Raw genomic sequence first — 115,343 nt, 5'->3', positions numbered from 1 at the left:
GTATTCTGGCAGGTTTCTAACAACCAAATGACAGTGGATCGCGACATATCGGCACGGAACTTTTCTCAACGCAGCTGGCGAGTATCTCGCGCCCCTCAGCGAGGACTAGCTGTGATCCACGCAGTTCGAAGGCTCAATGTCGCCTCAACTCGGCCTGCGGCGTCGAGCCGTCGGCATTGACGGGTGTCAGCACCACCTGATCGCTCGCTCGTCCACCGGGGGGCGGCAATGTCAGTGTCGCCGCCTGCCGATCCATCTCCATTATGACCTCGCGGCCTCCGATCGTGCGCAGCTTCCATCCCTGATAGTCGTCGCCGAGCTTCAATCGAAGCGGCTGCTTGGTCGACTGATCGAGAAAAATGCCAAAGCTCTCTTCGTCGCTCGCGATGGTTCCGACCAGCGACAATGGCGGCGGCTGGACTGCCTTACTCGGGGGCGGCGGGGGTGGCGGCGCAGGCGCCGGCTCCGAGGTGACCACTGGAGGCGGCCGACGCGACGGCGAGAACACCGGACGATCACGCGTGCCCGGTAATCGCGTGAGCGGAATCGCCCACAGCGGGTTGGCGCTCAACGGACGTTCCGGCTCCGGCGGCGGCGTGACAACGCGGACGGATGTCACCGGTGCGCTCGACCACGGCGTGAGCGGTCCGCCCAACCGCGTCTCCTCAGCGATCCCGGCGTCGAGTGCGTCGCTCGTGATCGCAGCGGTCGCTGCCGCTGCCGCGTGAAGCGATAGCACAAGCGCCACGGAAGCGATTGCAACGTAGCGTATCATTTGGCGCCTCGCCATTGCCCTGATACGCCGAGCAGAACCCGCAATTTGCCGGGCTGCGCGCCGGACGCGGAGGTCGCGCTCTGGACCACCAACTGGTCGATGAACAAGAACGGCATTCCAGCCTCGATATCGTAGAGCAACTGCTGCAACTGAACCTGCTCGACCTCGCAGCTCGCGATCATGCTGAGGAATCCGGGCTTGCTCGACGGGCTCTGCACGTCAAGCTGTGTGGAAAGCACATTGCCGCCGTACTTCGTCACCGCGCTCGCCACCCGCTGCAACAGCGTCGCGCCAGCGACCGTGACGGTCGCGCCCTCCAGATAGGCAGAACCTGGCGGCATCGCCTCGCCGGGCGCGGTGGCAGCCGCGCCGTGGCCGTCGAGCTGTTCGAGCATGCTTGCCGATGCCGTAACCTCGCCGCGCCGCTCGATGAGGTCGGCGATCGACGTCACCACGGTAACGAGCAAAACGATGACGAGACCGGCATAAGCCGCCCCCGCCAAGATCGGCGAGGACGTGACGAGCCTTGCTGGCGCGGACAGGATGCTCATGTGCCGGATCCGAAATAGGCGGTGAGATGAGCTTCGATGTGGAAGCGCTCGCCGGGCTCGTTGGTTGCATGCGTGGTCGGCGCAAAGAAGGTGACGCGGGTGAACTGCGGCGACTGTTCCATCAATCGAACCAGCGACGGCGCATCCTGGGTCATCCCGGCGACCTGGACCTTGTCGCCTTCGATGCGAAGTTCGGTGATGTAAGTAGAGTCGGGCAGCGCCTTCGAGATCGCCTCCAGCACCATGACGCTGGATGGCGTGGTCTGCTTGCGCTTGGCGAGCAGGCCGAGCCCTGAGACGGAGCCGTTGGCACCGAGCCGCAGCGAGGCGCGTCGCTGCGAGATGCGCTGCTGCAAATCGCCGAGTTCCGATTGCAGCGAGCCACCGAAATAGGCACCAGTCAGCAGCGACGCGGCTGCGGCGAGTGCGGTCGACAACAGGATCGCGCGCAGCAGGCGAGGCACGTTGACCGCGGCCCCAACCACGCTGCGCAGCGGCTTGTCGATCAGCTTGATCGGCGCGGAGGCATCGGCCGGCGCCAGGATCGCAACTGACGCGGCGTCGACCTTCTCGGCGAACGCGATCACGGGAGCGATTTTCAGCTTCGAGGTCGCCGCAATGATCACATCGATCCGGTCGTTCGCAACTGATACCGGCGAACTCCAGCCGAACACGGCATCATCGACGGACCATGGCGTCAGGCGATCGACCTGCGCCCGGATCATGCCGTCGAGGAAATCGGCAGCCTTGCTCGGGAAATCGAGCGGATGCGTCATGACGTGAGCTGGCTGCAACAGCACTTCTATGCGGCCTCCCCGGAGCGCCGCGTTCCACTCCGCCGACAGCGACGGCTGCGGCTTGCCGCTGTCGAGGCGGAAGGAAACATCGGACAGGCCAGTTCCGCCCTTCGCGGCGATCAGACTCGCCGTGAGCGCGCCGTCATCCGCTTCGACAAGTCGTATCTGCTGCGCGCGCATGAAACGGCCGGCCACGGTGTCGACGGCGCGGCTTACCGCGTCGATCCACCCGGCTAAGAACTGCTTTGCGTCCGAGATCAGCGCCATCAGGACCTCCGGCGCACGGGCCGCGCCTCGGCCGGCTCGATGTCGTCCTGCCACGACAGCAGGCGGTAAGGCTCGCGTCTGTCGCCGAGCGCGATCACGACTTCGGAAGTGGAGCGGCGGCCACTGGCAAAATCGATCGTCGCCGCGACGCGGTAGCACGGGCTCTTTGCTGCCGGTGCAGCGCTTTTTGGGGGAGCGGACGGATCGGCCGCAGCGAGCGAGCCGCCCGGCGAGGCGATCCCTCCGCCGAACGGATCCATGTTCGCTTGAGAGTTCTTTGCGAAGGCCGCGACCACTTCCGGTGCCGCGATGGTGGCATCGATATCCGACGACCCATTGAAGACGGTCACAAACGGCAAAACGCGATCGACCAGAACAGGCGAAAGGCCGGCGACCAGCGCCAGCTCATTGACATGCGTGAACAATGACTGGCGCGGCGAATAGCCCAATGCCGCGTAGCGCGCCCCCTCTTCATCGGTGCTGTCCGGCGTGGGCCGGCTGCGCCAGCCGACGACACGCTCCGCAACCTCATTGGCCACATCCTTGCTGGCCCCAAGTCCCGCGAAGAGGGCTGCGAGCACGTCCTTCGACGCGAAATTCAGATCGATCCGGGCTGCCTCGGACGTGAAGGTGACATCGACATTGGCGTCGTCCATCCGGAAATGAAACGTCCCCTGCGCCGGCCTGGTATCGCTGCCGGCCAGGGTTAGCTGATAGGCGGTGAGCTCGACGCTGGCCGACACCAACGCTTCGTTCTGCAAGGCGGTGTCGCTGATCGCCATCGCGCGCGCGGATTGCGACAGATAGAGCCCAAAAATCATCGCAAGCGACGCCAGCGCGATGAGAAGCCAGAGCACCGCGACAATCACGAAGCCGCGTTGCGAATCCTGGACGGAAGACCGCCTCATGGCTAACCTCCCTGCCCGGCGGCGAGGGTCCGGACGGAGGTGTCGGCGGCATTCGGCTGATCGGTCTTGTCGTTGCAGTTGCCGTCCGGCCGCGTACAGTCGCTTGGAACCTGAGCGTGGATCGATGCAATGGTCGACACCTGCAGCACGCGCTGGCTCCCAGCATCGCGGACGGTCACCTTGATCATGGCCGGCAATCGCCCGGCGTCGCGCCAAGTGCTTTTCCAGTCTCGATCCGGTCCCGCATAGGCAAAGGACAGCCGGAACGGCGCGCGCAGCAGCACCACCGGATCACCGAAATGCAACTGCTCGGACAGTGTCGAGCCGAGCGGCAGCGGCGCAAATCGCGTACGCGAGCGAACCGCGACGAATCCGAGCCGGTCGGTCGTCTCGCCAAGTCGCACGACATCGAGTCCCTGTCCGATATTCGGACCAATCGCTGTGCGCACGAAGGTGACCGACAGCTCCGATCCGACGAACAGCGGACGGCGAGACTCACGATTGGCGGGGACATATTCGGCCGCGGCAAGGTCGGCCGCAATGCGTTGCAACGCGGTACTGATCGCCTCGTCGCGCTGGATCCGGCCGAGGCCGCGGTTCCAGTTCGGCAACCATTGCGCCGCGACGCTGACAAGCGCCGACAGCACGAGACTCATCAGGGCGAGCGCGACGATGGCTTCGATCAGCGTAAAGCCACCTTCCCTTGCGCGCGAACCGGTCTCCGCCACGGTCATTCGGACGCCCTCTTCATCAGGCGGACCGTACGAATATCCGAGGTCACCCCGCTGGGCGACTTCACACGAACCCTGACGAGCTCAGGGACCCAGGCCACGGCGGAATCGGGAACCGTCCAGTCGCCGCCAAGTGGGACGACGTCCACCGTCCAGCGATAGCCGTCCGCTTGCCCCGACGATGTTCCCTGCTGAAGCTGCTCGCGCGGCGGTATCGCCGCAGCCATCGCCGTGCGCATGGCCTGCGTCAGCGCAACATGCGCCCCGATGGCGCGGACACCGCGCACATTGCTCGCCATCACCGATCCGATCGCGACGATCACGACAGCCACCAGCGCCAGCGCCACCAGCACCTCGAGGATCGTGAAGCCGGCGTCGCGCCGCTCAGTTGATGCCGATGTCGCGGGATACAATCTCGACCCTCCCGGTCAGCCAGTTGACGCGAACTTCATAGGCCGCATCGAAGCGCGCCAGCGCGATGGTGCCGCCGCACGACATGCCATCTGCGAAGAAGCGAATGGTCGATAACGCCGCCTGCCGGTGACAGGTCTGCGGCAGCACCGCCTCGAAATGCACGTCATCCGGAATCCGGATCGCCGCCTGCGAGGCGCCGGACCTGATCGTGCGCCCGCCCGCATCGACCAGCGCAGCGATGCTGATGTGGCGCCGGATCGCAGCATCGCGGTCCGCCATCAACAATGTCGCCGCCTGCAGGGCATAGCCCTGCAGGCGGGAGCGCGACGTTTCATGTGGAATGAACGGCAGAAACACGGCCGAAAGCAGCGCGATGATCGCGAGCACGCAAACCATCTCGAGCAACGTGAAGCCTTGTTCTGCCTGGTCATTCATTTTTGGCGGACAGATTTTCGAGCGAGATGTCGGCGGCGGTCCCGCTGCCGCCTTCCTGGCCGTCAGATCCGTAGGAGACGATGTCATAAGGGCCGCGCTCACCCGGCGAACGATAGACGTAGACGTGGCTCCAGGGATCGTTCGGAACGCCGCCGCCCTTCAGGTAGGGCCCATTCCAGGCGGCCACTCCCGAAGTCGGCCGTACCAGCGCGGTCAGTCCTTCCGCACTCGACGGATATCGGCCGGCGTCGAGATAGTAGAGATCGAGAGCGGTGACAAAGCTCTGCAGCTGGATCCGTGCGGCCTTGACCTTGGATTCGCTGAGATAGTTGAGGACGCGCGGACCAATCAGCCCCATGATCAGGCCGATAATCGCAATCACGACCAGCATTTCGACCAGGGTGAAGCCGGCCTGGCTTTCCAGCCGCCTGTCTCTCGGCTCGAGCGGCCCCTGCCCGCTGCTTTCGACGATGTGTCGGCCGATGTCCTTGAGCGATATCATGATGAACCAACCTTTGATCTAACCGACCAGTTGAGTGACTGACAGCAACGCGGTCATGACCGACACGATCAAGCCCCCCACGACCGTGCTGATGCAGATGATGGCGAGCGGTCCGACGATGCCGACGACGCGATCGAGACTGCGCTGCAATTTGGCTTCATAGAATTCTGCGACGCGGCCAGCCAGTGTCGGCAACTGCCCGGTCTCCTCGCCTAGCCGCAGCATGCGTACCGCCATCGGCGGCAGGCTGTTGGCGACCGCAAGTGCGTCTGAGAGCTTTCCGCCGTGGCGGACACGATCAGCCGCCGCGCTCCAGCCTTGCTCGTTTCCGGTTACGGCCATGATGTCGACCAGGATACGCAAGGTCTCGGTCAGATTGACGCCGCTGCCGAGCAGGACGCCGAGATTCCGGCAAAACAGGCTGCTCCGATGGAACTGGAAAATGCCGCCGACGCCGGGCAGGCTCGATAATCCGCTCAGGATCGCTGCCCGCACTCCAGGCCGCCGCAACAGCCACCAGCCGCCGGCGATGATCGCGGCGGTCGCCAGCAATGCCGGCGTCGCATTTGCATGCAGGAACTCCGACAGCTTGATGAAGCTGCTCAGTGTCGTATCCGACTTGCTGCCGAAATCCTGCAGCACCGACGAGAATTGCGGCAGCACGAACAGGATGAAGAACAGCATGACCCCGGCCGAGGCGACCAGCACAAAAGCCGGGTATTGCATCGCATCCGTGAGCTTGCGCCGCATCTGCTCCGATCGTGCCCGCTCCGCGCCGAGCATTTCCAAAACCTGATCCAGCGTGCCGGAGATCTCGCCAACACGGACCAGCGCGGCATACATCGGCGGAAACAGCGCCGGGTGGCCGGCGATGGCATCGGCCAGGCTTTCGCCCGAGAGCAGCGAGGCCCGGATCTTGCTGACCACCGGACGTAACCGCCCGACATCGGCATCGCCTGCCATCAGCTCAAGTGCATCGTCGAGCCGGGCGCCAGCCTTCAGCAACAGCGCGAGGTCGCGGGTGAAAGTCGTGATCTCGGCAGCACTCGGCCGGCCGAACAGACCGTAGGCCGCCAAACTCGAGGGCGAGCGCTTGTTCTCGACGGTCTCGATCGGCAACAACCGCAGATATTCGATGCGACGCGCAACCTCCGCTGCGGTCGTCGCCGAGATCGTGCCATTCACAATCTCGCCGTTCTGTGTCAGGGCCCGGTAGCGGAACTCAGGCACGCGATCACCGCAAGGTTGTGACACGGAGGATTTCGGCAGGCGACGTCAATCCCGCGCGGCATTTGGCGATACCGTCGTCGAGCATCGTGGTCATGCCGCCACGGATCGCCAATGTGTCGATCTTCAGACCATCGGTTTTCTCGCCAATCAGCTCGCGAAGCTCGTCGGTCAGCTCCAGGACCTCGAAGACGCCGAGACGGCCACGATAGCCGGTGCCCGCGCAACGGTCGCAGCCGCAGGGTTCGTGGATCACGTCACCGCAGTGGAAGCCGAACGCGGTCAATCGAGGATCGTCGGTGAAGTCGGCATCGGCAAGGAGGCGCGTCGTTTTGCACCGCTCGCAGAGTTGACGGACCAGGCGCTGCGCAACCACGGCGCGCAAAACCGAACGCAGGAGATAGCCTTCGACGCCGAGATCGAGCAGGCGCGGCACCGCAGCCGCAGCCGTTTCGGTATGCAGCGTGGTGAGCACCAAATGTCCGGTCAGCGCCGCATGCACCGCCACATGCGCGGTTTCGGAATCACGGACTTCGCCGACCATGATCACATCAGGGTCCTGGCGAACGAAGGAACGCAGCGCCGCCGCGAAGGTCAGTCCGATCGCCGGCTTGACCTGCGCCTGGTTGATGCCGGGGATCTCGTATTCGACGGGATCTTCGACGGTCAGGATTTTACGGATCGGCTCGTTGAGAATTGACAGCACGGTAGCGAGCGTCGTGGTCTTGCCGCTGCCGGTCGGGCCGGTGACGATGATCATGCCGTGGGGCAGTTTCAACAGCCGGCGCAGCCGCGTTTCGTCAGGCGGTGAAAATCCCAGCTTCTCGACGACCAGGAGGCCACGATCCTTGGGCAGGATGCGGATCACGGCCGCCTCCCCGTGCTGCATCGGCATGATCGCAACGCGGATATCGACGTCGACGCGGCCGACCCTCAAGCGCGCGGCACCATCCTGCGGCAGACGGCGTTCGGCGATGTTGAGATTGGCGACAATCTTGATGCGGGATATCACCGCCTGCGGCAGCACGTTCGCCGGTGCCGAGACCTGCCGCAGCAAACCATCGATGCGCATGCGCACCGCGAAGCCCTTGTGAAACGGCTCGATGTGAATGTCGCTCGCGCGCAATTCGACCGCCTTTTCAAGCAGATCGTTGACAGCCCGCACCACCGGCGCGCCGCTGGCGAGATCGCGAAGACTTTCGATGTCGTCTTCGCGGAACTGCGCCGGCAAGGCATCGCCTGGAACCGTCTCGTGCTGGTCCAGACGCTGGTCGAGAACGACCGCAAGGTCCTCGAAGGTTGCAACCTTGATCGCAACTCCCTTGCCGAGCACGATCTGTGCCGCGCGCTGCGCGGATAGATTGGTCGGGTCGGCGACTGCGAGCACGACGTCGCCCTGTGGCGACCGATAGGGAAACACCAAGGTCTCCCGCAGGAAGCGCGGCGAGAATGATGCCGCCAGCGAAACCGCTGACATCATGTCCTGCAGCGCGACCCGGTCGAGACCGTGGAACCGCGCAGCCTGCTCGGCGAATTCACCTGCCGGCAGGTCCACCAGTTCCCATAGCTTGGCCTGCCGCTGGTCAGCATCAGTTTGACCGGTGGAATCACCGCGTCCGTCAACCGCCGTCAAATGCCTGCCCTGACGGAGATACTCCACGAACTCCGAGGACAAGTCGCTGGCCATCCGTTGTTCCGGTCGCACAAACTTTCAACCGGCTCGTCACGGGATCGCCGAAGGCGGTGCGCGCGGAGCCAGCACTGCGACGTTATTGACCTGAACTATGACAGCTGTACGAAGCTGCTCGTGCAACAGCCGCTCAAAAAAAGTTCAGCAGATAGATGTGTCGGACGAGTGTGTTCTGGAATCAACGCACGCCGACGGACTGTCATCTAATCGAGCGAACAATTTATTTCTGTCATGTTCGATCGCTAAGTATTCATTCCCGGACGGGTGACACAAGCAGATCGATACGACGATCTGCGAACACCGGCGGTCGGAATGGCGAAGTCTTATGGTACGCGTCGACAGGCTTGGCCATCATCGAATCACGCGCCGCAGCGTCGGTGCCGCCTTCGTTCTATCGTCGCTGGTTCTATTGGCGTCGTGCAATTCCGCGACCGTCGGTTCGAGCGTCGACAATTCGCAGCTCGATATCACTGACAAGGTCCGTTCGATCGATCTCATGCCGCGCCAGCCGCAACCGGTCGGCGCCGTGGCCGCCGCATCCGGCAGCAACCGCGCCGGCACCGGTGCGATCTACGAAGGTGCTGAAGTCACCGCCGTCTCCGATGCTCGCCCGCAGCCCACGTCGAGCGGCAACGGCTTCGACCTGAACTTCGAGAACGCGCCGGTTGCGACGGTCGCGAAGGTCGTGCTCGGTGACATCCTGGGAGTCGGCTACACCATTGATCCACGGGTGCAGGGCACGGTCAGCCTGGTTTCGGTACGTCCGGTGCCGAAATCCGACATTATATTTGTACTGGAGGGAGCATTGCGGCTGAGCGGCGTCGTGCTGCTACACGATGCGTCCGGCTACAAGCTCACGCCACTTGGTGATGCAGTGGGCGCCGGCCGGGTCGATTCGGCCGCCGCCAACCCCGAGCCCGGTTACGGCGTGTCGGTGGTGCCATTGCAATATGTCTCGGCATCAACCCTGTTGAAACTGATGGACAGCTTTGCCACCCGAGCCGGAACCGTTCGCGCAGACACCACGCGCAATTTACTTCTGATCCAGGGCACTGGCGCCGAGCGACGTACCGCGGTCGACACGGCGCTGAGCTTCGATGTCGACTGGATGCGCGGCCAATCGGTCGGCATCTTCCCGGTCGCGAGCGGTCCGCCGGCACCGATCATTGCGGAACTGGAGAAGATCGTGGATTCTGGCGAGAACGGTCTCAGCCAGAACGTGATAAAATTCGAGCCGATCACCCGCCTCAACGCCATCATGGTGGTCAGCAAGCGCCCGGACATGTTGCGCACCGCCGAGACCTGGATCAAGCGGCTGGATCGCGCCGACACCGCGCGGACTACTGTTCATGTCTATCGGGTCAAATACGGCGACGCCCGGCAGATCGCACGCGTCTTGACCGACATGTTCCTAGGCGGCTCGGGCGCATCGAGCCTGCTCGACAGCGCTGACAATCAAGTCGCACCGGGATCGGGCACGTCGGCCACGTCGAGCGCCGATCGCCTGTCGCTGACCGCAGGCAATTCCGCCTCAACGAACGGCTTTGCCGGACGCGGCGCGACCGGCGGTGGAACCACACCTGGTTTCGGCTCGCAAGGCACGAATGGCGCGCAGGGCACCCAGGGCGCAAATCCCGGCGGCGGCAACACCGCAGCGCTCGATTCCGGACGTGGTGCGACGTCCGGCAATGGCCAATCCATGCTGCAGGATGTCAGGATCACCCCCGACACCACCAACAACAAGCTGTTGATCTACGCCGACCAGGCCAACTACCGCATTATCGAATCGACCCTGCTGCAACTCGACCAGCCGCAACTACAGGTTGCGATCGACGCCACCATCGCTGAAGTGACGCTCAACAATTCGCTGTCCTACGGTGTCCAGGCCTACATCACCGGGCAAAACCTGGGATTGAAGCCGAACTCCGGATCGATCCTCAACACCCAGGCGACAACGGCGCCGGCGACCACTACCGATGCCACCACGGGCCTCGCCTCGGTCGCGGGCTCGCTCACCAATGCCTTCATCAATCAGAGTTTTCCCGGTTTCAATTTCCTGGTCGGTAACGCGACGCAGCCGAGCCTCATCCTCGATGCGCTGCATGCCGTGACCAGTGTGAAGGTATTGTCCAACCCGTCGCTGGTCGTGGTCGACAACCAGGTGGCGACACTGCAGGTCGGCGACGTCGTGCCGGTTTCGACCGGCAGCGCCACCGTGCTGACGACCAGCAACACCGTGGTCAACACCATCGACTATCGCAACACCGGCATCATCCTGCGCGTCGCGCCGCGTGTCAGCGCCAATGGCACGGTGCGACTCGATATCGAGCAGGAGATCAGCAACGTACCTCAGACGTCGGCCAGCACGCCCAATTTGACGCCGACCATCTCGGAGCGGCGGGTCAAGAGCCAGGTCTCGGTCGCCAATGGCCAGACCGTGCTGCTCGCCGGCCTGATCAGCGAGCAGCAGAGCGGCGCGCGCAATACGATCCCCGTACTCGACCAGATTCCCGGCCTTGGCGATGCCTTCGGTCACCAGTCCAACAGCACCCAGCGAACCGAGCTGATCATCTTCATCCGGCCGCAGATCATCCGCGACGGCACGGACGCGCATCTCGTCTCCGAAGAGCTTCGGTCCAAACTGCGCGGAACCATCGCCACCACGACGAGCAATGCCCCAGTCACGACCAGCTTCCATTGAGGCCGCTATCGTGGCCTCGCTCCGGTCCACCGTCTGGCGCGCTCTGCCAACTGCGGCGACGGTCATGCTCGCTGTCATCATCGGCCCATCGGCGCAGGCCGATGCGCTCAGCCGCGGCACGGCGGCGTTCGACCGCGGCGAATATGCCCGCGCCGCGCAGGATCTGTCACCGCTCGCCGCGCGAGGAAACCCAAGAGCGCTCGGCCGGCTCGGCTTCATGTACGAGCACGGCTTTGGTGTCCCGCAGGCCTATCAGGCCGCATTCGATCTCTATTGCCGGGGCGCTGCCCGGGGCGATCCATTCGCCCAAGCCATGCTCGGACTGATGTTCGACAAAGGTCACGGCGTGCATCAGGATGTTATCCAGGCCTACAAATGGCTCAACCTGGCGGCGGCACGGTCGCAAGGCCGCGCGCGGGACGCCTATTTGAGGTTTCGCGATGCGGTCGCCTCAAAGATGTCGCGTGATGAAATCGTCGTCGGACAACGCCTCGCCCTGAGCTGGCTACCCGGCATTCTAGTCAATGGCCGCGTAAGCGGACAATGACCTTCAGACGCTGCGCCTGTCGGAATGGCTCTCTTGAGGGGATCCCAAGCTGCTAAAAAGCTTGGTGGGCGCACCAGGGCTCGAGCCTGGGACCCGCTGATTAAGAGTCTACGCTTTGATGAGCGGCGTCAAGCAAGTTGATGCCGCAAAGCGATGGGCATTTTGTCAAAGACGGAACAGGAAAAGTGCGACTTGCGCCCTGGACCCTTTAGTTCTGGCTTCAGCAATGGATTCCAGACCTATAGCTGTGAGTAAACTCGCCGTTCCATTTCGCCGAGGCCTGCCCAGCCACACACAGCCTGAGGCGATGAAGCGCGCCTAAGTGCTAAAATGAACTGAGCCGAATGTCCGTAGAAACCCGTGCCTCAAGGCAGACGCGGTAACTATGGAGATTCACCATGCACATCGAAAAGACCGTCATCCCGCAATTCTACGTCTACCAGCAACCGTATCTCGGCTGCAGATATTGGCATCCGAGAATGTCATCTAGCCGATAGGGAGGCGGGAATGACGAACGCTTGCGCGTTTTGCGGTCGAAAGCTGGGATTGGTCATGTACCACTACCACCGCCGCCGCTTCTGCCGTCTTTCTTGCGTGGAGGCCTACACCAATAAGCGCAATGAAGAGCGCACCCAATGGGTCAAGTCGCTCCTGCGACTACAGTAAGAACAAGCCGCCCCGAGCGATCTGGGCGGTTTTCTTCTTAGGCCTCGTGCTCTCGAATCGGAGTCATTTCTCTCGTTTTTTATAGTTTTTCAGCTAAGTTCCCGCAACCACAGGCTGGGGGTGGCGGTAACTCTACGGTTTGATGACTTCGAGGACGACGTTATCGTTCTCCACTTCGGAGGACCCGAAGGCAGCATAGACGCCTATACGCTCGCGGATGCTCTTATCGGTTTTGCCGACATGGCGCGCGCAATCAGCGCGACCGTCGAGCCTGGTACCGACATTGAGCTTGCTGTTGAAGCAGTCGGGACTGGCAGCTTCAGGGTACGTATTCGCCGTATCAAGAAAGGTTACGGTGGCCTAATCTTCGTGGTCAGTACTGTCTTTTGGGGCATCGTCTCGAACTACATCTACGACAATTACGTCAAGGACGACCCGCCACCTCAAATCACGATTGAGAAGGACGGCACGGTCGTTAAAACGGGGAAATACACGATCGTCATCACTTCTCCCGAAGTGCATGCAGGTACGGAGCACGTCAAGAAAAACCCAGCTGTACACAGTGCTCTAGCTAAGACCTTCGCGGCGCTGGAGGCAGACGAGAACGTGAAAGATTTCGGTATCACAGGTTCTATTGCTGAACCCGCTCCAAAGTTCACAATCCCCCGCGCGGACTTCCCGAGGGTGGCACGTTATCCGACGACTATCGAAGAAGAGTCGAAAACGAGGTCAACGAAACGCAAAGCTCGCTTGTTCGTCCTCAAGGCGTGGCTCAATCACGCGAAGCGAAAGTGGTCTTTCGAGTGGAACGGTGAACCTGTCTCTGCGCCTATCACGGATGCGAACTTTTTAGATGAGGTTGACCGGCGTGAGGTGCTGCTTGGAGCTGGCGATGCTTTGGATGCGGAACTTTCCTTCAAGCAAAACTACGATGCAGCACTGGGGGTCTGGATCAATGACCAGGCATCGTTTGTCGTGACGAAAGTGCTCAAAGACTGTTCCGAGAGTGCCGTGAGAATGCGAGAGCAAAAACGGAGCAAATTTCGTCACTCCACCTCGCCCGGACGCCACTAAGTTATTGAAAAATTGGCGATCCCGGCATGACTCGAACATGCGACCTACGGTTTAGGAAACCGTGCCTAGACCACGGAATGGCAATGACTTAGCTGCCTCATGTTGCAGATCTGTCGCCTGGCGTACCGCGCAGGATTCCGCTGGGCCTGCTCGAAACGCTAATGCGCCGCCAACCGGACGTGCGCGAGACCGAGGCGTAACTGCATGAGACCACGGCGCAGACCGGAGTCGCCCCTGACCAATCTATTCTCCCCGACTCGGGGGAGGTTGGGAGGCAGCAGACGTCGCCCTTGGTGCAGTTGGCACGTCGCGACAGGAGATTGAAACGCGATAGCATGCCCGCGACAGCTTCGGTTCTGATTGAATCAGAACCGAAGCTGTAGATTCTTGTTTTGACGCATTTTCTTCACGCGAACCGGTGTCCACTTCGCTCGAAAGCGCTCTAGTGCGGAAGCTTCGCCTTGAAGATGGTGAAAGGCCCGGAGCGCGGGAGGCTGTTCTTGAACGCCACCTCCCAGAGATGGGAATCGGCGATGTAAAGGTAGCCGCCACTGATCGCAAATCCGTCCGCCCATGACAGTTTCGATGGATCTCTGACAAAGATTCTCGAGTGCAGCTTCCTATCCGCAGTCAGGGTGAGTGCCACCACGGTGCGATGTTCGAGATCGCCGGCATAGAGCGTACCGTTGCGATCCATGATGAGACCGCCGCTCAGCGCGGCGCTACCGAGATAGTCCACCTTGCCGGCAAGTTCGGCCTCGGAGAGCTTGGCGTCGCGCAAGGCTGACGTGGGCACGCGCCAGTAATTGTGATCGGTCAATGGACGATAGTAGAGCCACTGCGCGTCCGGAGAAAGTGCGATGCCATCTGCCTGTGTCGCCCTTACCGAGCCGTCCGGCCGCAGCGCGACCTCGTTGCCGATCATCAGGTGCTGGCTCGGATCGGCAAAGGTCGAGCGGTCGCCCACCAGCACTTGCCGGGCGACCCCCGTCTTCAGATCGAGCACCACCAGGCTGCCCTCGTTACCCGCATTGGTAAGATAGGCGTAATCATGCACAGTATCGACCCGCACGTCGTTCAGAGAATCCTTCGCCGAGACCACGCCGTTGAAATCATACTGCCGGATCACGCGGTTGGAGGACAGATCGAACTCGACCAGCTTCGGCGGCAGCCGCCGCTGATCGACCTTCGACAGCGACGAGTCGAGCGCCCAAAGATGGTCCAGTCTGTCGACCCACAGCGCTTGCACGGAAATCCATTCCGACCTGCCATCACCCTGTTCATTGAACTTGTTCCAGGCAGCGTCGGGATAGGGCGTGATCGCGCCGGTTTTTGGATCAACCTCGACCATGCTGAAGTGAGAGCGGACATCCGAGGATGGTGCCGTCGCGAATACTCTGCCTTTCGCCGAGACACCGATACCGACCAGCCGGAAGTCATCGCCAAACGTCTTCACGGCTTCCAGGGGTGGGCCGACTCTGCCGGAGCCTTGCGCTTCGCAAGAATCCTGCGCCGCCGCGAGCATGCCTGCAGCCAGAAAGACACTGATGGATGCGCGGGCCAACATCGTTCTCATTCTCATGAATCCACCAAACGTCTATCGATACTGGACTGAAAGCGCACAGCGTCCCAGAGACACACGTTCATTGTGCGGATTCACTGCGCGCCTTCCCAAGTGTTTCTTGATAGCTAACCGGCTGATGACCCGACGCCCAAAGGCAGTCTGGGCGTCGAGGTCAGCTTCGCGGAACGTCTGGTCAATTGTTTGATTTCGGTCCGCCGTGATAACGGTATGCGCCGGACTCGGTTGCGGGACGCGACGCCGTGGCGTTCCCGTCTTGCCAGCCGCGATAGAAGCCGCCATCGGCCTGCGCCAGGGCGGGAGTTACGAACGCCACGGCGGCGACAGCGACCGCGCCAATCAATGCTAGTTTCATCTTAATCTCCTGTTGGGTGGTATTGGGGTTGATCGATGTGTTGCTACATCGGATCGCGATGGCCCCTCCGCCAATAAATTCTGATTCAGAAATCGCTTCGGTGCACACGTTCGCGCGACGAAGATTTCGACGAATGCGCCCGAAATTGCATTTCACTCGGCGGGTGCCTTGGCGGCGCTCCCTAACGCGGCCACTGGCCGTTCGTGGGCGAGCCAGGCGAGACCGATGTGCAGAACGGCAGCGACAATGGCGCCAACAATTGGGGCGATCACGTATAGCCACGCATCTGTGAAATTGCCGGTCGCGACCATCGGGCCCAGCGCTCGCGCCGGGTTGAAGGCAGCGCCCGTAAGCGCCCCGCCCATCAGGATATTGAGCGTCAGCGTCATTCCTATCGCCAGCGGCGCGAGGCTGCCGGCGCGGCCTGCGACCGCCGTGCTGAGCACGACGGTGACCAGGAAGAAGCCGAGCACGGCCTCGATCATGAAGCCGGCCGCAGGCGCAATCGTCAGCGATGTGATGCCAAGGGTAAGATTGTGCGCGAGCGCAGGCGTGCCGAGACCGGTCTCCGCTCCACCCAGCACGATCCGCAACAGCAGAGCACCGCCAACGCCGCCAAGGAGCTGACTGACGATATAGCCGATCGCTTCGCCGACGCCCATTGCGCCGGCTACGAGCACTCCGACAGTGACGGCGGGGTTGATATGCCCGCCCGACACGGAGCCGTAGGCAAACGCAAAGGCCATGATGGTCAGGCCATGGGCGAACGCAATCGCGACGATACCGGACAGGCCGACACCATCTCCAACCACGGCCGCGGTACCGGCGCCGATGAACACCAATGCGAAAGTGCCGATGAACTCGGCAAGGAATTTAGATGCAATCTGGTTGGACATCGTTAGCTCCGGAGACGCGATCAGGTTTCGCCAAGGAACGACACGTTGGTCGGGGATGGCCGGCGGCACGACTGAGTACCGCCAGCCCGCGAGCTTATTCCGCGGCGACTCGAGGGCTGAAATCGACGCCCAGCGCCTTCGCCACGCCGGCTCCGTACGCCGGATCCGCGCGCGTGCAGTTATCGACGTGACGTTGCTTGATGTGCAGCTTGGCATCGCCCATTGCCCGCGCCGTATTGTCGAACAGCAGCTGCTTCTGCTCCGAGGTCATCTTCCGGAACAGATTTCCCGGCTGCTCCCAATGGTCGTCGTCGACGCGGTGGTCCCAATGCGCCGCGTCGCCCTCGATCGGCATGGGCGGCTCTGCAAAATCCGGCTGGTTGTCCCAGAGCCCCGCGCTGTTGGGATTGTAAGTAAGTGTTCCACCCAAATTCCCCTCCGTTCGCATCATGCCGTCGCGGTGGTAGCTCCGAAACGGGCATTTCGGCGCGTTGACCGGGATATGGTTGAAGTTGATGCCGAGCCGATAGCGTTGGGTATCGCCATAGGAGAAGAGCCGGCCCTGCAACATCTTGTCCGGAGAAAAGCCGATGCCTGGAACGATGTTGGCAGGCGAGAAAGCGGCCTGCTCCACTTCCGCAAAATAATTGTCCGGGTAACGATTGAGCTCCATCACGCCGACCTCGATCAGCGGGTACTCCGCTTTCGGCCAGACCTTGGTCAGGTCGAAGGGATTGTGGCGATGCGTCTTCGCCTGGGCCTCAGTCATCACCTGAATGAAAAGCGTCCAGCGCGGAAAATCGCCCGCCTCGATCGCATTGAGCAGATCGCGTCCGTGACTTTCACGATCCTTGGCAACGAGCGCCTCGGCCTCCGCGTCCGTCAGGTTCTGGATTCCTTGCTGGGAGCGGAAGTGGAACTTGACCCAGACACGTTCATTGGCGGCATCGATCATCGAGAAGGTGTGGCTGCCGAAAAGGTGCATGTTGCGGAAGCTTTTCGGGATGCCGCGATCGGACATCACGACGGTGACCTGGTGCAATGCCTCCGGGAGCAGTGTCCAGAAATCCCAATTGTTGTCCGCGCTGCGCAGCCCGGTGCGCGGGTCGCGCTTGATGGCATGGTTGAGGTCCGAGAACCGCAGCGGGTCGCGGAAGAAGAACACCGGCGTGTTGTTGCCGACGATGTCCCAATTGCCGTCTTCGGTGTAAAACTTGAGGGCCGTGCCGCGGATGTCGCGCTCCGCATCGGCCGCGCCGCGCTCGCCGGCAACGGTCGAGAAGCGCGCGAACATCGGCGTCTGCTTCCCGATCTTCGAGAACATCCTGGCCTTTGTGTAGCGGGTGATGTCGTGGGTCACCGTGAAGGTGCCGTGGGCACCCCAGCCCTTGGCGTGCATACGCCGCTCCGGGATCACCTCGCGGTCGAAATGCGCCAGCTTCTCGATCAGCCAGATGTCCTGCAGCAGGGCCGGCCCGCGTCGACCGGCGGTCATGATGTTGGTGTTGTCAGCGACCGGCGCGCCGGTCGCATTGGTGAATCGTTCCGTTTCGGACATGATAAGGTTCCCGAGTGCTGGATATGAGGGACTTATGAAGGTATGAGATTTCGCGGGCGCGTTCGCCGGCCGCTCGAATTTTCCGCGGAGGAGACGGGATGCTTACCCGCGCCAGGCGGAATTGCGGATCACGCTGCAGAAATTGCCGCGGCAAAAATGCGGATCCTTATCCGCGAGCACGTCGGCCTTTACATTTCCGAAGGTCGTCTCCGGCTTGTGCTTGATGCCCTCGTAGAAGGCCTGGATGATATCTTCCTTGAAGTGCGCGCTGCGCGGGTGCGCGTGGACCACGGCCTCGCGCTCCGTGTTGCTGTACTCGCCATAGCATATTCCGAGCACGTCCATTTCGACGCCGGCGGTCAACAGAGCAACGACCGGATGCATGTGTTGAGGGATGCCCGGCGTCGTGTGCAGCGCGATTGCGGTCCAGACCGTATCGATGTCGTGTTGCGCGATGCCACGGCTTTGCAGGAAGTCCCGGGCGACGTTCGCGCCATCAACCTCGAAACGCTTGTCCTTGCTGCTGTGCTGGAGCGTCAAGCCCATGTCATGAAACATCGCGCCCGCATAAAGCAATTCGGGGTCGAACTTCAATCCGCGGCGTTTGCCTGCCAGGGCGCCCCAGTAGTAGACGCGACTTGAATGATGAAACAGCAACGGCGACTCGGTGCTCCGCACCAGCTCCGCTATTTCCTGCGCGAGCTTGCTATCTGGAACTTTCGTTCCTGCCAGATCAGTCTTCGTTGCAAGGTTGATGCTCACTGCGCGTCTCCCTGTTTGCTTTCAATAACAACGACAATCGGTGGACTTGCGGGATCGTGCGCACGTTGAGCCTTAGCGGTTGACGGTTCAGGGGCTGAAGCGCTTCAAAACGTGCAGCTCGACGAACAATCCTTCATCTCGCCACCTCTCTAGGGCACGCGCGCGATCGACGATCGGCACGCTCTCCTCGCGGCCAGGCGCGAATGTCACGCGAGCGCCGTCGGTTCTCGATTTCGATGTCGTGGTGATTTATCTTGCCACAACGTTCTATTGGTTTGGGCCAACACATACCTTGGTTTATGCTGATGAGCTTTAAGGTTGGAGATATGCTGGTCAGCCTGACGCTCCTGCCAACCGGTGCGACTTTCAAAGATGCCGCGTCTCGGAGGATGATTTCCTGAAACTCTGCGGCAGATGCCTACCGTCTTGACGACCTGACGCAAACGTATCCTAATTGGAGTTCCAAGCGTCCTCCTGCCAGGAGGCCCTCGTGCAAGAGCTCTCACGCTACGTAGTTTCGCCGTTGCGCGAGGGCCACGTTGCTCTCTCCCGCGGCTCTGGAACCGGCTTGTCTCCAATTCTCCTTGTCTCCGCGGCAGAAGACTCGCTCGGTAGCGTCGAACGGCTGGAGCACGAATATGCGCTCAACGCCGAACTCGACGCCGGCTGGGCCGCACGACCGATCGCGCTGACGCAGCACGACGGCCGCATGACCCTGGTGCTCGAGGATCCCGGCGGAACGCCGCTCGATGGACTGCTTGGCCGACGATTGGAGATATCGCAATTTCTGCGCATGGCGATCCCGCTTGCGGGGGCGCTGCGCCGGGTGCATGCGCGAGGTCTTGTTCATAAGGACATCAAGCCTGCAAATATCCTGGTTGATGTGGCACGCGATGGGGTGTGGCTGACCGGGTTCGGCATTGCCTCGCGTCTGCCACGCGAGCGCCAGGCTCCGGCCCCGCCGGAGGTGATCGCGGGCACGCTCGCCTACATGGCGCCGGAACAAACTGGCAGGATGAACCGCTCGGTGGACTCCCGCAGTGACCTCTACGCGCTGGGCGTCACCTTTTACGAAATGTTGACGGGCAAGCTGCCCTTTACGGCCGCCGATCCGATGGAGTGGGTGCACTGCCACATCGCGCGTGAGCCGGAGCCCCTTCACGAGCGCGTCGCAGGCGTCCCGGGGGTTCTCTCAGCAATCGTGATGAAGCTTCTCGCCAAGATTGCCGAGGAGCGCTATCAGACCGCCGCGGGTGTCGAGGCCGACCTCCGGCGGTGCATGACGGAATGGGAGACGACCCGCCATATCAAGCCATTCCGGCTGGGGACAAATGACATCTCGGACCGGCTGTTGATCCCCGAGAAGCTCTACGGCCGGGAGCGCGAGATCGCGGCGCTGGTTGCAGCTTTCGACAAGGTTGTGTCCCAAGGCACCACCGAACTCGTGCTCGTGTCCGGCTATTCCGGCATAGGGAAGTCCTCGGTAGTCCACGAGCTGCACAAGGTGCTCGTTCCGCCGCGTAGCCTGTTCGCGTCCGGCAAGTTCGACCAATACAAGCGCGACATCCCATATGCGACGGTGGGCCAGGCGTTTCGGGATCTTGTCTGCTCGCTCCTCACCCAAAGCGAGGAGGATCTTGGCCGCTGGCGGGTCTCCCTAAACGAGGCGCTGGGCCCGAATGGCCAGCTCATGGTGAATCTCGTACCCGAGCTGGAGCTCGTCATCGGAAAACAACCACCGATCGCGGACCTGCCGCCGCAGGACGCGCAGAATCGATTCCAGATGGTTTTCCGACGCTTCCTCGGCGTATTCGCGCGCGCGGAGCATCCGCTCGCGCTGTTCTTCGATGATTTGCAATGGCTGGATTCAGCGACCCTTGACCTCCTCCAGGATCTGGTAACGCACCTGGAAGTGCGGCACTTGCTGCTGGTCGGCGCCTACCGGGACAACGAGGTTGGACCCTCCCACCCGCTGCTGCGAACGGTCGATGCTACCCGCAAGGCGGGAGCGTTGGTGGAGATTAGTCTCGCGCCACTCTCCCACAAAGACCTGGAGCGGCTCATTGCGGATACGCTGACCTGTGCACCGGACGATGCTGCCCCGCTGGCGCGACTGGTGCACGAGAAGACGGACGGCAATCCGTTTTTCGCCATACAGTTCATTTCAGCTCTCGCCGAGGAGAAGTTGCTCCGCTTCGATCCTGACGCCGCACGTTGGTGCTGGGAGCTCAATCGCGTTCACGCCAAGGCGTACACCGACAACGTCGTGGACCTCATGGTTGGGAAATTGACCCGCTTACCGCTCGAGACTCAAGCCGCACTACAGCAGCTCGCCTGCCTCGGCAACGTCGCCGAAGTGACGATGCTTTCGATCGTTCTCGGGAAACCGAACGAGGAGGTCAGTTCGGATCTCTGGGAAGCAGTTAGTCAGGAATTCGTCACACAGTCGGACGGCTCGTACAGGTTCATCCACGACCGTATCCAGGAAGCCGCCTATTCACTTCTGCCCGAACGGTTGCGCCCCAGGGCGCACCTGCTGATCGGAAGGCTGCTCGCGGCGCATACCGCTGAGGAGAAACGCGAAGAGGCCGTCTTCGAAATTACGAATCAACTCAACCGCGGCAGCGCCTTGATCACCTCGCAAGACGAGCGCGAGCAGCTGGCCGAGCTAAACCTGATTGCGGGCCGTCGCGCCAAGGCCTCTGCCGCCTACGCATCGGCGCTCACCTATCTGGCCGCCGGTGCGGCCTTGCTGCCTGAAGACTCGTGGGAGCGCCGGCACGAACTTACCTTTGCCCTGGAGCTGCACCGGAGCGAATGCGAGTTTCTCACCGGCGCGCTGGTGGAAGCTGAGCGGCGCCTGGCGACCCTGTCGACCCGCGCAGCAAATACCATGGAACGAGCCACGATCGCTTGCCTGCGCGTGGATCTGTATACGGCCCTTGATCAGAGCAGTCGCGCCATCGCCGTTGGTCTCGACTACCTCCGACATCTGGGCATCGACTGGTCGCCGCATCCGACGAACGAGGAGGCGCGACGTGAATACGAGCGCATCTGGTCGCAGCTCGGGAGTCGCACGATCGAGGATCTGGTCGATTTGCCTTTGATGAACGACGCGGCATCGCTGGCAACGCTGGATGTCCTGACCAAGATCGGCGCACCTGCCGTGTACACGGATGCGAACCTGGTTGCCCTGGTCGCTTGCCGAGCAGTCAATCTCAGTCTTGAGCGCGGCAACTGCGACGCTTCCTGCAGCGCCTATGTATGGTTGTCCATGGTCGCCGGCCCGCGTTTCGGAGACTATCGGACCGCTGTATATCGCTTCGGTCAACTCGGCTACGACCTGGTCGAAAGACGCGGACTGACGCGTTTCCAGGCCAGGACATATATGGAGTTTGGATATGGCGTTGTGCCCTGGACGAGACATGTCCGGGCTGGCCGCGATCCGGTACGCCGCGCGTTCGAGGCGGCAATCAAGAACGGCGATCTCACTTATGCCTCCTACTGCGGCGACCAATTGAACACAAACCTTCTCGCGGCGGGCGATCCGCTCGCCGAGGTAGAACGTGAAGCCCGGCAGGGCCTTACGTTTGCGCAGAAGATGCGTTTCGGGCTCGTTATTGACGCCATCACCACCCAGCTTGGACTGATCCGAACGCTGCGCGGCCTGACGTCGACATTCGGCTCGTTCGATGATAGCCAGTTCAATGAGGTTCGGATCGAGCGGCGTTTTTCAGATAATCCGGATTTGGCTTTTGTCGAGTTCTGGTACTGGGTCCGCAAACTGCAGGCGCGCTTCTTTGCTGGCGACTACGCGGCGGCCATCGATGCCTCGTTGGAAGCACGACGGCTGTTGTGGACTTCGATCTCACAATTCGAAACGGCGGAATATTGCTTGTACGATGCGCTGTCTCGGGCTGCCTGGTGCGATTCCGCTGACGACGGCGAGCTGCAGCAACACCTGGACGCTGTCGGTGCGCATCACAAGCAGCTCCAGGTCTGGGCGGCGAATTGCCCGGACAATTTCGAAAACCGCGCCGCGCTGGTCGGCGCCGAGATTGCGCGAATCAATGGCCGCGATATTGACGCGATGCGCCTCTACGAACAGGCCATCCGCTCGGCCCGAGCCTACGGCTTTGTTCACCAGGAGGCACTCGCCAACGAGCTTGCCGCCCGCTTCTATGCGACGCGAGGCTTCGACAAGATCGCTCGTGTGTATTTGCAAGACGCCCGGTACGGCTATCTGCGTTGGGGAGCAGATGGCAAGGTCCGGCAACTTGAACAGCTTCATCCGCATCTCCGCGATGCTCCAGTTTCTGCATCTTCCACCGCCACTATTGGCAGGCCTGTCGAGCAACTGGATGTCGGGACGGTGCTCAAGGCCGCGCAGGCGGTTTCCGGCCAGATCGTCCTCGATGAGCTCATCAAGACGCTCCTGCGAATCGCGATTGAGCATGCCGGCGCCGACCGGGGTCTGCTTGTTCTGTTCTCCGGCGACGAATTACGGATCGCGGCGGAAGCGACAACCGGCCGCGACCGGCTCGAAGTCACGCTGCGCGATACGACGGCGGTGTTACCGGCCGAGCTTCCCGAATCCGTGCTCTATACCGTGATCCGGACACGGGAAAGCGTGATCCTTGATGACGCGCTCACGCAGAATCCTTTCTCTGCGGATGGGTACATCGGTCAGAAGCACGTCCGGTCGGTGCTCTGTCTGCCGCTGCTAAAGCAGTCAAAGCTGATCGGGGTGCTCTATCTCGAGAACAGCCTGGCGCCGCACGTATTCACAACCGCCCGGATATCAGTGCTGGAACTGCTGGCGTCGCAGGCGGCAATTTCGTTGGAGAATGCCCGTCTGTACAACGATCTCGCGGAGCGGGAGGCCAGAATCCGCCGTCTGGTCGACTCGAACATCATCGGAATCATGATCGGAGATTCTCGCGGCCACATCGTCGAAGCCAACGACGCCTTTCTCGACCTGTTGGGCTATGGCCGCGAAGACCTTGTCTCGGGTCTGATACGGTGGACCAAGCTGACGCCTGCCGAGTGGACCGCCTACGACCAGGATGCAATTGCCCAGCTGAGCGCGACCGGGACCTGCAGGCCGTATGAGAAGGAATATTTCCGCAAGGATGGCAGCCGCGTGCCGGTTCTGGTCGGGGGAGCCTTTTTCGAGCGGAAACAAGACGAGGGGGTTATCTTTGTCATCGACATGACGGAGCGCAAGCGGGCTGAGCACGCACTTCGCGACAGCGAGCAGCGGTTTCGCGATTATGCCGAAACCGCCTCCGACTGGCTCTGGGAAACCGGACCTGACCATCGCGTTACCAGTATATCGGAGCACGTCAATGCTGTCGGCCTCGCGCCCGGCCTGCCGGGCGTAGCTCGCTGGGATATTGCGACTGACGTCGAATCAGAGCCCGAAAAATGGCGACTGCATCGGGAGACGCTTGATGCACATCGGCAATTTCGCGATCTTGTGTATAGCACCATGGGCGAGAGTGGATCTCTGGTGCATGTCCGGGTGAGTGGCAAGCCGGTTTTCGATCAGAAAGGTGGTTTCCTCGGCTACCGGGGCACCGGCGCCGACATTACCGCAATAATCCGCGCAGATCTCGCCGAACAGGCGCTGCGCGAGGCGCAGGCCGAGCTAGCGCACATAACGCGGGTGACGACGCTGGGAGAGATGACAGCCTCTATCGCTCATGAAGTGAACCAGCCACTCGCCGCCGTCATCGCCAACGCCGAGGCCTCGCTGCGCTGGCTCGATCGCGAAACTCCTGACCTGGCCGCAGTTCGGCGCTCGGTGGAATGGGTCATAGACGACGCCAATCGAGCGCATGAGGTCATCCGACGTGTCCGCTTGCTTGCGAAAAAGACTGACCTTGAGAAGGCACCGGTCGACCTTAATGAGGTCGGCAGGGAAGCCATCGCTCTGGTAAGAGGCGAGTTGATCAGCCACCAGGTGTCGGTGCGAACGGAGTTTACACCCGCTCTACCGGTAATCCCGGCTGATCGCGTCCAATTGCAGCAGGTCATTATCAACCTGGTGATGAATGGCATCGAAGCGATGCAATCGGTCACCGATCGACCGCGCGAACTGGTGGTCCGATCCGGCCAGGACGAAGCACAAGTGCGCATAAGTGTAACGGATTGTGGCGTTGGAATCTCCGCCGATAATGCGGACCACCTCTTTAGCGCCTTCTTCACCACCAAAGCGAGCGGCATGGGTATGGGACTCTCGATCTGCCGTTCGATCATCGAAGCCCACGGCGGCCGACTGTGGGCCACGGCAAACGTACCCCACGGCGCGACGTTTCAGTTCACCCTGCCGGTGGATGCAGACAATACGCCATGAAGTTGCGCTCATATGCGAACGGAGCAGAGCCAGGTGGAGGATAGTGCGACTTCGCCGGCAGCATTCGCGTCGCGCGTTCTTCCGGTGATTGGCATTGCCATCACTATTGCCATCTTCATTGTTGACATCATTACCCCGGGAGACAGCGCCGTCGCCGTGCTCTACGTGGGCGTTGTGGTGCTGGCTGCCAGATTCCTTCAGAAACGTGGTCTTGTGCTCGCGTCGTTGGGATTAATGGCGCTGACGGTGGCAAGTTCTTGGTTGTCTGAGCCCGGTCAATCGCCGGCCATCACTCTTTCGACCTGCGTTCTCAGTCTGGCGGCCATTGGTGTTACGACTTTCCTCGCTATCCAGGGTCAATCGATGGAAATGGTGCTGCGCGAGCAGGCCGGACTCCTCGATCTCACCCACGACACTGTCTTCGTGCGCGACATAAATGATGTCATCATTTACTGGAATCGCGGTGCCGAAGAGCTGTACAAATGGAAAAAAGCGGAAGCCGTCGGCAAGTCCTCGCATCAACTTATGCAGACGGTCTTTCCCATGCCCCTCGAAGAGATCATGGCCGAGTTGCTTCGCACCGACCGCTGGGAAGGGGAGCTCGTCCATACAAAGAAAGACGGCACCCAGGCGACGGTGGCGAGTCGGTGGTCCGTGCGACGGGATGCACGGGGCCGTCCGGTTGCAACCTTGGAGACCAATAACGACATCACGGAGCGCAAGCAGGCTGAAGAAGCCTTGCGACGAAGCGACGCCTATTTAGCAGAAGCGCAGAGATTAAGTCTCACGGGTAGTTTTGGTTGGAAAATTTCCGGTGGGGAGATCTTCTGGTCGGAAGAAACTTTCAGAGTTTTTGGATACGACCGAACAGCCAAGCCCTCGCTGGACCTGATCTTACAACGAGTCCATCCGACTGACATTGCTCAAGTGCGGCAGCTGATCGACCACGCAACACGCGACGGGAACGACTGGGAGATTGAACATCAACTGCTGATGCCTGATGGCTCGGTCAAGTCCGTGCACGTTGTGGCTCGCGCCGCAAACGATAAATTGGGCGGCGTCGAGTTCGTGGGAGCAATCATGGACGTGTCTGCGGCCAAGCGGGCCGAACAGGAGCTGCGCCAGGCACAGGCGGAACTCGCTCACATCTCGCGCGTCACGGCATTGGGTGAGCTCGCTGCCTCAATCGCCCACGAAGTCAACCAGCCCATCACCGGGGTGGTCGCTAACGCCGAGGCCGCCTTGGGCTGGCTGAGAGCCGAACCGCCCAATCTGGACCGCATCCGCGAGATCCTCGGCCAGGTCGTCAATGACGGTATGCGTGCTGGCGACGTCATCCATCGAATCCGCAGCCTCATCAAGAAGGCGCCCCCACACAAGGCGTGGGTTGACGTCAATGAAGCTGTCCTCGACGTCATTACTCTCACCCGGAGCGAACTACTCAGGCATGGCGTCTCGTTGGAGACCCAGCTCGCGAAGGCCTTGCCACTTGTCGAAGGCGACCGCGTCCAGCTGCAACAGGTGATCCTCAATCTGATCCTCAATGCCGTCGAATCAATGAGCGGCATCGACGAGAAGGCGCGGCAAATACAGATCAGTACCGAGAGAGAGGCGTCGAACCGCGTGCTCGTCGGAGTGCGGGATTTTGGCCCGGGGCTACACACCGAGAGTGTGGGCCGCCTTTTCGAGCCCTTCTACACGACCAAATCCAACGGCTTGGGCATGGGCCTGGCGATCTGCCGTTCGATCGTCGAGGCTCACGGTGGGCAGATCTGGGCCGCCGCGAACGAACCTCGGGGTGCCGTCTTTCAATTCTACCTCCCGCTTGAACTGCGGTAGCCGGGTCTCAGGTAAACGATGCCGCGGTTGGCGTTAGAAGCCGTCTGCAATCTCTTTTATCCCGTCGAGTTCTGCTTTCTTCTCGCGACAGAGCCTCGTCATCGGGAAATCCGTGTCGCAGAAATCGTTGATGCGCACGAGGTCGATCCGGGTTCGCAGCCTGCCGACACCATTAAATTCTATGTTAGAAAATCGGTGCGGACATGCGAGCAGCTTGCAACCGCCTGGCCGCTTTTGGATTGACGGGCAAGAGCAAACATAGCCTAATCAATGGCCATGATAGTCCGCATGGCAGGAATCCCCGTGAAGGAGCTCTTGGACTACGTGTTCTCACGGGCGGTCGACATCGACCGGGGTTCCGGCAACGGCTTGCCCCCGATCCTGCTTGTTGCCGCGGATGGCGAACCGAGCTATCGCATCGGAAGAGCGGTGAAGCCGCATGGATTTCCTGCCGAACCTTCCAGCCACGGCCAAGAGTCGCTCCCATGGTGAACACGACCGCAGTCGTGTTGGAGGAACAGGATTTCATCCTCACGAGTTTGTCTCCTGGTCGGAGGCAGAAACGACTTGCTCTGGTCGTCGTGTTGGCGTTGCTGGCTGCGCTCACGGTAGCGCCAGTCTCGAACATCCAGCTGGCGCGTGTCGACGCCGTGGTCCCGGCCTATGGCACGGCGAGTTTCGTGAACGACTCGATCACCGCAGTCCTGCTGTTCGCCCAGTTCTCCGTCTTGCGTTCGCGCGCCCTCCTCGCGATCGCAAGCGGATATGTCTTCACGGCACTCGTCGTCGTCGCGTGGTTGCTGACCTTTCCGGGCCTGTTTGCGCCGGCCGGCCTGCTCGGTGCCGGACTGCAGACCACGACCTGGCTCTACATTCTATGGCACAGCGGTTTTCCGATGTTCGTAATCGCCTATGCTTTGTTGAAGAATGCAGAGCCAACGAAAGTTGGGGGCTCTGCGGGTACGGCCATTCTTTCGAGTATTGCCGTGATCGCATCTGTCGTATCTCTGGCGACATTTTTTATCATAGCAAGCGATCGACTGATGCCTCGCCTCATGATTGATGCGACCCATATTGCCCCGCTCTGGACCTATTCTGTCGGATTATCGGCGCTGTTGAGCGTCCTTGCACTCATCGTACTTTGGACTCGCTGGCGTTCAGTGCTCGATCTCTGGTTGATGGTGGTGATGTGCGCGTATGTGACGGAGTTATCTCTCAACCTCTCGTCACGCTTCACCGTTGGCTGGTATGCCAGCCGCGCCTGCGGGCTCGTCTCCGGAAGTCTCGTCCTGTTTGTCCTGTTGTGCGAGACGACCTTCCTTTACGCGCAGCTGCTCCGCGCGGTCTTTGCACAACGCCGCGAGCGCGAGGCGCGCCTCATGACCGGTGACGCGGTCGCTGCGACGATAGCTCACGAGGTCAAGCAGCCGTTGACGGGGATGATATCGAATGCCGATGCGGGCTTGCGCTGGCTTGAGCGCCCGATCCCCGATCTCGAAAAAGCAAAGGCGTCATTCAAGAACATCGTCGCTGACGGCCATCGCGCCGGAGCGGTGATCGGAAGTGTTCGGGCGATCTTCAAGAAGGACACTCGGAGCAGGATTCAGCTCAACATCAACGATCTCATCGAAGAACTGCTCGCGTCGATGCGCAGTGATCTGCAGAGACACCGGATCAACGTGCAAGTCGAATTGGATGCGCAGGTACCGGTGACAAGAGGCGACCGAATCCAGCTACAGCAGGTGCTCGTTAACTTGATCACGAACGCAATCGATTCGATGGTGTCCACGGATGTAAAGCGGATCCTGTGCGTAAGGTCCGGAGTCAACGACGATGGCAGCGTATTGGTATCGATTGTAGATACGGGCTCCGGCATCGGCCGCCAAGATGCGGATCGAATATTCGACCCGCTGTTCACGACAAAGTCCGACGGTATGGGAATGGGCTTGTCGATCTGTCGTTCGATTATCGAGGCCCATGATGGCCGGTTGTGGGTTGCGCCGAACGAGGCCGAGGGCGCGGTCTTTCATTTTGTCCTCCCCACCGACCGCGGAGCTATCGCATAGGGCATTCGCGGCTTCTGCAACTGACATGTCCGCGTCGTGATGGCCGGGACAAGCCGGGCGAGCCAGGGAACGTGGGCTGATAGCCATATGTGATAGCCTGCCTCCGCAGGGGTGCACTGCCAAAATATCGAAAACAACCCCATGCAAAGTAGCCGGCGGCTGCCAGCGCTCGACACGACACCTTGACATGTCGGGCAACTCAGCGGTATTATTCCATTATTCCGAAATCGCGCAAGCACCCCTCGCCCCGGACTATCGCGTTTGCGGGACCTCTGCAGCTGACGTTTCCACGTCGTCATGGCCGGGCTATGGGACGTGGCCGTAGCCATATGCGATTGCCCTGCCGCTGACCGGGTGACCGTCGTCGACGTTTCTTCGATAACGCCCGCGCGGTAGCTGGCGTTGTGCGAAACTGCTGCCGCAGAAAAGCCCACCGATCTAGCCCCTTACTGACCGTAGCAGCATCCTTTAACAGGGGGAGTTAATAGTCCTTGTGATCGTTCGGGCTCTTCCCAAATTACGTTGTGGCATGAACCGAAACAGGCCGTCGATATGATGGATTCCAGTATCCACTATTTGCCGCTGACACCCGGATTCTTTTCGATCCTGGTTTTTCTGGCGTTGGCGCTGGTCATCCTGATCCAGCTCCGTATTCTCAGATATGCCTATATGCGGCTTGGCGTGGGCCCGCGGGCTGCTCTCCTGCTCCTGTTCGGCTCATTGATCGGAAGCTACTTCAATCTTCCGATCACCGTACTGCCCGGGCCGCCGGTCCAGTCAGGGCAGATCGTCGACTACTTCGGCATGCGCTATGTCGTTCCATTCGTGGTTTCACCCAGCACCATCTTGGCGGTGAATATCGGCGGTGCGGTGATCCCGACGTTGATGTCCGCTTATCTCATGCTTCGCTATCAGCTGTGGCTCAGGGCAGCGATCGCCGTCGCCATTGTCGCCGTCATTGTGCATTCCGCGGCGACGCCTGTGGCAGGCATGGGCATTGCCGTGCCTGTGTTTGTCCCGGTCATGGTCACGGCAATCCTTGCACTGATGCTCTCCCGCCAATATGCAGCGCCGCTGGCTTATGTCGGCGGCTCCATGGGAACGCTCATCGGCGCCGATATTCTCAACCTGGACAAGATCGGCAGCCTGGGCGCACCGATCGCCTCCATCGGTGGCGCCGGGACATTTGACGGTATATTCCTGACCGGGATCCTGGCGGTGCTGCTCGCGGGCCTTGTCTCGCCATCGCGGCTGCAGCCAGCGTCGTAGGCGAACGGACGCGTGACAATGGCAGCGCCGCACCATCTGTCAGAATGCCGACGGCGGTTGTGAGCCGTGAAGATTAGTCCAGGACCATGTCGCCGGGCCAGGTCTTGCTGGCCGCGTTTGCCTTGGCTTGCGCATCATCGGCCGTTGCTCGCGGATTGCTGACCGCGCCTGGAATCTCAACGTTGAAACGGGTTCCGCCACAGTACGCGGCATTTTGCTCACCGCAAATCCTGTGAACATCCGGATGTACGGTTCGAGCCGCAAATGCCGGCGTCCCACCTAACAGCACGACCGAGACTGCGACCAGCTTTGTGATAGTTATCAAACGCATTGCCGTACTCCTTCTTGATGACGCGTCTGCACTCCAACCGTTCAAACCGGCCACCGTGCGCAGAACGCGACGATTCTTGCTTATGAAGGAGATGTGATCGCATTTGGTGAACGCCGCTAAACTCCGCTTTAGAAACCGTGCAGGAGCGTCACGATCGCGGCATCGCGGATTTGCGTGTGCGTTGACGGGGCGCATGCCGTGACTAAACCGATTTTTAATTGAAACATCGCCGAACGAGGGAGACGTATGTACGACCCGGTGTGCACGCGGCAGATCGCCATCTGCATGCGGTTGGAGACACCTGGCTATCATCGAAGAGGTCGCTCCCATGTTGCAGAAAACACCGCTCACCACTCCCACCACGCTTTCGGAAGAGGCGGTCAGTGATATTTCGGCCGCATTGACGCTGCTTCTCGCGGACGTATTCGCACTGTATCTGAAGACCAAGAATTTCCATTGGCACATGTCCGGCCCGCATTTCCGCGATTACCACCTGATGCTGGATGAGCAAGGCGACCAGCTCTTCGCCATGACGGATCCTGTCGCCGAACGCGTGCGGAAGATCGGCGGGACAACCGTTCGTTCGATCGGGCATATCGCGCGCGTTCAGCGCGTCGTCGGCAACGATGCCGCGTATGTGGCGCCGCTCGACATGATCGCGGAACTCCGCGACGACAACGCGACGCTGACGCGCAACATGCGCGAGGTTCATTCACTCTGCGACGACGCGGGAGACGTGGCGACCGCAAGCCTGTTGGAGAACTGGATCGACGAGACCGAGAAGCGAATCTGGTTCCTCTTCGAATGCGGTCAGCCCTCCTGAGCCCCGGACAGGAGCACCAATGAGCGACAGGAACAGCCGCACAATTCCCAAGCGTCGGAAGATACAAAAGAACGCTCGATCGACACGATCAACAACGCAAGAAGAGGAATGGGAACGTGTCAATGCTCAGCTCGACGATGCGCTCAGACAAACATTCCCTGCCAGCGACGCGATATCGATCGTTCAGACCGTTCGCTGCGGCTAAAGCACGGAGACCGGAGCCTTTTTACGGCTTGGGGATGAATTCTCCGGACATCCTGTAGTGACCATCCGTACGGCGGCCGGGCGTTCATCCCAACATTCGGACAGTGCGCGCTGCTCGGATCTCCTTGATGAGATCATCGACACCGGCAAGTGCGAAGCTGAGCGCAGCTTCGTCGACGAGGCGCCCGCTGTGCACCCACTGATGCACGCTGCCAATCACGATCTGGGGTCGAAAGGCCGTGCGAGCCGGTGGCGATATAAGCGTTTCGTTCATTTTTGCTGCGCGCGTACCCTCGAAGATTAAAACAGAATTTAGAGGACCTGCGCGCGAACAGCGCCGATATTGCATTGTCGGCCCAAGCCTTCACGCTGGCGGTCAGGACACGGATCGGGCCGCCCGAAGCAGCGATACGCGCAACGTCATTCAGGAGAATCGCGACATGCAGCAGCACGCTACGATCATCGAAGCAAGTTTCATACGCGATGCCGACTTGAAGTCGGCGAAGGGGCCGCGTCGGCGACCGATCCACGGAACACTGGCGTTGTTTTCCGTTGCTTATTTTGTCGGCGCTCTGGCCACAGATTTCATCTACTGGCAGATGCCGGATGTGTTGTGGGAGAGGTTCTCGATCTGGCTCATTGCCGCCGGTCTGGTCGTGGCGGGCTTCGCGACCATCGCCTACGCGATCGAGCTTGTGGTCGGCGAGCGAATCGACCTGCCTGCCTGGCCGCGTGTGGTTGGCTACGCGCTCGCGGTCCTGCTCGCGCTGACAAACGCCTTCGTTCACAGCCGCGACGGTTACACCGCGGTGGTCCCGACCGGCCTGATGCTGTCGGCACTTGTCGTCGTCGTTTTGGTGTTGACAGCCGTTGCGACCAGAATCCTGACAAATCGCCATCGGTTCGGAGTTTAAGCACTATGCACATCCTCAAGCATGCACGTGTGGCGAAGCTGCCGCATCTCGCCGCTCTTCTCGTCGCCGGCCTCGGACTCGCTGGCTGTGACAGTGGCGGTGATCCGGAAGTCCAGATCGGCGCCAATCCCAAGCTGCCCGCTTTGCAGCAGTATTTGCTGCCGCCGATTCACATCGCAAAAGCCGTAGGATGGGGCGAGGAAACTCCGACCGCATCGGAAGGACTGCAGCTTCGCGCGCTGGCGACCGGCTTCCAGCATCCACGCTCCGTCTATGTCCTGCCCAATGGAGACGTGCTGGTGGTCGAGAGCAATGGCCCGAAAGCGCCGATTTACCGACCGAAGGACATCATCACGGGCTGGGTGCAGACGTTTGCCGGCGCCAAGGCAAAGGACGAAAACCGCATCACGCTGTTGCGCGACACCGATGGCGACGGCATTCCCGACGTGCGAAGCGTATTCCTGGATCATCTCAACTCGCCGTTCGGCGTCGCCTTGATCGGTCACGACCTCTACGTCGCGAACACTGATGCCATCGTCCGCTATCCGTATCAGGACGGACAGACCAGCATCACCACAGCGGGCACCAAGCTCACGGATCTTCCCGGCGGACCGATCGATCATCACTGGACCAAATCGCTGTTGGCCAGTCCGGACGGCACCAAGCTCTATGTCGGTGTCGGGTCGAACAGCAACATCACCGAAAACGGCATCGGGGCCGAATATGAGCGTGCCGCGGTCTGGGAAGTCGACGTCGCCTCGGGCGCGCATCGCATCTACGCCAGCGGCCTGCGCAATCCGACCGGCCTTCAATGGGAGCCTGAGACCGGCAAGCTCTGGGCCATCGCCAACGAACGCGACGAGATCGGACCCGACCTGGTTCCGGATTACATGACGTCGGTACGGGACGGCGGCTTCTATGGTTGGCCCTACAGCTACTACGGCCAGCATCTGGACCCTCGCGTCATGCCGCAGCGGCCCGACCTGGTGGCCTCGGCGATCGTGCCGGACTACGCGCTGAGCTCACACGTCGCGCCACTGGGATTCGCGATGTCCCACGGCACCGGTCTTCCCGCCAGCTACCGCAGCGGTGCGTTTGTCGGCGAACACGGGAGCTGGGATCGAACGCCGCTCAACGGCTACAAGGTGGTCTTTGTGCCATTCAGTGGCGGGAAGCCCAGCGGCCCGGCGCAGGATGTCGTCACAGGTTTCCTGGATCAGAACAATCACGCGCGGGGACGGCCGGTTGGCCTGGCCGTCGACAAGAGCGGCGCGTTGCTGATCGCCGATGACGTCGGAAACACGGTGTGGCGGGTGTCGGGCTCCACATCGAAGCCTGCCAGTTAGCGAAGCGCGCCTCCAGCCTGTCGTCAAATGAACAGCCCGCATGGCGCAGAGAACGGGCGCCATGCGGGCTCCGCTCGCCGAACGCACGGATTCAAGATGGTTAGCGCCCATCCCGAACTGCTGGTCCGTCTAGACGCGATCGGCGCCGTCATGCTGAGCGTGACCGGAGCATTCGCCTACACCGGTGGCTGGCCCTCGCCCGCGCGGCTGACGCAGGATCGGCTAATGGCCGCCTTTCGCGATGCCAATGGCCGCGATCCAACGACCGGAGAACCATCCAACGAAAACAGAGACGTCCCCGACTGCAAATCATAGACGCTCACGGCGGCCGGTTGTGGGCCACGGCAAGCTTGCTGCACGGCGCGACGTTCCAATTCGCGCTACCGGCGAACGCAGACGCGCCAGCTTAGCATTGTGCCCTGTGCACACAGCATGGCCTGCATTCAACAGCCTCGGCAGATGTTTCCGATCGCCCGATCGACGGCAGTTTCTTCGGGGGTCGGCTTGAGCATCGCGTCCGGGACCGCGGAGACGTCGGCCGATGTTGGCTGATGATGCGGCGGAAGCGGCGCGCTCCCAACCAGCCTGGGATCCGCTGTCAATGAGGGCGGGACCGTTGGATTCGCCGGCGCCAACAGGCTTTGCATCCCTTCCTCACGCATGCCTTCCTCATGCATTCCTCCCCCATGCCCGCCGCGGGCATAGCTGGCGGAGAGCCCGGTGAGCAGGACCACGAAGGTCGCCATGATCAGTTTTCGCATATCGCGCTCCTTGCACAATTGGTGTTGAAGGCTTCGACGCGGTTGTTGATGCGGTCGGCGCTCAATGACCGAAGACCCCGGATCGTCCGGAGTCCACTCTCGTTGAAGCGGCGGTGCTCGCGCGCGGATCGCCTACTCGCGGACGAGATAGTGTCGAAGCATCCTGTGCCCGATAACAATCGCGTCACTTCCGCGCCACCCGTCGAGCGAGGCCATTCGGCCTTGGCGGGATGAAGCCGAATTTAATAGGGCCACGCAATCGGCATCCCCACCTTCACTCCATACGGCGTTGGCGTTTTCGTTCGGATCTGCCGGCGTCTGAAACGACTTGTGGCGAACAGTTCGCCCATCCCAAAGGAGAATATTATGAGAGGACGAGTGATGATGATTTTGGCGAGCGTGGCGCTCGCCGGCAGCCTGCTTGCTACCGACGCACAAGCCCGTGGCGGTGGCGGTGGAGGGGGCGGCCATGGCGGCGGCTTCGGCGGCGGTTTTGGCGGAGGCCACATGGGCGGCTTTAGCGCCGGTCACGTCGGCGGTTTGGGCGGAGGCATGGCCGGCCTTGGCGCGGAGCACGTTGGCGGCGCGTCCACGGGTCGCATGGCAGATGTCGGGCATGACCGCCTTGATGGCGGACGGCATCGTTTCGCCGGCAGCGGCTACTACGGCGGCGGTATGGTTTGTCCGTACTATCCGCACGACCTCTACGACCAATCGTACAACTGCCCCTTCTGAACGGGAGCCCGATCCGGAAGCCGCGAACGCGCGGCTTCTGCTCCCCCGGACCCGCCTGGAGCATTGGCGAAAACGTGTCTAACGCCAAATCTGTCAGGCCGACGGCACCAGCCGCAGCGGCCTCTCGCGACTGCTGGGCCGGATCGAAGCGCCACTGAACAACGCCGCCGGGCAGGCGCTTGCACCATGCAACGGGCATCGCACAGCCGCCCTGCCTTTCAATTCGAATTTAATGTCCTAAACCTCAATTTAGTGGGCCGTCCGCGCGCTGCGCCTATCATCTGGTGATCCGCTCGACTTTCAGCGGCAGCCGATATCCGACTTACCACGACGGAGTGACCGACATGGGCATTGAGGGACAATTCGCAGGCCTCGCAATTCGAACCCGGCGCGAGCCGGCGCGCTCAGGAAGCGGCCGCAGCAGAGGTTATCTCGACGACATCAGGCGCTTCGCCATGCTGGAACGAGACCAGGAGTATAACCTCGCCAAACGCTGGCGCGAGCACGGCGACCGTGATGCTGCCAACCAGCTCGTGACAAGTCATCTGCGTCTCGCTGCCAAGATCGCCATGGGTTACCGCGGCTACGGTCTGCCTGTGTCTGAAGTCATCGCAGAAGGCAACATCGGCTTGATGCAGGCACTGAACCGATTCGAACCCGAGAAGGGCTTTCGCTTTGCCACCTACGCGATGTGGTGGATCAGGGCGTCCATACACGATTACATCCTGCGTTCGTGGTCCCTCGTGAAGATCGGAACCACCGCAAACCAGAAGAAGCTGTTCTTCAAACTGCGCTCCGCGAAAAGCAAGATCGCCGCATTGGAAAGCGGCGACTTGCATCCTGATCAGGTGGCTCTGATCGCTAACGACCTTAATGTCGCGAGCCAGGATGTCGTCGAGATGAATCGACGGATCTGTGGTGATAAATCCATCAATACACCGATCAACAATGATGGCGAATCCGGCGAATGGCAGGACCAGCTCGTTGATCAGTCGCCTTCTCCGGAAGCCATCGTCGTCGAACAAGACCAGAAGGAGCATCAGCTCAAGGCTCTGGCCGCCGCAATCGCGACGCTGGATGACCGCGAGCGCCGCATCTTCGAAGCACGACGTCTGACCGACAAACCGCTGACCCTCGAGGACCTGGCGGAAACGTTCAACGTCTCGCATGAGCGCATACGGCAAATCGAGGCTCGCGCATTCGAGAAAGTGCGAAAAGCGACCAAGAACCTCGCCATGCAGGCACAGCTGGCGCGTACTGGCGACCTAGGGCGTCCAAACTGAAATCCGATCTACGGATACGTTTGAGGCCCCAAGTTGCCCCATCGCCGATCAACCCGCCTGCACCTCTTTGCGCCTCGTGGGGCCGCTCTTTGAATCAACCGCCTCCCCCAATCGTCGCAGCTCCTCATGGACAGGCGACGCTTGCAGCCGAACCGGTGTCGACTTATAGGACGGCGTTCCGGATTTGGCGTCATAATGATCGAGCGCCACCAGGACGTTCGCTTCCGGATAGTACATCGCGATCGAACCCTGCGCGATATCGTAGGCGACCGCTGTGAGGTTGCACATAACCCGTTCTTCCGCTTTCGATTCCGCATCGGACACGACGGCGATATCGACGAGATCACCATGCCTCAAGCCGCGGCTGGCGAGGTCACGTTCATTAACAAATACGACGTCGCGTCGCCCCGTAATTCCGCGATAGCGGTCATTCATGCCGTAGATTGTCGTGTTATACTGATCGTGACTTCTGATCGTTGTGAGCGTGAGGGTTTCGCGATCCGTCACGCGCGGATCTTCATCCAGTCCGGCATAGACAAGAAAATTGGCCTTTTTCGTCGGCGTCCGCCAATCACGCTCTGACGCAGCAACATAGAGCCGAAATCCACCCGGCGTCTGAATGCGGGCGTTGAAATCCGCAAACTCCGGAAAAATTGCTTCGATGCAATCGCGGATCCTTCCGTAATCGGAAATCAGGTCCGCCCATTTGACTCGCGTGCCCGGCAATGTGGCGAGCGCCAGTCCCGCGATGATTGCCGGTTCTGACTTGAGATGCTCGGACGCCGGTTTCAGGCGGCCGCGCGAGGCATGGACCATCGACATTGAGTCTTCCACGGTGACCGATTGAGGACCGGTCGCCTGCATATCGATCTCGGTGCGTCCTAGACAGGGAAGGATAAACGACTGTTTCGCGAGCAGCAGGTGGGACCGATTGAGCTTAGTGGCGATATGCACCGCGAGATCGAGCTTGCGCATCGCGGCGAACGTGACATCCGGATCGGACATCGCAACGGCAAGATTACCGCCGAGGCAGACCAGCGCCTTCGATCGCCCATCCCGGATCGCTTCGATGGCTTCGATCGCGTTGTGGCCCTTGTGGCGCGGCGGTTCGAATCCGAACTCGCGGGCCAGTCCGTTCAAAAGCGCGTCGTTCGGAATCTCGGTAATGCCGACCGTGCGATCGCCCTGCACATTCGAATGGCCGCGTAACGGAGATATCCCGGCACCCTCGCGTCCGAGATTGCCGCGGAGCAACAACAGATTGGCGATTTGCTGCACATTGCCGGTGCCGTGTCGATGCTGGGTGATTCCCATGCCGTAGGTGATGATGACGCGCTCCGCCTTGGCGTAGTTGTTGCCGGCGGCCTCGATATCGGAGCGCAACAGACCGGAGGCTTCCTCAATCGCCTCCCAAGAGGTCGCTTCAAGGTCAAGCAGGAGATCATCTATTCCGGTCGTATGGTCTCTGATGAAGTCGCGATCGAGAATACCAGGGCCGCCTTCCGCGAGACTTTTAGCGTCGAGGGTCACGATGGTCTTCATCATCCCCTTCAGCACCGCAATGTCGCCGCCAACCTTCACCAGACGGTAGGTCGAGGCGATCGGCGTTGAGCTTAGTGTCAACATTTCGACGGGGCTCTGCGGCGACGTGAACCGTTCGAGCCCGCGCTCGCGCAACGGGTTGAAGACGATAATCGGCACTCCCCGCCTGGAGACCTCGCGCAGCGTCGTCAGCATGCGGGGATGATTGGTGCCGGGATTGTGGCCGATACAGATCAGCGCGTCGCAGTGATCGAAATCTTCCAGTGTTACGGTTCCCTTGCCGACACCAATCGATTGCGGCAGGCCGACACTCGTCGCCTCATGGCACATGTTCGAGCAATCGGGAAAATTGTTGGTTCCGTATTCCCGCGCGAACAGCTGATAGAGAAAAGCCGCCTCATTGGAGGCGCGGCCGGACGTATAGAACTCAGCCATGTCCGGATGCGGCAACTCACGGAGCGCGGCGCCGATCCGCGCCAGCGCCTCGTCCCACGAGATCGGCAGGTATCTGTCGGTTGTCCGGTCGTAGACCATCGGGTGGGTCAAGCGCCCCTCGTTCTCGAGATCGAAGTCCGGCCGACTCCAGAGTTCGCTGACCGTGTAGGTTGCAAAGAATTCCGGCGTCGTCCGCTTGGCGGTCGCCTCCCAGCTGACCGCCTTGGCTCCGTTCTCGCAAAACTCGAACGAGGAGGTATGTTTGGGATCGGGCCAGGCGCAGCCCGGGCAATCAAACCCATGCGGCTGGTTCATACTGAGGAGACCGCGCGTCTCCTTTACAAGGGCCCTCTGACCGCGCAGCGCGTCTGCCACGGCTTTTAGAGCGCCCCACCCCGCCGCAGCTCCCTCGTAATCGCCGACGCCTACGACATCGTCGTCGGTCATTGTGCTCTCCATCGTGGTGACGCGTGGCCGAAAGACGATCTCGGTGTCCAGACGGGTTTCCGTCCGAGATGATGGACGTTGGCACCGGGCGCGACATGCTCAATTAAAAAAAGATTTAGCATCGAGAGGTCTGGCTTCAGCGGGTCTTCATCGACGCAACCCGAAGCGAATCTGAGTCGGAGAATAAACGCGTATTTAGTTGCACAGATTCGGACGCCCGCTACCTATCAATCGAAGCCGAAAACGACAGCGGTTGGCGGAAGAGAGCTCGCTCGCGATGCCGACAGTACCGACCGCGCCGGCACAGATTTCAACGGGACCCGACAATGAAACTGGCGTTGATTGCTGTTGCGCTTACCGCGTTCCTCGCCTGCAACGAAGCCGCCGCGCAGGTCGGCACGTTGCCGGTAACCCCTACCCTCGGGGCGACGTCGCCGCTTGGCGCGGGTGTCGGCACGGCGGTTGGACCGACCGGAATCGGACTCGGCGCCACCGAGATCACCTCAGGTGGACTTAGTCCGGCGCCGACCGGCGTGACGGGCACGATCGCAATACCGAGCACGAGCAGTGGCACGGCATGCTCGACCACAGGAACCGCACCAACAACGATGTTCGGATCCTCCACGAGCTTCGATGGCGGCGGAATCGGAATGGGAGTTGGCGCGCCCGCCACCGCAGGAACGGCTAGCGGGGCGATGGCAGGCACCACGGCAATGTCGGGATCATCAACGTCGGGGACCTCAAGCTCCGCCGGGCTCTTGACCACAACTGGCATGTCGACCACGTCAGGAACCTTGGATACGGCGGGACTATCGGGAATGTGCGGCTCCGGCTCGACCGGCGTTGCGTCCTCATCGACTCCGACCTCAACGGCACCCACTGCGCCTGGCGGCGTCAGTCGGACCGGAATTCCATTGGGTTCGACCGAGATCGGCAGCCTCGGGGTCAGCGGCATACCTGCGGTGCCGACGCTAGCCGTATCGCCGATTGCGGGCACGGTGGGATCGAGCGCGGCGCCAACCATTTCCACGATTGCGGCTCCGACCACGACACTATCCACAACAACAAGCATTTTCCCGTGTCCGACCGCGGGGATGACCACAAGCTTGTCCACCAGCTGTTAGGCAAGATCTGCTTTCCCAGAGCGAGAACGGCCATGAACAAGAAAGTCGTTGTGTCCATCATCGCGCTGATTGCCCTGCTTGCGGCCGCCGGCCTTTCTTACTTCGCGCATGTTCACGCGCTGGAAGAAGCCGTCGCGGCGCCAACGCCACCGGCGGTGCCGATCGTCGCCACGACGGTCGCGCAGCACGATGTGCCAATCTATCTTACGGGCGTCGGCACGGTGATCGCATACAACACCGACGTCGTGCGTGCCCAGATCCAGGGACAGATCATCAGCATCAACTTCACCGAAGGCCAGACCGTGCACGCCGGCGACTTGCTGGCGCAGATCGATCCGCGTCCCTACCAGGCGCTGATCGACCAGTACACGGGCAATCTGGAGCGTGACCAGGCGCAGCTGATCAACGCTCAGGCCAATCTCACCCGCTACACCACATTGGGACAGAAGGGCTGGGCGACCCCGCAACTGCTGGAGACCCAGAAGGCGCAAGTCGGGCAGCTCGAGGCCGCCGTCAAGGCTGATCAGGCACTGATCGATGCGGCGAAGGTCGAGCTCAGCTACACGCGCCTGACCTCGCCGATCGATGGCGTGGTCGGGATTCGTCAGATCGACGTCGGCAACATCATCAGTCCGTCAACCGCGAACGGGCTCGTCGTCGTCACCCAGCTCGATCCGATCTCGCTGATCTTCACGCTTCCCGAGACGGCGCTGCCGCAAATCCAGCAGCAACAGCAGGCGACCAGGAAGCCGCTCGCGGTCCTGGCCTACAACCAGGATGACACCGCGCTGCTCGATCATGGCGTGCTCGGCCTCGTCAACAATGAGATCCTGCAGACCACCGGCTCGATCCAGCTCAAGGCCAATTTTTCCAACAAGACGCGCAAGCTGTGGCCGGGCCAGCTCGTTAATGCGAGACTGCTCGTCGACACCCGGCGCAATGGCCTAACCGTGTCCGCGGGCGTCGTGCAGCAAGGTCCGACGGGGGCCTACGCCTATGTGGTGAATCCGGACAACACCGTTGCAATCCGCCAGATCAAGGTCGCGCAGATCAGCGACGGACAGGCGCTAATCGACTCCGGCCTCTCAGCAAATGAGCAGGTCGTGGTCGACGGGCAATACAAGCTGCAGCCTGGTGCGCATGTGGCTTTGCTGCACGGCAAGGCAGCCCTGGAAGAAGCCGCACAGGATGCGCTACAGGCGCCGATCCCGTGAATATTTCCGCACCCTTCATTCATCGTCCGATCGCGACGGCGCTGCTGATGGTTGCCTTGTTGGTGGGCGGCCTGGTCGCCTATCCGCTGCTCCCGGTCGCGGCCTTACCCAATGTCAATTATCCGACGCTGAGCATCACCGCCCAGCTGCCCGGCGCCGACCCCCAGACCATGGCCTCCACGGTGGCGTCACCGCTCGAGCTGCAATTCGGGGAGATTCCGGGTCTTACGCAGATGACGTCGGCCAGCGCGCTCGGCTACACCCAGATCACCCTGCAGTTCGACCTCAATCGACAGATCGACGGGGCGGTCAGCGACACGCTGTCGGCGATCAACGCCGCGAACGCCTATTTGCCCGCCGGTCTGCCTTACCCACCGCAGATCCGGAAGGTCAATCCGGCCGACACGCCGATCCTGGTTCTTGGCATCACCTCGGACAGCCTGCCGCTGACGGTTGTCGACGCCTACGCGCAAAATATCCTGCTGCAGAAGATCTCACAGGTATCCGGCGTCGGCCTCGTCGGTATCGGCGGCGCGCAGCAACCGACTGTCCGCATCCAGGTCGATCCGGAGGCGCTCGCGGCCCGCGGCATCAACCTGGAGGACGTGCGGACAGTGCTCGGCCAGGCGAATGTCGACCTTCCCAAGGGTACCCTCAATAGCCCGCGCCAGACCTACACGCTCAACACCAACGATCAGTTGTTCAAACCCGATCAGTACGCTGATCTCGTGATCGCCTATCGCAATGGATCACCCGTCCGCGTCCGCGATATCGGTCGCGCCGTCAGCGCCGGAGAGAATGAGCTGATCGCCGGCTGGTACAACAATCAGCGGGCGATCCTTCTGTCGGTCCAGCGGCAGCCCGGCGCCAACGTGATCGAGACGGTGAGCCGTATCAAGGCGATGATGCCGGTGCTTCAGGCCTCGATCCCGGCCGCCGTCAAGGTCAATATCATCTCCGATCGTACCCAGACGATCCGTGCCTCGATTGACGACGTGCAATTCACTTTGCTGCTGACGATTGCGCTTGTCGTGATGGTCATCTTCATATTCCTGCGCAATTTCTGGGCGACCATCATTCCGGCCGTCACCGTGCCGCTGTCGTTGATCGGTACCTTCGCGATCCTCTACGAGATGGGCTACAGCCTGGACAATCTGTCACTGATGGCGTTGTCGATCGCGGTCGGCTTCGTTGTCGACGACGCCGTCGTTGAGATCGAGAACATCACACGGCACATCGAAGATGGCATGTCGCCGTATGACGCTGCACTCAAGGGCTCGGGCGAGATCGGCTTCACCGTCATGGCGATCACGTTTTCGCTGATCGCCGTCTTCATCCCACTGTTCCTGATGGGCGGTTATGTCGGCTTGCTGTTCCGCGAGTTCGCGATGACCGTCAGTATTGCGCTCGTCCTCTCGCTGGTGATTTCGCGGACGCTCACGCCGATGATGTGCGCGTACCTGCTCAAGCCCGAAAGCGAGCACCACGGATGGCTTTACAGGATGTCCGAGCGCGGCTTCGATGGCCTGCTCTACGCCTATGAATCAGGCCTCAAAATCGTGCTTCGACACCGTTTCATCACGCTGATGGTGATGCTTGGAACCATCGCGCTGACCGGCTACCTCTACGTCATCATTCCCAAGGGCTTCTTTCCCCAGCAGGACACCGGTCTGATCATCGGCCAATCCGAGGCCGCGCAGGACATTTCCTTCCAGGCGATGAAGGAGCGCCAACAGGCCTTGCTCGACGGCATCATGAAGGATCCGGCTGTCGCGACGGTCGGCTCGGCCGTCGGCGCCGGCGGGGGCAGCTATACGCTCAACGATGGCCGCGTCTTCATCCAGCTCAAGCCAGCAGACCAACGCGACCCGATCCAGAAGGTGATCGACCGGTTGCGGACCAATCTTGCGAAAATCCAGGGCATCACGCTCTACATGCAGGCCGCCCAGGACATTACGGTCGGCGCGCGCCTGAACAAGACCCAGTTTCAGTACACCCTCAACGATGCGGATCCTGGCGAGCTCGAGCATTGGTCGGCGCTGTTCTTCGACAAGCTCAAGGCGATACCCGACATCACCGACGTGGCAACCGATCAGCTCAGCTCCGGACCGCTGCTCGACATCTCGATCAAGCGCGAAGTCGCCTCGAGTTACGGCATCTTGCCGTACACGATCGACAACACGCTCGACGATGCCTTCGGCCAGCGCATTGTCTCGACCATGTACACCACCCTGCAGCAGTACCACGTCATTCTGGAGGTCAACCCGAAATTTCAGTACGGGCCCGAGGCGCTCAACGGCATTTACGTCAAATCGTCGAGCGGACAGCAGGTGCCGCTGTCGACGCTGATCGATTCGGCAGTGAAGGTCGCTCCGCTCGTGGTCAACCACACCGGGCAATTCCCGTCGGTGACGATCTCGTTCAACCTCGCGCCGGGCACCGCGATCGGACAGGCGGTCAACGCCATCAACGCGGTCCAAAAGCAGCTGCATCCGCCACTGTCGGTTCAAACCAGTTTCCAGGGCAATGCCCAGGCATTCGGCGCGTCGTTGTCGAGCACACCGATCCTGATCGCGGCGTCGCTGTTCGTGATCTATATCATTCTCGGCGTGCTTTACGAGAGCTTGATCCATCCGATCACGATCATCTCGACGTTGCCATCGGCCGGCGTTGGAGCGCTGTTGTTGCTGATGGCGGCCCACTACGATCTGAGCGTGATCGCGATCGTCGGCATCATCTTGCTGATCGGCATCGTCAAGAAGAACGGCATCATGCTGGTGGACTTTGCCTTGCACGCCGAACACAACGAAGGTCTATCGACCGAGGAAGCAATCTACCAGGCCTGCATCAAGCGTTTTCGCCCGATACTGATGACGACAATGGCGGCGCTGCTCGGCGCTGTACCGATGATGATTGGCACCGGGGTCGGCTCGGAGATTCGCCAGCCGCTCGGCTATGCCATCGTCGGCGGCCTCGCGTTGTCGCAGATTCTCACCCTGTATACGACGCCGGTCGTCTACATCTATCTCGACGAGCTTCAGACCTGGCTGTTCGGCGCAACGCCGCAACAACCCTCAGGCCATCCCGAAGCGACGCCCGCCGAATGAAGCATTCCTCGACCGGCCTGCTCCATGGCTTCGACGATTGCGCGCTGCGCAACGCGGGCCACTAAACGCCAATTTAATGGTCCCCGGATCGTCCGCTGCTTAGCTATCCGATAGATGATCCAACTGATCCGGGAATGCCATGACCCTTTCCGCAATTCGCATCGTCAGCCCGGCCGAATTCGATCCCGGAACGGCGCAGACCCCGGGCTCGGAACGCCGCGCCGCGATCACGCCGGCGCTCGGCATTGCGTCGGCCATCTGGGGCGGCCTGTTCGAGGTGGATCCGGGATCGCGGACCGGAATTCATCATCACGGAGAACAGGAAACCATCGCCTACGTGCTCTCCGGCATCTGTGAAATCCGCTGGGGCGAAAGAGGCGAATCTGTCGCGTGCGCGCAAGCCGGTGACTTCATTCACGTTCCCGGATTTCTGCCACACATGGAAATCAATCCCTCGAAGCAGGAGCCGTTTCGATGGGTGGTGGTGCGCAGCACGGCGACACCCATCGTGGTCAATCTTCCGGATGACAGCTGGCTGTGAGCGGGCGTTCTGCTGAAGACAGCCGGCAGGGACTTTCGAGTCGCAGAGGAAGTCGACGAAGAGTCTAATTCGCGACGAAGCAAAGCCAAGAGTGAACGAGTCATGCGCGCAATACGGTTCAAGACCTTTGGCGATCCCTCGGTGCTCGAGGTGGCGAAGATCGCAGCTCCCGCCCGCAGCGAGACGACGGCGCTGGTGCGGATCATGGCGGCCTCGATCAATCCGAGCGACGTCAAGAATGTCGCCGGGGCCATGAAGCAGACGACATTGCCGCGTACCCCCGGCCGCGATTTCGCGGGCGTGGTAGAGACGGGGCCGGCCGAGTGGATCGGGACCGCGGTCTGGGGCACCGGCGGAGACACTGGCTTTACCCGCGACGGCACCCATGCGGAGATGATCGCCGTGCCTGTGGCCAGTCTGCGCAGGAAACCCGACACCCTCAGCTTCGACCAAGCCGCGTCGGTCGGAGTTAACTACATGGCCGCATGGCGCGGCCTTCAGGCGGCAGGGCTCACCGCCGGTGAGACGGTTCTGCTGATCGGAGCCGGGGGCGGTGTCGGAGGCGCCGCGGCGCAGATCGCCCGGCGGCTCGGCGCCCGCGTGATCGGCGCCGAACGGCAAGCACCACATCCGGACGCACCGATCCTTGGTATCGCCGAAAAGCTGATCGTCGGCGCCGAGGATCTGCCGACCGAGGTGCGTGCGGCGACCGACGGCAAGGGGGCTGATGTCGTTTTCGATCTCGTCGGCGGCATCATGTTCCGAACCGCCGTCGACAGCCTGGCACTGCGCGGCCGGCTGGTCGAGATCGCCGCGACTGGCCGGCGTGAGGTGAGCTTCGACATCGCCGATTTCTACCACAACGAAAGCCGCCTGTTCGGTATCGACACGCTGAAGTCCGACCTCACGGCCTCGGCCAGGGTGCTGGAAGCGCTGACGCCGGGATTTTTGGCGGGCGACTACCGTGCCGCACCGATTGCGGAAGCCTGCGGCCTTGGCGACGTGCAGGACGCCTATCGCAAGGTCGCGGCTGGCTCCGCCGGTCGGGTCGTCTTGCAACCGCAGCAATAGGAGGCGGCTATGATGGGGTATCTCGTGTCCCTGTTCATGGGGCTTGCGGTGGGCGCGGCCTATGGCCTCGTCGATGTCCGCTCTCCGGCGCCGCCGATGATCGCCCTCGTCGGCCTGTTCGGAATGGTGTTGGGGCAGCAAGCGGTAGACATCGCGAAGCGCCGGATCGAGCCAACGCCTCAAACGTCGGTCCAGCACTCTTCCGAGCAATGACGGCAGTAAACCCAACGACATGGAGCAATCATGGACGACCACGAATCCAACAGCGAACCGGATGCACCAAATCGATTTGAAGTGACCCGCCGCACCGTCATCGAGACCGGAACCGCCGCGTTGCTGTTGACCGCACTTCCGCACGCTGCCCTTGCCGCCGGTGCCGTCGACAATGATGAGCCGCCCCTACCTCCCGCGACCGTCGCTCTTGAGATCAACGGTCATGCGCATTCGCTGACCCTCGACCCCCGAACGACGTTGCTCGATGCGTTGCGGGAGCACCTCGCCCTGACCGGCTCGAAAAAGGGCTGCGATCACGGCCAATGCGGCGCGTGCACGGTGCTGATCGAAGGCCGCCGTATCAACTCCTGCCTGACGCTGGCGGTGATGCACGACGGTCAATCGGTCACGACGATCGAAGGGCTCGCCCACGCCGAGACGCTGCATCCGCTGCAGGCAGCCTTCGTCGAACATGACGGCTTTCAGTGCGGGTACTGCACTTCCGGCCAGATCTGCTCGGCCGTCGGAATGCTGGCCGAAAGCCGGTCGGGCATGCCGAGCTACGTGACCGACGATCTGACGAAGCCGGCCACCGAACTCACCGATATCGAAATCCGCGAAAGAATGAGCGGTAACATCTGTCGCTGTGCGGCCTACCCCAACATTGTGGCGGCCATCAAACAAGCTGCGGGATTGGCAACATGAAAGCCTTCAGCTATCAGCGCGCCGACTCGACGGCGCTAGCCGCCGCCGCGGCCGCAAAGCCCGGTGCGAAAATCATTGCCGGCGGCACCAATCTGCTCGATCTGATGAAATTGCAGGTCGAGACACCTTCGGATCTGGTCGATATCAACCGCCTGCCGCTCGACAAGACCGAGGAGGCAGCCGACGGTGGACTGCGTATCGGCGCACTGGTTCGCAACAGCGATCTTGCCGCTGACCCACGCGTGCGGCAGCGTTACGGCGTGCTGAGCCGCGCGCTGCTGGCCGGCGCCAGTGCGCAGCTGCGCAACAAGGCCACGACCGGTGGCAACCTGCTGCAGCGAACCCGCTGCTACTATTTCTACGACATTACAAAACCCTGCAACAAACGCAGCCCCGGCTCCGGCTGTGCGGCGCTTGCCGGATTTAACCGCATTCACGCGATCCTGGGCACCAGCGAGTACTGCATCGCGACACATCCGTCGGACATGGCGGTAGCGATGCAGGCGCTCGACGCAAAAGTAGAGACGGTCAATCGCCAGGGCGAAACCAAAGTAACCCCGATCGCGGACTTTTATCGCCTTCCCGGCAACACGCCCCAAATCGAGACGTCGCTCAAGCCGGGCGAAATCATCACCGCGGTGACGCTGCCTCCGCCGCCTCCGGGCGTGCAGGTTTACCGCAAGGTCCGCGATCGTGCTTCCTACGCCTTTGCGCTGGTTTCAGTCGCCGCAATCGTCGACAGCGCGCGCGGCCGGATCCGCACGGCCCGGCTGGCCTTTGGCGGGTTGGCGCATCGGCCGTGGCGGGTCATGCAGGCCGAGCAGAGGTTGGTCAACGCAGCTGCCGACGCGACCACCTTCAACGCGGCCGCGGATGCCGTGCTCGAGGGCGCGCGCGGATTTGGCGGCAACGATTTCAAGATGCCCCTGACGCGACGCACGCTGCACAGCGTGCTGACAGAGACCACCCGGACCTGAGGGAAACGAACACATGGAAATGAATTCACCCGTCGGCCGCAATGCCCTTGATGCGCCGGGCGTCGTCGGCAAGCCACTCGACCGTGTGGACGGCCCTTTGAAGGTCTCCGGTGGCGCGCGCTACGCCTATGAAATGCAGCAGCAGGACGTGCTTTATGGTTTTGTGGTCGAGGCCTCGATTGGAAAGGGACGCATCGAATCGATTGATACGCGAGCGGCGGAACGGGCGCCGGGCGTGACGCTGGTCCTCACCTATCGCAACGCCCCCGCGCAGGGCACCGGCAATCATCGCCAGGCGCATCCGGTGCTCAACGGGCCGCAAGTGACGGGTTACGGCCAGCCCGTTGCCTTCGTGGTTGCCGACAGTTTCGAGCGGGCCCGGGCGGCGGCCTACCTCGTGGACGTGAAGTACGACCGGTCGAACGGAAGATACGCGCTCCGCAGCAACCTCAAAGAGGCGCGCGTTCCAGACCCAAGCGACGCGCCGGCAGCCGACAGCGCGGTGGGCGATTTCGCAGGCGCATTCGCCGTCGCCCCGGTGCAAGTCGATGTGACCTATACCACCCCGCTGCAAAGTCACGCGATGATGGAACCGCATGCCACGCTCGCGGCGTGGGATGGCGACGAACTGATCCTGCATACTGCGAACCAGATGCTCAACCAGGGTCAGCAAGTCATCGCGACAACCCTGAAGATTCCGGTCGAGAACATCCGCCTGATCAGCCCCTTCATCGGCGGCGGATTCGGCGGCAAACTCTGGGTCAATGCCGATGCGATCCTGGCGGCGATTGCCGCGCGGCAGCTCAAGCGACCGGTCAAAATCGCGTTGACCCGGCAGCAGATCTTTCACGTCACGACGCACCGCTCGAACACAATCCAGCGGGTTCGTTTGGGCACGGATCGGGAGGGCCGCATTCTCGCGATCGGCCACGATGTTTTCTCCGGCAATCTGCGCAGCGAACAAACCTACGAGGGTGCCGCGCTGCAGACCCGCACGCTCTATGCCGGGCCAAATCGATTGACACGACACCGCCTGGCGCCGCTGGATATTCCGGTGGCGTCGTCGATGCGGGCTCCCGGCGAGTCGGTCGGGCTGATGGCGCTGGAATGCGCGATGGATGAACTAGCCGAGAAGCTCGATCTGGACCCGATCGAATTGCGCATTCGAAATGAGCCGAGCCAGGATCCGGAAAAGCATATCCCCTACTCGAGCCGCCATCTGATCGCCTGTATGCAGGAAGGCGCCCGCCGGTTTGGCTGGGACAAGCGCAATCCGAAGCCGGCCCAGCTCCGCGAGGGACGCTGGCTGGTGGGAATCGGCATGGCTGCGGCGACACGCGGCAACCCGCTTCACCTTTCGAAGGCCAATGTCCGGCTGGATTCGGACGGTGCCTGCACCGTACGAATGGCGATGACCGACATCGGAACCGGGACGTATACCATCCTGGCCCAGATCGCAGCGGAGATGCTGGGCCTGCCGATGGAGCGGGTTCGCGTCGAACTCGGTGACACGAGCTTTCCGCAGGCGGCAGGTTCAGGTGGCTCGTGGGGCGCCGGCAGCTCCGGATCGGCCCTGTACGAAGCTTGCCATGCGCTGCGTGAAAAGCTGGCACGGGCCGCCGGCATGGATCCGGCAGCCGCAAGGTTCGCCAACGGCAGCATCGCATCTGGCGAACAGTCCAGAAACCTAGTGGACCTTGTCGGCGCCGGAATGGACGCCGACGGCGAAATCCAGCCCGGCAGCAACAACAAGGATTTTTCGCAGCAATCCTATGGCGCCCATTTTGCCGAAGTCGGCGTCGACGTCGACACCGGTGAGGTGCGCCTGCGGCGCATGCTCGGCGTATTCACCGCCGGCCGTGTCCTCAACGCAAAGACGGCGCGTTCGCAGGCCATCGGCGGAATGGTGTTCGGCCTCGGCGCCGCGTTGCAGGAAGAAATGGCGCTCGATCCGCGTTTCGGCTTCTACGTCAATCACGATCTCGCCGAATACCACGTGCCGGTGCACGCCGATATTCCGGCCATCGACGCCATCTTTCTCGCCGAGCTGGATGAAAGGTCCAACCCGCTGAAAAGCAAGGGCATCGGCGAACTCGGAATCTGCGGTGCAGCCGCCTCGATTGCCAATGCAGTCTACAATGCCTGCGGTGCCCGGATTCGGGACTACCCAATCACGCTCGACAAGCTGCTTTCCGCACTTCCGGTGCAGGCATGACCCGCGTGGACGCAGCAAGCCAGCGGCGGTGCCCGACTGCGTTTGCCGTGATTGCAACTGGCGCGGCCGTCGTTCTGGTGGCTGGTCTTGCGATCGCGCGCGGCGCGGCCGCGGAGCCGGAGGCGGTCCCCTCACCTCAGGCAACCGGATATCTGCCAAGTATCAGCGACCTGATGATTGCGACCATTCAACCGCGGCATGAGCGGCTTTGGCGGGCCGAACAGGATGGAAACTGGAGTTTTGCAGCCTACGAGCTCGGAAATCTCAAAGGCGCCTTCAATCGGCTCGGCCACGCCCACCCCACTGAAGACGGCATGTCCTTTCCGGACATGATTACATCCGTTACCGAGCAACCTTTCAAGGAGCTCAGCACTGCGATTCAAGCCAAGGATGGCGCGGCATTCGCCAAGGCCTATACCGATCTAACCGGCGCATGCAATTCATGCCATCAGGCGCTCAATCATGGCGTCGTGGAGATTCGCGTGCCGGATCGGACGTCAAGATCGTACCTGGGTTCGGACCTAGGTATCGATAGTACGTCGCGACATTGATGCTTCGCGATGCGTTCGCTGACATCGATCGCTGCTCGACCTGCGAGACGTTTCTGAACCCAAGTTTAATGGCTCCCGCTAACGGTGTCCCTATCTTTTGTGTGACCGATCATTTTCAAGTGAGGAGAGGTAACATGTTTTCAAGACGGGATATGCTGGCGGTGTCCGCCGCGGGCGCCATGATGACTGCCAATGCGGCGCACGCCGCCTCCTTCGGCAATCCGGACGAGCCGGCGCAAGGCGCCGTCAACGCCAAGGGCCCGGGCAATCTGAAGGATCCCGGCCCGCAAAACGAGGCGATCGCCGGTCAGTTTCCATCGGCAGCATTTCCGCCGGCGACCGATGTCGGTGGCATGCCGATGGACTGGGCCTCCTTCAACAATGCACCAAAGCGCATCCAGAACGGTGGGTGGGCGCGTCAGGTGACGCGGCAGGATTTCGCGATCTCGGAAACCATCGCCGGCGTCAACATGCGGCTGACGGCTGGAGGCATCAGGGAACTGCACTGGCACCAGGCCGCCGAGTGGGCGGTCATGACCTACGGCAGTTGCCGCATAACGGTTCTCGACGCTCACGGCCGGCCATATGCTGCCGACGTCAATGAAGGTGACCTCTGGTACTTCCCGGCCGGCCAGCCACATTCGTTGCAAGGTCTCGGTGCGGACGGCTGCGAATTCGTGATCTGCTTCGACGACGGCGACGCCAGCGAGTTCAATACGCTGCTGGTGACGGACTGGTTCGCCCACACGCCTCCGGAAGTGCTCGCCAAGAATTTTGGTGTTCCGGCCGAGACGTTTGCCAAGATCCCGCTGCATGATCTATGGATCTTCCAGGGCACCCTGCCCGGCGATTTGGCGTCCGATCGCGCCGCCATCGCCAAGGATGCACACGCTCCGCCCCATCCCTTCATCTACCGGCTTGGATCATCAGCTCCCACGAGGGAATCCAGAGGTGGCGACATGCGAGTTGCCGACAGCACCAACTTCGTGATCTCAACGACGATTGCGGCCGCGCTGGTGACGGTCCGGCCTGGCGGCGTACGGGAGATGCACTGGCATCCGAACGCCGACGAATGGCAGTATTACCTCAAGGGAAAGGCACGCATGACGGTTTTCAATACCGGCCCGAATGCGATGACGATGGACTTCAACCCGGGAGACATTGGATACGTCAAGCGCAATCTCGGACACTACGTCGAGAACGTCGGCGACACGGACATGCAGTTCATCGCCGTCTTCAGAGCTCCCCGCTACGAGGAGATTTCGCTGTCCGACTGGCTAACCCACACGCCGCCGGCGCTGGTCGCCCAGCACCTCAATGTCGACGAAGCGACCATCGCGAAGTGGCCAGACAACGCGCCGGGCGTCATGCCAAGTTCGTAGAATCGGGAGCTGGAGCCTTTTCCGTTCCGACAAAATCGGAACGAAAGGCTCCAGATTCCTGTTTTGACCCGTTTTCGTTTCCGAGTCCCGGATCGACGTCAGCGTCGGCATGGACGTGAAGTTCCGTCACCTCGCCGCTACTCCGGTTGACAGCACGGTTCGCGCCTTCTCGAATCGCCCGGATCGACCCGAAGAGCGACGCCTTCGAGGTCGAGGCCCCGGACAGTAATCGCAAGATCGGCAACGCACCCATCGCCGAGGCACATCATCAACAGGCTCGGGTTCGAGAGGCGGTTCGTGACGCGACCTTGACACCAAGCCTAGCAAACCGAAGGCGACCGGACGCTCCTACGCCGCGACACTTCCCGCGGGCGGAGCCATGAATTCCGGGCCGACCGGGTCGGTGATGGTCTCGCGCAATATCCGTTCAATTTCGCCCTTGGTTGCGTCATCGAGCGACCAGCCGGTCACCTCGTCGACCGGCCGCAGTTGATCCGGATGGCGGGCGCCCCACAGCGCCGTGGTGACGCCCTGATCGAGCATCCATCGGATCGCCAGGTGAATCACACGTCTGCCGAAGCGTTGCGCCAGACGATCGAGTTTGGTCACCGCGGCCAGGTACTGTTCGAATCGCGGCGCTTGAAACTTTGGATCGGTGCGCCTCAGGTCGTCGCCACCGAATACCGTGTCCGGCCGCATTCGTCCGGACAGCAGGCCCCGGCACAACGCCCCATATCCGAGTGTCGCGATTCCATTTTGCCGGCAATAGGGAAGCAGGTCGGCCTCGATGCCGCGCTCGAATAGATTGTAAGGCGGCTGAAGCACGTGCAGCGGCGCAATGCGGCGAAATCGCTCCATCTCGACGACGGAGAAGTTGCTCACGCCAATGGCACGTATTTTCCCTTGCGCGAGCAGCATATGCATGGCGTCGGCGGTTTCCTCGATCATGATCAATGGATCAGGCCAATGGACCTGATAAATGTCGATGTAATCGGTTCGAAGCCTGCGCAGCGACGCCTCGACCTCCCGCAGGATACGGGCGCGACTGGCATTGCGTGAAACGCGTCCCCCCTCCCATTGCAGTCCGGCTTTGGTGGCAATCAGCACGCTGGAGCGCAGCCCGCTTTCGGCGATCGCCTTGCCAATGATCTCTTCGGAGCGGCCAAATCCATAGACCGGGGCTGTGTCGACGAGGTTGATGCCGTGCTCAAAGGCGGCACGGATGGTCGCGATGGATTCGGCTTCGTCGGTTCCGCCCCACATCCATCCGCCAATCGCCCAAGTGCCGATCGCGACCGGCGACACCCTGAGCGACGTACCGGGAATGCTTGTCAGCTTCATTCTCGTTCCGAGGACTTCTGCTTGATCAGCCATAGTGCTGTTCCTTCTTCGCCTGCGTGCGCCTTGTAAGGCGACCGATAGGATCAAACTTCGGTGGAATTCACCGATGGTGTGGGGCAAAGCCCCGACTCCTCCCCGGCGATAAGTGCAAGCGCGGTCCAGTCGAGGTCACCGTGACCGCGTGCGATTCCGGTGATCAATCGATCCCTGACCACACTGACCGATGGCATCGGCACGCCGGCATTCTCTGCTTCTGCGAGGGCCAGGCGCACGTCCTTGAGCACGAGGGGCAGAACGAAGCCGGCCGCATAGCTCTGCCTGGCGATCTTGTCACCGTAGATCTTGTGCGCGCGTCCGCCGAACATCGTGCCTGTCATGATCTCGACGAAGGACCGCGGATCCAGTCCGCGCTTCCGGACCACGGCCACGGCCTCGCCCATCATCTCGAGCGCAGTCGCGCTCATCATATTGCCGAGCAATTTGACGAGGTTGGCGTGTTGCGGATCGGTACCGATCACAAATGTCTTCTGTCCGAGGCAGTCTAGGAGCGGTCGGCAGCGATCGACGTCGGCGAGAACACCAGCGGCGACGATAAACAACTGGCGCGCCTTGGCGGCGTCGGGATTTCCGAACACCGGCGCTGCTACGTAACCTTGTCCGCTGCGCTCATGCTCGCTCGCAAGAAGCGAGGCCGCCGCAGTGCTGATCGTGCTCATCGACAGATGAATCGCGCCAGGCGTCAGACCCGCAGCCAGACCGCGGAAACCGATGTCGCCGCTGCCGAACACGATATCACGCACGGCAGCATCGTCCGGCAACATGCTGATGACGACCTTGCAGTCGAGCAAATCGCCAATGTCTGTCGTCGGCGTTAGACCGAGCGCCTCGAGCCTGCCGATCTGGTCAGGGCGGCGGACGTAGGCGATAACCCGTTGTCCGCTGGCGGCAAGATTCGCGGCCATCGCCGTTCCCATGCGACCGAGGCCGACAAAGCCGATTTCGCCCACGCCCGACTGGACGCCAGCCAATACAGCATCGCCTCGCTGTCCAGACGGAGTTCCGGACGAACTTGCGACGGCAGAACGAGAGATCGACCGGTGTTTGGACATGGCGGCTCCTTGCCGAGCGCAACGCATTTCTTGGTGCGCACCTTGCGACGGACATATCCGGTATCTGGTGAAGAGCGCAGCGCGCCCCTTGTCCGGATTTGCTGTGCTCTTGAGCTTTCTTGCTGAGATTCCCTGCAACGGGCTCGCACTGGTTCTCGACTTGGCGATCAAGCGCCGCTGGCGTGGACCTAAATCAAGTTTGGTTTCTGAACGACAATTTAATGGTGCCGGAAATTTGGCATGCTTACTCTGTAGAACTGTCGCGACGACCGTCCGCAAAGACAGGATAACGTTCTTGAGATCGCCCCCGGCGAAGCGGCGACCCGAACCCATCATCATTCGCCATCGGTTGCACAATGCTGGTCGAGGACAGGGGGCAATGCCCGGATCAGGAAGTCGCTGTACGTGGAATCGGCAGTCTCAGTGTTTCGTCGTCCCCACTTCGGATTGTTGAAATTTCCCCACCCGACATCGCATGTCGCCGGCTGTCAAATTGGGGCAACATACAGGCTGACGACGTCAGAGTTATCCGGCGTGAGACTTTCGAGGATGGTTTTCAAGCCCAGCGACATTTATTGATCGCTTACGAACGCGCAGAACGGTTTGACGGCGAGACCCTCATCGAGGGCCTGCCAAAGTCAACCTTGCGCGAATTCAACTGCAAGCTCAGCTTCGTGCCTGCCGGCCATCGATTCTACGGGTGGCAGACGCCACGGGTACTGACCCGCGTCACCTATATCTATCTAGACCCGCCGGATCCGCTGTTCGATCGAGGATCCGGTGTCGCCTGTCCCACAATCAGCCCGCGCCTGTTCTTCTTCGATCAGGCCGTCTGGAATACCGCGGTCAAGCTCAAGGCCGAGGTCGGGAATTTCGGCCCAATCAGCCGTGAATATGCCGAAGCCCTGAGCCTCGTGCTGATGCACGAACTTTTTCGACTGGAGCGAAATGTACGCTCAACGGCGTGTCCAGTGCGCGGCGGCCTGCCGGCATGGCAGCAAAAGCGCGTGGTTGAATTTATCGAGGAGCATCTCGCGGAGGACATCTCGCTGGCCGCCCTCGCCAGGCTCGTCGATCTGAGCCTCTATCATTTTGCGCGCGCCTTTACGCAGTCGTTCGGCGCACCTCCGCATCGCTACCACATGGCCCGCCGAATGGATCTAGCCAAGAGCCTGTTGCAGAGGCCGGCGCTCTCAGTGACGCAAATCGGCGCCCGGATTGGATTTCGCGAATCGAGCTCGTTCACAAGGGCATTTCGCAAGTTCTCCGGACTTACGCCGACCGAATATCGTCGTCACCGAGAAGATTAGCATCCGAGCGCATTCCGCTCATGCTGGTAATGGAGACGGACAGCTAATCTCGACCACGCATCCGGCCCCGGGATGGATCGTGAACCGGAAGTCGTGCAACCTTACGATCGCGGCCACAAGGTTCAAACCGAGACCCAGGCCTGACGTGTGTCGTACCCGGTCCGACCGGTAGAAACGACGCAGCACAGCATGGCGTTCGCGATCGCTGATGCCCAAACCGGTATCTCTGACACGCACGACGGTTTCGCGGTTGCTGCGAAGCAGCCCGATCTCCACCTGCCCTCCAGCGGGAGTATATTTGATGGCGTTGTCGACGAGGTTGGCGACCGCCTCGACCAGCAGATCGCGGTCGCCACGCACGGCTAATTCGTGTGGTGAGTGAATCAGAAGAGCGATCCCCTTGTCCTCAGCTATTGGCTCGTACATATCAGCCACTTCGCGGATGAGTTCTGCCAGCGCCACCCTGCCGAAGCCGGCCGATCGCTGACTTCTCTCGATCTCCGTCAATCTCAAAATGGCGGTAATAAGCGATAACGACTGATCGAGTGCCTCCGTGGTTCTGTCCGCGACCAACTGAAGCTGCTCAAGCGTCCCGGCATTGGAGCGACCGCGCTCGAGTATCAGCCGCGCGCGGGTGAGCGGCGTGCGCAGATCATGGGCGATGTCACTGCCGACACCCGCAAGGGATTGGATCAGAGTTTCCATCTCATCGAGCATACCGTTGACGATCATCGCTAATCTGGAGAACGGATCGTCGGCGTTTCGATGCGGGAGACGTTCGCGCAGGTCGCCGGCAACGATGCGCTGAACGCGCTCGTTGACCTCGACGATACGCTGGCGGGCACGAGCGTTCAGTATCACGCCGATCGCAAAGCAAAGGAGCACGGCAGGAACGACACCGAGCGCGAATGCCCCACTAACGACGTGAGCGATCTCGGCGACTTCGTCGTTATCCCGACCGATCGCCAGTACATCGCCATTCGGCAACTTTCGCGCGATCAGTCGGACCGCCTGCCTTGACGATCCACTTTCGTCCGTCCTGTCGATGACAGCGTCCCGCGCGACATTATCGAGCTCGAGATTGCGCGGCAGACTGTCCAGGTTACCGAGGATTCTGCGGCCGTCCGGGCCGAACAATGCCGCAAGCCGAACGCGCCGCGGGTCCTGTTTCAGGTGCTCGTCAAGCGCGTCCAGCCTGCGCTCGGGCGACAAATCCGCAAAGACGCTCATTTGTGACGCAATCATGCGGTCGGATCGCATCGTCAGATCGTGCTTTGCTTTGAAGTAGACAAAGCCGAGCAGCGCCACGACAAAGCCCGCGAACAGCGCGGCCACCAGCAATGTCCATCGCAGCATCGTCGAGCGCGCGAACCTGCCCAATTGCATCATGTTGTCCCGTCGGAAGACTACGGAGGCGTTTGAGGTTCCTGCCTGGGTTTCGGGGACACATCCGAAGCCTCGGGCAGAGTTCGTCAACATGAACTCTTTGCCTTGGCTCGCTTGGCCCACACGCATCCCTCGGCTCTAGTTGAGGTCAGACTAGTTTGACAATGGAACCCGCTCGATCCTACAGAGGATTGTTCGGAACAACGTATTGGTTTGCGAGATCCATACCTTGGTTTAGCCGCGGCCGGCATTCGCGCCGATGGCGATTAGACATGCCGATGTCAGCGACAATGCGCCGCCGTCGGTCACCTCACTTGCCGCCGCCGCCGCGGTGTCGATGGAGCGCGGTTTCGATGCAGTCGATCAAGACGGGGGCGGCAAAGGGTTTGGCCAGGAAGCAAATGGCTCCAATCTTCAGTGCCCGGGCACGGACGCTCTCATCGGGAAACGCCGTGATGAAGATGAATGGTATGTCGTTGCCCTGAATGCGTACGTGCTCAAGCAGGTCCAAACCGTTCATGCCGGGCATCTGCACGTCGGCAACGACACAAGAGGATTCGTCCGTCTGGGACGACTGCAAGAAATCCGCTGCCGACGCAAATGTACGCACCACATATCCATGCGAGCTGAGGAGATTGTCTGTTGCTGCGCGGACAGATACATCGTCATCAATGACAGAAATCACCGAGAGCGTTGACAAGACAGGCCTTCCCGACGCCGGAGCAAAGCGTCCATCTTTGGCACGCCCCCAACTAAAATGGGCTGCCGGCCACGATTCTAAAATCATACTTAGGTTTGTATCTTCAACAACTTGGCCCGCAACCAGGCACGCACCGAATCCTTGAGAGAACCAAGGGCCGGCGTCCATTCCGCGCCTAGGCCTTGCGGCGTTGAACTCCGAGCGTTTCGGCCTTTCTTAACAGATCGGCCAGCGACCTCGCGCCCATTTTCTTCATAATGCGCCCCCGGTGTATCTTTACGGTGATCTCAGCAAGTCCGAGTTCACCTGCGATTTGCTTGTTCATCAGTCCAGACGCAACCAACGCGAGAACCTCCCGCTCGCGCGTACTCAGGGTTTCAAAAAGGGCCCGCAGATCCAGCACGATCCTGTCGGCGGTCCGCCGCTTTCGATCGCGCTCAATCGCCGTCACGACAGCGTCGAGCATGTCCTGATCGCGAAATGGCTTTGTCAGGAAATCAACCGCTCCTCCCTTCATCGCCCTGACGCTCATCGGAATATCGCCATGGCCGGTCATAAAGATAATTGGAATGTGAATGTTCGCTTTGGCCAATTCAGTTTGAAAATCCAGGCCGCTCAGCCCGGGCAACCTGACGTCAAGCACCAGGCAGCTGGCGACATCCGGAAGATCGCCTTGCAGCATCTCCGATGCCGCACCGAACGCCGCAACCTGCAGTCCCACTGACTGAAAGAGATTGCTGAGTGCTCGGCGCATCGAGGCGTCATCTTCGACAACGAAGACAATCGACTCCTTGGCGCTCGACCCTTCATCCGATGATTTTGGGCGCTCGGTCATAAGGCGTCTTCCCGACGAAGGGGCAATACGAACTGGAATGTAGCACCCGGCCCCTCGTTGCGGGAAGCCGATAGACGTCCCCCGTGGGCCTCTACAATTGCCCGGCAGATGGAAAGCCCCATGCCCATGCCGCCAGACTTCGTGGTGAAAAATGCCCTGAATAGCCGATCCGCATCGTCCGACGAAATCCCGACACCGCAATCCGCTACAGTGACGAGCATCCACTGTGCGTCGTCCCTGCGCGATCGGATCATTAGCTCGCGCGGCCGACCCGCAACCGACTCCATGGCCTCAATGCCATTCATCACCAGGTTGATCATCAGCTGCTGCAGCTGAACCCGATCACCGAGGATCATGGACGAAACCGGCGACAGTTCCGTTCGCAACGATACTCCGTGACTGAACAACTCGTGCTGCACCAGCGCGATGACTCCCCTGATGATGTCGTTGACGTCGAGCGGCACTCGCTCGATATCGGCCTTATTGGCGAGGGCCCGAACCCCCCGGACGACGTCGCCTGCCCGGTTCGCGTCGCTGATCGCCCATTCCACCGAGCGCCGAGCTGCGGCCAGGTCAGGAGTTTCGCGATCGAGCCAGCGCAGCGAGGCCTCGGCGTTGGCGATAACAGCGGCAAGCGGCTGGTTGACCTCATGCGCGATAGAGGCTGTCAACTCACCCAGTGTCGTCACGCGCATGACCCGCGCGAGCTCCGCCTGAGCATTCCGTAACGCCTGCTCGGCGAGATCCGCGCGGATCATCGCGGTGATGTCCGTGCCGGTGCCGCGATAGCCGACGAAATTACCGCTGGCGTCAAACAATGGTCTGCCGCTCAATCGGACATGCACCGGGACGCCGTCTTCGGATACGGTGCTGTATATAAAATCGCGAAATGGCTCATGGGCATCGTGCATCGCCCTATGCTGCCGCCACTTTTCCGGCTCCGCTTCTGTATCGCTCGCAAAGTCCCAGCGAGCCAGGCCAATCAGATTCGAGGGGCGGATGCCAACCGAGTTCAGGTGGTCCGACACGCGGGTAACCCTGTGGTCCGGTCCGGTCTCCCAGAACCAGTCAGAACCCGTCTCGGCATAATCGCGAAAGCGCCGCTCGCTTTCGCGAAGCGCCTCCTCTGCCCGCTTTCGGTCCTCGATGTCAGTGGACGATCCGTACCATTTGGAGATGTTGCCAAGTTCATCGCGCAACGGCTCGGCTCGGAACAAGAACCAACGATATACACCATCGAATCGTCGGAGCCGCGCTTCAAGCTCGCCGCGCAGACCGGATTGCCGTATTGCGCTCCACTTCTGCAACATGCCCTTCTTGTCCTCGGGGTGAAAGGCACGAGGCCAACCAGTTTCGACCTGATCCTCGGAAAGGCCGGTGTAATGGAGGGCTGGCTGGTTAAGGAAGTCGGGGACCCCATCGGCTCCGGCGCGCCAGACCAGCGTCGGGATTGTATCGATGACCAGTTGAAGGTGGTCTTCGGATTTCTTGATTTCGTCAAACGCCTCTTGCAGCGCCGCCTTTGCGGCATGTTGTTCAGTGACATCCACATGGGTGCCAATCAACTCAACCACATCACCGTCACTGCCGACGACAGTGTGCCCGACGGAATGAATGAGCCTTATCGAACCGTCCGGGAGAACAATTCGAAAATCAACTTCGAAATCCGCTTTCTCCCGGATAGCCCGGGCTGCCGCTTCGACATTCGGGCCCCTGTCTTCAGGATGAATGCGATCCCGGAACGCTTGCAGCGGGACATCGCGTTGTTCCGGACCAAACCCGAACAAGCCGTACACCCCGGGCGACCGATATGCCCATTCTCGACGCCGCACATCCCAGGCCCAACTGCTCGTACGCCGCAAACGTTCCGATTCGGCCAGATAGGCATCGCTGCGTCGCAGCCTCCGTTCCGTCTCCCTTGCAACAGTGACATCCGTCACAGCGCCCACAAACTCGGTGTTGCCCGACGCGTCCTCTGCAGCTCGAGCCACGGCGTGGACATATTTCACCGAGCCATCCGGCATCAGCAATCGATACTGGTGCTCGAAATCTCGTCCATCAATCACCGCACGGCTGATGATCTGTTGCACCGCATCACGGTCCTCTGGATGGGTACGCTGGACAATAAACTCCGCGTCCGGCTGCGTCGCCCGATCACATCCAAAGATTCGAAAGGTCTGGTCCGACCAGATCATCGCTCCGCTCACAATGTTCCATCCGAAGCTTCCAGTACCGCTCAACCTCTGTGCTTCACTCAAATACATTTCACTGCGTAGCCGCGCGGCTTCACTCCGCTTTTGATCGCTGATCGCTGCTTGCAATTCATCACGGGATTGGCGGAGAGCGTCTGCTGCGCTTCTCTGCGCCGCGATCACTAGCGCAACAACAAGCGATACGATGAAGAACAGAGCGAGACGAGGCACCTCCGAAGCGCCCACCGTAAATAGCTCATTCTTCCAGGAAAATGAACTGACTGGCGGCACCTGGTAATAATGAAATGCCAAAAGGGCGAGCGCAATCGCCAGCAGCGCCGGGCCGAAACCGCCAAACCACGCGGCGAAGATAACGGCGCAGAGCATCGACGACACGATGGCCTCGGCATGGAAGAGGCTCGCGAACAGTTGCGCGGCAATTATCGCTCCGGCGACCGACAAGGCCGCCGTTGCATAACCGACGATCAAAAGCGGCTCGGTATGCTGTCGTGGAAGATTGAGCTTATTCATTCTCCACGTCGTCCCGTTGAAATTGCGACCGGCGACCAAACCGATCACGATGCGATTGATCTCCGGAGACCCATGATCTGGCTGCGCATCGTTCACAGCTTCCAGGGTCTCCAAATGAGATTAGAGCATTTTGAGGATGCTCGGCAATTCGATTGACGAGTGGGGGTCTCGATCGAAAGCACTCGATGCTTTGAGCGGATCGGCGCAGGGCCGTCAGTCGTGACTCCCGGTGGTGAAAGCGGTAGTGAGCTCCCGGCGGGCTCATACGGAGAGGTGATCACAGCAACCCCCGGTTTGGTTGTGTCAAACCTTCGTTTACTTGTGTCGCGCCTCGGGCTGCATCTAGTTTAGCGTGAAGCAGATCGGTCGCGTCCCCCCAACGCGTTTGGCTGCTGAGCGGACGGCATCGCGCCGACCTCACCCTCCTCCATTCCAGGCTGGCGTGAGCCGTCCGCTTCCCCTGCCATTTTGGATCCTCCCCGTTTCCATTCCTGTTTCGACCGGCGAGCCATTTGCAGACAGATCGCCAGGACACTCCTCGACGTGAGTGGCCACCTGAAGACAACCCGTAAACTTCCGTATGCTCCCGCGATCCATTTCAATATCGCACGCTTACCTACGTACGATTGAGCTAATGGTCCTCAGCCTTCTAGTCTCGCTGCAGATCGAAAGAGCCGATTGCAGGTGACACGATGTCCGCGATCCCAGTCGAACCGCTTCGCCACGGCCGGCGCGAGACCGGCAGTCTGAAGCACATTCCTGTCGTTTCGACGAGTCCGATGTGTGCCGGCACGGAGAGCTGCTGCTTCAGCTGCGGAGGCTACAAATGAGAGTGAAGCTCTGCACACGATGTCCCTACGCGCCACGGGATCTCGCAGACCATTACGATCCCGACGCTAACCTTCATCTTTGCGCCAGCTGCGAGAGCGAACAGAAGGCGAGCTGCAACGAGTGCCCACGCAAGGCCGCGAGATCTGCGACGGCAAATTCGGGTTGGTCAGACGCTATTCCTGGCGGACCGCACCGTGTTCAAGGACACGCGCTGATCGCTTCAGGGCCCGCCGGGAACGTGACCGCACATGATTACGCTTGTTCCAGCCAGCTTGAGCGTCACGCTTCAAATTCGCGACGTTTGAAATCCCTGGGCAGTGAGGAGGTTGCACAGTGAACGCATTCTGCAAATCCTTGCAGGGTATCTGCCTCTGCTGCACGGTCACGATGCCGGCCCAGGCGCAAGAGGATGGGCTTCGCCACCATCCGCCGCAGGACCAGCTTCTGCATGAGAAGTTCTATTCAACATGGCACATGCCCGATCATCCGGCGGTTAGCTGCTGCAATGATGCGGACTGCTATCCGACGGAAGTCGAGTACGTTGACGGCAACCTCTACGCAAAGCGCCGAGAGGACGGGAAATTCATTCTCATCCCCCCGGAGAAGATCGAGCGACACAGAGACAATCCCGATGGCAGAAATCACCTCTGCGCTCCCCCGCCCAACACCTTTCATGCCACCGACACCGTGTTCTGCTTCGCGTTGGGAGGCGCCACATGAGATTTGTACTGGTGAACGAGAGAGCGCTACGCCGAGAGGCGTTCTGCGTGTCGTGCTATGAGCCGATCCGAACAAGCTACCTGCGGGAGATTGGAACACGCCTCACTTACTGCAATCATGACTGCTACGAGGAACACTGCAAGAGTGCGTTCCTGGCTCTCGAAGCCAAGGCAAGAGGATCGCGCGCCACCCCCGCCCTCGGTTCAACGCGCTCACGCTCAACCCCGGCTCTTTTGACGGGACCTGCTGAATGATCAATCGATGCGGCCATCGGAGACCAGTCTTCGCGGCCGGCGAGAAGGACATGCGATGCGAGCCAATAGCACCACCCGCGATATATCTGATCGGAGCGGATCGGCATTTGTCAGCACTAAGTCGAGGACTGCCGCGCCGAGTCCGATGCAGTTACTGAATTCGCAAACCAGGTCTGGCCAGCATCGGGATGCTGTTCGGCGCACGCGCGAAACGCCAGTGCTGCGCAACGGAACGGCGGAGTTCCTCGCCGACATCGAAGGCCTGCCCGTTCTGGTGCGTTTGCTCGTCCAAGATGTGCCGGCGGAAATGCGGTCCGATCTTGCCACAAATGCCGATATTCATACGCTGCTGTCGGCCACGCTCGAGAGGATGATCGAGCGGATGCGCGGCTCGCCATTGGGACACGACGCTTCCCCGAAACAACCCCTCGCTATCGTTGAATTGATCTCGGGCGAAGTGCCTTCGGCCGGGCTGCCGGCCCAGCTAACTGACACGGTTTTGCGCGTGGGCGAGCTGGAGCTTGATCTCATCGATCGGACTGCGAAGCGTGGTGATCGTGAGATCGATCTGCGGCCGCGCGAGTTTCGGCTGCTCAAATACATGATGCAACGGAGCGACACGCTGTTGACGCGAGCGACCCTCCTGAAGGAGGTGTGGAACTATAGATTCGTCCCCGAAACGAACCTCGTCGATGTTCATATGGGGCGGTTGCGTCGCAAGGTCGACGGGCCAGGTGAGCCGCCAATGCTTCGCAATGTCCGGGGGGTTGGTTTCGTTCTCAGTGCGACTCCCTTCCAGCCTCGTTCGCCGAGAGCATCTCAACAGTGAACAATCTGACCGTCCATCACAGCCGGCCGTCTAGGCCGCCGATCCGGAGCCGCGCGAATGTTCGACTATCGTGAGAGCTTTCAATCCGCCGTTGCCGCGCTGAAGCGGGAGCATCGCTACCGTGTCTTCGCTGAACTGGAGCGAAAGGCAGGACAGTTCCCCCACGCGTACTGGAATAGCCCGACCGGCAAGCGGGATGTCGTGGTCTGGTGCTCGAACGACTACCTCGCCTTGGGCCAGCATCCAAAGCTGATCGACGCAATGTGCGCCGCCGCCCACTCGATGGGCGTTGGCGCCGGCGGAACACGCAACATCTCGGGAACAAATCGGGCGCTCGTGGAGCTGGAGACCGAGCTAGCCGACCTGCATGGCAAGGAGGCGGCGCTCGTTTTCACCTCGGGTTACGTCTCCAACCATACAGGCATCGCGACAATTGCCAGACTCCTTCCAGATTGCCTGATTCTATCCGACGCGCTCAATCATAATTCGATGATCGAAGGTGTGCGTGCGGCCGGCTGTCCCAAGCAGATCTGGCGCCACAACGATCTCAGGCACCTCGAGGAGTTACTCCTCCGCGCGGAGGCCGGCCGCCCGAAGCTGATCGTCTTCGAGAGCGTGTATTCGATGGACGGCGATGTCGCTCCGCTCGCGGCGATCTGCGACCTGGCGGAACGCTACGGCGCGATGACCTACCTCGACGAGGTGCACGCCGTTGGCATGTACGGACGACGCGGCGCCGGGATCGCCGAGCAAGACGGAGTGATGGCGCGCATCGATGTCATCGAGGGAACCCTCGCCAAGGCTTTCGGAACGCTCGGCGGTTACATCGCCGGCAGCACTGCCGTCGTGGACGCCGTCCGATGCCATGCACCAGGATTCATCTTCACGACAGCCTTGCCGCCCGCGGTCGCCGCAGCTGCGACGGCGTCGATCGCCCATCTCAAGACATCGGATACCGAGCGCGCAGCCCAACGCGTCTCCGTGGCGGCGACCAAGGCCGCCCTGCGGGAAGCCGGGCTACCGATGCTGGCCACCGAGACGCACATCATACCGGTGATGGTCGGCGATCCCGACAAATGCAAGCAGGCAAGCGACCTCTTGCTCGACCAGCACGGGATTTACATCCAACCGATCAATTATCCCACTGTTCCCCGCGGCACCGAGCGGTTACGGATCACGCCGACTCCGGCGCATGACCTTCGGCTGATCCGACACCTGGCCGACGCCATGGTTTCGGTGTGGCAGGAGCTTGGCCTTTCGTTCGGAGAATACCACCAGCCCAGCGATCACCGTGCACAGACGATTGCCGCTGGCGGCTAGCTAGGCCCCGTTGCCTTACCGCTGCTTGACGACTGTGCTGGCCGCCCACGCAACCGAGGCCCGTTTCAGCCGTATCGCTGATCCGGGCAAATGACCTCCAACCGGCCACCCGGCCCGGGATGAATGGCCAGCCTGAAGTCGTGCAGCTTCACGATCGCAGCGACTAGATTGAGGCCAAGCCCCATACCCGGCGTGTTCCTGATCTTGTCAGACCGGTAGAAACGACGCAGCACGGCCTCACGCTCCTGATCGTTGATGCCGGGGCCGGTATCGCTGATGCGCACGATGACTTCATCGCGTTCGCGTAACAGTCCAATATCGACCCGGCCGCCTTCCGGCGTGAACTTGATGGCGTTGTCGACGAGGTTGGCAACTGCCTCGAAGAGCAGATCACGATCGCCACGCACGCTCAGGTGCTGCAGCATCCCGACCCGCAGGTCGATGCTCTTGTTTTCGGCGATCGGTTCGTAGAGATCGCATACCTCGCGCAGGATTTCGTGCAGTGAGACGGTGCCGAAAGCCGCCGACCGTCGGCTGTTTTCGATTTCGGCCAAACGCAACAGCGCCGTGATGATCGCCAGCGACTGGTCAATATTCGAGATCGCCTTGTCTACAACCATCTGGAGCTGCTCCAGCGTGGTTGCGTTGGTGCGGCCGCGCTCCAGCGTCAGCCGCGCCCGCGTCAATGGAGTTCGCAGATCGTGGGCGATGTCGTTACCGACTCCGGCGAGCGCGTTGATCATCGATTCCATTTCATCGAGCATGCCATTGACGATGACCGTCAGCCTCGAAAATGGCTCGTCGACGTCGCTGTGCGGAAGCCGCTCACGCAGATCGCCAGCGATGATGCGCTGGACCCGCTGATTGACCTCCTCGACCCTCTTCTGCGCCCGCATGCTCAACCACGCACCCGCCAGCAGGCATAAGCACAGCGCCGGCACCAGCCCGAGCCCCAACGCCTGAGCGACGACATGGGAGATCTCCCTGGTTTCGTCGACCTCGCGTCCGATGACCAGCACGTCGCCGTCGGCAATGCGCTGGGCGATTGCGCGGATCACATGCGTCCTCGTCCCGGCTGGACCCGTCCGCTCGACCGAAATGCTCTGGACGGAATCATTCACCTGGAGACCGGACGGCAACCGCTCCAAGTTGCCCTGGATCTTGCGGCCGTTTGCGCCGAACAGGCTGGCATACTGAACGTCGCGGGAATCCTCCTTCAAATGGTCATTGATGGCATCCAGCCGGCGTTCGGCGGGCAAGCCGGCAATGAAATTCAATTGACTGGCGATCATCTTGTCGGATCGCACGATCAAGTACTGATCCGTCTGCCAGTAGATGAAACCGAACAGCACGATAACGAAAGCCGCGAGCACGCCTGCCACCGCCAGCGCCCACCGAAAGCTGGTCGAACGTATGATGTGAGCCCGATCCATCGGATTTCGTCCCGCGGATTTCCCGCTCAACGTCGGCGGCGGCGTCTCGCTGGCTTCCATCTGATCCTTATGGTCCGGTTCGGAGAATGAAGCCGGCACCACGGACGTTGTGGATCATGGGAGAATCGCCCGGTCCGTCCACCTTGTGACGCAGCCGGCCCATATGCACATCGACCAGGTTCGTGGCCGGGACGAATTTATAGTTCCAGACTTCCTCCAGAAGCATGGCGCGCGTCAGCAACTGATCGCTGCGTTGCATCATGTATTCAAGCAAACGGAATTCGCGCGGCAGGAGATCGATCACCCGTTCGCCGCGTTTGGCGGTGCGCTCGATCAAATCGAGTTCCAGTTGCCCAACCCGCAGCGTGGTCTCGCGCGATTCAACCGGCCGGCGCAGCAGCGCCTCGATCCTGGCGACAAGCTCGACCAGCGCGAACGGCTTGGTGAGGTAGTCGTCACCCCCCATCCGTAATCCGCGTACGCGATCATCGACCGCCCCCAGCGCGCTCAGCACCAGCACCGGAGTGCGGACTTGTTCCTTCCGCAAGGCTTCGATCACGGTGAGGCCATCCATTCCTGGCAACAGTCGATCGACGATCATGGCATCGGGCCGCGACGCACGCGCCTTGTCGAGGCCTTCGATACCGTTGGCCGACCACTCGACTTCAAAACCGCGATCGGCAAGTTCGGCGGTGATTTCCTCCGCCGTTTCGCTGTCGTCCTCGATCAGAAGCACTTTTGTCATCGATTCGTTCCCGGCCATCGCCAAGGCGTTCGCGGCGCGCCCTGCGCTCGAGCTCGAATTACGTGGGATTCCAAGCTTGCTCGAAACCAAAGGCATAATGTCAACAGCCCGCGAATACCATGAGAAAAGCTAGGACGGCGCCGCCACGCCCTGGCGGGGGGACAGATGGCGTGGCGGACACCGTCCTCGTCGGCCAGTCACCGCGTCTGAGGGGCAAGCTCGGTGGGCCGCTCACCAGAGACATAGGCTTCCAGAAGGAGCTGCACCATTAAATAGCATTTTAGGATGGGGTTGCCGGCAGCGTTGCTTGCGCATATCGCTCGATCCGGAGGACGTCGGGAAGGCAGGTTCGCGGCTGGTCGGCCGGTGGCGGTCCGGCTGATGTTTCCGGTGTTGCCTCTACGTCGGTTGCCCTGGCCGATGGCTTCGTGCCGGAGATCGACGGAAGCATCGTCATGCTTTCCGCACATGCCAATGCCAGCGTCGTGGCGATTGTCAGCGGCCTGCACCCCTCCTCTAGGTCTAGCTTGTCTGATTCTTGCGCACTAGACGCACCGTGACCCTGCTACCGTCCGCCAAATTGACCATCGGATTGAGAATAACCTGATCACCGGCCTTGACGCCGTCGTGCACCTCGACCTCCGTACCGAAGTCACGTGCGATCGTGATCTTCTGATCACGAACGGTGCCGTTCTCGACCACAGCGACGTGCAGGCCATTCTGATCGAACACGACGGCGTCGGCCGGTATGATCATCGATGGTGTCTTGCGCGGGATAAACAGCTCGACGGTGCAATAGATTCCAGGATTGAGTGCCCCATCCGGATTGGGAACGTCGATTTCAGTTAGCAGCGTCCGGCTGCCAGGCTGTAAGGCAGTCGCAATGCGCGTGACCTTGCCTGGAAAAGTCCGGTTCGGGATCTCGGGTACGCGCACCGCCGCATCGACCCCCGGCGCAATCCCGTAGGCCTCATCCTGCGGAACGAAGACCTGGGTGCGAATCACGTCGGGGTGCATCAGCGTAAACATGAAGGTCGAGCCCGACGTCACCAGGCTGCCATTGTCGATGTTGCGTTGCGTGATCACGCCGTCGAATGGCGCCACCACGCGCTGGTAGGATTTCTCCTGTTCGAGTATTCGGATTTGGGCCTCCTGGGCGGCGATATTCGACTGAGCCACTCCCACTGCCGCCTGCTGCGCCTGCAAGGTCAGCCGATCATTGTCACCTTGCTGAAGCGTCAACCATCCCTGCTTCACCAGATTGCTGTCGCGCGCATTGGTGACGCGAGCGAGTTCGTGGCTCGCCTGCGTCTGCTGCAGCGTCGCCTGGTTCTGGGCCAGCGTCGCCCTGGCCTGCGTAATCTGATGGTCGAGTTCCGGCGCCGTAATGTCCGCCAGCAGCGTTCCTGTCTTGACCCGGTCGCCAATATCGACATAGCGCTTCTCGATGTAGCCGGTAGCGCGCGCGAAGATATTCGCCGCCTCAAACGCCGTCGTCGTCGCTGGCAAGGTCACGTTGATCTTGCTGTCACTGGCGCGGACCGCGGCCACCCGAACGTCGGGAACAAATGTCCTCTGCTGTTGCGCGGTCGCCGCGACGTCGCGTTCCGCCTGATAGTGATGCCAGCCTCCGGTAGCAAGACCCGCCATCAGCAACGCGAACGCCCCGCCGCCGATCAGCGCGCCGCCGTAACCTCGCCGTTTGCGCACCGGCTCCGCTGGCGCAGCGACACGATCGGTCTCGGGACCAGGCAGGTCCTCGACTTCCTGCTCTTCTGACACCGCATGCATCTCGCTCATTGGGGCACCTCCTCAAATACGCCATGGTGCGGCTTTCCGTCGTTGCCCTTGCGCAGCATGGCGAACAGGTAAGGCACGATCAGCAACGTCGTCGGGGTGGCAAACAACAGACCGCCGATGACGGCCCGCGCGAGCGCCGCATTCTGCTCTTCGCCAGCGCCGCCGATCGCCATCGGGATCATGCCGACGATCATCGCCGCCGCGGTCATCAACACGGGGCGGATTCGCGTGTGGCCGGCGCTCAGCGCCGCCTCAAAGGCGGAATGCCCCTTCAATTGTTGTTCGCGCGCGAACGTCACCAGCAGAATCGAGTTGGCGGACGCGACGCCGACCGCCATGATCGCGCCCATCAGCGACGGCACGTTCAAAGTCGTCCCGGTGATGAACAGCATCGTGACGATGCCGCAAAGCGTCGCCGGCAGAGCCAGGATCACGACGAAGGGGTCGCCGAAGGTCTGATAGTTCACAACCATCAACAAATAGACGAAGACAGCGGCGAACAGCAGCCCAATGCCGAGATCCCGGAACGAGTCGTTCATGCTCTGGATCTGCCCGATCACCTGAATCGAGTTGCCGGGCTTCAGTCCCTTCTGCAGCTCCGTGGTGACCTTGTTGATCTCGGCCGCGACACTGCCAAGATCGCGGCCCTGCACGCTGGCATAGACATCATAAATCGGCTGGATATTGGCCTGGTTTGAGTTGGTGGCGACCGTGTCGCGCTTGAATGTCGCAACATTGCTAAGCATGCCGGGAACCGTTTGCCCGCTCGCCGCCTGCGAGGTGGACACCGGCGTGTTTGCGAGCGCATTCAGCGAGCTGATCTTGTATTCCGGCGTCTGCACCGCAAGGTAATACGGAATTCCCGAGACCGGATCGGTCCAGAAATTTGGCGACACCTGCTCCGACGAACTGAGGCTGACATTGATGTTGGTGGCGATCGTGCTCGCGTTGAGGCCGAGCGACGCGGCACGGGTCCGGTCAATCTGAGCGAAGAATTCCGGGCCGTCGACTTCCTGTTGCAGATGCGCATCGACGATGCCCGGAATTGCGGCGAGGCGCTGGCGCAATTCCTTTGCTACCGCCAGGTTATTCTTGTCGTAACCTACCGTTCGAACGTCGATCTGCGCCGGCAATCCGAAATTGAGGATCTGCGTCACCATGTCGGCCGCCTGGAAATAGAACGTGTCCTCCGGAAATGCGGCCGGCAGCACCTGACGCAATGTCTTGACGTAATCCGCGGTCGGCCTGTGGCCGTCCTTCAGCTCCACCTGTATGACGCCATCATTGATGCCGATCGTCGAGCCGTCGGCGAAGGCCAGATTGTAGGCGCGCGCCGGCAAGCCCATGTTGTCGACGATCAGATCCCGTTCTTTTTCCGGAATGACCTCACGGATCTTGTCCTCGACCGCCTGAAATATCCGTTCGGTGCTTTCGATGCGGGTTCCAGCGGGGGCGCGAACGTGAAGCTGGATCTGGCCGCCGTCGATGAGCGGAAAGAAGTCGCGCCCAACCAGCAGGAGCATCGTGGCGCCAAGGCCGAGCACCAACACGGCAGCAACAGGCACGATCGCTCGCCTGCGCAGCAGCATCGTGAGGACTTCCAAATATCCGCCGCGCAACCGCTCGAAGCCACGATCGAATGCGGCGGTCATCCGCGAGAACAGCCCGGTCGGACCGGTATGGTCGGTGTGGCGCCGTTCACCCTTGAGCAGCAGGCCGATCGTAATTGGCGTCAGTGTCCGCGACAATCCGTAGGAGGCGAGCATCGCAAACACGACGGCATATCCGAGCGGCGTGAACAGGTACTTGGCTGGCCCCTCGAGGAACACCACCGACGTGAACACGCAACTGATAGCGAGTGTCGAAACCAGGGTCGGCATCGCGATTTCGGCGGCGCCGTGCAACGTCGCTTCGGGAAGCGACATGCCTTCCTCGGTCCACAGACGATGGGTATTCTCGATCGTCACGGTCGAATCGTCGACCAGTATGCCGACCGCCAGCGCCAGGCCGCCGAGCGTCATGGTATTCAGCGTTTCGCCGAGAAAGTACAGCACGACGAGCGACGACAGGATCGCCAACGGAATTGAAATCATCACGACCACCGTCGAACGCCACGACCCCAGAAAGACCAGGATCATCAGCGCGGTGAGACCTGCCGCTATGGCTCCCTCGCGCAGCACACCATTGACGGAGCTTGTGACGAATACTGATTGGTCGAACAGTTCGTTGATCTTGAGTCCGGCCGGCGCGGCGGCCCGGATCGCCTGCAGGGCGTTCTTCACCCCATTGACGACGGCGAGCGTCGAGGCATTGCCGTTCTTGATCACGCTGAGCAGGACCGAGCGGCGGCCATCCTCGCGTACGACATTCTGTTGCACCATCGATCCGTCGCGGACCTGCGCCACGTCCTTCAGAAGGATGGTTGCGCCATTGGCGAACTTCACCGGCATTTGGTTGAGATCGTCGATCGTCGATGGCGTCGCGTTGGTTCGTACCGTGTACTGGATGTCCCCAATCTTCGCCGTTCCCGAAGGCAATGTCAGATTCTGCGTATTGACTGCATTCACGATGTCGAGCGGCGTCAATCCTCGCGACAGCAGCTTGTCCGGGTCAATGTCGACCATGATCTGACGATACTTGCCGCCTGCCGGTGTCGGCAGGGTGACGCCGGGAACCGGCGCCAATTCCTGTCTGACGCGGTAGATGCCGAAATCGTAGAGTTGCTGCTCATTCAGGTTGTCCGAGCTGAGACTGAGCTGCAATACAGGAACGCTCGACGCGTTGAACTGCACAACGATCGGCGGCTGGATGCCGGGCGGCATGAGCGCTCGGATGGAATTGGTCGCCGAGACGATTTGCGCGATGGCGAGGTCGAGATTGACGTCCGGCTGGAACGAGATCTTTTGGATCGACAGACCGTTGAGGGTTTGCGCTTCCATGTTCTTGATGCCGTTGACGTTGGCGCTGATCGAATACTGGCTATAGGTGGTAACGCGCTGCTCCATCTCCGGCGTCGTGAGGCCGGTGTATTGCCAGATCACGGTGACCACCGGAATGCGTATTTCGGGAAAGATGTCCGTCGGCATCGACCGGATAGCGGCGACGCCAAGGAAAAGGATCAGGGCAGCGACCACATAAAACGTATGCGGGAATCGCAGCGCAAATCGAACAATGCCCATAATCTATCTCCGCCGTGCAGCGCCACGATCGCGGCCGGTCATTGAGACATCCTCGTTCCGTCATGCGCGGCCGAGCCCGCAATCGGGTCCGGCTGCTGGAGAACAGCATGGGGCCGCCCCGGCGATTGCGCCACGGCTGATGCCCCGTCGCTCACGGCGTTTTGCATGACCGTGATCTCCCGTTGCTGTGTGGCCACGATCTGCTGAGCCAGCCGGCGAAGCCGCGCGTTGCGGCCGTATTCGAGTTCGGTCTTCGCCATATCGACCGCACCTTGATGGTGCGGCACCATCATCTCGACGAAGTCACGATCGATATCGCCGGACGGCTTGATCATCATGTCGGCCATCATCTTGCGCATCGCAACCGCGTTCTGGGACAGAAACGCCTGCTCCTCTGCATATCCTTGTGAGTCAGCTGCATGCTGGACGCGATCAAGACCATGGTGAGACCTCGCTGGATCCTCCGCCATGGCGAACGACGTCGCCGCAACTGACGCCGTCGTCGCCAGCGAGATCACCCGTTTGCGGATGAAGGTCCGTGAAAACAGCATCATCTTTGCCTCCGAGCATAGTCCGTCGTTGCCCGCGTAGATTTCCGCAGCCAGCCTTTGCGTGTCGTCGATGCTTTTGCAGGGGCACCCCAACGAAATTCACGGCGGCCCAACGAAGCCCCGTGAACACTGCGAACATGCGCTGCAGACGTCGAGGCCTCAATTAAAAACCGATTTAGAGTTCCGAACCGTGGTCGGATGCGGTGATGACGCTCTGACGATTCGAGAGCGATGTGGTTGTAGCCCACAGCGGCAACGTAAACGTTCGTATAATTCTTCCATCCTTATCCATAGAGACGACCGCACCCTCGTACAATTGAGACGCCATCCCGCCACTTCTAGTCTCGGTGCGAACAACCACCAGTGATTGTCTGCTTCCTCAATACGGAAATGGCTTCGTCAATCTGGCAAAAAACAAAATCTCGGGCGCTGAAGGAATTTGACCATGAAGATCATAGCCATCTCCCTTCCTCGCCGGCGAGTGTTGCGCCGCTCCGCTTTGACGACCCGGGTGGCTGATTTTGTCGCGCTCATGAAGCCACGCGTGATGCTGCTCGCGGTGTTCACTGCTGTCGTCGGGATGATGGTTGCACCGACCGCTCTCGATCCACTAACCGGCTCGCTCGCACTGATCGCAATCGTCGTCGGCGCTGGGGCCGCTGGGGCGCTCAACATGTGGCTCGATGCCGACATCGACGCCGTGATGAGCCGCACGGCGCGGCGTCCGATTCCTCGCGGCAGAATTTCGCGCCGGGAAGCGCTTGTGTTCGGACTGTCCCTTGCCTGTGGCGCGGTCCTCGCTGTTGGCATGGCCGCGAATGTCGCGGCCGCTGGCCTGCTCGCCTTCACGATCTTCTTTTACGTCTTCGTCTACACGCTCTGGCTGAAGCGGATCACGCCCCAGAATGTCGTTATCGGCGGGGCCGCCGGCGCGCTTCCTCCAATGGTCGGCTGGGCATCTGCCACCGGAGGCATCAGCCTCGAACCATTTGTTCTGTTCCTGATCATCTTCCTGTGGACGCCCCCCCACTTCTGGGCATTGTCGCTCAACCGCGCCGACGAATACCGGCGTGCGGGCATTCCCATGCTCCCGGTCGTTGCCGGCAGGGCCGCAACGACGCGCCAGATCCTCATCTACAGCGTTCTCCTGGTCCCGACCTCGCTGCTGCCATGTGCGCTGGGATATGCCGGCGCAATTTACGGCGCGACTGCGCTCGGCTGTGGCGCGATCTTCCTTGGGCTGGCGGTACAGCTACGCCGGAGCCAGGACACCGATCGGCAGGCAGCGCAGCGTCTGTTCCTGTTTTCGATATCCTATCTGTTCCTCCTATTTGCCGCCCTGTTGGCCAACAGCATTGGCGATCGATCATCATCGACGATTTCGACCCGTGACGACGCTTGGCGGAACGCGCGATCCGCCCCGGCTGCAGCCCTCCAGGTCCCGCTCCGTACCGCAGTCGCCTTCGCGGCTGCAAAATCCGACGAGGCCTAAGATGCGCTACGGCTTGCTCGCCCTCGCCTTGCTCACAGTCACACTCGGCGGCTGCTCCGAAGGGGTTCTCAACCCCAAAGGACCCATCGCCGCAGGCGAGCGGCTTATCCTGTTCAACTCGCTCGGCATCATGCTGGCGATCGTTGTTCCGACGATCCTCGCTACGCTCGCCGTTGCGTTTTGGTTTCGCGCGTCGAATCGACGCGCTGAATATTTGCCGGATTTTGAGTATTCCGGGCGTCTCGAGTTGCTTGTCTGGTCGATCCCCGCCATGACGGTGCTCCTTGTTGGCGGCGTCGCGTGGGTTGGCGCGCACGACTTCGATCCGCGCAAGGCGATTGCCTCAACGGTCAAGCCTGTCACCGTTCAGGCGGTCTCGCTCGATTGGAAATGGCTCTTCATCTACCCCGAGCAGGGGATCGCCAGCGTCAATCATCTGACGGTGCCGGTGGGCACGCCGATCAGCCTTGAATTGACCTCGGCGACCGTGATGAACAGCTTCTTCGTGCCCCAGCTCGCCGGCCAGATCTACACGATGTCCGGAATGGTGACGCGCCTTCAACTTCAGGCCGACCATGCCGGCAGCTATCCGGGATTCTCCGCCATGTTCAGCGGCGATGGATTCTCCGACATGCGCTTCACGGTCGACGCCGTCGATAACGCCGACTTTACCCAATGGGTCGGCAAGGCCCGCGACGCCGGCGCGGTACTCGATACCCGGTCCTATGCCGACCTCGCCAAGCCAAGCAAGGCAGTCGCGCCGTTCACCTACCGTGCCGTCGCCACCGATCTGTTCAGCGGTATTGCGAACACCGCATCGACAGCGGACGACCCATTCCAACCAATCTGTTCGACGTCGCAGAGGGCCGAACGATGACTCTCCTTGGCAAGCTTGACTGGAGCGCGATTCCCTTTCAGCAACCGATCGTGATGGGCGCAACGGCGTTTATGGCGCTTGTGGTGGTAGCCGTGCTCGGCTTCATTACGATGAAGGGAGCCTGGCGCTATCTGTGGCGCGAATGGCTCACCTCGGTCGACCACAAGCGCATCGGCGTCATGTACTGCATGCTGGCGCTCGTCATGCTGCTGCGCGGCTTCAGCGACGCGATCATGATGCGGGCGCAGCAGGCGGTCGCCGCCGGCGGTTCAGAAGGATATCTGCCGCCGGAACACTTTGACCAGATCTTCTCGGCGCACGGTACGATCATGATTTTCTTCATGGCGATGCCGTTCGTGGTCGGGCTCATGAATTTCGCGGTGCCGCTGCAGCTCGGCATTCGCGATGTCGCCTTCCCGACGCTCAACTCGGTCAGTTTCTGGTTGACCGCTTCGGGCGCGCTGTTGATCAACGTTTCGCTGGCGGTCGGTGAATTTTCGAAGGCCGGCTGGTGGGGTTATCCCCCACTGAGCGAATTGCAGTATTCGCCGGGCGTGGGCGTCGATTACTATCTTTGGTCGCTGCAAATCTCGGGCCTTGGCACCTTGCTGTCGGGGATCAATTTCGTCACCACCATATTGAAGATGCGCGCTCCAGGCATGGGCTACATGCGCATGCCGGTTTTCTGCTGGACCGCGCTTGCCACCAATCTGCTGATTGTAGCAGCCTTTCCAGTGTTGACCGCGGTGCTCTCGATGTTGCTACTCGATCGCTATCTCGGCTTCCACTTCTTCACAAACGACGGTGGCGGCAATCAGATGTTGTACGCCAACCTGTTCTGGGTCTGGGGGCACCCGGAGGTCTACATCCTGATCCTGCCGGCGTTTGGCGTGTTTTCCGAGGTCATCGCGACCTTCTCCGGCAAGCCACTATTCGGCTACCGCTCGATGGTGGCCGCGACGATGGCGATTTGCGTGCTCTCGTTTCTCGTCTGGCTGCACCACTTCTTCACCATGGGCGCCAGTGCAGACGTCAACGGCTTCTTCGGCGTCATGAGCATGATCATTGCTTTGCCGACCGGGGTGAAGATCTACAACTGGCTGTTCACGATGTATGGCGGCCGGGTTCGGTTCTCGGTACCTGTGCTGTGGTCGGTCGGCTTCATGGTGACCTTCGTCATCGGTGGCATGACCGGCGTGCTCCAGGCGGTGCCGCCGGCCGACTTTCAGCTGCACAATAGCCTGTTCCTGGTCGCACACTTCCATAACGTCATTATCGGGGGCGTCCTGTTCGGCGCGATGGCGGGATACACCTACTGGTTCCCAAAGGCCTTCGGCTTCGCGCTCGACGAACGTTGGGGGAAAGCCGCGTTCTGGTGCTGGTTCGTCGGATTCTATCTCGCCTTCATGCCGCTTTATCTGCTCGGCCTGATGGGCATGACCCGTCGCATGCAACACTACGATAATCCGGCGTGGCAGCCATGGCTTATCGTTGCGATGGTCGGCGCGGTCGTTATCCTGGGTGGAATCGTCTGCCAGATCATCCAGCTCGTGGTGTCGATCCGCGCCCGCGAGCGGTTGCGCGTCACCGCTGATCCATGGAATGGCCGCACGCTCGAATGGGCGACCGCGTCGCCACCACCAGCATGGAATTTTGCCTTGGCGCCGAACGTCACCGGCAAGGATGCTTTCTGGACCAGTAAGCAGCAGCACGCAGGCAAGGACAAGGCGGGGCCGCCACCAGCGTACGAGCCAGTCGAAATGCCGAAAAACAGCGCCACCGGCTTTATCAGCGCCTTCTTCGCCGTCGTCATCGGCTTCTCGATGATCTGGCACATCTGGTGGCTGGCCAGTGCCGGCGTACTTGGCGCATTCGTGACGCTTCTTGGTTTCGCATTCCGCAGACATGCCGAATTCGAGGTGCCTGCCGAGCAGATCGCCGAGTTCGAGCAGACTTATCACGCAGGAACTTTAGCATGAACATCGCCGTCGCAATCGATACCGTCCCGCAAGCAGCGCTGCCAAGTGCCAGCGAGGCGGGGCCTGCCCCGAAGCGGATCGTGGTCACCTACGGCTTCTGGATCTTCCTGTTGAGTGACATCGTCATGTTCGCCGCGCTGTTCGCGAGCTACACGGTACTGGTTCACGCGACGGCGGGAGGTCCAACCGGCGCCCGGTTGTTCAATCAGACGACGGTGGCAATCGAAACCGTCTGCCTGCTCCTTTCGAGCTACACCTGCGGGCTAATGTCACTCGCCGTCAATTCGAGAAACCGTCTCGGGACGTATTTGGGTGCCCTGATCACGTTTGCGCTCGGCGCGGCGTTTCTCACCCTCGAGCTCCGCGAATTCGCCGATATGATCGCTCGCGGCGCGGCGCCGCAGCGCAGCGCTTTTCTTTCCGCCTTCTTCACGCTTGTCGGCTGCCACGGACTACACGTTACTCTCGGACTGATCTGGCTCGTGGTGATGATGATCCAGGTGACAATAATGGGATTCGTCACCAGCGTGCAGCACCGCCTGCTCTGCTTCTCCTTGTTCTGGCACGCGCTCGACATCGTTTGGGTCGGCGTTTTCACCGTGGTTTATCTGATGGGAGTTAGCCAATGACCGACCTGCGATACGATCGCGCTCCTGGAGACATCCCCAGCGAGGAGATGCAGGAGTCGGGCCCGTCGGAGGCACTCATCTATACCATCGGCCTGCTGACGGCATTTGTCCTCACGGCGACGTCCTTCTGGGTTGCCAACACGACACTGCTCTGGCCGGGCGGTGTGGGCCTGGGCCTTGCCGTCCTCGCCATTGCCCAAATGGGCATCCACCTCGTCTTCTTCCTGCATCTCACCAGTGGACCGGACAGCACCAACAACATCCTCGCGCTCGCGTTCGGTCTGCTGATCGTATTCGTGGTGGTCGTCGGCACGATCTGGATCGTCAACGATCTGAACGGCAATATGCTTATGCCATCGAGCGATCCGATAGCGCATGTGCAGCATTGAAGCGTGTCCCGCGATCAAGTGCGCTGCCGGCGGCATGAACTAAATGTGAGTTGGACCTGACGTTCGCGTTGCTTACGTCTCGCCGCAACAATCCAACGCCGGGAGCCTTGAATGCGTACACTTCTCTGTGTGATGGTGACGCTCATGCTGAGCGGCAGCGACTGCCCGGCCCAGGTCTCGACCATGGGCACGACCGCCATGGCGATTGCGACAACACCTGGCGCGATTGTGTCGTCTCCGCTGTCGGGACCAAGTCCGTTTTCCAGCCTTTTCTCCGCCGCAACTGTTCCCGGCGCACCGGCAACCACCCTGGCGTCGCCGCCACTGGCACTGGATCCAACACTTCCCGGAACGAGCGTGAACTGCTCACCGACCGCGGTGGAGGTTTCGCCGTCAGTGCTGAGCGTAACCTCCACAAGCACCGTCGTTTCTGCAAGCCCGACCGCGGTGATGCCGCCCTTGGGCGCCATCGCTCCCATGCCAGGGTCGGGTGCCATGCCGACAATGAGCAGTAGCCTGTCGCTCACTCTACCGACGGCAATGCCCGTGACCATTGTCGGCTCGTTCACCGGCAGTACGACAGGCACGGCCGCTCCGGCGTCTGCCCTCGGAAGCGCCACGCCGGGAAGCACCTGCACGTCGGCGCCTGGCAATACGCTGACCAACGCTGCGGCGTTGCCGGTCTCGACTCCCGACATATCGCCAAGTCCGCCCCCCGGAACCCTTCAGTCGCCAACCGCCGACCTTGACCCGACCGACACCAGCATCAGTCCTGTATCGAGCGTCATGCCGACGCCGAACACGACCGCATGTAGCGAAAGCATTTCGATCAACCTTGCCAACTCCGCCACGATGGCCCCCGCCAACGCCACCGGCGCTACGGCTACACCGGGTGTATCACCGCCGTCTGGCTGCTAGATTTCACTCTCGCGGCGTGACAGTCAGAGCAGCCGGTGCCGCGCCCAAGCGTGGGGGATGGATCCATAGAGCCTGTGCTCGACACGACCAATCCACCGCTCGACGCTGGATGGTCCGTCGGCGTTTGGTTACAAATGATCCTGGCTACCCCTGCGTGCGCAAGCATGCCCGGCAACGTCAATCCAATTACCGAATGCAAAATTGGCGTACGCAATGCGTTCACTCACACGACGTTGAACTTGCGTGAACAATGATTGCATTTAGGCGCGGCTTGGTTGTTCACAATTATCTGGAGTGGCCAAACTTCCTTGGCTCGTTTCAGATGGAGAAAATCAATGACACACTTCAAGATCTTTTCGGCAGCGCTGATCGCGGCTGCCGTGATCGCGTCGCCCGCGATGGCGCGCGAGACCCACGCCGCCTCACGTCATATCGCGGCGGCCAGTGCCGTCGCCCCGGCCGACCCTGTCTATGTTGACGGTCGCACCTGTATTCCGGCGCCGCGCGTGGGTGCATTTGCCACCGCGCCTTGGACCGGCGACAATATCCCCTGCGAGCCGGGCCCGTATTGATCGCGCCGCGGTGCCAATCGCTCACGTTGTCCTGGGTCGCTCAACCAGAGCGACCCGCTACCACGACGCTTAGCGAAACGTTCAGAAAGTCGGGCTGATGGCCTATGCCACGGCTCGACTTCTTCTCTTTTCAAACTGTGCGTCAGATCGTAAGGCCAGCATTTCACCTCCGCCGCGAGCCGGCAGGCGCCGATCGCTACCTGCTTTTCTGGATCAGCCGATCGACAAACAAGAACGAAGACTGCGATGACGGTGGCGCCGCCAATGAAGGGAAGAGCACGCTACGACGGAGTACAAGCCGCCAGCTTGCACCGCGGGTTATCCCAATTGCCGCATCAGCAGTTGGTTCCGGCTTACTGGCGAGCAAAGCGGCCAGCAATGCAAGTCGGGGAATGACCGATCTCCGCCTGTAGGATTGTCAGAACCGGAAGCGAAGTCCCACTGTGGGAGCGACTGTGTTGCGACTGAGGTAGCCGTTCGCCAGCCCGCCATTGACCTGTGAGAACATGATCCCGGCGTAGGCATCAAACTTCTTCGCAAACTGCCAATCAACGACGAAAGAAGCGGCGTCGAATGTTCCGTGGCACGTTGCCGGCGTTGCGGCGCCAGCGGCAGCGCAGTAGGTGGGTGCACCGTAGGTTGGCTGGTCGTAATGATAATAAGCGCCGATCACATCCAAATTGTCAGTGATGGCGTATTTCACTCCAGCCCAGAGTACATGGAATAACTTGTCGCCCGCATTGAACGCGGTGCTGTTAATGTTCGTGTTATTGATCGCGGCGCAGCCGGCGCAGACGAAATCTCCTGAGATATCACTAAAACCAGTTCCGGAGGCAAACGAATTGCTGGGGGGCGCATATCGAATGAATTCGTATCCAGCGAACAGCTTGATTGGCCCCTTGCTGTATTTGCCAACCAGCATCACGCTCGAATTATCAGACAGCGTGGCGGTGAGAACCTGTGGCAGCACCGCCGGCAGCGTGTTGCCGGCAAGCCCTATCGACACGGCGTTCTCGACGTAGCTCCCAATCGCGTCGAGCGAAAGCGTGCCGCCGGCCAAATTGCCGACATCGCCACCAAACTGGATCTGATACGCGCCGGTCGAAGCGTTGTTCAGACCGTAGCCACCGAATTGCCAGAGCGCCGCAACTCTGTACTGGCCAATGTCAACACGGTACTTCACCGCCGTGCTAAATCGGCAGGTTTCGGTATTGCCTGCGCCGCAAGTGATTCCCTGCCAGCCGATCGGCGAGAACGCGTACGAAGCGCCCATCGGGTCGTAGGCGAAGACAGCATCCAAAGTCAGCGCATTTTGCCGGAAAACGGTCAAGGTGCCATAGGGTGAACTGACGCCCAAATAGCCTACGGAATTGTAAAACTGCCCGGCGCGGCTCGAGTCGGCGGCCGAATTTTGGCTGGTGAGCGGCACGCCTGCGTTCTGAGCCAATGAGTGCGGTCCATTGGCGAGTTGCAGGGAATAGGGATCGAACCCGGCCTGCAGATCGAAGATAAAGGCCCATCCAGGCGCGAACGGCTCGTTCCCCTTGATCCCGATGTTTGACTGGGTCAAACCGTTCGGCGCGAGACTCCACTGCGCGCGATTGCTGTACCTCTGGATGAGATAATCTGCCCCGACGGCGGATGTCCCATTGAACGGCGCTCCATGGCTTCGCCATGACACGCCCGCGTCGATCGTGCCGTAGACCGTGATGCCATTCCAGGTCAAGGGGCAGGCCGTGACGACAAAATCCTCAAGGTTACTACACGTCACTGGTTGCAGCGAAGCCTTGGTGATCACGATGGGCGTAGCCTTCGTCACCATCGTGTCGTCGGCGGACGCATCCGTCGCGTACGCGGCGCCAACCATTCCGAGGATCATCGCGGCGGGAACACAGAATTTTCTCATGTTACGCCCTTCCCTCGAGGAGAATCCGTAATCCAGCTCCGTCGTTTATGCCTATCCCAGATTTCGCCTTGTCGCTCTTTGACTGTCTCGCCACCGCTCCGCGGCGGCGTCATTAATATTTGCCGATCATGCCGGAGGTTGCGCGCCGACACTTGTCGTCGCCGCAACGATGCCGCCAGCGGCCGTGACTTTCATCCATAACATCCACTCCCTTATGCCTGAACGAAGATCATTGAGCCACTGCAGCGCTTGCTGCCGTAGGCCGGATCCGGCTTGGAGGCTGGCGTTATCGTGTGCCGTTTGGTTACAAAGTTATGCCCCGAGCGTAATCATGGAGAGATGGACCAGAACAATCACACGAAGGTCTGTCCCTACATAAACCTAGGTTTCGGATCGGCGACCTGTCCTTGCGGGGGATGGGACGTACAAAGGACGAGAAGCGGGGAGCTTTCGATCTTTGACCGATCGCCGCGGATGGAAGTGTCCAGCATAATGAAAGAGCGGCTCTAGGTAGAAGGCGGCCTGATCGGAGTTGTCTCTGGATACAGCAAGCGCGTCTCCGATCATCCAAATCAGGTGCACCAACAAGAATAAACTCTTTTTTAGTGGCCAAGTCCACTTGGGCCGTTAACTCTCGTGTATCGTAATCAGAAGATTGCGCGATCCGTGGATCAAATAGGAAGAGGATCATGGACGGTTCGCGAAAGCGCCACGGCGACACCACGAATCAATTCCTTTCAGCGGGTCTCGTCATCCGACAAAAGGAGCCCAAGAATCTGGAGGCCCCCTTTGATCAGATCGTTTCCTACCTTACCCCGTCGCAGCTATTTTACATCCGCAGTCATTTTCCCATACCGGCTCTGGACCGAGCCTCCTATCAACTGCGGATCGATGGTGCGGTTAGGCAGCCGTTCGCATTGAGCTACGACGAGTTGCGCAGCATGCCGTCCGAGAGCAGAGTTGCGACGTTGGAGTGTGCAGGCAACAGCCGGGTGTTTCTCGTCCCCCAGGTGCAGGGGGCGCAATGGGAGCTCGGAGCCGTAAGCAATGCGGAATGGACGGGAGTACCCCTGCGCGCGTTACTGGAGCGCGCCGGTCTGGCCGAAGATGCTTGTGAGATCGTGCTCGAAGGAGCCGATCGTGGAATTCCCAAAGAGGAGCCGATGCCTCCTGGCCCGATCTCGTACGCCTGGAGCGTGCCCCGAGCTAAGGCAGTTCAGCCAGAAGTCCTGATCGCCTACCAGATGAATGGTCGCGATCTGCCGCAAGATCACGGATTTCCGGTCCGGGCAATTGTTCCCGGGCATTATGGAATGGCATCCGTCAAGTGGCTGACGAGTATCCACGCGGTACGCGAACCGTTCCGCGGCTATTGGAACACATCGGATTACGCCTACTGGGCTTGGATGGATGGAAAGCCCGTTCGGAGCGCATTGGGAGAAATGCAAATCAAATCCGAGATCGCACGACCACGCGTTTATGAAACGCTGGCGCCGAACCAGATCTACAGGGTTTGCGGGGCTGCATGGGCCGGGGAGACCGACGTGACCCAGATCGCCGTGAGTACGGATGGTGGCCGAACCTGGACCGCAGCGGAATTTCTAGACCCGGTGCGCCGGCATGCCTGGCGACGTTGGAGATTCGACTGGCTTACACCGAAAGAGCCAGGGCAATACACTTTGCTGGCCCGCGCCACGGACGCGGACGGCGTAATCCAACCTGATGCGCATGACCAGAACTACGGCACCTACGTGATCAATCACCTTCTCCCAATTGAAGTATTCGTAGGCGATCCTGGAGGCCCGCAACCGTGACGCCGGGGCACCCGCTCGCTCGAACACGTCACTCGCAGTCTCTTTCGACTTTAGGAGGCCGGGCCATGAAATATAGCAAGCGGTCGTTTGCCGTCGTCTCCGTGCTTTTCGCGCTTCTGCTGTCATCCAGCGCGGAAACACTCAATGCACGTGACTCCGATCTCGACCTTCTCATCTTTGCGGCGGCCCAGACCGCTAATCAGCAATGCATAAATACCTGTCGTACGCGATATCGCGACTGCCGGTCCTTGAAGCAAATACCGTTGTCCGAGTGTCGGGGCATTTACCAGGATTGTACCCGCTACACCTGCAGTGCTGGCGCAGCGGATCGCCCCTCTTGGTCAGGGTTTCCGAGGTAATCGATAGCGAAGGCCGCTCGCGCTTATGGCCCGCGCTAAGCGCCAACAGCGGCCGTTCCGACCAACGGCGGCCCCTTGTCAATCCAATCGTGGAATGTGTCGACCCCCACCTCGCCGAAACAGGCTGCAGCTGCGCGATCTTGCTTTGGTGGCGGGTGCAGTACTGCGAAACCGGTCGCCTGCGTATACCGAACACTTTACGGCCGTCTGCCAGATCAGGGAGGAGGCCGCGGACGCATCCAGTGTCGCTCCAAAAAATCAACGAAGGCGCGCACCTTGGGCAGAAGCAGGCGGTTGCGCAGGGTCAGGATGCTCAATGGCGTGGGCGGCCGCTGATAGGCCTCGAGCACAATCCTGAGCCGTCCATCAGCGAGACAATTCGCGACCTGCCAGGATGGCACCTGGACGAGTCCGACTCCTGCCAGAGCCGCACTGGCCAACGTATCGAAGTCATTGGCGCAAAGCCGGGTTGGAATGCGCAGCGATCTTCGCACTGCCCCGTCCTGGAAGCTCCATTCCGCCGCGCCTGGTACATCGCCAAAGGCCAGGCAGTCCTGCTCGACCAGGTCGTCCGGCGTCGCCGGCTCGCCGCGCCGGCGCAGATAGTCCGGCGCGGCGCAGACAACAAGCTGGATGTCGTCGAGCTTGCGGACAATCAGGCCTGAATCTTCCAGTGGTCCAATGCGAAAGGCAACATCGATACCTTCGTCGGCGAGACGTACCGGCCGATCCACCAGCATCAGATCGATCGAGACCCGGGTCTGCTCCGCCAGAAAGCCGGGCAGCATTGGTGCTAACCGCAGCCGACCGAGCAACGATGGAGCGCTCACGTGCAACCGGCCGGACGCTACCCCCGTCTGCGTGGTCAGGCCGCGTTCCGCCTCGGCGACCTCCTCCAAAATCTGCTTCGCCCGCTCGTAGTAGAGTCGACCGGACTCCGTCAGCGAGAGATGGCGCGTCGTTCTCTCGACAAGCGTGGTGCCGAGGACCTCTTCGAGTGCCATGAGTTGGCGGCTGACGGAGGTCAGAGAAAGACCCAACTGACGGCCTGCGGCCGACAGATTCCCCGCATCCGCAATCTTAACAAACACCCGCATCGCCGCGAACTTGTCCATCGGCGGATTATCGCGAAAAACGGAAAGATGTCTCGCCAAATCTCCAGATACTCACCCAAACGGGAGACACCACATGTCGGTCGTTGGATGGCAGAACAGACGAGCAAGCGATGAAGATCTGTGTATTCGGTGCCGGTGCGATCGGCGGTTACATGGCGGGGGAGCTCGCATTGGCGGGCCACGAAGTTTGCGCAATTGCCCGCGGTTCGCACCTGGCGGCCATTCGGAGCCACGGACTCAAGTTGATCGTGGAAGGACGGACGCGCACGGTAGACTTGCCGGCAAGCGACGACCCCGCGGCGTTCGGCCCGCAGGACGTCGTGATCTGCGCGCTGAAGGCGCAGCAGGCCCACGCCAGCGCGGGCGCGTTCGCCCCGCTGCTCGGTCCACGCACCGCCGTTCTCACAGCGATGAACGGCATTCCCTGGTGGTATTTCTACAAGGAGCGTGGCCGGTTGGACGGCCATCATCTGGAAAGTGTCGATCGCGGTGCCACGCAATGGAACGCGATTGGAGCGGAGCGCGCCATCGGCTGCGTGGTCGATCCCGCCTGCGAGGTCGTGGCGCCCGGCGTGATCGAGCATCGCCTGTTCAAGCGCTTCACCATCGGCGAACCCGACGGCTCCACCTCGGACCGCATCGTGGCCCTGCGCGATGCGCTGGTTTCGGCCGGATTCGATGCGCCGATCCGCGATACCATCCGCTGGAACATCTGGCTCAAGCTCTGGGGCAATGTCTGCTTCAACCCGATCAGCGCTCTTACCCTCGCGACCCTCGATCGTGTCACCTCCGAACCCGGCCTCCGCGCCCTATGCAAGTCCATGATGGCCGAAGCGCAGGCTGTCGCGGCCGCCCTCGGCGTTGCGATCACCGCGCAAATGATGGAGCGGCGGCTGAACGCAGCCGGTTCCGTCGTCGGTCACAAAATTTCGATGCTGCAAGATCTCGAACGAGGCCGATCCCTGGAGATCGATGCACTCGTCACCGCCGTCCAGGAAATGGGCCGTCTCGTCAAGGTCGCAACACCGACGATCGACGCGGTCCTTGCGCTGGTGCAGGAGCGCGGCCGGCAAGCTGGACTCTACAGTCACGACATCAGCCGGGCCGATGGGAGCGACGAATGGTCAGATTACAGGCTCGATTGAGCGCCAACGGGGCAGGCCTCGCGCCGCAGCAAACGCCCGCGCACTGGAAAAAGAGGAGAAGACAGTGACCATGGACAATGCGTCCTGCGGCCGGCCGAGGCTGGTAGCAAGCAGCCCTCACCCGTCCTCGTCGATCGGCTTTGGCATGACCCTGGTGATGGCGATCGCGTGCGGCGTGGCCGCTGCCAATATCTACTATAACCAGCCGATGCTCGGTATCATGGAAGCCGCCTTCCCAGGCCAGATCGCAGTGATCGGGCTCGTGCCGACGGCGACCCAGCTCGGTTTCGCCGCTGGCCTTTTGTTGCTGGTGCCGTTGGGAGACCGCTTCGACCGGCGGCGCCTCATCCTGATTCAACTCGCGGCCCTCACGTTGTCGCTGGCCGCCGCTGCTCTCGCTCCGGACGCCTGGTCGCTCGTGATTGCATCGGCACTCGTCGGAGTGACATCAAGCGTGGCGCAGCAGATCGTGCCGTTCGCGGCCGAGTTGGCCGAACCCAGCCGCCGCGGTGCGACCATCGGAACTGTGATGAGCGGCCTGCTCTGCGGCATCCTGTTTGGCCGCGCCCTTGCCGGCGCTGTGGGTGACCACTATGGCTGGCGCGCCATGTTCTGGCTCGGCCTGCTGCTGGCGGTTGCGGTGGGCTTGTTGTTGGCGGCGGTCTTGCCTGGAAGTCGGCCCAAGACGCAGGAGAGCTACGGCGCCCTGCTCAAATCTCTGGCCATTCTCTGGCGGGAAGAGCCGAAGTTGCGACGGGCGACCATCATCCAGGGCTGTCTGTTCGGCTCGTTCAGCGCGCTGTGGACGATTCTGGCGCTGCAACTCGACGCCCGATATCATCTCAGCGCCGAGATCGCCGGCCTGTTCGGTATCGTCGGTGCGGTCGGCGTGCTCTTTGCGCCTATCGCCGGGAAGATCGCAGACCGCAGAGGTCCTCATGCTGTCATCGGACTGGGCAGCATCATCATGCTCACGTCCTGGGTGGTTTTTGAGGTGTGGGGCATGATCGCCGGCCTGATCGTCGGCGTCATTTTGCTGGACTTCGGCGAGCAGGGGGCGCTGGTCTCGAACCAGCACGTCATTTATGCGCTTCGCCCGGAAGCGCGCAACCGGCTGAACACGATCTTCATGGGCGGAATGTTTGTCGGTGGGGCGGTCGGCTCAGCGGGCGCGAGCCTCGCTTGGGAATTCGCTGGCTGGACCGCTGTCTGCACTTTCGGGGCAGCCCTGGTCGCAATCGCCTTGGGCCTGCATGCTTGCGGTCGTGTGGCCGGAAAGCGGTGATTTTCTTCTTGATGGCGATCGTAACTGCAATCGTTGCTACTCGAATTCCGAGATGGAAGAAGAACCTGTTTGCGAGTTTCGGATTCAAACTCCTATGAGCGTTCGAAACCAACGTCTTACCCGAAGATGTCACGGTTTCGTCAGAAAGCTCTCAACGAAATCGAGGTACGTAGTGCGGTAGCCTTGCCCGACCCGGATACTGTCGCCGAATTCCAGATAAGGATCGCTCTCACCATCATAGGCTGGCCAGTGTGGCAGCATGCCCCCATTGGGGTCACCGGTCGACGCAAACCGCACCCAGGCGTCGGCCATCGCCGCCGACAACGTGCGGTCCGTCGCATCGAATGCGCCGCGCGGGATGAAACGATGCGCCCCGAGATTCGCAAGAGCGTAGTCGATCTCCTCGCTGTGGGTCGGCGCCGGCGGGACACCTCCGGGGCTGCGCGTAAACAGATAGCGAAAAGTCTTCGGCTGCACCTTCGACATGCCGCGCGCCAGACCGCGCACGCCATAGTTGAATTGCGTATCGCCAAAAGCATAGCTCAGGGCGCTTGGCACCGCCGCATCCTTATCGAATTTGTAGAGCGCCATCAGCTCACCGGCAGAGGCACCAAAATTCGTGTCCGCATAAGCCCGCGCTTCGTCCACCGTATGGATTGGCCAGTTTCTCACAAACAGCCGCCCCTCGTCGCTGTTGCCCCCAACGATCAGAGGCACACGGTGAATCTCGCCGGTCGCGAAGGCCGCTGTGTCAGTGCGCGGGACTACCCACCCGTCGAGGATTGGGCCGAGTGCACGCGGTGTCGTCAATCGCCGGACTGCCGGTACAATCCTATCGGTCATGGCCAGAACCTGCTCGGCCGACATCTCCCGCATCGCAGCGATATCTGGCCCCACGATTTTACCAATCTCCGAGGCATCGGTGAGTGAGCTTAGAGGCCGCATCGCGCCTGGGCTTTCAAGGATTGCGCCGTGCACGAGCCCTTCCGACAAAGGCGAAACAAGCACCATGTCGAGCAGGCTCGCCCCCGCTGACTCGCCGAACACGGTCACTCGATTCGGGTCCCCACCGAACGCCGCGACGTTACTTTTTAACCACCGAAGTGCTGCGATGACATCGAGGATGCCGTAGTTGCCAGCGCTGTGGTGTGGCGATTCAGCCGCAAGAGCGGGGTGCGCGAGGAACCCGAACACGCCGGTCCGATAGTTCACGGTTACCACTACCACGCCTTTGCGCGCCAACGCCTCGCCATCGTAGATGGGCAGCGACGCTGACCCGTCGACGAAGCCGCCGCCGAACACCCACACCATAACGGGCAAAGCGCCACCGCTGTTTTGCGCGGGAGCCCAAATGTTCAGCGTCAAGCAATCCTCGCTCACCCCTGGCGCGCGCGTATCCGGCAGTCGCTTCTGCATGCAGTCGGCGCCAAACTGCGTCGCGTCACGCACGCCCTGCCACGGCGTCGGCGGCTCCGGCGGGCGCCAGCGCAGCGCTCCGATCGGCGGCGCCCCGAACGGAACGCCCTTGAAAACGCGAATATCGCCGCCGCTACCTGCGAGCGCACCGGTGGAGGTCTGCACAATGACTGGCTCAGCCTCAGCTGCCACAGCCGAAACCAGAAGTGCAAAGAGAACTACCATCACTCGTCGTTTGCTCATTGTTCCTCCAAGGGCTGGCAAGCATATTTCTTACTGTGGTCTTATTCGTCATGGGACAGGCGAGCTTTCTGAAGGGCGGGCGAGGGTTTTGCGCAACAGTGAAGCCTGTAAAACGCAAAATCTAACCCGCCGTCAAAGCAAGAAGGGGCAAACTCGGAAGTGAGCCGACCAAACCGGACGCGGCTTCGGCACGGTGAATAACCCTTCTTCGCCTCTCGATCGTGGCTATCTTCTCGCCTTGCCGAAATACATCAATTCCCAAATCGCCTGGTCCTCGAAGGTTTCGGTTCTCGCCTCCCCTTCGAATTTCTCGATCGTGACCTTGCCGGTGAAGCGGTGATAGGCGCCGTCAAAGCCGATCAGCCGGGCGACGATCCGCTTCAGCAGCGGCATTCGGTCGGTGAAGATCGCTTGCAGAATGGTTTTCTCGCGCTCGAATGACACGACATAGCGCGTGTTGGCATCGTGATAGGTGTAGCGCGTGAGATCCGCCACCGGCTTGCCGGTCTTACTGTCGGTCGCGACACGATCCATCTCAAAGGATACTTTGGCATCGTCGTCAGCGATGATCTTGCCGTCTTTGGCCAGCATATAGACGATCTGCGTTTCATAGCCGTAGGCTGCGGTGGCTGTGATGTAGGATGCGATGACCGTGTAGGGCCCGACACTGGCTCGCGCCCAATACCAGTTGTGCATGAGCGTCTGCATGGGGACGTCGCCCCAATTGTGATCGTGATATCCGCTGCCGGAAGCTCGATGTTCCTCATCGCCGATCGTGTAGCGGACATTTGCCAGTCCATGGGGCACCGATGGAAGCCAGGCAAAGAGCTTTTCTTGCCCCACCGTACCAAAATAGAGATGACCGGACTTGGGACGCCAGGCGGGCACGTCTCCCGTAAATTCAATGTCGACCGAAATCTCCTCGATGGTTGCCGTGATGTGGTAGCGATTGAGATCGCCGACGAAGCGGTTCGTGCCGATCCGGACGTCGCAAGTGGACTTCGATGCGTCAAACAGCTCCGGCTTCGTGTCGAGAAACTTCACAAAGCTGCGGCCGTCAGCCAGCGTGAGATTGATGGTGACCCGTGGCGCGAGAGGACTGTTCGGGCTGACATTGGGCTTGGTAAAGAAGACCACGACGACGGTCGCACCATCGTCGAGATGAGCATCGAAGTACCACCATTCATAGCGGCCCCTTTCCGTGCCGATGCGTTGCCCGTCCTCAAACTCCGCTACGTCAACGGCGGAGATACCAAATCTGTCGTAATCGGCGCGACGATCCGCCAGCCGAAGGTGGCCGTTTTTGCTGCGATGCATGGGTCCGGCTGCTCCTGGCGTGGCTTTATCGTCTGGCCTCGAAACTGATACGCAACGTGGCGAGACTGGTTTTGCGGATCGGATCAAGGTTCATTGTCGGATCGACGAGCAGTTGCATGGAGAGGCCCAGTTGCAGGCTGCCCACCATCAGCGCGGCGGCATCGGCGTCCAGATCGGGTCGAATACAGCCCTCGGCCTGCCCCCTTTGGACATAGTGCCGAAGCCGCGTCCTTACTTGCTCATGTGCCGTAGCAAACGCCGTCCGCAACGAGCTCGCATCGGCTACTGCGGCCGACAGCATCATGAAGTAGGCCTTCAGCTCGCCCTTCTCGGACAGGCTGCGCAGATAGAGATCCGTATCGGCGAGCAGCGCCTCCAGCCCGGACATCCGATCGAAGCCGTGCTCTGCAGCCAATTCCGCCCGGCGCTCATGGAGGTAGCTGACCACGGCGTCGATCAGCCCTTGCTTTGAGCCAAATCGGCGCGTGACCAGGCTGCGGCTAAAGCCACCTCGTTGGCCGATCGCTTCGAACGTAGCCGCGCTGACGCCGTGTTCGGCGGTAACGGAGATTGCGGCCCTGACCAGGCCTCGTTCGGAATCTTCGCGACGTTCGGCCTGGGTACGACGAACGCGCGCGGCTGATCGGTCGATCATCTGAAACATACCCCCTTATAACTTAGTAGTTGGATAACTACTATCTTAATGTTAGCCTACCGTCGCAGGGCCGCAGCCGACGGCCAAGAATACCGCAAGGGAGAGACGTGAGATGACCATTCCTCAGGAGGTGGCGGACACCATCGTCGATCCCAAGGCCTACGCTGACGGAAGAATCTACGAAAGCTACGCCTGGCTTCGCGCCAACGATCCGCTGGGTGTCGCGCAACCGGCAGGCTACGATCCGTTCTGGGTCGTCACCCGACACGCCGATATCCTCGAGATCAGCCGTCAGAACGACCTCTTTCATAGCGGCGATCGGGCGACGACCATCGTCAACAAGGCGACCGACGATCACGTCCGCAAGCAGACCGGCGGCAGCCCGCACCTTGTGCGCAGTCTGGTGCAGATGGATGCACCGGACCATCCGAAGTATCGCGCCCTGACCCAGGCCTGGTTCATGCCGCGCAACATCGCAGGCCTCGAACAGCGTATCCGCAACATCGCCCGCGCCTCGGTCGAGCGCATGGCCGCGAAAGGCGGCGAATGCGATTTCGTCCGCGAGGTCGCCCTCCACTATCCGCTGCACGTGGTCATGGAGATTCTTGGCGTCCCGGAGGCCGACGAACCGCGCATGCTGATGCTGACGCAGGAATTGTTCGGCGCTGCGGATCCGGAGCTCGGCCGTGCCCCCGGCGCTACGACTGTCCCTGGCGATCGCAGTTCGATCCAGGCGGTGCTGGCCGACTTCTATCAGTACTTCGCGCAGATCAGTGCGGATCGCCGCGCGAATCCCCGCGACGATCTGGCGACGGTCATTGCAACCAGCCAGGTCGATGGACGCCCGATCTCGGAATTCGAGGCGATGAGCTATTACGTCATCGTCGCCACCGCAGGCCACGATACGACGTCATCGACTACCGCCGGGGCGATGCGCGCCTTGTGCGAAAACCCGGACCAGTTCGCCTATGTGAAGGAAGATATCTCGCGCGTACCGGGCTTCATCGACGAGGCCATTCGTTGGACGACAGCGGTCAAGACCTTCATGCGCTCGGCCACGGCGGATGCGCAGGTGGGCGGTCGGGCGATCGCCAAGGGTGATTGGCTGATGCTTTGCTATGCGTCCGGCAATCGCGACGAAGCGGTGTTTGATGAGCCGGATCGCTTCCGCGCGGACCGAAAGCCGAACAAGCAGCTTGCGTTCGGCTATGGCGCGCATCTCTGCCTCGGGCAACACCTCGCCAAGATGGAAATGCGCATCCTCTACGAGGAGCTTCTGCCGCGGCTGCAATCGGTCGAACTCGCTGCCGAGCCGAGGATGTCGGAGGCCCTGTTCGTCAACGGGCTGAAGCGCCTGCCGATCAGGTTCAAATTCTCGTAGGCGCGACGGGCGTTTCGATGCCGAGCTGAAATCGCCGGACCTTCTCCCGGCTAATGACGAAGACCGCCAAAAAGAAGTCGGCTGCTCGGAACTAAGAGGATGCGACGATGAATTCTCTGACCCTGGGCCCGCTTCAGATCGACCCGGATTGGATGACTGGCGCGTTGCGGCGAGCCGGCGCAATACGCGAGTCAAGAGTTGCAGATATGACCTGCAAGCCGGTAGGCAACGGGCTTGTTGGCGACAGCTATCGTTACGACCTGAGCTATGAAGGAGCCGAGCCCGATGCGCCGGCCAGCGTGATCGGCAAATTTCCGGCGGCCGATCCGGACAGCCGCCGCGCAGGTTCTGCGCACCTGCTCTATCTGCGCGAAGTGTCGTTCTATCGCGAGCTGGCCCACACCCTCGCGATCAATACGCCCCGCGCCTTCGTCGCCGAGATCGATCTTGAAACCGACGATTTCATCCTGATCTTGGAAGACCTGGCGCCATTCCGGCAGGTGGATCAGCTCGCCGGCTGTTCGGTGGAAGACGCTGGGATCGTGATGATGGAGGCTGCGGCGTTGCACGCCCCTCGCTGGGGCGACCCAGCGCTGCAATCTCTGGACTGGCTGGTGGCCCGCCCGGCTCGTGCCTCCGCCACGCTGAATGAGACGCTACCTCCTATCATCCGTCTCTTCAAAGACCGCTACCGGGACGCGCTCGAACCGGAGTTCCTGACACTTGTGGAAAAGCTTCCTGAAGTGCTGGCGCACAGCCGAGAAGACCGATCATCACCGCGCACGGTGCAGCACGCCGACTTCCGTCTCGACAATGTGCTCTTCGACATCAAGGGGGGCGCGCGGCCGATGGCGACGCTCGATTGGCAGACCCTGAGCGTCGGACCGGGTGCCATGGACGTGGCCTATTTCCTGTCCGCTGGCCTCGATCCGTCCGAGCGGCGGCGGCACGAAGCCGATCTGGTGCGTTTCTATCACGCCGAGCTGACCCGGCGCGGCGTGCGAAACTATGACTGGGACCATTGCTGGCATGACTATCGGCGGCAGACCTTGCACGGCATCCTGATGGGTGTGTTCTCCGCCCTCAGCGTCCGGCGGACCGAACGGGGCGATGCACTGTTCCTCAAGATGACCCGAGGCGCCTGCGAACAGGCGCTCGATCACCTAAGCTTCGACCTCTGGCAATCCGAACGGAGAAACTGATGCAGATCACAGCCGCTGTGGTTCGCGAGCCGGGCGCGAACTTCACCCTGGAGGCCGTTGAGCTCGACGAGCCGCGGGCTGACGAGATTTTGGTGCACATCGCCGCGGTCGGCGTCTGCCACACCGATCTGGTGGCGCGGGACGGCGTCATGCCCTTCTGCATGCCGGCTGTGCTGGGCCACGAAGGCGCGGGCATCGTGGAGAAGGTCGGTTCGGCGGTGACCAAGGTTGCGCCAGGCGACCGAGTGGCCCTCACCTTCCGTTCATGCGGATCGTGCGACCGCTGCCGGAGCGGCGACCCAGCCTATTGCTACACCATGCCGATGCTCAACTATGTCGGCATGAGGCCGGACGGCTCAAAGGCGATCGGCCAGGGCGACGTCGCGATCTCGTCCAACTTCTTCGGCCAGTCGTCCTTCGCCACCTATGCGCTGGCCTACGAACGCAATGTCCTGAAGCTTCCGGACGACATCCCCTTCGAGATCGCCGCGCCGCTCGGCTGCGGCGTCCAGACCGGCGCCGGCGGGGTGATGCTGGCGCTGGCATGTCCCAGAGGCTCCTCTATCCTGATCACCGGCGGTGGCGCCGTTGGACTGTCGGCGGTGATGGGCGCGGCGATCCAAGGTTGCCGGACTATCATCGTGGTGGAGCCGCATGCAGCGCGGCGTGCCCGCGCGCAACAGCTGGGCGCCACACACGTGATCGCTCCCGCGGAAACTCCAAACCTCGCCGCGGCTGTGCGGGCCATCCTGCCCAATGGGGTGGACTATGCCTTCGACACCACCGGCCGGCCCGAGGTCATCACGGCGGTGATGGGCGCGCTGGCGCCCAAGGGCGTATTGGGCATCGTCGGGATTCCGCCGGCGGGCACGCCTATGCCGGGCGACCTCGGGACCGTGCTCACCTTGGGCCAAACCGTGCGTGGGATCATCGAGGGCGACAGTGACCCAGACGTCTTCCTGCCGGTCCTGATCGATCACTGGCGCGCCGGCCGGCTGCCCTTGGAGATGCTGATCCAGGTCTTTCCATTTGACCAGATCAACCACGCCATCGTCGCGCAGCACAACGGCGACTGCGTCAAGGTGGTGCTGACCCTGCCATCGGCCTGAGCATACTCAATCACGATCGTCGGTTCTGCCCTCGGATCAATAACGGAAGCCCCCATGCTCAACAAACTCGATGACTTCCCAATCCACCAAACGCCGGAGCCGATTGCCGTTCCTGTGACCAGCGACCGCAATGTCTACGACCGGACATGGTTCAATGGCTATGCCTGTGACGGTTCCTATTACTTCGGTATCGGGATGGCGATCTATCCGCATCGCCGGATCATGGACTGCGCCTTCAGCATCGTGCAGCCGGGTGGGCGCCAGCACTGCTTCTACGGCTCGCGCCGCGCCCCGCTCGAGCGCACCGACATGCAGGTTGGTCCCTTCCATCTACAGGTAATCGAGCCGATGCGCCGAGCCCGGGTGGTGCTGGAGGACAACGCCAGCGGCGTCTCCTGCGACCTGATCTTCTCGGCCCGCACCGCGGCGATCCAGGAAGCGCGCCAGACCTTATGGTCGGGCGCACGGCGCGTGATGGACGCCACCCGCTTTGATCAGTTCGGCCGCTGGAGTGGCGTGGTGCGCCATCCGGACGGGGAGATCCAGGTCGACGAAGCGGTATGCCACGGGACCAAGGACCGCTCCTGGGGCGTGCGCAACGTCGGCGAGCGCGAGGTCGGCGGCGCGCCGCCTGCACCCCCGAGCGTGTTCTTCCTCTGGGCGCCGCTGGTGTGGGACGACCACATTTCCCACGCTATCTTCTTCGACGGTCCGCGTGGCGAGGCCTTGATCCGGGAAGGCATCGTTGCTCCGCTTTATGCGACGGAAGCCGCTGTGCCCGGCGTAGAGGACGGAAAGGATCAGCGCATGGCGACCGCGCGTCATCGGGTGAAGTATGTTCCCGGCACGCGGCTGGCGCGGTCCGCCGAGATCGACCTGGTGGATCACGACGGCAAGACGCGCACGATTGCACTCGAGCCAATCCTCAAGTTCCAGATGAAGGGCCTCGGCTACGGCCATCCCCAATGGGGACAGGGCATGTGGAAGGGCGAGTTGGAAATCGGCGGGGAGTCATTCGATCCGCAACAGCTTGACCCGCTCGCGCCGGAGCATCTTCACGTCCAGCAGGTCGTCCGCGCCAGCGATGGAGAGCGCACCGGCGTCGGCGTGCTGGAGCAGATCTGTCTCGGTCCCTATGAACCGTCCGGGTTCGCAGGCCTCTCCGACGGAGCAAAGGATTAGCCGATCGGGGATATTCCACTAGCCTGAGACCAGCTAGTGTGCGCCGCCGCCGGAGCCCATGCCCTTTCTGAGCAATGAGACCGGAAGAATGGCGATGATGAGAATGGCGCCGAGCAATCCGAAGGCGTCGGCGTAACCCATGATCGTGGCTTGTGCGCGGATGATCTGGCCGACGGCGATGATGGCGCGGTGCGTTGCTCCCGCGGGATCGGGGAACCCATGCGACATGAAATACTGCTGTAGATCGGCGAGCCGGTCGCGGGTCGCAGGCTCGAGCAGCGACACATGTTCGTTGATAATCGCGGAGTGAAACTGCTCGCGCTTGGTAAAGAAGGTCTCTACCGCAGCGGTGCCGATCGCGCCGCCGAGGTTGCGCATCATGTTGAAGAGGCCCGAGGCGGCGCCTGCCTCCGTCGGCCCGATCCCGACCATCGCAATGGCGGAGATTGGGGTCATGACGATCGACTGGCCGAGCGCCCTGATAATATTGGGCCAGAACAGCTGCGGCGCGGCATAGTTCTGGTCGAGATAAAGATTCATGAAGCAGCTGACGGCGAAGATCAGGAGGCCAGTGCCGACGAGAAGGCGCGCGTCGATGCGCTTCATCAATAGCGGCACCAGCGGGATCACCAACAGTTGCGGGAGCCCGGTCCAGGCCATGACCTCACCGGCTTGCTCCGAATCGAATCCTTGCGAGACGGCGAGATATTGGGGAAGCAGATAGGCGGAGCCGTAAAGGGCGAAGCCGAGCAGAAAATTGCCCAAGGTGCCGAGGCCGAAATTGCGGCGGCCGAGCAGCCGGAAATTGATCAGCGGCTGAGGTGTGAAGAACTCGAGCACCACAAAGGTGCCGATAGCGATCGCGGCAACAAGGCTCAATTTGACGATGAAGGGCGAACCGAACCAGTCATAGACATTGCCATCGTCGAGTACTGTCTGAAAGGCGGCGAGCCCGACCGCCATCAGCGCGACGCCTCGCCAATCGCCCTGGCGAAACAGGCCAAGCTGCATCGCTGAGCTTGGCAACGCGTAACAGAGCGCGCCGAGCATCACCGCACCGGGGACGAGATTGACATAGAAGACATAGGGCCAGCCATAATTGTCCGTAAAATAGCCTCCGATGGTCGGGCCGATCGCCGGCGCAAAGGTTGCCGTGACCGCGAACCCCGCGAACCCCAACGCATGCTTCGAGCGCGGCAGCATCGTCAACACGATGGTGAAGGCGAGCGGGATCATGACCCCGCCGGCGAACCCCTGCAGGATCCGGAACACGATCATCTCGCTGAGGCTGCTTGCCTGGCCGCACAGCGCCGAGAACAGCAAAAACAGCGCCGTGTTGGCGATCAAGTAGCGTCTCAGGGAAAAGACCCGGCTGAGGAAATCGGTCATCGGAATAACGATGATCTCGCCGATCAGATACGCGGTCGATATCCAGGTGCCATTAACGCCGCCGGTGCCAATGCCGCCTTCAATATAGGGCAGCGAAGCATTCGTGATCTGAATGTTGAGCACGGCGAGGAACGCACCGAGCAACCCGCCGCTGACGGCAATCCAGGTCTTCGGGGAGACTGCGGGCTCGTCGCTGCGTTCGCCCGAGGCGGTCATGATGCCCTCCCGGATGACGCCGACCAAATCGGCCTTGTGTCAATTGTCGGCTCAACCGACATGCCCGGCCGCAGCCTGCCCAACAGCGGCTCATCTTTGTCGATTTTGATCTTGACCGGGATGCGCTGGACGATCTTGGTGAAATTTCCAGTCGCATTGTCGGGCGGTAGCAGCGCAAACTCCTGGCCACTCGCCGGCGCGAGACTGTCGACGTGGCCGTGCACTACAGCGCCGGGGAAGGTGTCGATATCGATCGTGACCGCCTGGCCGGGCTGCACATCGGTCAGCTGGGTCTCCTTGTAATTCGCGACGACATAGACGGCCTGCAGCGGCGCAATCGCCATCAATTGCGTACCGGCCTGGACGTATTCCCCGACACGCAAAGTGCGAACGCCGACCGTGCCATCGACCGGGGCCGTGATCGTCGTGTAGCTGAGGTTGAGCTCGGCCTGGTGCTCCATCGCCTGCTGCTGGGCGAGTGTCGCGTCGGCCTGGGCGAGCTGCCCCCCAAGAACACCGATCTGCTTCTCGGCGGCCGCTACAACCGTGGTGTCTTGCCGCAGTGCAGCCTGCTTTTCGCTAATATCGGCCTGCGCTTGCTGCGCTCTCTGCACGGTACCGTAGCCGGTTGTGGCTAGATGCGTGTACCGCTGGAAATCCTGTTGCGAAAAGACGAGCGCGGCCTGATCCGAGACGACCTGCTGGCGGTCCTGCTCGATAACGAGTTTCTGCTGGGCTATCTGCTGGTTGAAAGTATTGATGCTCGCCTGCGCCACCGCGACGTTGGCGCGCGCCTCGTCGAGCGCGGTCTCGTAATCGCGCGGGTCGATCCGCGCGAGCACCGCGCCAGCCTTGACCGATTGGTTGTCGTCGACGGGTACTTCGGAAATATAGCCCGATACCTTGGGGCTAATCAGGACCGAATGCGCCTGTACATACGCGTCATCGGTCGAGACCAGAAAGCGGCCAATGGTCCAGTAGTGATCGCCATAAAAGCCAGCGACCACCAGCAGGGCGATCGCACCTGCCGCTTCCAGGACAGGACCAAGGCGCATTCGACGACTTCCGCCCGGCGTCTCCTTCGCGCTGGAAGTTCGTTTGAAAGAATGGTCTGGCATTTCCGCTACGGTCGAAACGGCCTGGTCCATGGGAAACCTCTTGGAGTGTGACGCCCTGGAGAAGCAGAGGGCGCGTCGATGCCGAGTTGCATTTGCCGCACGCCGGCAAGACTGAGCCTATTTCTGCACCGGATCTGGTGGCCGGTTCGAAAGGAGCTCGAAAGGATAGAGTGCGCTTGTCCACACCACCCAAATGTGTCGTCGTACGCCCTGTGATAATTCCCGAAAAACTGGAAGCACTGTCCAGTAACGGAGGATAATCGTAAGCGAGGCGTTGAAAGTGGCCGGTATTCACCCGCCGGCTGTCGCTTCGAAGCGCCAACCGGCGTCGACGATGAGCAACCACGTCCAGGTGATCGAGGAACGGCCGGTGCACGGCTACTGATCCATTTTCTGTTCGCACACCTACCCGCGACGTATTATTCCGCTGCGGTAGGCAAGAGCGCGGGCGCCGAAGGCGAATCCGCCTTGATTTGACGCGGCGGGCCCATCAAGACTGGCTGAAACAATACAGCAGCGGCCATCGTGCAAAGCAACGCGAGGGCCATCATCTTCCCCATGCTCGACATGCCGGGATAGCTCGACGCCCACATGCTTCCAAATGCCACCGCGTTGGTCATGGCGCTGAAGATCACTGCCCGGGTTAGGGCGGATTGCAACAATCCGGTTTTCCCGTCGCGCCAGGCCATGACGTAGTAGATCTTGAACGCGACGCCGACGCCCAGCAGAAGTGGTAGCGCGATAATGTTCGCAAAGTTGATCGCGGTACCGGTCAGCGCACAGATTTCGAGCGCGACAACACCGGCGAGCAGTAATGGTATCAGTGTCAATAGCACGTCCGTGATGCGCCGCAACGCGAAGAGGAGGAGCACAGTGATAGCGGCAAGTGCGAGAACCCCTGCTTCGATAAAGGCACCGATGACGGTTCGGCCGGATTCATAAAGGCTGATCGCGGGACCCGTCGCCAAAGGTTCTGCAGCCAGGACCGCGGTCGCGAATTTCTGCAGGACCCGGTTATCATTGGCGTTGCCCTTTGGCAGAGCTTGAACGCGAACCAGGCCGTCGGACGAGACCCAATCGCGCACCAGGTCTGGCGGAAGCGTCTGGATGGTCACCCGATGGGGATCGAGGCTGTTCCGAAGCCGGTCAAGGTCATAGACGAGCGACGGAACAGTCGCTTCTTCAGCGTCGCTTCGCGTGGTGGGGTTCGATTCCGCCAAGCGCTTCAGCAGACCGGAAACATGGCGAGCGGCGTCGGCGCGGGGCCCGGTGGCGTTGCCTGCGACCTTCGAGAGATCGCCCGCAGTCTTGCGGATCGCGTCGATCGTGTCCTGGTCCGATGGGGCTGATTGCTGCTGGGCAGGATTGAGGGCCGGGCTCAGACTGCGCGCTGCAAGTTTGATAGCGGCGATTTTTTCATCCTGATCGTCCGGAATGAAATTGCTGAGCGTCCGTGTGTGGGCTACCTCGGGTAGCGCCGCCAGGCGTTTGGCCACTCGATTGGCTTCGTCAAGCGATGTCGCCAGCACGTCGGCATCGTTGCCACTGGTCTCTGGATCTGCCTGCAATTTGCGATAGGTCACCACGGATGGAGCATTCGGACTTTCCAGGTTTATCGGATTGAAATCGAACGGCAGGCGGAATAGCAGCGGCGTCCCCGCCAACACCACACCGATCGTGCCGGCGATCACCGCAATGCGATGCCGCTGCAAGAAGTCATCCAGCGGCGCAAGGCTACCGAAGCCCACGGATGCCAATTCCCCCGGAGGCTTCACGATAGCCAGCATAGCCGGGACAAAGGTGATGCTGCAGATAAACGCAATCAGCATACCGCAACCGGCGATCAGACCCAATTCGAACAGGCCTTTGTAGCTGGTGGGCAGGAACGAAAAGAAGGCCAGCGTGGTTGCTGCCGCGGCCAGCGCGAGCGGATCGCCCACCTTGGCGGCTGCGCTCCGCAGCGCTTCGCGCAAAGTCGGCTGCCCTTGGCGCTCGGAACGATAGCGAACGCTGAACTGAATACCAAAATCGACGCCTAGTCCGACGAACAGAACGAAGAATGCGATCGAAATCAGATTGAAGGCGCCGACCATTGCAATTCCGAGCGCGGCCGTCGCCGCAAGCCCTACCGTCAGGCTAAAGAACACCGCCGCGACGACCTTCCAGGAGCGAAGCGCCAGCCACAATATGATGAGCGCGCCGATCAGCGCGGTCAGTGTGTCTCGCAGCGCGCTTTGCCTGATGACCGAGAACTGGTCATCGTTCAAGGGCACCGGACCGGTAAGCTCAACGTTCGCGGAGAACTTCTCGCTTAATTTCAGATCAGCAGCCGCGTGTCGGATGGCATCCGTCGCCTTGCGTCCCGGTTGCAGTGACTGAAAATCCAGAACGGGTTGCACCTCGATGAAGTGACGTAGCTGCGTCGCGGACGGCGGCGAGCCCTGGATCAGCTCCTGCCATGAAAATGTCGCTGGTTTTCCGCTCAGCACATCGTTCAACGTTCTGTCAGCCATTGAAAGCGGCCAGACAAGCTGGTCGAGCTTGACCTCTCCGCCTTGCACGCCGCCGGTGACGAAAGAAAGCGCCTTCATCACGCCGCGCAGACTTGGATCATTCGCGAGTGCGCCGATGAGAAACTGGGCCTTCGACAATCCATCGACCGATTTCTTGACATCGGACAAAGGTTTAAAAAGCAATCCATTATGCTGGAAGAACTCTCCGCTGTCAGCCTGAACGACCGAGTGGAACAGATCCGAATGCTTTAAGAGCTCTCGCTCGAGTGCGTTGGTGGCCTGCTCGGCGTTTTCCGGTGTCGCTGCCGTGACGACGACCAGGATTCCCTTCTCTTGAAATGCCTTGGATAGAGCAGACTGGCGCTGATGCCAGGGTAGATCCTGCGAGATCAGACTGTCGGTATCCGTGGTGATCGAAAAGCGCATGACGTCGTATGTGGCGGAGGCCGTGGCAAGCAGGATCCCGAAAATGACAACTTGCCAGCGACGTTGCACACAAAAATCTACAATCTGGACAATTGCTGAGTTCAGCATGATCGATCGTCGCCTCTTGGCTCGCTTACGAAGCCGGTGCTTGCAGCTTCAAGGTCGGCATCTATCGTGCTGGACGGCCTTCAGCAGAAATTTCGCGGACTGACCTATTCGCTTTGACTGGGGAATCGCTTACACGCCGCTTTAACTTGTCAGCTCGGGTTCAGCCCGTAGCAGAACATAGCTCCGCATGTGGTCCAGACCATTAAATAGGAGTTTAATTAGACCAAGCGCGCCGAACGAAACCCAGGAGCTTATTGTGCTCAGGACCAGCATGGAATTCGCCGCGCGATGTTCATCCTCAGGTCCACAAGGATGGGCGTGAAAGGCAAACACAACAAACCTCCGTATGGCTCTCCTAACCCTTTCTGTATTTGGACATCTACCTACGTATAACTTGGGGCCAATGCGTATCGTGTTCATTTCGCCTCTAATCCGAGCGAGGCGACCGCAGGTGGCAAAATGCGCACGATCCCGGCCAAAAAAAGTGGGCACATATCCTTGTGGTGGCGATCGAGTATGGGCCCCGCCGGCAAGCCACACCTTACGCCAACCAACGACGGCCCGATCCCAAACATCGTCCATGTTAAAGCGATCAGCCCGCGGGATGAGCTGAAGGGCTACACCTAAATCTCGAAGCGTATTGCTGCCAGATTCGTGCTCGACCGCACGGTTTGTGAGGCGGCCTAACTGTCCTCGATCAGGAGTTGAACTGTCATGATGACAATGGAAAAGGCGCAGAAAATCATTGAAGCGGGGATCGTGAAAGCGAAGCAAATCGGCCAGCCGATGAATATCGCGGTCGTCGATGCCGGTGCCAACCTCACGGCATTCGTGCGCATGGATGGGGCGTGGCTTGGCAGCATCGACATCGCCATCAACAAGGCCTTCACCGCGAAGGCCTTCGATATCTCGACGCTGGAGCTTGGCCGCAACAGCCAGCCGAAAGACCAGTTCTTCGGCATCAACGTGTCGAACCACGGCCGGGTGATGATCTTCGGCGGTGGCATCCCGATCAAGCTCAATGGCCAGATCGTGGGCGCCGTCGGCGTCAGCGGCGGCAGCGGTGAGCAGGACCATGCGGTGGCCGAGGCGGTCGTCGCCGCGGCGTCGTAACGTCATGGGCTCGAGAAGCCTCTCCGTAAAGCAATAGCAGACCGACGTAGGCGGAGTTTTCCAATGATGACGCTCCCAGTATCGCAATCTGTTCGTCGATATCAGGTGGCGAATCGGACGAATTCGATCTGGCGATCCAGATGGGTTCGGCTGCTCCTAAGCACGTCGCTCTTGCTTTATCCGGCACTGGCCGCAGCACAGGTGCCAACTGTGCCAGCCTCCGCGGCGCCTTCCGAGGACGGTCAATGGACCATGCCGGCAAAGGACTATGCTGCCACACGATATTCCGCACTCGACGAAATCAACGGCGCGAATGTGAGCAATCTCCAGGTCGCCTTTGCGTTCTCGACCGGCGTCGACCACGGGCAGGAAGCGGCGCCGATCGTCGCCAACAACACAATGTTCATTGTGACGCCATATCCGAACAACGTCTTTGCGCTCGATCTCACCAAGCCCGGCGCGCCGATCAAATGGTCGTATCAGCCGCATCCGGCCGCGGCGTCGCAGGGCGTGGCGTGCTGCGACGTCGTCAATCGTGGCGCAGCCTATTCGGATGGCAAACTGTTCTTCAACACACTCGACGACAACACCATCGCACTTGACGCAGAGACCGGCAAGGTACTCTGGAAGACCAAACTGGGCGACATCAACACCGGCGAAACCATCACCATGGCGCCGCTGGTGGTGAAGGGAAAAGTGCTGGTCGGCGACTCCGGCGGCGAGCTCGGCGTGCGGGGCTGGTTGGCGGCGCTCGATGTCAACACCGGCAAGATCCTATGGCGGGCCTATGCCACAGGGCCGGACAAGGATGTGCTGATCGGCCCCGGATTCCGCTCGTTCTATCCATCGGATAACGGCACGGATCTCGGCGTCAAGACCTGGCCGACCGACGCCTGGAAGACCGGGGGAGGAACGATGTGGGGATGGATCGCCTACGATCCCGACCTGAACCTGATCTATTACGGCACCGGCAATCCTGGCCCTTGGAATCAGGAGCAGCGTCCAGGCGACAACAAATGGACGACGACGCTGTTCGCACGCAATCCGGATACGGGCGCCGCCAAATGGGCGTTGCAGTATAACCCGCATGACGAGCACGACTACGACGGGATCAACGAGCAAATCCTGGTCGACATGACGGTGGATGGCAACCCGCGCAAGGTACTGCTGCATCCTGACCGCAACGGTCATCTCTACGTGGTGGATCGCGAGAGCGGCGAGATCGTCTCAGCCAAGCCATACGGCCACGTCAATTCCGTTCTCAGCATCGATCTCAAGACCGGGCGGCCCGTCATGAACCCGGACAAGCTCACCAAGGTCGGCACGGTCGTACACGATATCTGTCCGACGGCGTCCGGGCTCAAGGACTGGAATCCGTCGGCGTTTTCGCCGTCGACCGGCCTGATGTACATCCCTCATGAGAACCTGTGCATGGATTGGAAGAGCGCGCCCGTCAGCTACATCGCGGGCACGCCGTTCGTCGGCGCCGAGGTCGTCACCAAGCCCGGCCCCGGCGGCAATCGCGGCGAGTTCACCGCCTGGGATCCGGTAGAGGGCAAGGCGGTCTGGACCATCAAGGAGGACCTGCCGTTGTGGAGCGGCGCGATGGCCACCGCCGGCGGACTGGTTTTCTACGGGACCATGGATGGCTGGTTCAAAGCCGTCGACGCCAAGACGGGCGAACTGAAATGGCAGTTCAGGACCGGCTCCGGAATCATCGGCCAGCCTGTTGCCTATCGTGGTCCGGACGGGCGCGAATATGTCGCCATCCTGTCGGGGGTCGGCGGGTGGGCGGGCGCCATCGTGTCCGGTGACCTTGATCCGCAGGATCCCACCGGCGCGCTTGGCATGAACGGACTCATGGCGGATCTCAAGACGAAAACCGCACCCGGAGGGACGCTCTATGTCTTCGCCCTGCCAAAATCCTGAGCGACTCGCGGCCGCGAGGCGGCTGCTGCCTTTCGCTCTCGTCGCGGTGCTTGCCGTCGTTGCCGATAACGCTTCGGCGCAACAAGCCACTGCCCCGGACGCGCAACACGGACCCAGCGAGGTTTTCGTCTCTGGCCTTTTCCCCAACGGCGGCGCTCCGCCCCCGCAGGATCGGATCGGAAGGCGTTTCGAGGGAAACAAGCTCGCCATCGCGGCCGGGAAGCAGCTATTCGGCCAAATGAACTGCACGGGTTGCCATTTCAACGGCGGCGGCGGCATGGGTCCGGCGCTGATGTCCGGCCATTGGCGCTACGGCGGACGGATCGACCAGATCTATGCGTCCATCGCGCAAGGCCGTCCGAACGGCATGCCGTCCTGGCAGGACACCTTGGAACCTACGATGATGTGGGACCTGGCGGCATACGTGAAGTCGCTGTCGGCGCCCGCTTCCGCTTCGGCATCGCAAACCGCCGTGCCCGGCACGAGCGTCAAACCATGAAGTGGCGCCGGTGTTTCAGCGTTGTCGTATCCGCGGCGTCCATAATGATCGGCGCCGCCGCTGCGAACGGAGCTGCGCTTCGCGTCTGCGCCGATCCCAACAATCTTCCGTTCTCGGACCAGGCGGGCCGCGGTTTCGAGAACAAGATCGTGGAGCTGATTGCCAAGGATCTCGGCTCGACCGTGGACTACACCTGGTGGGCGCAACGGCGCGGCTATGTTCGTAACACGCTGAAGGCGGACATCTGTGACATCTGGTCTGGCGTCGTGAGCGGCGCCGAGATGATGACGAGCACCCGGTCGTACTACCGCTCGAGCTATGTCTTTGTCACGCGCGCCGATCGCGGGCTGCATATCGCCTCGTTCGACGATCCCCAGCTTCGCAAGCTCGCCATCGGTGTGCAGATGGTGGGCTCCGATGCGATGAACACGCCTCCGGCGCATGCCCTTGCTCGTCGCGGCGTCGTGCAGAACGTACGCGGTTACATGCTCTATGGCGATTACCGTCAGCCGCACCCGGCGTCGGCCATCATCGACGCGGTGGAAAACGGTGATGTCGACGTGGCCGTCGTTTGGGGCCCAACGGCCGGTTACTTTGCCGCACAGGCTTCCGCGCCGCTGACGATCGAGCCGGTCCAGCCCTGGCGCGACGGCACGGAGTTGCCGATGGCGTTCTACATTTCGATGGCGGTTCGCCGTGGCGACAATGCGCTGCTGCAGCGCCTCAATGACTCACTCGAAAGAAACCACACTGCCATCTCGGCGATTCTCGCCGAGTACCACGTGCCGGTTCTGCCGGATGCCTTTGCACAGCGCTGAGACGGCTTAATTCTTCTGATCAATGCAAGAGAGGTCTATCATGAGCAAAAATCGTGGCGTCGTCTACACCAAGCCGGGAGAAGTCCAGGTCCAGGACATCGCCGATCCCAAGTTCGAGAACCCGCGAGGCGGCAAGATCGAGCATGGCGTGATCCTGAAGGTGGTTTCGACCAATATCTGCGGATCCGATCAGCACATGGTCCGCGGCCGCACGACTGCCCCGGCAGGCATGGTGCTCGGGCACGAGATCACGGGCGAGGTGATAGAGAAGGGCTCGGACGTCGAGATGCTCGCATTGGGCGATCTCGTCTCGGTGCCGTTCAACGTCGCCTGCGGACGGTGCCGCTGCTGCCGGGAGACCAACACCGGCGTGTGCCTGACCGTCAATCCCGGTCGCGCCGGGGGCGCCTATGGCTATGTGGACATGGGCGACTGGATCGGCGGACAGGCCCGCTATGTCATGGTCCCCTATGCCGATTTCAACCTGCTCAAGTTCCCGGACAAGAATCAGGCGATGGCCAAGATCATGGACCTGACCATGCTGACGGACATCCTGCCCACCGGCTTCCACGGCGCGTTGACTGCGGGCGTCAAGCCGGGCTCCACGGTCTACGTCGCAGGCGCCGGTCCCGTAGGCCTCGCGGCGGCCGCCTCCGCCCAGCTCCTGGGTGCGGCTGTGATCATGATCGGCGACATGAACGAGGCTCGGCTAAGCCACGCCAAAAAGGTCGGCTTCGTCCCGATAGATCTCACCAAACACGATCGGCTTGGCGAGCAGGTGGCCGCGATCGTCGGCGAGCCCACGGTGGATTCGGTCGTCGATGCAGTGGGTTTCGAAGCCAAGGGCCATGGCGGTGGCGATCAGCCGGCGATCGTGCTGAACCAGGCGATGGAGATCATCCGGCCGGCTGGCGCCATCGGCATACCCGGGTTGTACGTCACGGAAGATCCCGGCGCGCACGACAAGGCCGCCAGGACCGGCAACCTCAGTCTTCGCCTGGGCCTTGGCTGGTCGAAGTCGAACTCCTTCCATACCGGCCAGACACCGGTGCTGCGCTACAATCGCCAGCTCATGACGGCGCTGCTGAGCGACCGCCTGCCGATCGCAAAGATCGTCAATGCCAAAGCGATCAGCCTGGAGGACGCGCCGAAGGGCTACGCCCAATTCGACCAGGGCATCGCCGCCAAATTCGTGCTCGACCCACACGGCTTGTTGCCGAAGACAGCCTGACTGTCTCGATCAGGAGTTCGACTGTCATGATGACAATGGAAAAGGCTCGAAGGATCATGGAATTGGTGGTTGAGGTAACCCCGGTGAGCTCTTGCATGAGGCGCACCGTGATTGCCGGCCTGCTGTTCGCCGGATCCGCCACGGCCGCCCTCGCCGCCGATCCCGCCGCCGGCGAGAAGGTATTCAAGATGCAGTGTGGCATCTGCCACGCCGTGGTGGCGGGGGAGAACCGCGTCGGCCCGACACTGTTCGGCGTGGTCGGCCGTCCGGCCGGCAGCGTTCCAGGCTTCAACTACACCCCCGACCACAAGAAGCTCGGCATCACCTGGGACGCCGCTTCCCTCGATAAATACCTCACCAATCCTCGCGCGATGGTGCCGGATACATCGATGGTCTACGGAGGCCTGAAGGACGACGCCGAGCGCGCCGACCTGGTCGCGTATCTCGAAACGTTGCACTGAGCGGCGGCGCGGCAGCGGCGTATCCGGCGCCGCCGAAGTATCGGACGATGCGAGGACAGCTGTCACGTCTCGGGGTTTTGGTTCCGTTCATGAGGGCCGCGCCTGTCAAAATCCTCCAGCGCTGAAATTGAAGGGCTGGACCACGTCATAGGCGGCCTTTGTGATCGGCACTGCGTAGTCCACGGTAAGCGCACCGAACGGCGAGGCCCAAGTCAGGCCGACACCGACCGAGGAACGGATGATATTCTTGTTGGCGACCTGCAGCGCGGTGCCGCCAATCGAATTCGGACCACTGTAACCGAAGACGCTGCCGGCATCGACGAAGGCCGATGCCTTAAGCCCATATTCGTTGGGAACGCCGGGGATCGCGCTTTGCAGCTCCGCAGTCGTCGCCCAGTACATGCTGCCGCCAACATTATCCAGGTCCGTGCCGGGCGTGAGATCGCGCGGGCCGAAGCCATTGGCTGCAAATCCGCGCACCATGGTCGGACCACCAAAGAAGCTGTTCATCAGCGGCGCCTGCTGCCCACCCCAGCCGGTGATGTAGCCACCCTGCGCCCGAACCATGCCGACGAGGTCGCTGTTGATGGACTGGTAATAGCGTACGTCCTCGGTTGTCCGCCGGAATTTGACGTCGCCACCGAGCCCGGCAAGATCCTGGCTGAGCTGCGACTTGATTCCGCTGGTTGGACTCTTGGCGTCGTCGAGCGTGCTGTAAGTCGCCGTGCTGCCGACCGCCGAAACCCAGGCCGGGCCAGCGGCCGCAGCCTGCTGGATCGCCAGCGATGGCGGCAGGCCTGTCGTGGTGGTGCCAAGCGTGATATTCTGATTGTAGATCGAGTATCGCCACTGCACGCCGAGCTGTTCCGTGATCGGCGTACCGAACTGCAGCGATCCGCCATAGGTGGTGCTGTTGTAGGATTGGTAGCTGGTCACATCGCTCTGCCGGTCGAACAGTTCGATGCCGGCGGAAACCCTGGTGCCAAGAAAATAGGGTTCCGACACAGTCAGATCGACGCCATTTGCATACTGCCCGTAGGTCATCGAGGCCTGGACATTTGTTCCGGTGCCATCGAAATTGTGATCGCCCGCCTTCACCTGGACAAGGGCACCATCCGCGCTCGAGTAACCGCCGGCGATATTGAAATCGCCAGTCGCCCCGTCGACGGCTTCGACGTCGAGCACGATGCGATCCGGTGCCGAGCCCGGCCGGTTCGAAATCTTGATCGTTTTGAAGTAGTTCAGGTTCTTCAGCCGCCGCTCGGCGCGATCAATCAGCGTGTTGTTGTACGGATCGCCTTCTGCAATGTCGAACTCGCGCCGAATCACGTAGTCGCGGGTGCGCGCGTTGCCATGGATCTCGATGCGCTCGACATAGGTTCGCGGACCCTGGTCGATGACGAAGGCGACGCGGATACGCTTCGCTGCCGCATCCCGGGTGATGCGCGGCATCGCCTGGGCAAAGGGATAGCCGAGCTTTGCCATTTCGACTGCGAGAACCTCGCTACTCTTGTCCAGCGCGTTACCGTCGAACACCGCGTCATTGCGCGCCAGCGGCAACCTTCGCAATCGTTCCGGGTCAAGTCCCGGAATGTTGCTGACAACGTCAATGTCCCCGAACTGATAGAGCTGCCCCTCATCGATGGTAAAGGTGACCGTAAATCCCTTCACGGCGGGATCGTACTCGGCCCTGGCTGGTGCCACACTGGCATCGGCATAACCCTTGCTGCGATAGTAGAGCCGCAACAGCTCCTGGTCCTGCGCAACGCGATCAGCGTCGTACACGTCGCCGCCGGTCAGGAAGCTCAGCATGTTGGTGGCTGAGGTCTTGATCACGGCCTTGAGCTGCCGGTTGCCGAACGCGTGGTTGCCCGTAAAATTGATCTGCCGCACCGGGGTCTTGACGCCTTCGGTGATCCGATAGACGAGATCGACGCAGTCGTTGCCACGATCGATGATCTCTGGGACCACGCGGACATCGTCACGGCCGACATGTCGGTAGGCCTCGATGATCCGACCGGCGTCGGTCTGCACTGCCGCGCGTTGCAAAGAGCCCCGCGGCCTGGATTCGATAGCGGCGGCGAGATCCGCGTCCTTCACCTTTCTGTTGCCCTCGAAGGCAACCCGATCGAGGACCGGCGCCTCGTTCACATGCACGACCAGCCGCCCACCGGCGCGGTCAATCGAAACCTTTTCAAACAGACCGGTTGCTAGAAGCGCCTTCAGCGCCGCGTCACGTGTCGCATCGTCGAACGATCCCTCGCGTGCGGGGGAAAAATAGGAGCGGATAGTATCTGCTTCGATACGGCGATTGCCTTCGACGATGATTGAATCCTGCAGGGAAGCCGCGGTCTCGGCCGAGACCGCGACCGATGTTATGACAATCGTCCCGACCGCGACGGCAAGCCACCAAGCGCCTACGAGTGGCCGGTGCGATCGCCAATGCTGCGTGATGCGCTTGATTTTCACGTCCCGCTACTCCCACGGACAGGCGGTGATCGAATTGCGCCGGCGGGGCTAAACAATGTCTTACATGAGGTGAGTTGCCGGCGGCGTTGGTGTCGATCGCCACAATCTCAACGCTTCATTGTAATCTGCGCGTTCTCAGAATTGTCGCAATGACCGCCGCATGCTTGGGGAAAGGGGCCGTGGCATTCGTGCGGTGACCGTCGCATGCGCCACGCTCGCCAGGAGCATCACATGCGTTACCTAGCTTTGATTGCCGGCTTGCTCATGCTGATCGAGCCGACGCACGCGGAGAAGACGCCGGACATCGATCCGCGTGCTTCGCTCGCCGTGGTCCAGCAATGGATCTACAACTATCGCGCCAAGCCCGACTATGCTCACGTTGCGGCGGCGGTGCGCGTGCTGTTTCATTCGCAGACATTCAAGGAGCCGGAGAACGCTGGCATCTATCTAGGTTTTATTGCCGGCGCGATCGGCTCGAATCCATCAACTGCCGAGCAGCTGATCGCCAGCTTTTTCCCGGTGCCGCCGGAAGACGAATGGGTGATCGTCCGCGCTGTGGCCTACTCGGCACTTCCGGACTGGCGCAACATACTGCGCCGGCTTGAGCCGCGAATGCCGGAGCGCAAGGTCATGATCGACAGCTACCTCGCCGGCAAACTGCCGATCCTGACCGTCATCCCGCTGGAAGAGGCAAAGCCCGGCGTGCTTGACAAGCTGCGCAGCGCATTCACGCGAAATCCCTTCTCGCGGCCAGAAATGAAACTGAACACCACACTAACGTTTGCCGACAATTTGGATCTGTTGGACACTTTGTGGGGATATTATTTCGCGACGGGCTCGCACGTCCCCATCCAACGCATCATGCAGATGCTGCCATGGAGCAAGAGCCGCGACACCGTAGACAAGCTGACAGTCGGCAGCATGGCCCGCTATACGCTGGCGAGCTATGCGATCCGCGACGCGAGCTTGCGTGAGTATTTGCGCAGCGAACTCTCCAAACAAGAGGCGCCGATCAAGGAGCCGCTCCGCGAAGTGGTCGACGCCGCCGACACCGTGCAGATCGCTGCCCTTCGCAAGGACGCGCTTGCTGCCGTGGACGAACTCAAGACCAAGGGTTCAGACAGCCGTCGCAACCTGGACCTCTGGGGCCAGGTTGGCGTCGGCGCGGTTGCATTGGGCTGCGTTTCAGCGGCGGCGCTCGGACAAGTCGCGGTCGGCATCCCCTGCGTGATCGGCGGCTCGGCCTCCCAGGGCCTGTTGCAGCTCTGGGAAAAGCAACAGTGACCAACGCGACGTGACCAACCTGCCACCGACAGGCCGTCGATGAGGACCCTTGTAGGTATCGAGGGCGGCGGACACAGAGCCAATTTGCGGCTTGACCACCCAGCCATTGTGAGATGGCTGGATGGCCGAGCGCGGGCGCGGACTTTATGGATCCATCCCAAGCGACTGACCGCCGAACTTGGACGGATCGTTGTAGCTTGGGGTGTCGTCGTAATGGGGCCTCAGAACGACGAAGCGCGAAGGCACGCCATGGCCGTAATGCAGGATGAGATGGCGCGCTTCAGGGTGATGTACCGTTGCAGCCTCAGCAGAAGCACCCAACGCGACCGCAAGGCCCAAGGCCAAGAGGAAAGAACGCATCAGATTTACTCCAGTTGCATCACTCGCAGGCATGGCGACGACCATCGTAGCCGAGGAAGGTCCCGGACGCAGGGTCGTACGAATGATAGTGCTGGGCGCAGGACGAACCTGTTGCCGCATAGGAGCTGTTAGCTCCATAGACGGGAGCCGCGCCGCCAGGCAACTCGAGACCCATTTTGCCTGCAGGCGTCAGTTCGCCTCCGTTCAGCACGTCCCGATTCGGGTATTCCGCCTGAAACAAGTCCGGGTGCGAAATCGCCCAGTTCGGCAGCTGTGCGTTCGCGGAAGTAACGGCGGTCATCGACACGAGTGCTGCCGCGATTAGGATCTTGAATGTAGTCATAGTCATTCTCCTTATTGGTTGTGTGCGGAGAACCACGCCAGTGATCACTGTTACTCCGTTGAGAACGCTTCCTGGGGATATTTTCTAGACAACGGCGATATAGTCATTGCATCCGAGGAAGATCATTGGCCGAACATCACGCTTGCGCGAACGCTGCGGATGAATGCTGCCCCTGGCTCGCCAATCATGCTCGATCGGCGCTCGGCACTTGCGGCGGCCGTCGGGATAGCCTTGATAGTTGGCAAGGCATTGTGGACGCGATGGCCGAGGGTCGGCGCAAAATTCGGTTTAGGTTCTGTCCGTGACGCTCTAGCGGCTACACCGTGCCCTGAGCGGACCGAAGAAGTGATCGTCAGCATCTCCGACGGGCACACTCCTCTAGGTGATCGCCGAAGGCTGACATCTCATAGATCGCCGCCTGCACGAGATCCTCTTTGCTCGGATCGCGCCCAATGAGCGAGAATCCAAGATCGCCGACCCCACTTTCGTTTCGGCGGCAGTGCTTGCGCACGGATCGCACCCTCGCTGACGAGAGAATGCAGCAGTATCCCATAGCCAACAACAATCGCGTCACTTCCGCATGCCCCCTCGACCGAGGCCATTCGTCTTTTGGGGATGAAATCGAATTTAATGGAGCAACACCGCCAGCATCCCCATCTACACTTCATCACAGCGCCGGCGTTTTCACTCCGAAGCGCCGGCCTGTGAAACGACACCTGGCGAAGAGTTCGCCTGTGCAAAGGAGAGTATGTGAGAGGACGAGTGATGATGATTTTGGCGAGCGTGGCCCTCGCCGGCAGCCTGCTTGCTACCGATGCCCAAGCCCGCGGCGGTAGCGGCGGCTTTGGCGGGGGCCACGTCGGCGGCGCTACCGCGGGTCCCATGGCAGGCGTCGGGCACGACCACTTTGACGGCGAACTTCATCGATTCGCGGGCAACGGCTACTACAGCAACGGTCTGGTCTGCCCGTACTATCCGTACGATCTCAACGACCAATCGTACCACTGCCCCTTCTGAACGGGAGCCCGATCCGGAAGCCGCCAACGCGTGGCTTCCGCTCCCCCGGACCCACCTGGAGCATAGGGCGAAAGCGTGTCTAACGCCAAATCAGTTGGGCCGACGCAAGACTTGGCTTTTCAATCGGGGGAGATCAGAGAAGACGGCGAAGTGATCATTACGAAAGTTGCTTGTTCCGTCTGCGTTAGCGCCGCAACCGTCAAGGAACGGCTCCTTTATGAAATTCGTGATCCGGCCTCCTATTATCAGACGGACGTGGTCCGATTTCTCCGAGGTTCGCGTTGAAGAACTTGCTCCAGACCGTATCCGCGTCGATGGCCGCAGAAGGCCAGCCCAAAAACCGGGCTCCTCGATACCTCGATTGGACTCTGGACAGTTATGTCGGCAAAGGGGAGATTTCGTACGCCGAAGCGATCTCTCACGAGTTGGAGCCTTTGGTATCTGGGTGAAGCTCGTGGAACCGGGTTAGGTTTGGACACATTGATAGGATGACGCAGCCTACATGGTCTGTAGAGGAAGCCTCATTTCGTAAAAACATCCTGTACCCGTTCCAAATGCTGCTTCAAGGCGGCTCGTGCTTCGGCGGCCTTGCCGCTCCGAATTGCTGCCGCGATCCTACGGTGATACGCGGCAGCGTCGTCTGCTTCACGACCCCCGGCAACGTTCTTGACATCTGGTTCGCCATCTAAATCAGTCTGTCAGGCGACGACGACATAAGCGGACTCTTTGCCGGCCACCGCGCCCGTGACGCGTTCCGGACGCGTGAACAATTCAAATCCGTCCGAGCGGGCGACCGCGGCGAGCGTGATGCCGGCAGCCTCCGCCATCCGCAGCGCAAGCGCGGTCGGGGCCGACACCGCGACCATCAGCGGCGCGCCGATCGCCGCGGTCTTCTGCACCATTTCGACCGACACGCGGCTGGTCAGCACCACCATGCCCTCGTTGGTCACGACCTTGTCGCGCGCCAGCGCGCCGGCGAGCTTGTCGAGCGCATTGTGACGTCCGACATCCTCGCGCAGCGCCACGATGCCGCGCCCAGGCGTCCAGAATGCCGCGGCATGCACCGCGCGGGTCTGGTGATTGATTTCCTGCAGCGGGGCGACGGCCGCCACCGCGGTCATGATCTCGCGCGGCGAGAACGACCGGCCCGCGGGCACGATCGCGGCCGGCCGGATAGCTTCGGTGATGGAGTCGATGCCGCAGAGACCGCAGCCGGTCGGGCCGGCGATATTGCGCCGGCGCTGGGCGATCAGCGTGGCCTTCTCCGGTGTGAGCCACATCCTGAGCTCGATGCCGTCATCGAGCTCAACGATGTCGAGCGTCTCGATCTCGTCGGCCGATTGCACGATGCCCTCACTCAGGCTGAAGCCTGTGGCAAAATCGGCGAGGTCCTCGGGCGTACCCATCATGACGGCATAGGTGCCGCCATTGTAGGTCAGCGCCAGCGCGGTCTCCTCCGGGATCAGGCGCGCACCCTCGCTGAACGCGCCGTTGCGCCAGACCTTCCGGTTTGCCTTGTGGACGGGATCGCGCATCGCTACTCCGCGGCCTCCACCACCGGCGCGATGCGCCGGGAGTGGCGGGCCTGCTCGTCATAGGCCTTCTGCCAGTCGGATGGACCGTTCGACGGTGAGATCTGCACCGCGGTGACCTTGTACTCCGGACAATTGGTTGCCCAGTCGGAGAACTCGGTCGTGATGACGTTGGCCTGCGTGTCCGGGTGGTGGAAGGTGGTGTAGACCACACCCGGTGCAACGCGGTCGGTGAGCAGGGCGCGCAGCGTGGTTTCGCCGGCGCGGCTCTTCAGCCGCACCCAGTCGCCATCGCGCACGCCGCGCTGCTCGGCATCGTGCGGATGGATCTCCAGCCGGTCCTCGGCGTGCCAGACCACGTTCTCGGTGCGGCGGGTCTGCGCGCCGACATTGTACTGGCTGAGGATCCGGCCGGTGGTGAGCAGCAACGGGAAGCGCGGACCGGTGCGCTCGTCGGTCGCGATATATTCGGTGATGATGAACTTACCCTTGCCGCGGACGAAGCCGCCGATATGCATGATCGGCGTGCCTTCCGGCGCCTTCTCGTTGCAGGGCCACTGCACTGAACCGAGTTC

Annotated in this window: 94 protein-coding genes, 1 tRNA gene and 1 pseudogene; 51 read left to right on the top strand and 45 right to left on the bottom strand. The window is 61.2% G+C overall.

All coding sequences use genetic code 11. From position 1 onward, the window contains the following. Positions 1 to 133: 133 nt before the first annotated feature. The 10 genes from UP10_RS32630 to UP10_RS32585 form a co-directional block, all read right to left on the bottom strand. Positions 134 to 775, bottom strand: a complete 642-nt coding sequence (locus tag UP10_RS32630; RefSeq protein ID WP_044591393.1) for a hypothetical protein — start codon at positions 773 to 775, stop codon at positions 134 to 136. Continuing rightward, complete coding sequence (gene gspM / locus UP10_RS32625; protein WP_044591286.1) at positions 772 to 1,326, bottom strand: type II secretion system protein GspM; 555 nt, start codon at positions 1,324 to 1,326, stop codon at positions 772 to 774. Before gspM ends, UP10_RS32630 begins: the two co-directional genes overlap by 4 nt. Further along, positions 1,323 to 2,390, bottom strand: coding sequence for a PilN domain-containing protein (locus tag UP10_RS32620; protein WP_044591285.1), 1,068 nt, complete (start codon positions 2,388 to 2,390; stop codon positions 1,323 to 1,325). The genes gspM and UP10_RS32620 overlap by 4 nt, the downstream gene beginning before the upstream one ends. After that, on the bottom strand, positions 2,390 to 3,172 hold the full coding sequence (locus UP10_RS32615; RefSeq protein ID WP_197086955.1) for a type II secretion system protein GspK: 783 nt from the start codon (positions 3,170 to 3,172) through the stop codon (positions 2,390 to 2,392). Before UP10_RS32615 ends, UP10_RS32620 begins: the two co-directional genes overlap by 1 nt. Positions 3,173 to 3,300: 128 nt before the next feature. Continuing rightward, a complete protein-coding gene (locus UP10_RS32610; RefSeq protein WP_044591283.1) occupies positions 3,301 to 4,032 on the bottom strand; it encodes a PulJ/GspJ family protein in 732 nt (243 codons plus the stop codon). Further along, positions 4,029 to 4,442, bottom strand: coding sequence for a prepilin-type N-terminal cleavage/methylation domain-containing protein (locus UP10_RS32605; RefSeq protein WP_082077365.1), 414 nt, complete (start codon positions 4,440 to 4,442; stop codon positions 4,029 to 4,031). Before UP10_RS32605 ends, UP10_RS32610 begins: the two co-directional genes overlap by 4 nt. After that, on the bottom strand, positions 4,414 to 4,878 hold the full coding sequence (locus tag UP10_RS32600) for a prepilin-type N-terminal cleavage/methylation domain-containing protein (protein WP_044591282.1): 465 nt from the start codon (positions 4,876 to 4,878) through the stop codon (positions 4,414 to 4,416). Before UP10_RS32600 ends, UP10_RS32605 begins: the two co-directional genes overlap by 29 nt. Then, positions 4,871 to 5,380 (bottom strand): type II secretion system major pseudopilin GspG, encoded by a 510-nt coding sequence (gspG, locus tag UP10_RS32595; protein WP_044591281.1) that lies wholly within the window; start codon positions 5,378 to 5,380, stop codon positions 4,871 to 4,873. Before gspG ends, UP10_RS32600 begins: the two co-directional genes overlap by 8 nt. Positions 5,381 to 5,398: 18 nt before the next feature. Beyond that, the gene (locus tag UP10_RS32590; RefSeq protein WP_044591280.1) at positions 5,399 to 6,610 is read right to left on the bottom strand and encodes a type II secretion system F family protein; all 1,212 of its coding nucleotides are present in this window, start codon (positions 6,608 to 6,610) and stop codon (positions 5,399 to 5,401) included. Between the two features lie 4 nt (positions 6,611 to 6,614). Then, positions 6,615 to 8,294 (bottom strand): GspE/PulE family protein, encoded by a 1,680-nt coding sequence (locus UP10_RS32585; protein ID WP_044591279.1) that lies wholly within the window; start codon positions 8,292 to 8,294, stop codon positions 6,615 to 6,617. Between the two features lie 328 nt (positions 8,295 to 8,622). On the opposite strand from UP10_RS32585, the gene gspD reads away from it, so the two are divergent. The 3 genes from gspD (at position 8,623) to UP10_RS32570 (ending at position 13,285) form a co-directional block, all read left to right on the top strand. Then, complete coding sequence (gene gspD / locus UP10_RS32580; RefSeq protein WP_197086954.1) at positions 8,623 to 10,998, top strand: type II secretion system secretin GspD; 2,376 nt, start codon at positions 8,623 to 8,625, stop codon at positions 10,996 to 10,998. A gap of 64 nt (positions 10,999 to 11,062) precedes the next feature. Beyond that, the gene (locus UP10_RS32575; RefSeq protein WP_044591390.1) at positions 11,063 to 11,545 is read left to right on the top strand and encodes a tetratricopeptide repeat protein; all 483 of its coding nucleotides are present in this window, start codon (positions 11,063 to 11,065) and stop codon (positions 11,543 to 11,545) included. Between the two features lie 786 nt (positions 11,546 to 12,331). Beyond that, positions 12,332 to 13,285, top strand: a complete 954-nt coding sequence (locus UP10_RS32570; protein WP_044591278.1) for an LAPAL motif-containing putative phage structural protein — start codon at positions 12,332 to 12,334, stop codon at positions 13,283 to 13,285. 13 nt (positions 13,286 to 13,298) lie between these two features. Here the strand turns inward: UP10_RS32570 and UP10_RS44725 are convergent. The 6 genes from UP10_RS44725 to UP10_RS32545 all read right to left on the bottom strand — a co-directional run bounded on the left by UP10_RS44725 (position 13,299) and on the right by UP10_RS32545 (position 18,438). Continuing rightward, positions 13,299 to 13,379: transfer RNA gene (locus tag UP10_RS44725), tRNA-Arg, on the bottom strand. A 348-nt stretch (positions 13,380 to 13,727) separates the two neighbouring features. Further along, positions 13,728 to 14,861: an L-dopachrome tautomerase-related protein gene (locus UP10_RS32565; RefSeq protein WP_197086953.1), complete on the bottom strand. Its 1,134-nt coding sequence runs from the start codon at positions 14,859 to 14,861 to the stop codon at positions 13,728 to 13,730. Positions 14,862 to 15,042: 181 nt separating this feature from the next. Beyond that, complete coding sequence (locus tag UP10_RS44720) at positions 15,043 to 15,378, bottom strand: hypothetical protein (protein ID WP_156180446.1); 336 nt, start codon at positions 15,376 to 15,378, stop codon at positions 15,043 to 15,045. Then, the gene (locus tag UP10_RS32555; RefSeq protein ID WP_044591275.1) at positions 15,375 to 16,118 is read right to left on the bottom strand and encodes an MIP/aquaporin family protein; all 744 of its coding nucleotides are present in this window, start codon (positions 16,116 to 16,118) and stop codon (positions 15,375 to 15,377) included. The genes UP10_RS44720 and UP10_RS32555 overlap by 4 nt, the downstream gene beginning before the upstream one ends. A 94-nt stretch (positions 16,119 to 16,212) precedes the next feature. Further along, positions 16,213 to 17,676: a catalase gene (locus UP10_RS32550; RefSeq protein WP_044591274.1), complete on the bottom strand. Its 1,464-nt coding sequence runs from the start codon at positions 17,674 to 17,676 to the stop codon at positions 16,213 to 16,215. Positions 17,677 to 17,778: 102 nt separating this feature from the next. Then, on the bottom strand, positions 17,779 to 18,438 hold the full coding sequence (locus UP10_RS32545; protein ID WP_197086952.1) for an HD domain-containing protein: 660 nt from the start codon (positions 18,436 to 18,438) through the stop codon (positions 17,779 to 17,781). Positions 18,439 to 18,928: 490 nt separating this feature from the next. Between UP10_RS32545 and UP10_RS32540 the strand changes: the two genes are divergently transcribed. The 9 genes from UP10_RS32540 (at position 18,929) to UP10_RS32495 (ending at position 33,903) form a co-directional block, all read left to right on the top strand. Continuing rightward, positions 18,929 to 24,796 (top strand): ATP-binding sensor histidine kinase, encoded by a 5,868-nt coding sequence (locus UP10_RS32540; protein ID WP_502692306.1) that lies wholly within the window; start codon positions 18,929 to 18,931, stop codon positions 24,794 to 24,796. A gap of 33 nt (positions 24,797 to 24,829) precedes the next feature. Then, complete coding sequence (locus tag UP10_RS32535) at positions 24,830 to 26,635, top strand: PAS domain-containing sensor histidine kinase (RefSeq protein ID WP_044591387.1); 1,806 nt, start codon at positions 24,830 to 24,832, stop codon at positions 26,633 to 26,635. Between the two features lie 27 nt (positions 26,636 to 26,662). Then, the gene (locus UP10_RS44715) at positions 26,663 to 26,878 is read left to right on the top strand and encodes a hypothetical protein (protein ID WP_156180442.1); all 216 of its coding nucleotides are present in this window, start codon (positions 26,663 to 26,665) and stop codon (positions 26,876 to 26,878) included. A 242-nt stretch (positions 26,879 to 27,120) separates the two neighbouring features. Next, positions 27,121 to 28,701, top strand: a complete 1,581-nt coding sequence (locus tag UP10_RS32525; RefSeq protein ID WP_044591272.1) for a sensor histidine kinase — start codon at positions 27,121 to 27,123, stop codon at positions 28,699 to 28,701. Positions 28,702 to 29,256: 555 nt separating this feature from the next. Then, positions 29,257 to 29,970 (top strand): DUF1614 domain-containing protein, encoded by a 714-nt coding sequence (locus tag UP10_RS32520; RefSeq protein ID WP_044591386.1) that lies wholly within the window; start codon positions 29,257 to 29,259, stop codon positions 29,968 to 29,970. A gap of 662 nt (positions 29,971 to 30,632) precedes the next feature. Further along, positions 30,633 to 31,124, top strand: coding sequence for a Dps family protein (locus UP10_RS32515; protein ID WP_245322019.1), 492 nt, complete (start codon positions 30,633 to 30,635; stop codon positions 31,122 to 31,124). Positions 31,125 to 31,567: 443 nt separating this feature from the next. Then, on the top strand, positions 31,568 to 32,242 hold the full coding sequence (locus tag UP10_RS44710; protein ID WP_156180440.1) for a DUF2231 domain-containing protein: 675 nt from the start codon (positions 31,568 to 31,570) through the stop codon (positions 32,240 to 32,242). A 5-nt stretch (positions 32,243 to 32,247) separates the two neighbouring features. Beyond that, the gene (locus tag UP10_RS32500) at positions 32,248 to 33,588 is read left to right on the top strand and encodes a PQQ-dependent sugar dehydrogenase (RefSeq protein WP_044591269.1); all 1,341 of its coding nucleotides are present in this window, start codon (positions 32,248 to 32,250) and stop codon (positions 33,586 to 33,588) included. 96 nt (positions 33,589 to 33,684) lie between these two features. Continuing rightward, entirely contained in the window at positions 33,685 to 33,903 is a 219-nt protein-coding gene (locus tag UP10_RS32495) for a hypothetical protein (protein ID WP_044591268.1), read from the top strand. Between the two features lie 128 nt (positions 33,904 to 34,031). Here UP10_RS32495 and UP10_RS32490 read toward each other — a convergent pair whose 3' ends face one another. Then, on the bottom strand, positions 34,032 to 34,349 hold the full coding sequence (locus tag UP10_RS32490) for a hypothetical protein (protein WP_044591267.1): 318 nt from the start codon (positions 34,347 to 34,349) through the stop codon (positions 34,032 to 34,034). Between the two features lie 378 nt (positions 34,350 to 34,727). Here UP10_RS32490 and UP10_RS44705 point away from each other — a divergent pair, with 378 nt between their 5' ends. Both UP10_RS44705 and rpoH read left to right on the top strand, forming a co-directional pair. Next, the gene (locus tag UP10_RS44705) at positions 34,728 to 35,084 is read left to right on the top strand and encodes a hypothetical protein (protein ID WP_197086951.1); all 357 of its coding nucleotides are present in this window, start codon (positions 34,728 to 34,730) and stop codon (positions 35,082 to 35,084) included. 344 nt (positions 35,085 to 35,428) lie between these two features. Then, positions 35,429 to 36,367, top strand: coding sequence for an RNA polymerase sigma factor RpoH (gene rpoH, locus UP10_RS32480; RefSeq protein WP_044591384.1), 939 nt, complete (start codon positions 35,429 to 35,431; stop codon positions 36,365 to 36,367). A 48-nt stretch (positions 36,368 to 36,415) separates the two neighbouring features. Here rpoH and UP10_RS32475 read toward each other — a convergent pair whose 3' ends face one another. Beyond that, complete coding sequence (locus UP10_RS32475) at positions 36,416 to 38,791, bottom strand: FdhF/YdeP family oxidoreductase (protein ID WP_156180438.1); 2,376 nt, start codon at positions 38,789 to 38,791, stop codon at positions 36,416 to 36,418. 310 nt (positions 38,792 to 39,101) lie between these two features. Beyond that, positions 39,102 to 39,863, bottom strand: a complete 762-nt coding sequence (locus UP10_RS32470; RefSeq protein ID WP_156180436.1) for a hypothetical protein — start codon at positions 39,861 to 39,863, stop codon at positions 39,102 to 39,104. A gap of 84 nt (positions 39,864 to 39,947) precedes the next feature. On the opposite strand from UP10_RS32470, the gene UP10_RS32465 reads away from it, so the two are divergent. The 10 genes from UP10_RS32465 to UP10_RS32420 all read left to right on the top strand — a co-directional run bounded on the left by UP10_RS32465 (position 39,948) and on the right by UP10_RS32420 (position 51,891). Continuing rightward, the gene (locus UP10_RS32465) at positions 39,948 to 41,129 is read left to right on the top strand and encodes an efflux RND transporter periplasmic adaptor subunit (RefSeq protein ID WP_044591264.1); all 1,182 of its coding nucleotides are present in this window, start codon (positions 39,948 to 39,950) and stop codon (positions 41,127 to 41,129) included. Continuing rightward, positions 41,126 to 44,236, top strand: a complete 3,111-nt coding sequence (locus tag UP10_RS32460; protein WP_044591263.1) for an efflux RND transporter permease subunit — start codon at positions 41,126 to 41,128, stop codon at positions 44,234 to 44,236. Before UP10_RS32465 ends, UP10_RS32460 begins: the two co-directional genes overlap by 4 nt. 139 nt (positions 44,237 to 44,375) lie before the next feature. Next, the gene (locus tag UP10_RS32455) at positions 44,376 to 44,777 is read left to right on the top strand and encodes a cupin domain-containing protein (protein ID WP_044591262.1); all 402 of its coding nucleotides are present in this window, start codon (positions 44,376 to 44,378) and stop codon (positions 44,775 to 44,777) included. Between the two features lie 102 nt (positions 44,778 to 44,879). Beyond that, positions 44,880 to 45,848 (top strand): quinone oxidoreductase family protein, encoded by a 969-nt coding sequence (locus UP10_RS32450; protein WP_044591261.1) that lies wholly within the window; start codon positions 44,880 to 44,882, stop codon positions 45,846 to 45,848. 9 nt (positions 45,849 to 45,857) lie between these two features. Further along, positions 45,858 to 46,061 (top strand): DUF1427 family protein, encoded by a 204-nt coding sequence (locus UP10_RS32445; RefSeq protein WP_044591260.1) that lies wholly within the window; start codon positions 45,858 to 45,860, stop codon positions 46,059 to 46,061. 30 nt (positions 46,062 to 46,091) lie between these two features. Next, a complete protein-coding gene (locus UP10_RS32440) occupies positions 46,092 to 46,766 on the top strand; it encodes a 2Fe-2S iron-sulfur cluster-binding protein (RefSeq protein ID WP_044591259.1) in 675 nt (224 codons plus the stop codon). After that, positions 46,763 to 47,743: an FAD binding domain-containing protein gene (locus UP10_RS32435; RefSeq protein ID WP_044591258.1), complete on the top strand. Its 981-nt coding sequence runs from the start codon at positions 46,763 to 46,765 to the stop codon at positions 47,741 to 47,743. The genes UP10_RS32440 and UP10_RS32435 overlap by 4 nt, the downstream gene beginning before the upstream one ends. A 13-nt stretch (positions 47,744 to 47,756) precedes the next feature. Then, positions 47,757 to 49,958, top strand: coding sequence for a xanthine dehydrogenase family protein molybdopterin-binding subunit (locus UP10_RS32430; RefSeq protein WP_044591257.1), 2,202 nt, complete (start codon positions 47,757 to 47,759; stop codon positions 49,956 to 49,958). Continuing rightward, positions 49,955 to 50,509, top strand: coding sequence for a hypothetical protein (locus UP10_RS45495; protein ID WP_063775407.1), 555 nt, complete (start codon positions 49,955 to 49,957; stop codon positions 50,507 to 50,509). The genes UP10_RS32430 and UP10_RS45495 overlap by 4 nt, the downstream gene beginning before the upstream one ends. 134 nt (positions 50,510 to 50,643) lie before the next feature. Beyond that, positions 50,644 to 51,891, top strand: coding sequence for an oxalate decarboxylase family bicupin (locus tag UP10_RS32420; RefSeq protein ID WP_044591256.1), 1,248 nt, complete (start codon positions 50,644 to 50,646; stop codon positions 51,889 to 51,891). Between the two features lie 348 nt (positions 51,892 to 52,239). On the opposite strand, the gene UP10_RS32415 is transcribed toward UP10_RS32420, so the two are convergent. Both UP10_RS32415 and UP10_RS32410 read right to left on the bottom strand, forming a co-directional pair. After that, entirely contained in the window at positions 52,240 to 53,352 is a 1,113-nt protein-coding gene (locus UP10_RS32415; protein WP_349643993.1) for an aldo/keto reductase, read from the bottom strand. Then, positions 53,316 to 54,680, bottom strand: a complete 1,365-nt coding sequence (locus UP10_RS32410; RefSeq protein WP_082077360.1) for an NAD(P)-dependent oxidoreductase — start codon at positions 54,678 to 54,680, stop codon at positions 53,316 to 53,318. The genes UP10_RS32415 and UP10_RS32410 overlap by 37 nt, the downstream gene beginning before the upstream one ends. A 17-nt stretch (positions 54,681 to 54,697) precedes the next feature. On the opposite strand from UP10_RS32410, the gene UP10_RS32405 reads away from it, so the two are divergent. Continuing rightward, a complete protein-coding gene (locus tag UP10_RS32405; protein WP_082077359.1) occupies positions 54,698 to 55,651 on the top strand; it encodes a helix-turn-helix domain-containing protein in 954 nt (317 codons plus the stop codon). Between the two features lie 18 nt (positions 55,652 to 55,669). Here the strand turns inward: UP10_RS32405 and UP10_RS32400 are convergent, their stop codons facing one another. The 4 genes from UP10_RS32400 to UP10_RS32385 all read right to left on the bottom strand — a co-directional run bounded on the left by UP10_RS32400 (position 55,670) and on the right by UP10_RS32385 (position 61,391). After that, positions 55,670 to 57,037: a sensor histidine kinase gene (locus tag UP10_RS32400; RefSeq protein ID WP_044591379.1), complete on the bottom strand. Its 1,368-nt coding sequence runs from the start codon at positions 57,035 to 57,037 to the stop codon at positions 55,670 to 55,672. Positions 57,038 to 57,347: 310 nt separating this feature from the next. Continuing rightward, on the bottom strand, positions 57,348 to 57,737 hold the full coding sequence (locus UP10_RS32395; RefSeq protein WP_044591254.1) for a response regulator transcription factor: 390 nt from the start codon (positions 57,735 to 57,737) through the stop codon (positions 57,348 to 57,350). A 175-nt stretch (positions 57,738 to 57,912) separates the two neighbouring features. After that, the gene (locus UP10_RS32390) at positions 57,913 to 58,572 is read right to left on the bottom strand and encodes a response regulator transcription factor (RefSeq protein ID WP_044591253.1); all 660 of its coding nucleotides are present in this window, start codon (positions 58,570 to 58,572) and stop codon (positions 57,913 to 57,915) included. Continuing rightward, entirely contained in the window at positions 58,569 to 61,391 is a 2,823-nt protein-coding gene (locus tag UP10_RS32385) for a PAS domain-containing protein (protein ID WP_245322017.1), read from the bottom strand. The genes UP10_RS32390 and UP10_RS32385 overlap by 4 nt, the downstream gene beginning before the upstream one ends. A gap of 1,068 nt (positions 61,392 to 62,459) precedes the next feature. Here UP10_RS32385 and UP10_RS32380 point away from each other — a divergent pair. The 3 genes from UP10_RS32380 (at position 62,460) to hemA (ending at position 65,249) form a co-directional block, all read left to right on the top strand. Continuing rightward, the gene (locus tag UP10_RS32380; protein ID WP_044591252.1) at positions 62,460 to 62,846 is read left to right on the top strand and encodes a hypothetical protein; all 387 of its coding nucleotides are present in this window, start codon (positions 62,460 to 62,462) and stop codon (positions 62,844 to 62,846) included. A 471-nt stretch (positions 62,847 to 63,317) separates the two neighbouring features. Then, the gene (locus UP10_RS32375; protein ID WP_050043889.1) at positions 63,318 to 63,929 is read left to right on the top strand and encodes a winged helix-turn-helix domain-containing protein; all 612 of its coding nucleotides are present in this window, start codon (positions 63,318 to 63,320) and stop codon (positions 63,927 to 63,929) included. 57 nt (positions 63,930 to 63,986) lie between these two features. Continuing rightward, positions 63,987 to 65,249: a 5-aminolevulinate synthase gene (gene hemA / locus UP10_RS32370; RefSeq protein ID WP_044591251.1), complete on the top strand. Its 1,263-nt coding sequence runs from the start codon at positions 63,987 to 63,989 to the stop codon at positions 65,247 to 65,249. 65 nt (positions 65,250 to 65,314) lie between these two features. Here hemA and UP10_RS32365 read toward each other — a convergent pair whose 3' ends face one another. The 5 genes from UP10_RS32365 to copM form a co-directional block, all read right to left on the bottom strand. Beyond that, positions 65,315 to 66,631, bottom strand: a complete 1,317-nt coding sequence (locus tag UP10_RS32365; RefSeq protein WP_349643992.1) for a sensor histidine kinase — start codon at positions 66,629 to 66,631, stop codon at positions 65,315 to 65,317. Between the two features lie 118 nt (positions 66,632 to 66,749). Continuing rightward, complete coding sequence (locus UP10_RS32360) at positions 66,750 to 67,427, bottom strand: response regulator transcription factor (RefSeq protein WP_044591375.1); 678 nt, start codon at positions 67,425 to 67,427, stop codon at positions 66,750 to 66,752. Positions 67,428 to 67,949: 522 nt separating this feature from the next. Next, entirely contained in the window at positions 67,950 to 69,227 is a 1,278-nt protein-coding gene (locus UP10_RS32355; RefSeq protein WP_044591250.1) for an efflux RND transporter periplasmic adaptor subunit, read from the bottom strand. Further along, positions 69,224 to 72,406 carry an efflux RND transporter permease subunit gene (locus tag UP10_RS32350; RefSeq protein WP_044591249.1) on the bottom strand — a complete coding sequence of 1,061 codons (3,183 nt, stop codon included), beginning with the start codon at positions 72,404 to 72,406 and terminating at the stop codon, positions 69,224 to 69,226. Before UP10_RS32350 ends, UP10_RS32355 begins: the two co-directional genes overlap by 4 nt. Before the next feature lie 38 nt (positions 72,407 to 72,444). Next, positions 72,445 to 72,765 (bottom strand): CopM family metallochaperone, encoded by a 321-nt coding sequence (gene copM / locus UP10_RS32345; RefSeq protein ID WP_245322015.1) that lies wholly within the window; start codon positions 72,763 to 72,765, stop codon positions 72,445 to 72,447. A gap of 109 nt (positions 72,766 to 72,874) precedes the next feature. Here copM and UP10_RS46400 point away from each other — a divergent pair, with 109 nt between their 5' ends. From UP10_RS46400 to cyoD, 6 genes are all read left to right on the top strand, one after another. Further along, positions 72,875 to 72,997 (top strand): hypothetical protein, encoded by a 123-nt coding sequence (locus UP10_RS46400; protein WP_283807697.1) that lies wholly within the window; start codon positions 72,875 to 72,877, stop codon positions 72,995 to 72,997. A 405-nt stretch (positions 72,998 to 73,402) separates the two neighbouring features. Continuing rightward, positions 73,403 to 74,449: a heme o synthase gene (locus UP10_RS32340; RefSeq protein WP_082077357.1), complete on the top strand. Its 1,047-nt coding sequence runs from the start codon at positions 73,403 to 73,405 to the stop codon at positions 74,447 to 74,449. A 1-nt stretch (position 74,450) separates the two neighbouring features. After that, the gene (cyoA, locus tag UP10_RS32335) at positions 74,451 to 75,326 is read left to right on the top strand and encodes a ubiquinol oxidase subunit II (RefSeq protein WP_050043886.1); all 876 of its coding nucleotides are present in this window, start codon (positions 74,451 to 74,453) and stop codon (positions 75,324 to 75,326) included. Further along, on the top strand, positions 75,323 to 77,305 hold the full coding sequence (gene cyoB / locus UP10_RS32330; RefSeq protein WP_044591248.1) for a cytochrome o ubiquinol oxidase subunit I: 1,983 nt from the start codon (positions 75,323 to 75,325) through the stop codon (positions 77,303 to 77,305). The genes cyoA and cyoB overlap by 4 nt, the downstream gene beginning before the upstream one ends. Next, positions 77,302 to 77,934 carry a cytochrome o ubiquinol oxidase subunit III gene (gene cyoC, locus UP10_RS32325; RefSeq protein WP_044591247.1) on the top strand — a complete coding sequence of 211 codons (633 nt, stop codon included), beginning with the start codon at positions 77,302 to 77,304 and terminating at the stop codon, positions 77,932 to 77,934. The genes cyoB and cyoC overlap by 4 nt, the downstream gene beginning before the upstream one ends. After that, positions 77,931 to 78,323, top strand: a complete 393-nt coding sequence (gene cyoD, locus UP10_RS32320) for a cytochrome o ubiquinol oxidase subunit IV (RefSeq protein WP_044591246.1) — start codon at positions 77,931 to 77,933, stop codon at positions 78,321 to 78,323. The genes cyoC and cyoD overlap by 4 nt, the downstream gene beginning before the upstream one ends. Positions 78,324 to 78,337: 14 nt before the next feature. Here the strand turns inward: cyoD and UP10_RS32315 are convergent, their stop codons facing one another. Further along, on the bottom strand, positions 78,338 to 79,021 hold the full coding sequence (locus tag UP10_RS32315) for a hypothetical protein (RefSeq protein WP_044591245.1): 684 nt from the start codon (positions 79,019 to 79,021) through the stop codon (positions 78,338 to 78,340). 555 nt (positions 79,022 to 79,576) lie between these two features. Between UP10_RS32315 and UP10_RS32310 the strand changes: the two genes are divergently transcribed. Further along, complete coding sequence (locus UP10_RS32310; protein WP_044591244.1) at positions 79,577 to 79,813, top strand: hypothetical protein; 237 nt, start codon at positions 79,577 to 79,579, stop codon at positions 79,811 to 79,813. Positions 79,814 to 80,231: 418 nt separating this feature from the next. Here the strand turns inward: UP10_RS32310 and UP10_RS32305 are convergent, their stop codons facing one another. Continuing rightward, complete coding sequence (locus UP10_RS32305) at positions 80,232 to 81,719, bottom strand: porin (protein ID WP_156180430.1); 1,488 nt, start codon at positions 81,717 to 81,719, stop codon at positions 80,232 to 80,234. Between the two features lie 689 nt (positions 81,720 to 82,408). Here UP10_RS32305 and UP10_RS32300 point away from each other — a divergent pair. Further along, positions 82,409 to 83,533, top strand: a complete 1,125-nt coding sequence (locus tag UP10_RS32300) for a sulfite oxidase (RefSeq protein ID WP_044591243.1) — start codon at positions 82,409 to 82,411, stop codon at positions 83,531 to 83,533. A 574-nt stretch (positions 83,534 to 84,107) separates the two neighbouring features. On the opposite strand, the gene UP10_RS32295 is transcribed toward UP10_RS32300, so the two are convergent. After that, the gene (locus UP10_RS32295; protein ID WP_044591242.1) at positions 84,108 to 85,007 is read right to left on the bottom strand and encodes a LysR family transcriptional regulator; all 900 of its coding nucleotides are present in this window, start codon (positions 85,005 to 85,007) and stop codon (positions 84,108 to 84,110) included. A gap of 110 nt (positions 85,008 to 85,117) precedes the next feature. Here UP10_RS32295 and UP10_RS32290 point away from each other — a divergent pair, with 110 nt between their 5' ends. Together UP10_RS32290 and UP10_RS32285 are read left to right on the top strand one after the other, a co-directional pair. Then, the gene (locus tag UP10_RS32290; RefSeq protein WP_044591241.1) at positions 85,118 to 86,152 is read left to right on the top strand and encodes a 2-dehydropantoate 2-reductase; all 1,035 of its coding nucleotides are present in this window, start codon (positions 85,118 to 85,120) and stop codon (positions 86,150 to 86,152) included. A gap of 70 nt (positions 86,153 to 86,222) precedes the next feature. Then, positions 86,223 to 87,437 (top strand): MFS transporter, encoded by a 1,215-nt coding sequence (locus tag UP10_RS32285; RefSeq protein WP_044591240.1) that lies wholly within the window; start codon positions 86,223 to 86,225, stop codon positions 87,435 to 87,437. A gap of 129 nt (positions 87,438 to 87,566) precedes the next feature. Here the strand turns inward: UP10_RS32285 and UP10_RS32280 are convergent, their stop codons facing one another. The 3 genes from UP10_RS32280 to UP10_RS32270 form a co-directional block, all read right to left on the bottom strand. After that, positions 87,567 to 89,096 (bottom strand): carboxylesterase/lipase family protein, encoded by a 1,530-nt coding sequence (locus UP10_RS32280; RefSeq protein ID WP_082077356.1) that lies wholly within the window; start codon positions 89,094 to 89,096, stop codon positions 87,567 to 87,569. A gap of 225 nt (positions 89,097 to 89,321) precedes the next feature. Further along, a complete protein-coding gene (locus UP10_RS46765) occupies positions 89,322 to 89,939 on the bottom strand; it encodes a carotenoid 1,2-hydratase family protein (RefSeq protein WP_502692315.1) in 618 nt (205 codons plus the stop codon). A 499-nt stretch (positions 89,940 to 90,438) separates the two neighbouring features. Then, positions 90,439 to 91,077: a TetR/AcrR family transcriptional regulator gene (locus UP10_RS32270; RefSeq protein WP_044591238.1), complete on the bottom strand. Its 639-nt coding sequence runs from the start codon at positions 91,075 to 91,077 to the stop codon at positions 90,439 to 90,441. A 103-nt stretch (positions 91,078 to 91,180) separates the two neighbouring features. On the opposite strand from UP10_RS32270, the gene UP10_RS32265 reads away from it, so the two are divergent. The 4 genes from UP10_RS32265 to UP10_RS32250 all read left to right on the top strand — a co-directional run bounded on the left by UP10_RS32265 (position 91,181) and on the right by UP10_RS32250 (position 95,942). Further along, positions 91,181 to 92,449 carry a cytochrome P450 gene (locus UP10_RS32265; RefSeq protein ID WP_044591237.1) on the top strand — a complete coding sequence of 423 codons (1,269 nt, stop codon included), beginning with the start codon at positions 91,181 to 91,183 and terminating at the stop codon, positions 92,447 to 92,449. 107 nt (positions 92,450 to 92,556) lie between these two features. After that, positions 92,557 to 93,651, top strand: coding sequence for a phosphotransferase (locus tag UP10_RS32260; RefSeq protein ID WP_044591236.1), 1,095 nt, complete (start codon positions 92,557 to 92,559; stop codon positions 93,649 to 93,651). Further along, positions 93,651 to 94,760 carry an NAD(P)-dependent alcohol dehydrogenase gene (locus UP10_RS32255; RefSeq protein ID WP_044591235.1) on the top strand — a complete coding sequence of 370 codons (1,110 nt, stop codon included), beginning with the start codon at positions 93,651 to 93,653 and terminating at the stop codon, positions 94,758 to 94,760. Before UP10_RS32260 ends, UP10_RS32255 begins: the two co-directional genes overlap by 1 nt. Before the next feature lie 54 nt (positions 94,761 to 94,814). Beyond that, entirely contained in the window at positions 94,815 to 95,942 is a 1,128-nt protein-coding gene (locus tag UP10_RS32250; protein WP_044591234.1) for an Rv3169 family protein, read from the top strand. 33 nt (positions 95,943 to 95,975) lie between these two features. Here UP10_RS32250 and UP10_RS32245 read toward each other — a convergent pair whose 3' ends face one another. The 3 genes from UP10_RS32245 to hpnN all read right to left on the bottom strand — a co-directional run bounded on the left by UP10_RS32245 (position 95,976) and on the right by hpnN (position 101,712). Then, the gene (locus UP10_RS32245) at positions 95,976 to 97,547 is read right to left on the bottom strand and encodes an MDR family MFS transporter (protein ID WP_044591369.1); all 1,572 of its coding nucleotides are present in this window, start codon (positions 97,545 to 97,547) and stop codon (positions 95,976 to 95,978) included. Continuing rightward, positions 97,544 to 98,695, bottom strand: a complete 1,152-nt coding sequence (locus UP10_RS32240) for an HlyD family secretion protein (RefSeq protein WP_082077355.1) — start codon at positions 98,693 to 98,695, stop codon at positions 97,544 to 97,546. The genes UP10_RS32245 and UP10_RS32240 overlap by 4 nt, the downstream gene beginning before the upstream one ends. 389 nt (positions 98,696 to 99,084) lie before the next feature. Next, positions 99,085 to 101,712: a hopanoid transporter HpnN gene (gene hpnN / locus UP10_RS32235; protein ID WP_044591232.1), complete on the bottom strand. Its 2,628-nt coding sequence runs from the start codon at positions 101,710 to 101,712 to the stop codon at positions 99,085 to 99,087. Positions 101,713 to 102,435: 723 nt separating this feature from the next. Here hpnN and UP10_RS32230 point away from each other — a divergent pair. The 6 genes from UP10_RS32230 (at position 102,436) to UP10_RS32205 (ending at position 107,763) form a co-directional block, all read left to right on the top strand. Continuing rightward, positions 102,436 to 102,825: a GlcG/HbpS family heme-binding protein gene (locus tag UP10_RS32230; RefSeq protein WP_502692298.1), complete on the top strand. Its 390-nt coding sequence runs from the start codon at positions 102,436 to 102,438 to the stop codon at positions 102,823 to 102,825. 210 nt (positions 102,826 to 103,035) lie between these two features. Further along, entirely contained in the window at positions 103,036 to 104,754 is a 1,719-nt protein-coding gene (locus UP10_RS32225; RefSeq protein ID WP_502692297.1) for a methanol/ethanol family PQQ-dependent dehydrogenase, read from the top strand. Then, a complete protein-coding gene (locus UP10_RS32220) occupies positions 104,729 to 105,253 on the top strand; it encodes a c-type cytochrome (RefSeq protein WP_050043883.1) in 525 nt (174 codons plus the stop codon). Before UP10_RS32225 ends, UP10_RS32220 begins: the two co-directional genes overlap by 26 nt. A 44-nt stretch (positions 105,254 to 105,297) precedes the next feature. Continuing rightward, the gene (locus UP10_RS32215; RefSeq protein ID WP_245322013.1) at positions 105,298 to 106,071 is read left to right on the top strand and encodes a substrate-binding domain-containing protein; all 774 of its coding nucleotides are present in this window, start codon (positions 105,298 to 105,300) and stop codon (positions 106,069 to 106,071) included. Between the two features lie 40 nt (positions 106,072 to 106,111). Continuing rightward, positions 106,112 to 107,302: a formaldehyde dehydrogenase, glutathione-independent gene (gene fdhA, locus UP10_RS32210; protein ID WP_044591228.1), complete on the top strand. Its 1,191-nt coding sequence runs from the start codon at positions 106,112 to 106,114 to the stop codon at positions 107,300 to 107,302. A 95-nt stretch (positions 107,303 to 107,397) separates the two neighbouring features. After that, a complete protein-coding gene (locus UP10_RS32205) occupies positions 107,398 to 107,763 on the top strand; it encodes a c-type cytochrome (protein WP_044591227.1) in 366 nt (121 codons plus the stop codon). A 105-nt stretch (positions 107,764 to 107,868) separates the two neighbouring features. Here the strand turns inward: UP10_RS32205 and bamA are convergent, their stop codons facing one another. Beyond that, positions 107,869 to 110,232 carry an outer membrane protein assembly factor BamA gene (gene bamA / locus UP10_RS32200; RefSeq protein ID WP_349643991.1) on the bottom strand — a complete coding sequence of 788 codons (2,364 nt, stop codon included), beginning with the start codon at positions 110,230 to 110,232 and terminating at the stop codon, positions 107,869 to 107,871. Positions 110,233 to 110,496: 264 nt separating this feature from the next. On the opposite strand from bamA, the gene UP10_RS32195 reads away from it, so the two are divergent. Beyond that, positions 110,497 to 111,516: a hypothetical protein gene (locus tag UP10_RS32195; protein WP_245322030.1), complete on the top strand. Its 1,020-nt coding sequence runs from the start codon at positions 110,497 to 110,499 to the stop codon at positions 111,514 to 111,516. Positions 111,517 to 111,660: 144 nt separating this feature from the next. Here the strand turns inward: UP10_RS32195 and UP10_RS44700 are convergent, their stop codons facing one another. Both UP10_RS44700 and UP10_RS32190 read right to left on the bottom strand, forming a co-directional pair. Next, positions 111,661 to 111,876, bottom strand: a complete 216-nt coding sequence (locus tag UP10_RS44700) for a hypothetical protein (RefSeq protein ID WP_156180426.1) — start codon at positions 111,874 to 111,876, stop codon at positions 111,661 to 111,663. Positions 111,877 to 111,895: 19 nt separating this feature from the next. Continuing rightward, the gene (locus tag UP10_RS32190) at positions 111,896 to 112,219 is read right to left on the bottom strand and encodes a BA14K family protein (protein WP_044591366.1); all 324 of its coding nucleotides are present in this window, start codon (positions 112,217 to 112,219) and stop codon (positions 111,896 to 111,898) included. 762 nt (positions 112,220 to 112,981) lie between these two features. On the opposite strand from UP10_RS32190, the gene UP10_RS32185 reads away from it, so the two are divergent. Continuing rightward, the gene (locus UP10_RS32185; protein WP_156180424.1) at positions 112,982 to 113,236 is read left to right on the top strand and encodes a hypothetical protein; all 255 of its coding nucleotides are present in this window, start codon (positions 112,982 to 112,984) and stop codon (positions 113,234 to 113,236) included. A gap of 75 nt (positions 113,237 to 113,311) precedes the next feature. After that, positions 113,312 to 113,521, top strand: coding sequence for an acyclic terpene utilization AtuA family protein (locus UP10_RS46040; RefSeq protein ID WP_245322012.1), 210 nt, complete (start codon positions 113,312 to 113,314; stop codon positions 113,519 to 113,521). A gap of 236 nt (positions 113,522 to 113,757) precedes the next feature. On the opposite strand, the pseudogene UP10_RS46760 reads toward UP10_RS46040, so the two are convergent. The 3 genes and pseudogenes from UP10_RS46760 to UP10_RS32175 form a co-directional block, all read right to left on the bottom strand. Continuing rightward, positions 113,758 to 113,880: pseudogene (locus UP10_RS46760) on the bottom strand (hypothetical protein); the annotation flags it as partial. 54 nt (positions 113,881 to 113,934) lie between these two features. Then, on the bottom strand, positions 113,935 to 114,771 hold the full coding sequence (gene fdhD, locus UP10_RS32180) for a formate dehydrogenase accessory sulfurtransferase FdhD (RefSeq protein WP_044591224.1): 837 nt from the start codon (positions 114,769 to 114,771) through the stop codon (positions 113,935 to 113,937). 2 nt (positions 114,772 to 114,773) lie between these two features. Continuing rightward, positions 114,774 to 115,343: molybdopterin oxidoreductase family protein (locus tag UP10_RS32175; protein ID WP_044591223.1), on the bottom strand; the 570-nt coding region annotated here is incomplete at its 5' end.

The organism is Bradyrhizobium sp. LTSPM299, assembly GCF_000938235.1.
GTDB lineage: Bacteria > Pseudomonadota > Alphaproteobacteria > Rhizobiales > Xanthobacteraceae > Bradyrhizobium.
The sequence above is the reverse complement of the archived record's forward strand: the minus strand, read 5'-3'. Positions and strand labels throughout refer to the sequence as shown.

What these genes read in the sequence shown, in the direction of transcription:
- gspG (WP_044591281.1), bottom strand. Translation starts at nt 5,380, where the DNA reads ATGATATCGCTCAAGGACATCGGCCGACACATCGTCGAAAGCAGCGGG.
- UP10_RS32300 (WP_044591243.1), top strand. Translation starts at nt 82,409, where the DNA reads ATGGACGGTTCGCGAAAGCGCCACGGCGACACCACGAATCAATTCCTT.
- cyoC (WP_044591247.1), top strand. Translation starts at nt 77,302, where the DNA reads ATGAACATCGCCGTCGCAATCGATACCGTCCCGCAAGCAGCGCTGCCA.
- cyoD (WP_044591246.1), top strand. Translation starts at nt 77,931, where the DNA reads ATGACCGACCTGCGATACGATCGCGCTCCTGGAGACATCCCCAGCGAG.
- UP10_RS32355 (WP_044591250.1), bottom strand. Translation starts at nt 69,227, where the DNA reads ATGAGCGAGATGCATGCGGTGTCAGAAGAGCAGGAAGTCGAGGACCTG.
- UP10_RS32245 (WP_044591369.1), bottom strand. Translation starts at nt 97,547, where the DNA reads ATGACCGCCTCGGGCGAACGCAGCGACGAGCCCGCAGTCTCCCCGAAG.
- UP10_RS32565 (WP_197086953.1), bottom strand. Translation starts at nt 14,861, where the DNA reads ATGAGAACGATGTTGGCCCGCGCATCCATCAGTGTCTTTCTGGCTGCA.
- UP10_RS32270 (WP_044591238.1), bottom strand. Translation starts at nt 91,077, where the DNA reads ATGTTTCAGATGATCGACCGATCAGCCGCGCGCGTTCGTCGTACCCAG.
- UP10_RS32620 (WP_044591285.1), bottom strand. Translation starts at nt 2,390, where the DNA reads ATGGCGCTGATCTCGGACGCAAAGCAGTTCTTAGCCGGGTGGATCGAC.
- UP10_RS46400 (WP_283807697.1), top strand. Translation starts at nt 72,875, where the DNA reads ATGGCGAACGACGTCGCCGCAACTGACGCCGTCGTCGCCAGCGAGATC.
- UP10_RS32470 (WP_156180436.1), bottom strand. Translation starts at nt 39,863, where the DNA reads ATGCTTGTTGTTGTGGATAGTGTCGTGGTCGGAGCCGCAATCGTGGAA.
- UP10_RS32290 (WP_044591241.1), top strand. Translation starts at nt 85,118, where the DNA reads ATGAAGATCTGTGTATTCGGTGCCGGTGCGATCGGCGGTTACATGGCG.
- copM (WP_245322015.1), bottom strand. Translation starts at nt 72,765, where the DNA reads ATGCGCAAGATGATGGCCGACATGATGATCAAGCCGTCCGGCGATATC.
- UP10_RS32310 (WP_044591244.1), top strand. Translation starts at nt 79,577, where the DNA reads ATGACACACTTCAAGATCTTTTCGGCAGCGCTGATCGCGGCTGCCGTG.
- UP10_RS32450 (WP_044591261.1), top strand. Translation starts at nt 44,880, where the DNA reads ATGCGCGCAATACGGTTCAAGACCTTTGGCGATCCCTCGGTGCTCGAG.
- UP10_RS32550 (WP_044591274.1), bottom strand. Translation starts at nt 17,676, where the DNA reads ATGTCCGAAACGGAACGATTCACCAATGCGACCGGCGCGCCGGTCGCT.
- UP10_RS45495 (WP_063775407.1), top strand. Translation starts at nt 49,955, where the DNA reads ATGACCCGCGTGGACGCAGCAAGCCAGCGGCGGTGCCCGACTGCGTTT.
- fdhD (WP_044591224.1), bottom strand. Translation starts at nt 114,771, where the DNA reads ATGCGCGATCCCGTCCACAAGGCAAACCGGAAGGTCTGGCGCAACGGC.
- UP10_RS32400 (WP_044591379.1), bottom strand. Translation starts at nt 57,037, where the DNA reads ATGCAATTGGGCAGGTTCGCGCGCTCGACGATGCTGCGATGGACATTG.
- UP10_RS32360 (WP_044591375.1), bottom strand. Translation starts at nt 67,427, where the DNA reads ATGACAAAAGTGCTTCTGATCGAGGACGACAGCGAAACGGCGGAGGAA.
- UP10_RS32215 (WP_245322013.1), top strand. Translation starts at nt 105,298, where the DNA reads ATGATCGGCGCCGCCGCTGCGAACGGAGCTGCGCTTCGCGTCTGCGCC.
- UP10_RS32250 (WP_044591234.1), top strand. Translation starts at nt 94,815, where the DNA reads ATGCTCAACAAACTCGATGACTTCCCAATCCACCAAACGCCGGAGCCG.
- UP10_RS32295 (WP_044591242.1), bottom strand. Translation starts at nt 85,007, where the DNA reads ATGGACAAGTTCGCGGCGATGCGGGTGTTTGTTAAGATTGCGGATGCG.
- UP10_RS32220 (WP_050043883.1), top strand. Translation starts at nt 104,729, where the DNA reads ATGTCTTCGCCCTGCCAAAATCCTGAGCGACTCGCGGCCGCGAGGCGG.
- UP10_RS32430 (WP_044591257.1), top strand. Translation starts at nt 47,757, where the DNA reads ATGGAAATGAATTCACCCGTCGGCCGCAATGCCCTTGATGCGCCGGGC.
- rpoH (WP_044591384.1), top strand. Translation starts at nt 35,429, where the DNA reads ATGGGCATTGAGGGACAATTCGCAGGCCTCGCAATTCGAACCCGGCGC.
- UP10_RS32255 (WP_044591235.1), top strand. Translation starts at nt 93,651, where the DNA reads ATGCAGATCACAGCCGCTGTGGTTCGCGAGCCGGGCGCGAACTTCACC.
- UP10_RS32195 (WP_245322030.1), top strand. Translation starts at nt 110,497, where the DNA reads ATGCTGATCGAGCCGACGCACGCGGAGAAGACGCCGGACATCGATCCG.
- UP10_RS32390 (WP_044591253.1), bottom strand. Translation starts at nt 58,572, where the DNA reads ATGACCGAGCGCCCAAAATCATCGGATGAAGGGTCGAGCGCCAAGGAG.
- UP10_RS32315 (WP_044591245.1), bottom strand. Translation starts at nt 79,021, where the DNA reads ATGTCGGGAGTCGAGACCGGCAACGCCGCAGCGTTGGTCAGCGTATTG.
- UP10_RS32555 (WP_044591275.1), bottom strand. Translation starts at nt 16,118, where the DNA reads ATGTCCAACCAGATTGCATCTAAATTCCTTGCCGAGTTCATCGGCACT.
- UP10_RS32350 (WP_044591249.1), bottom strand. Translation starts at nt 72,406, where the DNA reads ATGGGCATTGTTCGATTTGCGCTGCGATTCCCGCATACGTTTTATGTG.
- UP10_RS32305 (WP_156180430.1), bottom strand. Translation starts at nt 81,719, where the DNA reads ATGAGAAAATTCTGTGTTCCCGCCGCGATGATCCTCGGAATGGTTGGC.
- UP10_RS32240 (WP_082077355.1), bottom strand. Translation starts at nt 98,695, where the DNA reads ATGGACCAGGCCGTTTCGACCGTAGCGGAAATGCCAGACCATTCTTTC.
- UP10_RS32230 (WP_502692298.1), top strand. Translation starts at nt 102,436, where the DNA reads ATGGAAAAGGCGCAGAAAATCATTGAAGCGGGGATCGTGAAAGCGAAG.
- UP10_RS32435 (WP_044591258.1), top strand. Translation starts at nt 46,763, where the DNA reads ATGAAAGCCTTCAGCTATCAGCGCGCCGACTCGACGGCGCTAGCCGCC.
- UP10_RS32500 (WP_044591269.1), top strand. Translation starts at nt 32,248, where the DNA reads ATGCACATCCTCAAGCATGCACGTGTGGCGAAGCTGCCGCATCTCGCC.
- UP10_RS32340 (WP_082077357.1), top strand. Translation starts at nt 73,403, where the DNA reads ATGAAGATCATAGCCATCTCCCTTCCTCGCCGGCGAGTGTTGCGCCGC.
- UP10_RS32410 (WP_082077360.1), bottom strand. Translation starts at nt 54,680, where the DNA reads ATGATGATGGGTTCGGGTCGCCGCTTCGCCGGGGGCGATCTCAAGAAC.
- UP10_RS44700 (WP_156180426.1), bottom strand. Translation starts at nt 111,876, where the DNA reads ATGCGTTCTTTCCTCTTGGCCTTGGGCCTTGCGGTCGCGTTGGGTGCT.
- gspD (WP_197086954.1), top strand. Translation starts at nt 8,623, where the DNA reads ATGGTACGCGTCGACAGGCTTGGCCATCATCGAATCACGCGCCGCAGC.
- UP10_RS32190 (WP_044591366.1), bottom strand. Translation starts at nt 112,219, where the DNA reads ATGACTACATTCAAGATCCTAATCGCGGCAGCACTCGTGTCGATGACC.
- UP10_RS32265 (WP_044591237.1), top strand. Translation starts at nt 91,181, where the DNA reads ATGACCATTCCTCAGGAGGTGGCGGACACCATCGTCGATCCCAAGGCC.
- UP10_RS32630 (WP_044591393.1), bottom strand. Translation starts at nt 775, where the DNA reads ATGATACGCTACGTTGCAATCGCTTCCGTGGCGCTTGTGCTATCGCTT.
- UP10_RS32615 (WP_197086955.1), bottom strand. Translation starts at nt 3,172, where the DNA reads ATGGCGATCAGCGACACCGCCTTGCAGAACGAAGCGTTGGTGTCGGCC.
- gspM (WP_044591286.1), bottom strand. Translation starts at nt 1,326, where the DNA reads ATGAGCATCCTGTCCGCGCCAGCAAGGCTCGTCACGTCCTCGCCGATC.
- UP10_RS32285 (WP_044591240.1), top strand. Translation starts at nt 86,223, where the DNA reads ATGGACAATGCGTCCTGCGGCCGGCCGAGGCTGGTAGCAAGCAGCCCT.
- UP10_RS32440 (WP_044591259.1), top strand. Translation starts at nt 46,092, where the DNA reads ATGGACGACCACGAATCCAACAGCGAACCGGATGCACCAAATCGATTT.
- UP10_RS32600 (WP_044591282.1), bottom strand. Translation starts at nt 4,878, where the DNA reads ATGAATGACCAGGCAGAACAAGGCTTCACGTTGCTCGAGATGGTTTGC.
- UP10_RS32520 (WP_044591386.1), top strand. Translation starts at nt 29,257, where the DNA reads ATGGATTCCAGTATCCACTATTTGCCGCTGACACCCGGATTCTTTTCG.
- UP10_RS32465 (WP_044591264.1), top strand. Translation starts at nt 39,948, where the DNA reads ATGAACAAGAAAGTCGTTGTGTCCATCATCGCGCTGATTGCCCTGCTT.
- UP10_RS32405 (WP_082077359.1), top strand. Translation starts at nt 54,698, where the DNA reads ATGCTGGTCGAGGACAGGGGGCAATGCCCGGATCAGGAAGTCGCTGTA.
- fdhA (WP_044591228.1), top strand. Translation starts at nt 106,112, where the DNA reads ATGAGCAAAAATCGTGGCGTCGTCTACACCAAGCCGGGAGAAGTCCAG.
- UP10_RS32445 (WP_044591260.1), top strand. Translation starts at nt 45,858, where the DNA reads ATGATGGGGTATCTCGTGTCCCTGTTCATGGGGCTTGCGGTGGGCGCG.
- UP10_RS32455 (WP_044591262.1), top strand. Translation starts at nt 44,376, where the DNA reads ATGACCCTTTCCGCAATTCGCATCGTCAGCCCGGCCGAATTCGATCCC.
- UP10_RS32205 (WP_044591227.1), top strand. Translation starts at nt 107,398, where the DNA reads ATGAGGCGCACCGTGATTGCCGGCCTGCTGTTCGCCGGATCCGCCACG.
- UP10_RS32610 (WP_044591283.1), bottom strand. Translation starts at nt 4,032, where the DNA reads ATGACCGTGGCGGAGACCGGTTCGCGCGCAAGGGAAGGTGGCTTTACG.
- UP10_RS32260 (WP_044591236.1), top strand. Translation starts at nt 92,557, where the DNA reads ATGAATTCTCTGACCCTGGGCCCGCTTCAGATCGACCCGGATTGGATG.
- hemA (WP_044591251.1), top strand. Translation starts at nt 63,987, where the DNA reads ATGTTCGACTATCGTGAGAGCTTTCAATCCGCCGTTGCCGCGCTGAAG.
- cyoB (WP_044591248.1), top strand. Translation starts at nt 75,323, where the DNA reads ATGACTCTCCTTGGCAAGCTTGACTGGAGCGCGATTCCCTTTCAGCAA.
- hpnN (WP_044591232.1), bottom strand. Translation starts at nt 101,712, where the DNA reads ATGCTGAACTCAGCAATTGTCCAGATTGTAGATTTTTGTGTGCAACGT.
- UP10_RS32280 (WP_082077356.1), bottom strand. Translation starts at nt 89,096, where the DNA reads ATGAGCAAACGACGAGTGATGGTAGTTCTCTTTGCACTTCTGGTTTCG.
- UP10_RS32495 (WP_044591268.1), top strand. Translation starts at nt 33,685, where the DNA reads ATGGTTAGCGCCCATCCCGAACTGCTGGTCCGTCTAGACGCGATCGGC.
- UP10_RS32585 (WP_044591279.1), bottom strand. Translation starts at nt 8,294, where the DNA reads ATGGCCAGCGACTTGTCCTCGGAGTTCGTGGAGTATCTCCGTCAGGGC.
- UP10_RS32490 (WP_044591267.1), bottom strand. Translation starts at nt 34,349, where the DNA reads ATGCGAAAACTGATCATGGCGACCTTCGTGGTCCTGCTCACCGGGCTC.
- UP10_RS32420 (WP_044591256.1), top strand. Translation starts at nt 50,644, where the DNA reads ATGTTTTCAAGACGGGATATGCTGGCGGTGTCCGCCGCGGGCGCCATG.
- cyoA (WP_050043886.1), top strand. Translation starts at nt 74,451, where the DNA reads ATGCGCTACGGCTTGCTCGCCCTCGCCTTGCTCACAGTCACACTCGGC.
- UP10_RS32525 (WP_044591272.1), top strand. Translation starts at nt 27,121, where the DNA reads ATGGTGAACACGACCGCAGTCGTGTTGGAGGAACAGGATTTCATCCTC.
- UP10_RS32575 (WP_044591390.1), top strand. Translation starts at nt 11,063, where the DNA reads ATGCTCGCTGTCATCATCGGCCCATCGGCGCAGGCCGATGCGCTCAGC.
- UP10_RS32475 (WP_156180438.1), bottom strand. Translation starts at nt 38,791, where the DNA reads ATGACCGACGACGATGTCGTAGGCGTCGGCGATTACGAGGGAGCTGCG.